The sequence below is a fragment of the Mesorhizobium sp. CNPSo 4689 genome (assembly GCF_057784325.1).
In genome coordinates this window covers 1-115,343 of sequence record NZ_JBWLUZ010000004.1, presented here as the reverse complement: position 1 = coordinate 115,343, position 115,343 = coordinate 1, and the positions used below count along the sequence as shown (strand labels likewise).

The window sequence follows — 115,343 nt, the reverse complement described above, 5'->3', positions numbered from 1 at the left end:
GACGTTCTCAAGGGTGGATCCGGGGCGGATATTTTCGTCGTGGCTCCCGGCAACGGCAGTGACCTGATCCTGGACTTTGGCGCTACGGATACTGTGCGTGTCGGGAGCTACGGCTTCAACTCGTTCGAGCAGGTGCAGGCCAACATGGTCCAGTCGGGAGCAAACGTCCGGCTTAACCTGTCCGACACCGAGTTTCTCGTCTTCGCCAACAAGACCGTCGACCAGTTCACCGCAAGCCAGTTCGATCTGGCCCTCGACAGGTCGCATCTGGAACTCACCTTCGCGGACGAGTTCAACACGCTGAGCCTGTGGAACGGCTCGAGCGGCACCTGGGACTCGAACTTCTGGTGGGGAGGCGCGAACGGCAGCTCGCTCACGGGCAACAATGAGCTTCAATGGTATATCGATACCAGCTACGCCCCGACGAGTACCGTCAACCCGTTCAGCGTCAATGACGGTGTTCTCACGATTACCGCTGCCCGGGCTCCCGAGGCGATCAAGCCTTATATAAACAACTACCAATACACCTCAGGCTTGCTGACGACCTACGAATCCTTCGCACAGACCTACGGCTATTTCGAAATTCGGGCCGACATGCCCGAAAAGCAAGGCGTATGGCCGGCCTTCTGGCTTCTGCCGGAGGACGGTTCCTGGCCACCGGAACTGGATGTCATAGAGATGACCGGTCAGGATCCAAACAAGCTCCTTTTGACAAGCCACTCGAACGAGACGGGAAGTCAAACGACAGTGGCCTCGACGGCCTTTGCCGCGAATACAGAAGGGTTCCACACATACGGGGTGCTGTGGACAGAAGACGAACTCGTCTGGTATTTCGACGACGTCGAAGTTGCCCGTGCGGCAACGCCTGCCGACATGCACGACCCGATGTACATGCTGGTCGATCTGGCGGTTGGCGGCATAGCGGAAACGCCCGCCGACGGGCTCGCGACGCCAGCGGAAATGAAGATCGACTATATCCATGCCTACGCGCTGAGCGATTGGTTTGTCTAGAGCGGTTCAGCTTTGATAGAATCGCCGACCCGCTCTAACTCTTTGTTTTTACGCAATTCCGGACGGAAAATCGCTGCGCACTTTTCCTGGGAATTGCTCTAAAGCGCGTCGCATCCAAACGGATTCATGCGACGCGCTTTAGCTTCTTGTTTCTATGCACTCGTTGTCGCAAAACGCTGCGCATGCGGCTTGGGATGAAGTTTCTCAGTGGGCCAATGATGTCCGAGGCTCATCGGCGCGGACGGTGTCCGTACCGACATCCAGCAGATCCTCGGTCGATCCATCCATTTCACCATTGAGAACCTTATGTGCCCGAACGCGGTCGATATCGCCTTCCCACGCAGCGATGACAACGGTCGCAACGCAGTTGCCGATGAGATTGCCAAGCGCGCGGGCCATGCCCATGAACCAGTCGACGGACAGCACGAGCACCAGGCCGATCGCCGGGATCACGGGCACAGCCGATAGTGTTGCGGCCAGAACCACGATTGCCGAACCGGGCACGCCGTGGGCGCCCTTGGATGTAAGCAGCGCGATGCCGAGAACAACCAGAAGATCGGAGGTGGAAAGTGGTGTGTTCGTCGCCTGCGCGATGAACACGGCGGCCAAGGTAAGGTAGATCGAGAAGGCGTCGAGATTGAACGAATATCCGGTCGGAATGACAAGACCTACGGTCGAGTCCTTGATGCCCATATTCTCCAGCTTGCGCATCACCTGTGGCAGGACACTGTCTGACGATGCCGTACCCAATACGATGGTCAGTTCTTCGCGCAGATAGGCAAGGAACTTGATGAGGCTGAATCCGGCCATCCTCATGATCAGGCCCAGTATGCCGAAGACGAATATGATGACGCTGGCGTAGAACAGGGCGACAAGATAGCCGAGTTGCTGCAGCGAGCCGATCCCGTATTTCCCGACCGTGAAGGCGATGGCACCGAACACGCCGATGGGCGCAAGTTTGACGATAAAGCCTATGATCTTGAACAGAACGTCGGTGATGATCTCGATGATATTGACGACCGGCCGTCCGCGTTCGCCGAGCAGGCAGAGACCCGCACCGAACAACAGGGCAATCAACAGGACCTGCAAGATATCGCCTTTTGTGAAAGCATCGAAAATGGTCGTCGGGATGATGCGCATGAGGACGTCCACGGTGCTCGTGACTTGTCCGACCTTATCGGTATAGGAGCCGAGGGCGCCTGCATCGAGCTTCGAGGGATCGATGTTCATGCCGGCGCCGGGCGCGAAGAAATGAGCAATGAGGAGGCCCATGACCAGAGCCACGGTCGTGACCGCCTCGAAATAGAGGATGGCCTTTACTCCGACGCGGCCGACTTTCCGCAGGTCGCCCGCGCCGACGACACCATGGACGACGACGCCGAACACGAGCGGTGCGATAATCATCCTGATGAGCTTGATGAAGCCATCACCAAGCGGCTTCAATTGGGTTGCGAATTCCGGCCAGGCGACACCGACGACAACGCCAAGCAGTAGGGCGACCACGACCTGTCCGAACAGGGATTTCATGAGATTTGGCATGCTCTCCTCCATGGAGGCCAGTCATATGGCTGGCAGATTTATCGAGGGCTCGAGAAGCTTTGACCGTAGGCAGGGGCGTTTGCCGCCAATTGGCAGCTGCGTCCGGCCGACACTCGCTCCGGTTCCTCGGTTCCCATCCTGATTCGAAGATCAGGTTTTTTCTATTTTGCGAATTTTTGTCGATGGAGTGCAATATGTCCAATATATTGTTCGGCTAGTTCTATATGAAAAAGATATAAAACATGGGAGCCCGGCATGGAGCTGCGTCATCTGCGATATTTCGTGGCCCTGGCCGAAGAGCTGAGCTTTACGGCGGCGGCCGCACGAATGAACATTTCGCAGCCGCCACTCAGTCAACAGATCAAGGATCTTGAGAGGGGAGGTGGGCACGGTGTTGTTCGAGCGCACGAGCCGCAGGGTCAAGCTGACGCCCGCCGGCATAAGCTTTCTTGTGAATGCCCGCACGATACTTACCGGGGTCGAGCATGCCGCAAAGGACGCGCGCGACATCGGTGCAGGACAGGTCAGCGTGATCAATGTCGGCACGACCGGTTCAGTTCTACTTGGGCCGTTGGCTGAACTCATCGCGATTTTTGGCAAGCGCTATCGGGACGTGGTCATCCGCATTCATGAAATGGGCCCCCAGGCGCAGCAGGCGGCTTTGCTGGCCCGTCGCATTGATGTCAGCTTCATTCGGCGACCGCCCCATGAAGCTGATTTGATCACGCGGCTCGCCTGGCATGAAAATGTCGGTGTCGTTCTGCCGGCGGCGCATCGGCTGGCTGTTTATGATCAGCTTCCGCTGTCCGCGCTGAAGAATGAAAGTCTGGTGTTCCTGAGATTGAGCGATTCACGGTTCGCGAGATATCTGAGGGATTGCTGCATCGAAGCCGGATTCACGCCGCAGATTTCGCACGAGGTCGTCGAATCCTATTCGCTGACCAGCCTGGTTGCTGCCGGCCTCGGCATCGCGCTTGTGCCGGAATGCGTTCAAAAGCTATCGCGGCCGGGAGTCGTGTACCGGCCTCTTGACGCTCCGGCCCCTACGGCGGACGTTCAGATCATGTATCGTCCGGACCGGTCGGAAGCGATCGAGCGGCTTATCGGCTTGGCTGGCGAGGTTCTCAATCCAGGCCCGCCACCTGGGGAGATCACCTCAAGATAGCCAGCGAAAGCCTGTATTGGCGCCCTCGTATTCGAATCTCACATTCGCTTTGAACACGTGGTGCTGAGGTGTTGCCCTGACGCTGTAATGCCGAGAGCATCCAGCCGGTCGCGACACGGCAAGGCCGGGTCAATGGCGGGACCAGGGTCCCGGAAACGCCTTGACATAAATTGGTATCCATTTGGTATACTGGGCAGCCGACGGATTCTTGCACCACGAACCAGGCCCTTTAAGGCCTCCCATAACCGCGAGGCGACAGAGAAGAGAAAAATGGCAGATTTTACCGGAAAGAACGTCGTTGTGACCGGCGGCGCCGGCGGCATCGGTGAAGCGACAGCATTGGGCTTCGCGCAAAAGGGCGCCAATGTGATCATCATCGATTGGTCGCAAGATGCCCTGGACAGGCTATGGAACGGTTGCGCGCAAAGGGTACGGTCTCAAGCGTCGCCCTCGACGTCACCGATCGCGACGCCGTCGAGGCCGCCTTTGAGAAGATCGAGGAGATTGGCGGCACGGATGTCCTGGTGACCAGTGCGGCCATCGTCAAGACCGGGGCCATCCTGGATTTCGAACCACGCGACTGGGAGCGCATTCTCTCGGTCAATCTGACCGGCACCTTCAATTGTTGCCAGTTCGCCGGCCGGCAGATGGTGGCCAAGGGCGAGGGGCGTATCATCACCGTCAGTTCGGTGAACGGCCAGATTGCCAATACCGGACGTGGCGCCTATTCCTGCAGCAAGGGCGCTGTCGACATGTTGACGCGCCTGCTGGCGGCGGAACTCGGCGACAAGGGTGTGACCGCCAATGCCGTCGCACCAACGCCTGTCGATACGCCGATGATCCTGCAGGTGCATGGGCCGAAGGACCGAGCGATCTGGGATGCGCAAATTCCCGCAAGGCGGTACGCAAAGCCCGAAGAAGTTTCGGCAGCCATCCTTTTCCTGGCCTCTCCGGCAGCCGCCTATATCAACGGTCACATTCTGAATATCGACGGCGGCTTCATGGCGTCTGGCGTCCTCATTCGCTAGGCGCTGCGAAACCCGCACACCCGGGCCGGTATAGGCCAGGCGTTCAATTTGTCAGCGCGGCAACGTCCACAAGTCGCATTGCGGTGGGGTTTCAACTTCCGCCGACCGAGGGTCTTGCGGTGACCTGCAGGTCGCTTGTCTCGCAAATCCGATTAGAATAGCCCTTTCAAAGGCAGTCACGCATTGGCACGCAGAACAATTCAAGAGGCAGTGAATTCAATGACCGAACGGGATGCTTGGAAAGTGACGCGTGAACTGCGCGACGCGATCTTGCGGCTGGAACTGCGTCCTGGTCGAAGCCTCGACGAGGCAGCACTTGCCGAGGCGTTGTCGGTTTCGCGCACACCGGTACGTGAAGCCATCATCCAGCTGATCGCTGACGGACTGGTCGTGCGCGAAGGGCGTTCTGCAAAGGTGGCGCCCCTCGACTTCGATGATTTGCCCAAGCTCTATGACGCCCTGTTGATCGCCAGCCGCATGGTGCACCGCCTTGCGGCCCAAAACCGCACGGACGAGGATTTGAAGCGGATCACCGAGCAGATGGAACTGTTCAAGGACGCGGTGGCCTCCGGTGATGGCGTCGGCCGCTCCGAAACCAATTTCTCGTTTCACATGGCGATCGCCAAGGCTGCGGACAACCGGCATTTCTCCGCCTTCTATGAACAGACTTTGATTGGCTCCATTCGAATTGCGCGCGCCTGCTTCGTCAGCGCCGCCAATGAAGACGAAAATGACGTTCGACTGCACCTCGCCGAAACCGTGCGCCAGCATGATCTGATATTCGACGCCATAAAGGCGCATGATGCCGAGCGTGCCGACGAATACGCCACGCTGCATCACAACCTGACCAAACAGCGCATCAAACGAATAATGTTTTCGGGCGCGCCGGTGTTGAACGGAAAGCTAGATCTCGCGGTGGAATGGAATCTCCCCTGAGAGCCATTGCAGGAACAGCGTCGCGGACCGCGAGAGCCGGCGCTGTTGATTGGGAACCACATGCAGGGCAACCGGCAGGATTTCCCCTGCGCCGAATGGCGCTACCAGCCGCCCCGAGGTGAGGTAGGCCGCCGCATAGGTCGACATGACGGCCGTAATGCCGCCAGCGCACGCTGCAATCTCCAATGCCGCTGCCGCATTGTCGGCCTTGATCGGCGCCTTTTGTAGCGCGACGACCATGTTTTCCTGCTTCGCCCAAAGATCCAGTAACTGCATCCTGCCCTGCACATAGACGAGCCGGGCGGCGTTGAACCAGTCTGCACTGGGTCGCGCGCCGGCCTGGCGAGCGGTCTCGGGGTCGCAGAGAAGCATCAGTCGTTCTTCTCCCAATTGCACGGCACCCGTTAGCGGCTGCAACGGATCGAGCGCCAGAATGCTGAGATCCGCCAGTTCCACGTTGGGGTCGGTCCAGATCGTGCTGTTCAGCCGCACCTCGATCCGCGGATGGGCGGCGGAAAAGCGACCCAGATGCCGCGCAAGCCACAGTGTGACGAAGCTGAGCGGGGCTGAAACCGTCACGCTGGTCTGCGCCTGTGCGCCCAGCAGCCCCTCGGTCGCTGCCTCGGCCCGATCCAGAGCCTCGGCTATTCCGGGCAGATAGGCGGTGCCGACTTCGGTCAACTCCAAACCGTTGCTGCGGCGGTGGAAGAGTGGCCTGGTGAAGAATTGCTCCAGCGCCCGAACCCGTTGGCTGATCGCCCCTTGCGTACAATTCAACTCCTCGGCGGCGCGGGTAAAGCTCAGATGCCGGGCTGCCGCTTCAAAGGCTTCCAGATAGATGAGATGCGGCAGGTTTCGCATGATGAAGACCCTCTTGAGGTTTTCCATGCATTACAAAAACGAGGTCACTGGGTAAAGAACGATTTCTTGCGCCAAGCCGGCCTGGCGGGTTTTCTAAGGCTCGATCCCAGCTGCTGAACCGCAGGAAACCATGCCTTTCTCCTTGCTGAAATACGGTCTGCGCGCCAGGCACGCTTCCTTTCGCGACATTCCTCTGACGCCCGAGCTGAAGCGATCCTACGACGTGGTGGTCATCGGCGGCGGCGGTCACGGTCTTGCGGCGGCTTACTACCTGTCCAACGTGCATGGCATTCGCAATATAGCCGTGCTGGAGAAAGGCTATCTCGCGGGCGGCAATACGGCGCGCAACACCACCACGATCCGCTCGAACTACATGACCGAGGAATCGATCCGCTTCTACAAGGAAGGCGTCGAACTCTTTGAGACGATGTCGCGGGATCTCGGCTTCAACGTCATGTTTTCGCAGCGCGGGCAGCTGACGCTCGCGCATTCCGAAGCGACGCTGCGCAGTTTCCATCTGCGTGCCGAGATGGGCAAGCATGTGGGCACCCGCATCGAAGTGGTCGATGTCCAGACGGTGAAGGAGCTTTGCCCGCATCTGAACCTCGATCTCGGTGGCCAGCACGAAGTGATGGGCGGGCTCTGGCATGCCGACGGCGGCACTGCCCGCCATGATGCCGTGGCATGGGGTTATGCCAAGCATGCCAGCGAGCGTGGCGTGGAGATCCACCAGCGTACCGAGGTCACTGGCTTCGAGCGCGCGGGCGACCGGGTCACCCACGTCAAGACCAACCGCGGCGCGATTGCCGCCGGGCAGGTGCTGCAGGCCGTGGGCGGGCTCAATGGCCAGGTCGCCGCCATGGCGGGCATCCAGCTGCCGATACGCTGCTTCCCACTGCAGGCAATGGTGACGCAGCCGTTGAAGCCATTCCTGCACATACTTGTCTCATCCGCCAATTTGCACACCTATCTGGTGCAATCCTCCCGTGGTGAGGTCGTCATCGGGGGCGGCTCCGACCCTTACCAGCTGGCGTCGACCCGCTCGACGCTGGACCAGAAGGAACATCTCGCCGAAGGCGCGCTGCACCTCTTCCCCTTCCTGCACAAGGTTAAGCTGCTGCGGCAATGGGCGGGGATCACCGACATGACGCCGGATTACAGCCCGATCATGGGAGCCTCACCGCTGCAAAACTACTGGCTCGACTGCGGATGGGGAACGTGGGGCTTCAAGGCGACGCCGGTGGCCGGCAAGCGTATGGCCGAGACCATCGCCAGCGGGCGCGTGCCCGATGTCTTGAAACCATTCGACCTGCGCCGGTTCGACAGCTTTGCGCTGCTGAATGAAATGGGCGCCACGGCCGCCAGCCATTGACGAGGCTTCGATGAAACTTCTGACCTGCCCGGTGAATGGGCCTCGCAACATTACCGAATTTCAGTATCTCGGGCCGGTCCGCGCGGCCAGCGCCGAACAGCCCGAGCAACTGATCGAGTCCCTGTTCTACGGAGAGAACCCGCTCGGCGTGATGCGCGAATGGTGGCGGCACACCGCGTCCAACACCGTGTTGATCGCCGAACGCCACACCGTGAGCGACCAGATTGTTGCCACCTATCTTCCCAGCCGAAAGCCCGCCTGACATGACCGAACGGTTGCCGCTTCCCTGGGGATCGCGTCTCGATCGCACCCGCAAGATCCGCTTTGAATTCGACGGCCGCGCGCTCGAAGGTTTCGCCGGCGACTGCATTGCCTCCGCCATGGCTGGAACCGGCCGCTGGATCCTGTCGCGCTCATTCAAATACCACCGTCCGCGCGGAATTCTGACCATGGCCGGGCAGGACGCCAACACGCTGGTGCAGCTGCCGGATGAGCCCAATGTCCGCGCTGATCTGCGCCCGATTGCCGAAGGGTTGAAGGTCACTGCCCAGAACGTCAGCGGAACGGCCGAGCACGACCGTGGCGCGGTGCTCGACAGGCTGGGGCGCTTCATGCCCGTCGGATTTTACTATCGCAGCTTCTTTCGCCCCGGCGCGAAGAGTTGGTTGAAATTCTGGGAGCCGATGATCCGTAAGTCGGCCGGCCTCGGCAAGGTCGATCCGGCCGCCGATCACGGCCACTACATCAAGGAAAACCTGCACACCGACGTGCTGGTCGTGGGCGCGGGCCCGGCCGGTCTGTCGGCCGCCATCAAGGCAGCCGAAGCGGGGGCACAGGTGCTGCTGGTCGATCTGAACCCGGAGCTCGGCGGCGCCCTGACCTATGCGCGCTTCGGGCTCGAGACGGCAGAGGCGGAGGCAACCCTGAAGACGCTGCGCGAAGCGGCCGGAAAGCTCGGCAATCTACGGGTGCTGACCGGTGCGACATGCAATGGCTGGTTTGCCGACAACTGGCTTCCGGTGCTGCAGGGCGAGATGCTCTATCGAGTTCGCGCCAAGCAGGTCGTGGTGGCCGCAGGTTCGCATGAACAGCCGCTGGTGTTTCGCAACAACGACCTGCCGGGTATCCTTTTGTCGTCCGCGGCGCAGAGACTGATGCGCCATTATGCGGTTGGTCCTGGCCAGCGCGCCGTGGTCTTTGCCGGCAACCGGGATGGATATCTCACTGCCCTCGACCTTCTCGACGCGGGCGTATCGCTGTTCGCCGTTCTCGATCCCGCCGCCGATGCGTCCGGCAAGATCCTCGCGAAGCGCCTCATCGAGCGCGGCATTCGGATCATCCCGAACGCTACCGTCACGGAAGCATTGGGGACCGGAGGCAATCGCCATATCCGAGCCATCCGCTTCAGCACACCCGAGCGTGGCGCGGAACAGCTGGACTGCGATCACCTGGTGGTCGCGGCTGGCTACACGCCATGTTACCAGCTCCCCCTGCATGCCGGGGCAAAGCTGGGATTTGACGAGGCCAGTCGGCAATTCGTGCTGAGCAATCTGCCGGAAGCGTTTCACGTTGCCGGATCGGCGGCAGGATATTTCGACCTGAAATCGGTGCTGCGCAGCGGCGAGATCGCGGGCGCGGCCGCAGCGCAGGGCGCCGGCCATGTCTGCGTCCACCCGGACGTCATCCCGGATGCCAGTGCGCCGGAGATGAACTGTCTCCAGGAACTATCCCCCCATCCCAAAGGGCGGGATTTCGTGGATTTCGACGAGGATCTGCAGATCAAGGATATCAAGAATGCCGTCAGCGACGGTTATCGCGAGCTTGAACTGGTGAAGCGCTATTCGACCGTCGGCATGGGGCCGTCGCAGGGCCGGCATTCCGCCCTGGCAACGGCCCGGATCGTCGCTCGGGAGACCGGGCGCAAGGTGGGCGAAGTCGGGATCACCACCTCGCGTCCGCCTTTCGGCCCTGAAAAGCTTGGCCTGCTCGCAGGCCCGAACCATGTGCCCTACCGCCATACCGCCATGCATGCCGAACATGTCGCCGGCGGAGCGAAACTGGCACCGGTCGGGGCATGGTGGCGGCCGCTGCACTACGCCGGAAATCGCGACGTCAAGAAAGCGATCCGGGATGAGGTCACGCTTGTGCGCAATCAGGTCGCCATGCTGGATGTCTCGACCTTGGGGAAGCTGGCGATCCGTGGTCCGGATGCCGGCGCGTTCCTCGACCGGATCTATACGATGGCCCATGCCAGGCAGCCGGTGGGGCGCGTCCGCTACTGCCTTATGCTGAACGACATGGGATCGGTCATCGATGACGGGGTGGCTTTCCGCCTGTCCGAGACCGAATTCTATGTGACCGCCACCACCGGCGCCGTCGCCCGCGTCTTTACCGAGATGCTGTTCCTGAACACGCAATGGGGCATGCAGGTCGATATCCAGAACGTCACCGCCGCGTTCGCCGCGATCAATGTCACCGGACCTGCGGCCCGCAAGGTCCTCAAGGCCCTGGGAGGCGACATCGATCTCTCCCCGGACGGCTTCCCCTATCTCAATGGCCGTAGCGGCGTGATCGGCTTGTGCCCGGCTCGAATCATGCGCATCGGGTTTACCGGCGAGTTGAGCTACGAGCTTCACGTGCCGCAATCTTTCGGAGCGGCACTCTGGCGAAAGCTGCTGGAGGCAGGGGCACCCTACGGTCTGCAACCCTATGGGCTGGATGCCTCGCGTATCCTGCGTCTGGAAAAGGGGCATATCATCATTGGGCAGGATACCGATGCACTCTCGACGCCGGATGAGCTGAGCATGGGTTGGGCGCTGTCCAAGACCAAGGCCCGATATGTGGGGAAGACTGCCGTAGAAGCGCGTAGCAAGCTGGGCCTGAAGCGCAAGCTGTGCGGCTTCGAACTGCCCGAAGGGCACGGCATCCGGCTGGCGGAATCCTGCCTCGTGCTGCGGGACGGACGCCCGGTGGGCTTTGTCACATCGACCTGTTTGTCGCCAACCCTGAACAAATGGATCGGGCTCGCCTATGCCGACCCGCGTGATGCGACGCCGGGATCCAGTCTGCGCATACGGGGCCTGTGTGGCAAGGAACTGGAGGCCAGAGTGGTGCCTACCCCATTCTATGATCCCGAAAACCAACGGCAGGAGATGTAAGATGCTTCCGCGCCCCCATCCTGGAGTCTCAGTCGAGATTGAGCCGAGCTTACGCCACAGCGCCTTGGAGCAAAGCCTTGCGCGGAGAGATGCGCTCCCCGGAGCGCATGAGAACGTCGTTTTCGACTGTACCCAGACGGAGCGTTTTGGGCTGCGCGGGCTAGGTACGATGGACTGGCTCGGTGAAGCAGGTCTATCCGCACCCGAGGCGGTGAATACTGCGCTTACCCTGCCTTGCGGCACGTCGGTGTTGCGGCTGGGCCAACAGGAGGTGCTGCTGACGGCGCCTCCCGGTGGCAGCGGCGCGCGGTTGCGCGAGTTGCGCAAGGCCTGGCACGACAGCGAGCTTGCGGCCAAAGGATACGAAGCCTATCGCGACGAGGGCTGGGCGTGGTTCGTGATATCGGGTCCAGCGGCGCCTGCGTTGATGCGGCGGATCTCGATGGCCGATCTGAGGCCGGAGAGCCTGAAACCCGCTCATCTCGCCCAGACCCGCGCCCTGCATCTGGATGCGGTTGTGGCTCGTTTCGACCGTTTTGGCGCGGTGTCCTACGATATCTTCATCGACATCGCCTCGGCGGCGTTTGCGCTGGATGTCCTGACCGAGACCGCGGCGGGAACGGATGCAGGCTTTCAATTGGCGGCTCTTCACCCCGGGCAAGGGACTGTTCGTGGGAGGCGTGACGCTCCCGTTAGCGTTGGCGGAGCTCGGGTTGATCGATGAGTACGAGTTCGTGGTGCAGCCTAGGCTGGCGGGTCACGGGCCGACGCTGTTCGCGGGATTATCGAAGTATGTCGAGTTGAAGCTCGTGGGCCGGCAAGAGTTCGTCTCAGGGGCGGTCGCGATGCGGCATGAGCCTAGAGCGTAACCCGGCTGCCTGCATGCTGGGGAGCTCCTGTGAGACCGAGTGAAGCGAGTCGACACAGGTGTCCGCTTCTGGCGCGAAGCGGTAGTTCCCGGTCTGAACATTGGCGGACAAAGGCGGCACACTGAAATCGTTCGCCCAAATTCAACTGGACCATTGCCATCGAACGGTCATTTATTGTCTATTTCAGATGTTTAGCGTGATTTTGGTAGCGGGAGAGCGCTACCGCCTTTCCCCACATTCGGAAACCCTGCGATATTTTCTACGGTGTTGAGCGTGATGGACCTGTCTTGTGCTGCAAAGACCGGTGGGAACGGGAAAGTCTGACCCAAAGCCGACGCACGGTTTCCACGACGCGAACGGCAGCTTTGCGCCGCAACTCTGCCGTTGCGGCCATCTTTGCCACTGCCTGAAAGCGGACGCTAGTAGCGACCTAGCGCAGGTCGGTAGGGAAGCGAATCAAAACAGTAGACTCAGTTGTTGTCGATCGCTACCTATAGTCGACCGGAGGATAAGTTGGAGCGCCGTCTCGCCGCCGTTCTTTTCGCTGATGTGGTTGGATACAGTCGGCTTATGGAGGCAAGTGAAGCTGCCACGTTCGCCGCCCTCAGGACTCGTCAAAGCGAAATTCTGGAACCATTGGTAGCTGCGCACAATGGTCGAGTCGTCAAGCTAATGGGCGACGGTATTCTATTGGAATTTCCAAGTGCTGTTAGCGCGGTAGAATGTGCCCTGGGGCTGCAAGGGGCCATGGCCACGGCGAACAACAACGTGGCCCCGGAAAAGCAAGTCCTCTACCGCATGGGAATCAATATTGGCGACGTCATCGCGCAGGGCGACGACATATACGGTGAGGGTGTCAACATCGCCGCTAGGCTGGAGCACGAGGCGGATCCCGGCGGCATCGTAATTTCCGAAATGGTATTTGGACAAGTCCACGGAAAAGGCAATTTCCAGTTCGAAGATTTGGGTGAGCGTTCGCTCAAAAATATTACGCGCCCGCTGCGCATATATAGTGTGTCGGGTGGCCGTTCCTCGGGTACCAGCCGAAATGAGAATCAGCCCAAGAAGGTCGGTCTATCAATAGCTGTTTTGCCGTTCGCAAATATTAGCGGCGATCCAGAACAAGAATATTTCAGCGATGGCATTACGGACGATATTATTACGGATCTATCGAGAATTTCCGCCTTAAAGGTGCTTTCTAGGAGTACGGCGTACTCGTTCAAAGGACGCAAGATCAAGGTCAATCGGATCGCTCAGGAGCTTCAGGTCGCATACGTGCTCGAGGGGAGCGTCCGCAAGTCTGGTGGCCGTGTGCGCCTAAGCGCTCAGCTTATCGACGCGATGAAGGACACTCATGTTTGGGCGGAGCGCTACGACCGCAATTTCAGCGACGTGTTTGCTCTGCAAGACGAACTATCAAGCGCGATTGTTGCTGCGCTGAAAGTTCGTCTGCTTCCCGAGGAGCGCGAGGCGATCGTAACACGCTCCACTCACGATACCGAAGCATATCGACTTTACCTGATGGGCCGTCGCTACTTCGAAATCCGCGGTGCGCGCAACTACGAGATCGCGCTGCGCGCATGCAAGAAGGCAATAGGACTGGATCCAAACTACGCCCGCGCATGGGCGTTATCAGCCCTATGTCTTTGTTACCTAAATTTTTGCGGCAGGACTTCCGATTCTGGATTTGAAGCAGCGAAGAGGGCTCTGGAGCTAGACCCAACTTCGGCGGAGGCCCACGCTGCCATGGGGCGCATCCTAGCTGAAAGAGGAAAGTTCGAAGAAGCACTTGTCTCACACCGGGAATCTCTTAGGTTAGACTCTCACTCATTTGATGTGCATCAGAATTTCGGAACCACGTGTTCCGAGTGTGGCATGAACGTAGAAGCTATAGAGCACCTCGAACTGGCATCTGGCCTGCTCGATACAGATTATACCGCACTCAATTTGCTGGCCTTAGCCCTGAAATCACTGGGTCGACACGAGGAGTCGACTACCGCCACATACCGCGCGCTAGAGAGAATCGAAAAAGCGGTAGCCGCGCGTCCTGACAACGCGAATTCCCTTGCGCACGGGGCTTTAGCTCTAGCCCGTCTAGGTGAAAGAGAGCGCGCAGGCGAATGGATTGAGAGGGCCTTGATTATCGATCCCGATGACGCAACGGACCAATATAATCTCGCCTGCGCCTTGGCGCAAATAGGAGAGATAGATAAGTCTATAGATTTGTTGGAAGCATGTGTTCCAAGGATGCCTCAAGAGTTTGCCTTATGGATCCCGAAGGATCTCGATCTCGCACCGGTCCGAGATCACCCTCGCTACGTCGTCTTGTCGGAAGCTTGCCAGGCGAAGTTGCAGCAAGGCGCAATGGGACATGCCGTGTGACTTGCATAGAGATTCCCTATGTGAAATCGCGAATGATCGGATTATCCATTGCGGCCCGAAATTCGGCGAAGAAAATCGTTTCCTCGAACTCAAATAGTTGATTTTTAGGCAACTGCCCTGTTTCCAAGTATTGGTTCATTGCAGCTAGTAACTCAAGGGCGTCTCGCTTTTTCTGGTCGACTCGGTTTTGCGAGAACCAATTAGTCACTTCGGTGTTGATTCGACCATCTGGTGCGCAGCGCACGTTGTAAGCATCGATCGCGTTAGCAAGATTTCTGCGCGCATAATATGTTGCTGAAGCGATTTCTTCGATTTCACGGGCTGCTCGCGTCGCGATCTTGTTGAGAGCGACGGCTTCTCTCAAAGTGTATCGTATGTTGATTAGGGCCTCCGAGGTTTGTGGGAAGCCAAGCTCCGCAGGGCCGTGTTCAATTGCAACCTCATCATCGCGCGTTATTCGCCCGCTAACAAAGTCGTGAAAGATCGCTCCAATTCCGATCATCCCGCATGGGTAGAGTTCTGCGGCCCGGATCGCGCCCATGCTTGCGGCGCCAAAAACAGCACATCCGCCGTTCAGCGCCCAAAGAATCTCTTTGTGCAGGACAGACGGAACAGTCCTGAAGCATCCGTCAATAAGGCCAATCATACGCGCGCCGGCCGCTGCGGCACGGTAAATGTCTCCGCGTTGTGCTGGTGGGCGCCAATCAAATGATGCGCCCTTGGGAACCGATCGCAACGTGGGCCCAACAAATAGGACAGGTTTCATTGCGAAAGCTTAGCCGCTCTTGCGCGTCGGCCCTTTGTGTATCCCACGGCATACGGATAGGTTTCCAAGCCAGGCACTACTACCCTAACAAACGAAAGGTGCGAGGAGCGGCTCTTTAGATCAACAACAATGGCTTGTCGAAAGCCCGCCACAACAAGGCGACTGACCAGCCATTTCAGCAGTCCTGACGCTGTTCGGTCCGAGCACTCTGAATCGCGAAGCCGTATCTCTGCGGTCCAAGTGTCGTTCGGCGCTTTGGCGGAATAGTGGCGTGGTCTCAGGTCGTCGCGGGCCCCCGAAATCAAAAGAACGCGGGTTTGAATAGCCTCAAACAATGCACGCCGGAGAGCTATGGCGGGTAGTGGATGGCAACCTGCTCCATCCGTGGCGACGGGGATGCCTACAGGCCCCTTTTCACGCTCGACCAAACGACAATAGTAGCAAGGCACGCCAATCTCAGTAGTTATGTCCCAAGCAGTGACGGCAATGCCAAGGCTCCGACACCTCGCATATTGGTTCTGGGATTCGTCGTCTTCGATGGCCCTCCAATCGACCCTTCCAAAGCTGCCCGGCTGCGATGCCTTGAAGAGAGCGATGGCATCACCCTCGATGACCTCGCACAATGCATGAGTTGCCGCATCATTGTAGCAGCTGCCCCCGCCAAGCCCGTTGCTGCAGACCACAAAGCCGTCATTTTTCTGCAACGTCTCGCTTCTGAAATCGGTGTGCACTAGTCCGAAAGGAACGGCTGCGGTTTCGCCTGAGATCAACTCTAACCCTGTCGCCATACGCAGCCATGGCTTTGCTGCCTTAGGGGCTTCTTTGTCAACTGTGTGCGGGAGGTCTGATAGATCGGGAACTACGCAATCACGGGGAAGCTCGCCAAACGGAATCCAGTCAGCAAATCGCTCTGCATGGAAAATCTCCAACCCTTCCATCAGTCCAGAGATACACGCCTGTGAAATCGTCGAGCCCTTTCCAGATGAAACTGTAAGGGCCCGTGAATTTGGGCGAACCACTGACGTAACGCAGAGTCCAATTTCGTCCAATCCAGTTATGTCTGCCACCCTGGTAATGCCGGCCTCCGGTATCAATTCCCAGCATGCAGCTAATGCAGGACTGAGGGTCGCGGAACCACGGAGGACGGCTGCGGATGAAGAACAAAGGACTCGTTCCGCAGCGCAATTCTCTCGCCCAAGGGTTTGCTTGCGCACCACCGCTTCACGAGACCGCTAGTTGCGGCCCATGATAACCATACCGTCACCAATTGTGATCGGTTCATAAATCGGCACCGTTCCTTTCCCTCCAAGCCGAAGCTGAACGGCACCGGAAATGTTGATGACATTGCCACGTATCGAATCTAGCGCTTTCGTAATTTGCTCATCGACATACTTCCACCTTTTGTCGCCGAGATTCCGGTCGAATCCGACAAGTGCGTTCCCCGGAATTGCGTAAAGTCTCTTGTCCGCCTCACCTCCACCAGCGTCAATCGGCTGAATGTCCACTTGGACAAAAAGCGTTCCGTTTATGGTTCGCTTCTCATCATCACTTAGCTTATCGCCTACGAAGTAGCTGAAAAGAGCTGCCCGAAATTGCAACAAATCCTTGTCAGAAGATCTTATCGCATGAAGGTCCGCTCGTGCCAGCGCCGCGCGATTTAATACAATCGGCACGTAGCCAGCGACGAAATCATTGAAATCCTTGCAGTCAGATTGACGAATGCCACCGTTGACCTTTGGAGACTCGCCTGCTTCAAGTTTCTTCTTCGATTCTTTATTGTCTTCGAAAAAGTACGTCATATGATCGATTTCTTTGGGGGAACCGGCATCCAACCAATTTTTGTATCGGACGTAGAACTCCTCGTTTCCCTCTTCAATCCATTTATCGACATCCGGATCGGCGGTATAAGTTGCACAGAAGTTAGGATCACCTGCAGGCATATTTCCCTCCTCATCAACAGAATTAGGTCGTATAGAAGCCGAGGCTGCGTGTCAGCATTTTTTACTAGTCCGGTTGCGGTACAATGCGGTTTGTGCCATCTTCGTGTGCATTCGGGTAGCCGAAAAATATGAGCACACCGTCGCCCATGTATTTGGCGATGAAACCGCCGAGCCTACTTCCTCAGTCACCGCCGACTGATAGCTGGCGATTACCTGCCGGAAGTCCTCTGGATCGAGCTCTACAGAAAGTTTGGTTGACCCGACCAGGTCACAAAACATCACCGTCAACTGACGGCGCTCTGCCACCCTATCATCGGCGCCTGTGTCTTTGCTGTAGGTGACAACGGCAGGCTCAACACGCAGTGCCGCAATCTCGGAAAGCAGCTTACGTCGATGGCCAACGAGGGCAACACCAAGATCCTTTAGATCGTCAGTGGTCAAATGATGCAATATCTCGGCATCGACAGCGTTCTCCTCGAACGCAGCTGCGTACTGGCCAAGGCCTAAGCTTCGCAGCCAACTGCCAACGTCCATGGACGTCCCCGATTGGAGTGATCCGCAAGAACTTAGTGTAATCGAGCTGGAGCGAAGGAACTAGCACCTACTGCCCCTTAGTCCGCCGCCGAGTGTTCGAACATCATCGAGCGTCCGCGTTGGGTCAACTCGCGATACGGACCTTGGAGGTTGAGCGCCCGCTATCGTTCTTCGCTGCACCACAAGCAGACATTCTGCTTCCGGCCAAATTGTCGCCTTTCGAGAACTGGCGGCGAATGACTGCTACGGGCGCTTCCACGCTGTTCCGGGAGCTCGCATGCTCCTTTCCGTCCAAAAACGTTGATCCGCGGGCGGACGTTGCCCCGGCGGCTATCCAACCTGACCAGCCGGCGCGCGTCGCCGGGCGGTCGTTGGCGGCTTCAGCGCGGCTTCACCAGGAGCGGGAACGCTCCTCTGCGGACCAATGATGCACATAGCATCGCATACTCAGCGACAATCCGTCACCGTTCGCCGTCGACCGCGTTCGGTCTTCAGCCCGAATGACTGCTCGTGACCGATATGGGCATCCTGTTGGTAGCGTCGTCGTGCAGCATTGAAATTATTGAGTAATTTTGTCTGGAGGCGCTACCACATATGCGCGATTTACTAGTTATTTCAATAGCTTATTATTTTGGTAGCGGGAGGGCGCTGCCACCTTTCCCGACACTCATCCAACAGTCAGTTCAGGCTTCGCTGCTAAGGCTAAGCCAAACTAGCTAATCTGCGAATCTGGGTCGAGAGCGCGTGCCAACTGAAGAACGTAGGTCCCTGGGTTGGTATCCTGTCGTCACCTCTTCAGGCTGAATGTCAGGAACGCGCCTCAAATCGGACATTAGCCAGGATTGAGTCGTCCGAAAGCCGCCATACATCCAGGCCGAACTCTAGCAGCTTCGTGCTCCCCAATTCGGCCCAGTCGCCCACCAGCGGTCAAATGGAAGCATGGAGCGCTGATGGTCGGCAGTTGTGTCTTTAAGCGGTGCGACTGAAGCGATCGACCCTGAAATCATCGAGCGGCGTTTCGCAGCGGTCGGTCATGATGAGCTCGGCCATGGCGTCGCCCACGCCCGGACCGAGCTGGAAGCCGTGTCCGCTGAAACCGAAGGCGTGGAACAGACCCGTCGTCGTCGCCGAGCGTCCCATGACCGGCAGCATGTCCCGCATATAGCCCTCGCAGCCGGACCAGGTGCGGATGACCGCGACCTGAGCAATCGACGGCAGAAGGCGCGCGACGGCGCGCAATTGCGACGGAAGGCGCATGGGATCGGCGGCCGCATGGCCGGGATCCAGGTCCACCGCCACCCTTTCGGCGGCGCCGCCGAAGACGATGTTGCCCCGCTCGACCTGGCGCAGATAGGCGCCATGGTCCTTGTCGCGGGTCCAGATGCCGACCACCGGCAGGATCCGATGCGGCAATGGCTCGGTCACGCCCATCTGCGGGCCGCGGGCGTCGAGCGGAACATCGTCCCCGAACTGCGCGGCGATGCGAGCGCCCCAAGCGCCGGCGGTATTGAGCAGGCACTCGGCAGCGAACGTGCCCTTTGGACTGGCGATAAGGAAACCGGAGCCCGTGTAGGTGATCTTCTCGACCTGAGCTCCCTCAACGATTTCCGCGCCGAGCTTGCGGGCCGCCTCGGCAAAGGCAGGGGCGATCAGCCGCGGATTGCTGCTGCCATCTTGCGGAGAGAACGACGCCGCGATCGCTTCGGGACCGAGGCCGGGAAAGCGGGAACGTAACTCGCGCGAGCCAAGTTCTTCCAGTTCGAGCCCCCAGGGCCGCGCCGCCTCGGCATAGGCCCGCATGTCGGCGAGACTGCCTTCATCGAAGATCAGCCGGATATGACCGGTGGCGCGGAATTCTACGTCGCGGCCAAGCATCTTCTCGGCCTCGCCCCATAGGCTGAGCGAGCGGTGGGCCAGCGGAAGCTGAGACAGATGGCGTCCCGTGCGCCGGATGTTGCCGAAGGAGGCGACAGTTGCCCCGGTGCCGATCCGGTTGCGCTCGATCAGCGTCACGCGTGCGCCACGCTTGGCGAGGAAATAGGCCGAAGCCGCCCCCATCAGTCCGCCGCCCAGCACGATCACATCCATAGTGGCCCCTTGCAAACAGCAACCTTTGCCTGCCCGATCTTGTCGGCGCCGCGGCATTGCGTCAAAGATGGGTTTGGACAAGAACCATAAGCTTTACCTATGGAGTGGCAATGCGGGCGCGGCAGCTCGAAGTGTTCATCGCCGTCATGCGCGCGGGTACAGTCACCGCCGCGGCGCGGATGCTGAACATCTCCCAACCTGCTTTGAGCCAGATCCTGCTCCACACCGAAGACGAACTCGGCTTCACGCTGTTCGAGCGGGTCAAGGGCCGGCTACGGCCGACCCCGGAGGCGCTTGAGATATTCGCCGACGCCGAGAGGCTGTCGGCTGGGCTGGAAGGCTTGCGCCGCAAAACCACCGACTTGCGTCTCGGCCGGACTGGGCTGGTGCGGGTCGCGGCTTCGCCACCGCCGGCCATGGCGATATTGCCGCGCGCTTTCACCGGATTCCGGGCGCAACATCCCAATATTTTGCTGCGTTCCCATATGGCGCCGATCGCCGCGATCATCGACATGCTGCGCGCCGGCGATGCCAGCCTCGGCGTGGCCATGGACGACCGCCTGCCTCCCGATATCGAGGCGGAAGTGATCGGCAGCGTCGGCTTCTCATGCCTGCTCCCTGCCGCGCATGCGTTGGCCAGAAAAACCGAGCTGACGCTCGCCGATCTCGTCGGCGAGGAATTGATATCCTATCGCGGAAACACCCGTCCCGCCGACGAACTGGCCCATGCGGCCCGCGCGCAGGGTGTGGCGCTTTCGCCGTCGCTCGAGATCGACGTATCCATCTCCGCGGTCGGCTTCGTCCAGGCCGGTCTGGGCATCGGCCTCGTCGACGCGCTGCTGCCGTGGCACCAGTTTGCCGGGCTTGCCGTCAGGCCGCTCGCGGCGGGGACGCAATTTCCGATCGCGCTGCTGACCTCGCGCACCCGGGCTCTTTCGCGGGCTGATGAGATGATGCGCGAGCAAATCCGTGCGGCCTGTTCCGCCGTCCTGGGCGAAGACGGCACAAGGGCATAAGCAAGACTTATATCCTTGCCCGTCATACGTCTTGGACCCGGACCGTCCGGTCGTGCCAGCTTTGCGTTGGCAGACAGGAAGGGACGCATCATGGACAGTGCCATCGCGGCGGATGCAGCGCAGAACGGGGCCGACTGGAAGGTCGGCGTCGATATCGGCGGGACATTCATCGATTTCTGCGCGCTCGAAGCCCGTTCCGGTCGGGTCGCCTCGTTGAAAGTGCTGACGACGCCGGAAGATCCGGGTGCCGAGTTGATGACGGGCCTCACCCTTCTGGCCGAACGCGAAGGCTTCGATCCTACGCGCATGACGCGCTTCGTGCACGGAACGACCGTCGGCATCAACACGATCATCCAGCGCAAGGGCGCGCCGCTGGCGCTGTTCACCAATGCCGGCTTCGAGGATGTGATCGAACTCGCGCGGCTGCGAATGCCGGACATGTATTCGCTGTTCTGCTCGCGGCCGGACCCGCTGATCTCGCGCGACATGGTTTTCGGCATTCCGGTCCGCATGCGTGCCGATGGAAGCGAATCCCAGGCACCGGACATGGCGGCGGTGGAGAGGGCGGTGACAGTGGCGAAGGCAAGCGGGGCGCAAGGTATCATCGTGTCCTTCCTCCATTCCTGGCGCAATGCCGCGCAGGAAGCCTCCGTCAAGGCGACGATCGCGCGTCTTGCGCCCGACCTCTTCGTTTTCTCCTCGGCCGAGGTGTGGCCGGTCATCCGCGAATACGAGCGCAGCTCGACGGCCATTCTCAATGGCTATGTCCATCCGCGTGTCGCAGGCTATCTGACGGCGCTGGAAGTGCGGCTGAAGGGTCTCGGCGCGCCAGCCCGCCCCATGCTGACGAAGTCGAATGGTGGGCTGATGAACGCTGCCGAAGGCAAGCACGCCTGCGTCAACATGCTGCTGTCGGGAACGGCCTCCGGCGTCATCGGTGCCTCATGGCTGGCGCGTCAGGCAGGCGAAGACAAGGTTCTTACCCTCGACATCGGCGGGACCTCGGCCGACTTTGCGCTCATCATCGGCGGCGAAGCGCAGTTCGGCACCGGTGAACTGATCGGCGAATTTCCGCTGCACATCCCCTCTGTGTCGGTGAGCTCGATCGGTGTCGGTGGCGGCTCGATCGCCAGTGTCGACGCGCAAGGGGTACTGCGTGTCGGGCCGGAGTCGGCCGGTTCGACGCCAGGACCGGCATGCTACGGCCGTGGCGGCGAGCAGCCGACGGTGACGGACGCCATGGTGGTGTGCGGATGGCTCGGTCACAGCGAGATGGCCTATGGCCAGCTCAGGATCGATACTGGATTGGCGCATCGCGTGGTTGGCGAGCTTGCGGCCCGGCTCGGCCGGGCGGTCGAGCAGACCGCGCAGGCGATCCTCGACATCGCGGTGTCGGAAATGTTCGTCGAGGTCGAGAAGCTCGCCTCGCGGGCCGGCGTGGACCTGCGCGATTTCACGCTGATGCCTTTCGGCGGCGGCGGTCCGATGCTTGGCGCCTTCCTTGCACGCGAGCTTGGGATGAAGCGTGTCATGGCGCCCCGGCGTCCCGGCGTGGTGTCGGCGCTGGGCGGGCTGGTGGCGGACCTGCGCGGGGACTTCATTCGCACCGTCTTCAGCCCGCTATCGGGCATGTCGCTTGCAGGAATTCGCGAGGCCTTCGAGGCCCTCGCGCGTGAGGGTCGCGACTGGCTTGCGGCGCAGGGGCACGACGCACCGGCGGAACTCAGTCTTTCCTGCGACATGCGCTATGTCGGGCAGAGTTATGAGATCGAGGTCGTCCTTCTGCCGGAATGGCTGACGGACGGCAATGTGGCCGCCATCGAGCAGGCCTTCCATCTCACCCATGAGCAGCTCTACGATTTCCACGACCCTGACGGCGAGATCGAGCTTGTGAATGTCCGGCTGTCCGCCGTAGGCGCGGGGCCGAAACTCTTCTTCCCGGAGGTCGATGCGATCGACGCCCCGGCCATTCCGGCGCGCCGGCTCCCGGTCTACACGGGCGTGAGCGTCGAGACCATCGACCTCCACGACCGGCAAATTCTCGTGCCGGGCAGCACGTTCCTCGGGCCTGCCGTGGTGGTGCAGGAAGACACGACCTTTGCCATTCCCGCCGGAACCCAGGCACGGGTCGACCGCCATCTCAATCTTCTGCTGACCTTCCCGGAGTGATGCCTTGTTTGACCGGACAAACCTGCAGGTTCTGGCGAACCATGCCCGCGCGGCGGCCGAGAACATGGCCCACACGCTGCACCGCACCGCGCACTCCGCCTTCGTCAAGGAGACGCAGGATTTCACGGTGATGCTGATGGACCGCTCGGGGGCGACCTTCGCCGTGCCGATGGAGCTCGGCGCCACCTGGTATCCGGGGCTTACGTATCACCGTGCGATCGCGATGGTCGACGACTACCGGCCAGGCGACGTCGCCTTCACCAACGATCCTTATTCCGGCCACGTCGCCACGCACGCGCCCGACACGCATCTGTGGAAACCGGTCTTCGTCGATGGTGAGATTGTCGCCTGGACCGGGGGGCACATCCACAACACCGACATGGGCGGGGCGGTGCCGGCTTCGCTCAGCCGGGCGCTGACCGAAATCCATCAGGAAGGCATCCGCTTTCCCCCGATGAAGCTGGTGAGGGAGGGCGTCTTCGACGAGACGATCCTGCGGATCATGAGCACCAATGTGCGCAAGCCCGACCTCAACATCGGCGACATCAAGGCGCTGGTCGGCGCGCTCAACACCGGCGAGCGCAAGATCCAGGCGATGGTGAGGAAGTTCGGCAAGGCCGGCTTCATCGAAGGCGTTTGCGCTCTTCTCGACCATGCCGAAGCGCAGGCGCGCGACGTGCTGCGCTCCATGCCTGACGGCACTTGGGAATTCGCTGACTATGCCGACGAGGATTCGGTCGAGGCCAATCCCTGCCGGCTTAAGCTGACGCTGACAATCAGGGGCGACGAAGCAGTGCTCGACTTCACCGGGTCCGATCCGCAGCTCGGCTCGTCGCTCAACGTGCCTTCCGGCGGTGACCCGCGCCACACCATGCTGCTGGTGGGCGTCTACTATGTGCTCTACACGCTCAACCCGAAGATCCTGCTCAACACGGGCCTTACCCGGCCGTTCACCTGCATCGCGCCCCAGGGTTCGGTGCTCAATCCGGTCCACCCGGCCGCGGTGGGCATGCGCTCGCTCACCTGCGCCCGGCTGCGGTCGGTCATCTTCGGCGCCTTCTCGCAAGCAGTACCGGAGCGCCTGCCTGCGGCTCCAGCCGGCAACAACTGCATCGTCAACGTCATGACCACGGACGAGCGGACGAGCCGGACCATCATCACGGCGGTGAACCCCGTGGTGGGCGGCGGCGGCGCGATGCCGCATCGCGATGGGACCAACGGATCGGGCGCCGATGCCGCCTATCTCAAGAACACGCCGATCGAGATCACCGAGACCGAGACCCCGGTCGAGTTCGTGAAATACGGGCTCGCCAGGGACAGCGGCGGTGCGGGCCGTTGGCGCGGCGGGCTGGCGACCGAGATGGCCTTCCGTGTCTTCGCCCCCGACTCCAGGATCACGGCGCGCAACCGCGACCGCAGCTTCTTTCGTCCCTGGGGCGTGCTGGGCGGCAAGGCGGCCGGCCTGTCGGACATGGTCGTCAATCCGGGGACCGAGCACGAGCGGCGGCTGGGCAACATCGACACTGCGGTCCTGCAGCCTGGCGACGTGCTCGATATCCGCTCCGCCGGAGGCGGCGGGCGCGGCGATCCGCATGAGCGTGAGCCCTGGCAGGTCGTGCAGGACGTGCGGCGCGGCTATGTCTCGCCGGCTGCTGCCGAACGCGACTATGGCGTCGTCATCCGCGGCGGCCAAGTCGACGAACAGGCGACGCAAAGGCTGCGCGCGCGGCAGCGGCCGGCCCCCGGCCATTTCCATTTCGGTCTGGAGCGTGAGGGCTACGAAGCGCAATGGACGCCGGCCGCCTATGACCGGCTCACCGCCATACTAAGGGACCTGCCGATCCACTGGCGGTTCTTCGCCAAGACGGAGATCTTCCGTCGCATGAAGGGGCGCTCGGGGCCGGAGGGCGTCCAGGCGGCGTTCGATGCGGTCTGCGAACGGTTCCCCGAATTGCCTCGTCCTGGCCCGGTGCGAGAGGCAGCGGAATGATCACGGCCGGCCGCATCGTTCGGCTGGCCGAGCGCGACCGTGCGCAGCTGCATTTCTTTCTCGACGGGCAGATGCGTACTGCACTGGCGGGCGACACCGTGCTGACCGCCATGCTGGCTTCAGGGCACGCGTTGCGAAAGTCCGAGTTCGGACCCGAGCCGCGGGCCGGTTTCTGCCTGATGGGAGCCTGCCAGGATTGCTGGGTGTGGCAGGACGAGGGACCGCGCATGCGGGCGTGCTCGGCACTTATCAGGGAAGGCATGCGGTTGCGCACAACGGAGCCGGAGAGCTGGCCGTGAGCGAGACCTTACCGCCGCGGATCGTGATCGTGGGCGCCGGTCCGGCCGGCATAAGGGCCGCCGCGACGCTGGTAGAGGCCGGGCTCCACCCGGTGGTGATCGACGAAGGGCAGCGCGCAGGCGGCCAGATCTATCGGCGCCCGCCTGCCGGTTTTACCCGCACAGCGGAGCAACTCTACGGGTCGGAGGCGGCGAAGGCGGGCGCCCTGCATGCGCTCTTCGACCGATTGGCCAAACCGGGGCGCCTTACACATTGCGCGGCGAACTCGGTCATCGCAGTGCAGGAGGGTCGGCTGCACGTGCTGGGAGAGTGTGGCGTGCAGGTGATCCTCTATGACCGCCTGATCCTTGCGACCGGCGCATCCGACCGTGTCGCTCCGGTCCCGGGCTGGCAGAGCGCCGGCGTCTACAGCCTTGGCGCGGCACAGATCGCGCTCAAGGCGCAGGGCGTGGCGCTTGGGCGGCGGATCGTACTGATGGGGTCGGGGCCTTTGCTGACGCTGGTCGGCGCCCAGCTCGTCAAGGCTGGAGCCGATGTGGCAGCGGTCCTGGACACCTCTCCCTGGCATCAGCAGATGCGGGGGCTCTGGAAGCTTGCCGCCCGGCCGCTCGTCGCGCTGCGCGGTCTGGCCTTGCGGGCGCGGCTCGGCGGCCGCTACCATGCGGGCGTGACGCTCGAACGGATCGAGGCCGACGGGCAGGGTGTCACAGCGATGCGCTGGCGCGACGCCGGAGGTCGGGAGCGCCGGACCCCATGCGACATGATCGGCATGGGCTGGCACCTGCGTGCGGAAACGCATCTGGCCGACCTTGTGGGATGCGCCTTCACCTATGACGAGGAGTGGCGGCAATGGCTGCCAAAGAGCGACGAGATGGGTCGGGCCGGCAACGGAGTCTATCTTGCGGGCGATGGGGTTCGTCTTCTGGGTGCGGACGGCGCAGAAATCGCTGGACGTCTCGCGGCGGCGGCATGCCTTGCCGATCTCGGACATCCGGAGCCTTCCGCCAGCGCCGATCTGCGCAAGCTCGCGAGGCTCGGGCGCTTTGCCCGTGGACTGGCTTGCGCCTTCCCCTGGCCGGACGAAATGGTGCGGGCACTGCCCGACGACGCGGTCGTCTGCCGCTGCGAAAATGTGAGTGCCAAAGCCGTGCGCGAGAGCGCGGATTTCGGCGGCGGCGAGGCTAACAGGGTGAAATCCCTCTCACGTGTCGGCATGGGGCGATGCCAGGGGCGCTACTGCCAGTTGGCTGCCGTCGAACTCGTCGCGGCGCAAGCCGGCTGCACACCCGACGCTGTCGGCCGGTTCCGCGGGCAGGCCCCTGTCCGCCCGGCGCCCGTGGGTGCTTTTCTTCGAGATGGCTGATGCGAACGTCACATCGCTAACGGAGGTGGGGTTCTGCCGCTCTCTAGAAGTCGGCGACCTTGCCCCAGGCCGACGCCTCGAAGCGCCGTGGATCATAGGATGTCGCATCGACGATCGGTTCCGAACCGGTCACCAGATCGGCGACGAGATGGCCGGCGCCGGGCCCGATGCCGAACCCGTGCCCCGAAAATCCGGCAGCCAGGAAGAAACCGGGAACGGTGTGGATCTCACCGATGGCAGGCACGCCGTCCGGCGTGCTGTCGATGTAACCGGCCCAGGCCGCACTGATCCTGGTCTGGCGCAGAGCCGGCAGCAGTTCGAGAGCCCGGGCGTGGGTCAGGCGGATCGTCGCCCTATCCGGAACAGGATCGAGGATGCGCATCCGCTCCATCGGCGTCGGCTGGTCAAGCCGCCAGTGTCGGAGCGTTTCGTGGCCCGAGCGCATGCCCTGCAGCCCACCTGGCGCGAGGCTTCGCCACCGCTTCAGGAACATCGGCAGGAACTGCGACGAGAAACGCAGCTGCTGCGGCGTCACATCCACGCGGCCGCGTCCGCTTATGGCGAGTGTGTAGCCGCCGTCGCTGCGACGCGTGGCCGAGATCCTTGCCGTGTGCAGCGCATCCGGCAGACCTTCAGCGCCGGGCGAGACGGACAGGATGGAGGAACGGATCGACGCCTCCGGAAAGCGGAAGCCGAACTGATGGCAAAACGAGGAGGCCCAGGCGCCGCCGGCCAGGATCGCCACCTTGGTCCGGATGGTTCCGCTTTCCGTGACCACGCCGCTCAGGCGGCCGGCCTCGGTCTCGATACCGCGCGCAGCGCAATTCTGGTGCACGGTGCCGCCGAGCTTGAGGATGGCACGGGCGACCGAGGGCGCTGCGCGCGACGGGTCGGCGGTGCCGTCGCTCGGCGAGAAGACGCCGCCCTTCCAGGTCCGGCCCGTGGCGCGGCCCCGCTCGCTGGCCCCAGCGCTGTCGAGCATGTGCGTGGTCACGCCCGCCGTCCTGGCGAAGTCACGCCAGCGCGCCCAGCCGGCCAGTTCCGCCTCGTCATTGCTGAGATAGAGCAGGCCGCAACGGCGAAATCCGGTGTCCTCGCCGGTTTCCGTCGCGAAGCTGTCCCACAGATCGAGGCTGCGGGTTGCCATCGGCAGCTCGCGCGCGTCGCGGTTCTGCTGGCGGCACCATCCCCAGTTCCTGGAGGACTGCTCGGCGCCGATGCGTCCCTTTTCGACAAGCGCGACCTTCATGCCGCGCCTGGCCAGATAGTAGGCCGCGAAGACACCGACAATGCCGCCGCCGATCACCACCGCGTCCGCGGACTGTGGCAGTTGGCCAGATGTCTCGATTTGCTGCAGCGGCGCGCGCATGGTCTCTCTACCTTGAAGCGCCAATCTAGCGCGTTGCGCAGGCAGCCGCTGCTGCAGTTGAGGTCGAAGCAGAATTTTATTCCGGCAACCAGGCTGAAATCGGGAGTCGCTGCGTTTCAAAGCGGTGCCCGCTCGGTTGGACAGGCCAGCGGGCTGTGGTAGTGTCGATGGAAATTAGTACGGCAGCATTTTGTGCTGTGGCATGCGATCTTCGGAGACGGCCGTGAAACTGGATCGGATCGACATCAAGATTCTTCACGAATTGCAGAAGAACGGCCGCATCACCAATGTGGAACTGGCTGATCTGGTGCATCTGTCGCCAAGCCCGTGCCTGATGCGGGTCAAGAAACTGCAGTCGGAAGGTTACATCGAAGGCTATTCTGCGCAGGTCAACATCGGCAAGCTTGGCCAGACGCTGACCGTGTTCACCGAAATCACCTTGAAGAACCATCGCCAGGTGGACTTCGCCCGCTTTCTCGCCGTGGTGGAGAAGATCGACCAGGTCATCGAATGCCACCTCGTGTCGGGCGGCTACGACTATCTGATGAAATTCGTGACCGCCGGCATCGGCGAGTACCAGACGATCATGGAGCGGCTGACCGACATGGATATCGGCATCGACAAATACTTCAGCTTCGTGGTGCTGAAGTCGCCCATCGTCAAGGCGCACATGCCGCTGCCCAGCCTGTTTCCGATGTAGTTAGAGCAATTCCGAGGGGGTCCCGGTAGCCCAAAACCGCCCCACCGCTCTATCGGTGTCCGTACTGGCTGACGAGCTCGGGGTCGCGGACGAGGCCGTCGAGCCAGGTCGGGTCGAGCTTCGGCACTGAGGAGAACAGAAGCTTGGAATAGGGGTGGGTTGGCGCCGTCAGCTTGTCGGGTGTGATCTGCTCCACCCGCTCCCCATTATACATGACCATGATCTCGTCGCAGATGGCCTCGACCACGGAGAGGTCGTGGCTGATGAAGATGTAGGAGAGTCCCAGTTCGCGCTGCAATTCCTTGAGCAGCTCTATCACTGCGGACGCTACCACTGTATCGAGCGCCGAGGTGATTTCATCGCAGATGATGAGCTTGGGGTTGGCCGCCAGGGCGCGCGCGAAGTTCACCCGCTGCTTCTGGCCGCCAGAGAGCTCCGATGGGTGCCGGTAGCGCAGCGTTCTCGGCAGGCGCACCATATCGAGCAACTCGTCGACGCGCTTCGAGCGCGCCTGCCTGTCGAGCCGGTGATAGAAGGCCAGGGGGCGGGAGATGATGTCTTCCACGGGCTTCGCCGGATTGAGCGCGGTATCGGCATATTGGAACACGATCTGCATCTCGCGCAGCTGGTCCTGGCTGCGTTTCCTGGCGGAGCGTTGCAGATCCTTGCCGTCGAAGACGATGTCGCCGGCCGCCGCCGGATGGATGCCGGCGATGACGCGCGCCAGCGTCGATTTTCCGCAACCGGATTCGCCGATGACCCCGAGATTGCGCCCCTTCTCGACGACCAGGCTGACGGAATCGACCGCGCGGATAAGTGGCAGTCCGTCAGCCCGCACCGCGCCATAACCTGCCGTCACATTGTCGATGCGCAGCAGCTGCTTTGTCCCGGCATCCGCGTCCGCATGCGCTTGCCGCGGCTTCGGTTCGAAGGCGGCCAGCAGTTCGCGCGTGTAGGGATGTTGGGCAGCCGAAAGGATAGCCGCCGTAGTGCCGGTCTCCTGCACTTCGCCGCCTTTCAGCACCACGATGCGGTCGGCGATCTGTGCAACGACCGCGAGGTCGTGGGAGACATAGACACCCGCTACCCCGCCCGCCCGCATGACCGACTTGAAGGCCTTCAGCACGTCGATCTGCGTCGTCACGTCGAGTGCCGTCGTCGGCTCGTCGAAGATGACCAGCTTGGGATCGCTGATGAGCGCCATGGCCGCCGACAGCCGCTGCAACTGCCCGCCCGAAACCTGGTGCGGATAGCGGGCGCCGATCCCTTCCGGATCCGGCAACGACAAGGCCCTGAACAGCTCGACCGCGCGCTGGCGGGCCCGCTCTGGCGGCATCAGCTTGTGGATCCGTGTGACTTCGATCACCTGCTCCATGATCGTGGATGAGGGGTTGAAGGAGGCGGCGGCACTTTGCGGAACATAGGCGATATCGGTGCCGCGCAGCCTGGCACGTTCCTTTTCGGAAAGTGCTGCCATGTTCTTGCCGTTCACGTTGATCTCGCCGCCGGTGATCCGGCAGCCGGGGCGCGCATAGCCCATGAGCGAAAGCGCCACCGTGGTCTTGCCGGAGCCGCTTTCGCCGATCAGGGCGACGATCTCGCCGTCGGCGATGTCGAGGCTGACGCCCTTGATGATCTCGACAAGCCGTCCGGAGTCGGTCTTCGCCTCGATCTTCAGGTTCCTGACCTCGACGAGATTGCTCATGCGTCCCGGTCCCTGATCTTCTGCGGCAGGTTGTCGATCAGCAGGTTGACGCTGATGGTGAGGCTGGCGATGGCCAGCGAGGGCACGATGACGGCGGGGGCCGCGAAGGGCAGGCCGCCGATGTTCTCGCGCACCAGCGCGCCCCAGTCGGCGAGCGGGGGCTGGAGGCCGAGCCCCAGGAAGGACAGGCCGGAGAGCAAAAGCACGATGAAGACGAAGCGCAGGCCGAAGTCGGCCAGCACCGGGCGGATGATGTTGGGCAGGATCTCGGACCCGATGAGATAGACTGTGCTCTCGCCACGGACGCGCGCGACGGTGATGAAGTCCATGGTGTTGATGTTGACGGCGAGCGCGCGCGCGAAGCGGTAGGCGCCGGGGATGTAGATGACGGCGAGCGTCAGGATCAGCACCGGGATCGACGAGCCGACCGCAGCGACGACCACAAGGCCGAACAGCTTGCTGGGGATGGAGTTCATGGCGTCCAGGAAGCGGCTGAGGCAGGTGTCGAGCCAGCCACCGGTGACGGCCGCGATCATCCCCAGCACGACGCCCGAAAAACAGGCGATGGAGACGGCGGCAAGCGATATGCCGACGGTGTAGCGGGCGCCCATCAGAACTCGCGAGAGCATATCACGCCCCAGATAGTCCGAGCCGAGCCACAGTCCCTGGCGCATCGGGCCGAAATAGTCGTCGTCGACAATGTCGCCGATCGAATGGGGAATGACGTAGGGCGCTAAGATCGCGACGAGCGTCCAAGCCAGGATGACCAGCGCGGCCACGACGCCCACGAGGCTGTAGCTGTGGCCCAGGAAGGACCGTCGGGAGGTTGTCACGCGCGCTATCGTCATCTGAGCCTCGGGTTGGACATGATGGCGACGACGTCGGCGGCTGTGATGAGGAAGAGATAGCCGAGGCAGAAGATCATCGCGCAGCTCTGGATCAGCGGCAGGTCGCGGGTGGCGACGGCATCGACCATCAGCTTGGCGATGCCGGGATAGTTGAAGATCGTCTCGACGATGATGACGCCGCCGACCAGATAGGACAGCGAAAGCGCGACCGCATTGACGATCGGCCCGAGCGCATTGGGGAGCGCGTGCCTCAGCACCATGCGGCCGCGCGAGGCACCTTTCAGAAGCGCCATCTCGACATAAGGCGTGGAGAGCGTTTCGATCACCGCGGCGCGGGTCATGCGGATCATCTGGGCGGAGATGACGAAGGTGAGCGTGATCACCGGCATCGCATAGATGCGCACGAGATCGGTCAGCGAATGCGCTTCATTGACCGAGGACAATGCCGGCAGCCATTTGAGATAGACTGCGAAAAGCAGGACGGCGAGGGTCGCGACCATGAATTCCGGCACCGAGATGATACCGATCGAGAGAACAGTGACGGTGCGGTCGTAGACGGAGCCACGCAGCATCGCGGCGGTGATGCCGAGCGTCAGCGCCAGCGGCACCGAGAGCAGCGTGGTGATGCCGGCGAGCTTCATGGTGTTGACCAGGCGCCCGCCGATCAGCGTCGCGACTGGCATCTCGTTGGCGTAGGAGGTGCCGAGGTCGCCGTGAAGTAAGCCAAGAAGCCAGCGCAGGAAGCGCAGGATCGCTGGATCGTTGAGATGCATGGCCTCGCGCAGGCCAGCGACCGCTTCGGGAGTCGCCGCCTGGCCGAGCAGGATCGACGCGGTGTCGCCAGGCAGCATGCTGGTGGCGAAAAACACGGCGAACATGACGATCAAAAGCGTGACGACCGCGATCCCCAGCCGCTTCAGCACGAGGTTCAGAACCCCAGACTTCATGGAAGCGCTCCCTCCGGTTGTTCGGCCAAGCAATCTTGCGCAATGCAGTGCCGAGGACCGGCTGACCGGCCCCCGGCAGGCTTCTCCTAGGCTTCGAGCCAGAGATATTCCGCCATTGCGTAGCCCATCATGCCACCGAGCGGGTTCGCCTCCAAACCCTTCACCTTGCTGGAGAGGGCATCCACGTTGGAAATGTAGGCCGGGATGATGGTGCCGGCCTCCTCGGAGACCATAGCCTGCATCTGGCCGTAGATCTCCTTGCGCTTGGCCTGGTCGAGCAGGCCGCGCGCCTCGATGAGCAGCTTGTCGAACTTCTCGGACTTGTACTGGCTTTCGTTCCACGGCGCGTTGGACGCGTAAAGGAGCGAGAACAAGATGTCCGGCGTCGGGCGCGGATTGATGTTGCCGAAATGGATCGGCGCCTTGAGCCAGTAATTGTCCCAATAGCCGTCGGACGGAACGCGCTGGACGTCGAGCTTCATGCCGATATCCGCGCCGGCGGCCTGGATGATCATCGCCATGTCGATCGACGAGGTCGCGGCGTCGGAAGCGATCACCGGGATAGACTGGCCGAGCAGGCCTGCCTTCTGGAAGTGGAACTTCGCCTTGTCCGGGTCGAAAGCCTTCGGCTTGACGTCGGCGTTATGGAAGATATTCGCCGGCGAGACGGGCTGGTCGTTGCCGATTTCGCCGAGGCCGCGCAATGCCGATTTGACGATCTGCTCGCGGTTGACGAGATACTTCATGCCGGCCACGAAGTCGGCCTTGCTGCCGGGATCCATGTCGAGCCGGATGTTCAGGTCCGTGTAGTTGCCCGAGGTCGTCTTCGACAATTCGAAGCCCTGCTGGCCGCCGATGAGCTTCATCGCGCGCGGATTGATCGAAGCCGCAAAATTGATGTCGCCGGAAAGCAGGGCGTTGACGCGGGCGCTGTCGTCGCTGATGGCGATGAACTCGAAGGAGTCCAGGTAGGGCTTGCCCGACTTCCAGTAGTTCTTGTTCTTGGTGACCACCGACCGCACGCCCGGTTCGAATGTCTCGAGCACGAAGGCGCCGGTGCCATTGCCCTTGGAGAAGTCCGTGGTGCCGTCCTGGACGATCATGAAGTGATGCAGCGCCAGGATGGTCGGCAGGTCGGCATTCGGGTCGGCGAGCGTGATTTCGACGGTCGATTTGTCGACCGCCTTGAAGCCGGACATCTGGGCGGCGATCTTGGCGACCTTGGAACCGACCGCCGGATCAAGATGGCGCTTCAGCGAGTAGACGACGTCGTCGGCGGTGAGGTCCTTGCCGTCGTGGAACGCGACGCCCTTGCGCAGCTTCACGGTCCAGGTCTTGGCGTCCTTGCTGTCGAAGCTCTCGGCCAGTTCCATCTGCGTGACGCCATCCTTGTCGAGGAAAGTCAGGCGGTTGTAGAGCGAGCAGCAGCGGACATAGTCGGTGGAGAGCGACGCCTTTGCAGGATCGAGCGTGTCGGCGGTCGATGACGACCAGCCGGCCGCCTTGAAATTTCCGCCGGAAACCGGCTCGGCGGCGACGGCATCAGTGGCGCGGCCAAGCACCACGCTGCCCGCGGCAACCGCGGCGCCGCCGGCCAACAGCATCTTGAGAAGCTCGCGGCGGCTCGCGCCTCGCCGAATGGCGTTTTCGACCATGGCATCGTCTGCGCTGGTCCAGTTCGTGATCTTGTCGGTCATGTTATTCCCCTTTCTGTTTGTTTGGTCGGGATGCTCGTCTTGCTGCGGCTTTCCGGGCTTGGGCTCAGGTTCGTTCCTTCAGGCTTTCCCGAACGGCCGCCGCCAACGCGGCCATTGAGGTGAAATGGTAGTCCGGCATGGTGAAGCGCTCCGGCTCGATCGTGCCGCCATAGCCCTTCTGGGCATGCCGGCGCTCGATCCAGCAATTGGTCAGGCCAAGTGCCCGGGATATGCCGATGTCGTGATACTGGCTTTGCGCGACATGCAGGATGTCGTCCTTGCTGTCGCCCCGGGCGGCGACGAAATCGAAGACCTTCTGGAAAAACGCCGGATCCGGTTTCTCCGTGCCGGTGTCGTCGGCGGTGAAGGTGGCGAAGAAGGGTGATCCGAGTTGCTTCTCGAAATGGTCGAGCGCCCAGCGCCGGGCATTGGTCATGGCAATCAGCTTGTGGGATTTCGCAAGCTCGGCCAATGCCGCCGCGCTGTCGGGGAAACCTTGCCAGGTGCTGGCGGAGTCCCGCAGGCGGACGCCGTATTTCTCCTCGGCCGGCAGGCCGAGTTGCGCCGCGATGACCATGTAGACACGTACGAGATCGTCAGGGAACAGCCCCGCATCGGGCATGTAGCGGGCCTGCCGGTACAGGGCCAGCGCGGCTTCGCCATCGATGGAGACGCCAGCGTCGGCTGCAATCCCGGCCAGGCAGGCCGTTATGCCGCCTTCGAAGTCGATCAGCGTGCCGACGACATCGAAGGTCATGTATTTGAATTCGCTAAAGCCCCTGGCCAAGACTGGCTCTCCTCTGCGCGCGGCCGAATTGCATGGTGCTGAACAGAACAAAATTCCGTGCTGTCCATGGCGTCGGCCTTTTCAAAAGCCCGGAAATTTGGGCCTTCTGGCCTTGTCTTAGGAGCAGTCTGGCACTTCCCCCGCGCTGGATTCGCCGAAAAGGCGCAGGGCTGCGGCACAAAATTGCGAAATCGCCTGCCCCGGCGCTATTTCGAAACGCGCGGTATTCGTCTCCCGTCATGCCAGGGCCTGGCGCACATCTGGATCGTCCAGCGTCTGATCGAGCGTCCGGCGCGTGCGCTCGATGATCGCGTCGATGTCGTCGTCGGTGCAGCAGAGCGGGGGAGCATAGCCGAGAACCCCGTTGGCAAAGGCACGGATGATGAGGCCGTTGTCCCACGCCCTGTCGAAGACGCGCCGCGCGGGCGTGGCCGATGCGGGAAGTGGTGTCTTCTTCTGCTTGTCGACCACCAGTTCGATCGCGGCAAGCATGCCGCGACCGCGCACATCGCCGACGAGCGGGTGATCGCTCAGGCCTTCCAATCCTGCCATCAGGCGAGCGCCGGCCTTGATGCCATTCTCCAGAAGGCCGTCTTCGTAGAGCCTCAACACCTCAAGCGCGACGGCGGCGCTGACGGGATGGGCGGAATAGGTGTAGCCGTGGCCGACCGCCGAGTTGCCCGCACCATCAGCGATGACGTCATAGACATGATCGGCCATGAACACGGCGCCCATAGGAACATAGCCCGATGTCAGGCCCTTCGCGGTCGTCATGAAGTCGGGAACGATGTCCTCGTCCGTGCAGGCGAACAGGGGTCCTGTGCGGCCGAAGCCGGTGATGACCTCGTCGGCGATGAACAGGATGCCGTACTCCTTGCAGAGCTCGCGTATCGCCTTGATCCAGCCCTTCGGTGGGACAATGACACCGCCCGAGCCCTGGATCGGCTCGGCATAGAAGGCAGCGACCCGGTCCGGTCCGATCTCCTCGATCTTGGCCTTCAGCGCGGCGAGCGATGCGGCGATGATCGTGTTCGCGTCCTCGCCTACCGGGTTGCGATAGGGATAGGGCGAGGGGATCTTGTGTTGCCATTCGAAGGGAATGCCAAAACCGGCGTGAAAGGCGGGCAGAGCTGTCAGGCCCGCGCCGACCACCGACGACCCGTGATAACCCTGCTCGATGGAAATGAACTGGTTGCGTTTCGGCTCGCCCCTGGCATTCCAATAGTAGCGGACGAAACGGATCGTGCTGTCGACCGCATCAGACCCGCCGAGCGTGAAATAGACGTGATTGAGATCCCCGGGCGCGCGCTCGGCCAGTTCCGAGGCGAGCCGGATGGCCGGCTCCGAGCCGAGGTCGAAATAGGCAGTGGCGTAGGGAAGCTCGCGCATCTGCCGGGCCGCCGCCTCGACGATGCTGTCGTGGCCGTAGCCGGCATTGACGCACCAAAGCCCGGCGAAGCCGTCAACGAGCTGCCGGCCCGACGCTTCGGTCACGGTCGCGCCCTTCGCCGATTTCAGCACGCGCACGCCGAGCGCCTCGTGGCCGCGATATGAGGAAACCGGATGGATGAGATGGGCGCGGTCGAGTTCGATAAGGGAATTGGCGAGCATTGTTGTTCTCCGGACTAACCGAGCGCCTGGTTGGCGAGGGCGTAAACTTTTGACCTGGCCTGTTCCGCGCCATTCTTGGGCGGACGGTCCATGGCCACGCCGCCGCCGACATGTGCGAGGCCGATTTCCTCGAGCCAGCCGGCAATCCCGGTCCTGCTGTCGGTATCCACGCGCAGGAAGGCGCCGCGGCGCGGCGCGGCGAAGAAGGTGATCAGGTCTTTGGCGGCGTCGGCGCTTCCTGCGATGACCGGCCCGATTACCTCGCCGCGTCCAAACGGGCGGATCGCGGCATAGGCCTCGATGCCACCGTTGTGGCGGATGACGGCGAACTGGCCGCGCTCGGCCAGTGCATCGATCAGAGCTTCCCGGTCGGCGCCATAGGCGTCGCGGTCCAGGGCCTTGATTTCCGGCAGATCGTTGGTACCTGCTGCTTCCACGCCGTCGGGCGCGCCAAGCTCTGCAACCTTGCCTTGATGCTGCAGGATCGTACCGGAGGGCACGAAGCCCAATTTCTGGTAGAGAGGCATGCCATCCACCGTCGCGACAAGCCGCAGCGGACGGTCGCCGGCAAGGGCGAGGGCCTTGTCCATGAGCCGGCGCCCGAGCCCCTTGCCCCGCACATTCCTGTCGACGATCACCATGTTGATCATGGCGCAATCCGTGCCGTAGGGCGTTACCAGGATGGTTCCGGTGACACGGCCCTGGTCGTCGAGCGCGACCGCGCCGCTCGAGAGCTGCAGCGCCATCTGCCAGTCCTGCGCGCGATGCGGCCAATTCTCCTGGCGAGAAAGCGCTACCGCCCCCTCGATATGGTCCGGCCCGAAGGCCTGCAGTTCGATCTCGCCCTGCTGCATGAGGCATCCTTTCGTCTGCCCTCAAGTCTCGACCATTGGCGCGTCGCTAATCGTCTGAAGGCTTCGGCTTCGGCGATATCTTTCGCCGTAGCGCTAGGGGTGCGCCGCATCTTGTGCTGGCACTCACCGCAGCGGACGCGCTTCACGTCTCGCGCGGCGTCGTGCTCGGCACACCAGATGCTACAGCGTGCCAAACCGGATGGTGGATACGGAACTTTCTGCTTTCGGGAGGGCGATTTCGGTGAGGTGGGTCGCCACCTGTCGTCCTATGATGAAATGCATCCCAACGCGGATGTGCTTCCACCGGAGATCGACGGACATGGCTTCTTTCAGGCCCAAATACATCACCTTCGACTGCTATGGCACGTTGACCCATTTCCAGATGGCGGAAGCGGCGCGCGATCTCTACGGCAGCCGGCTCGACGAGCCGCGCATGCAGGATTTCATCAAGAACTTCGCGGCCTATCGGCTCGACGAGATCATGGGCGACTGGAAGCCCTATGCCGATGTCGTCCACAACGCGCTCGAGCGCTCCTGCAAGCGCAACGGCGTCGCCTTCAGCGTCGACGACGCCAGGATGGTGTATGAGCGAGTCCCGACCTGGGGACCCCACGCGGACGTTCCGGCCGGCCTGGCGAAGGTGGCCAAGGAGATTCCGCTGGTCATCCTGTCCAACGCCATGAACGCGCAGATCATGTCCAATGTCGAGAAGCTGGGCGCGCCGTTCCATGCCGTCTACACGGCAGAGCAGGCGCAGGCCTACAAGCCCCGTTTCCAAGCCTTTGAATATATGCTGGACATGCTGGGCTGCGGCCCGGAGGATATCCTTCACTGTTCGTCGTCGTTTCGCTACGACCTGATGTCTGCCCACGACCTCGGCATCAAGAACAAGGTCTGGGTCAATCGCGGCCACGAACCAGCCAACCCGTACTACGGCTATGTCGAGATCGCCGACATTTCGGGTCTTCCAGGCGTGGTCGGTCTCTGAAACAGGCGGATTGCCGATGAAATTGGTCTCCTACTGGCACGACACCGCCCCTGTCTTTACCGGCGGGGCGCAAGGCCCGGTCGAGGGGCACTACGATGCCGCCATCATCGGCGGCGGCTTCACCGGACTCGCCGCGGCGCGCCAACTGGCGAAGGCCGGCGCGAAGGTGGCAGTGCTGGAGGCGGAGCGCGTGGGCTGGGGCGCATCCGGTCGCAATGGCGGACACCTGAACAACGGCCTCGCCCACAGCTACCTTTCGGCCAAGGCGGAGCTCGGCAAGGAACGGGCAATCGCGCTTTACCGGGCGCTGGACAGTTCCGTCGACACCATCGAGGCGCTGGTCGCCGAGGAAGGCATCGACTGTAACTTCCGCCGCGCCGGCAAGCTGAAGCTTGCCTCCAAGCCGCAACATTTCGAAGCGATCGCCCGCAATTTCGAAGCCCTTCATGTGGAAGTGGATCCGGATACGGCACTGCTGTCTGCGGCCGATCTCAGATCCGAGATCGGTTCGCCCTTCCACGGCGCGATGCTGTCGAAGAAGAGCGCCATGATGCATATGGGCCGCTATGTGGCAGGCCTGGCCACGGCCGCCGCCCGCCACGGTGCGGTGATCCACGAGAACGCGACTGTGACCGACCGCAAGCAGGCCGGTGGCAGGCATGAGCTCATCACCTCGCGCGGCCGGATCAGCGCCGACAATGTGCTGGTGGCGACCGGCGCCTACACCACGCCGAATTTAGGCTATTTCCGCCGAAGGATCATCTCCGTCGGCAGTTTCATAATCGCCACGCGGCCGTTGAGCGACGCCGAGATCGCCGTGACCATGCCCGGCAACCGGACGTGCGTGACATCGATGAACATCGGCAACTACTTCCGGCTTTCGCCGGACAGACGCCTGATCTTCGGCGGCCGCGCGCGCTTCTCTGCGACATCGGACCAGCGCTCCGACGCCAGGAGCGGACAGATATTGCAGGCGGGCCTCGCGGCGATCTTCCCGCAGCTCGCCAAGGTCGAGATCGACTATTGCTGGGGCGGGCTGGTCGACATGACCAAGGACCGCTTTCCACGGGCCGGCTACCATGATGGGGTCTGGTATGCGATGGGCTATTCCGGCCACGGCGCACAGCTTTCCACCCATCTCGGCATGATCATGGCCGATGCCATGCTTGGCCGCGAGGACCGCAATCCACTGAAGGGGCTCGAGTGGCCCTCCATTCCCGGCTATTCCGGCAAGCCCTGGTTCCTGCCGATCGTCGGCTTCTACTACAAGGCGCTCGACCGGATCCAGTGACCGTCGATCCGACCCAGTCGGCCTTCAGCCAAATTGCCTCAGCTGAGTCCGCCCATGTGGAAGCTTTTCATCTCAAGATATTCCTCGATACCTGCCTGCGCCCCCTCACGCCCGAGCCCGGACTGCTTGACGCCGCCGAAGGGGGCCACTTCCATCGAGACCGAGCCGGTGTTGAGCCCAACCATGCCGAACTCCAGCGCCTCGCCGACGCGCCAGGCGCGCTTCAGGTTCTCGGTGTAGAAGTAGGAAGCAAGCCCGTAGGGCGTGCCGTTGGCCAGCGCGATCGCCTCCTCTTCCGTCTCGAACCGGAAAAGCGGCGCGACCGGGCCGAACGTTTCCTCGCCGGCGAGCTGCATGTCTTTTGTGGCGCCGATCAGCACCAGCGGCGCGACATACTGAGGACCACCCGGCAGCGCCAGCTTCTCGGTGATGATCGCCGCGCCTTTGGCGAGCGCATCCTCGACGTGGCGGTTGATCTTCTCGACCGCCGCCATGTTGATCATCGGCCCGATGGCGACACCGGGTTCTGTGCCCGGTCCTACCTTCATGGCGTTGACGCGAGCGGAAAGCTTCGCGGCGAAGGTTTCGTAGACACCGGCCTGGACGAGGATGCGGTTGGCGCAGACGCAGGTCTGGCCGCCGTTGCGGAACTTCGAGACAAGCGCGCCCTCGACGGCGAGATCGAGATCGGCGTCGTCGAAGACGATGAGGGGCGCGTTGCCGCCGAGTTCGAGGCTGAGCCGTTTCACAGTATCGGCCGCGCCGCGCATCAGCAGCGAACCGACCCGCGTCGAGCCGGTGAAGGAGATCTTGCGAACGGTCTCGTTCACCATGATCTCGTTGCCGATTTCGGCCGGCATGCCGGTGACGATGTTGATGACGCCGGCGGGGATGCCCGCCCGTTCGGCAAGCACGCCGAGCGCCAGCGCCGAGTAGGGCGTGAACTCGGACGGCTTGATGACCACAGTACAGCCGGCTGCCAGCGCCGGCGCGACCTTGCGGGTGATCATCGCGTTGGGGAAATTCCAGGGCGTGATGATGCCGCACACCCCGACCGGCTCCTTCAGCACGATGATGCGCCGGTCCGACGTCGGCGAGGGGATGGTATGGCCGTTGATGCGGCGTGCCTCCTCCGCGAACCATTTGACGAAGGAAGCGCCGTAACGAATCTCGCCCCTGGCCTCGTCCAGCGGCTTGCCCTGTTCCGTCGTCAGGATCAGCGCCAGATCGTCCAGATGCGCAAGCATCAGGCCATGCCAGGCCTCCAGGAGGCCAGCGCGCTCGGCGTTGGTCTTCTTCTTCCAGTCACCATAGGCGGAAGCCGCGGCCTCTATGGCCGCGCGGGTCTCCGGACCGGCCATGTCGGGCACCGTGCCGATTGCTGCCTGGGTCGCCGGATCGACGACATCGACCGTCTTGCCGGAACCGGAAGCGACCCATTTGCCGCCGACTAGTCCGGCTTCGCGGAAGAGACTTTTGTCTTTCAGGTTTTTCATCGAAAACGACCTTGCAATCAGGTGAGTGCCGCAACGATGGCGGCCGTAATGGCTTCCGTGCTGTCCTTGCCGGGAGTTGTTCCAATGCCTCGCGCGGTCGTAGCTTCGACCGCCTTCATGACGCGTCCGGCCGCAGCCTTTTCGCCCAGATGGTCGAGCATCATTGCGCCGGACCAGATGGCGGCAATCGGATTGGCGATGCCGAGATGGGCGATGTCGGGCGCCGAGCCGTGCACCGGCTCGAACATGGAGGGCGCCGAGCGGTCGGGATTGATGTTGGCGGAGGCGGCGTAGCCGAGTCCGCCCTGGATCGCGGCGCCGATATCCGTCAGGATGTCGCCGAACAGGTTAGAGGCGACGACCACGTCAAGGCTCTCCGGCGCCATGATCATGCGCGCGGCGAGCGCGTCGACATGATAGCTGGTCACTTCGACGTCCGGATAATCCGCAGTCAGCTTTCGCGTGATCTCGTCCCAGAACACCATCGAGTATTTCTGCGCGTTGGACTTGGTGACGGAGGCCAGTTTGCGCCGCCGCGACCGCGCCTGCTCGAAGCCGAAGCGCAGGATGCGCTCGACGCCGGCACGGGTGAAGATCGAGGTCTCCACCGCGACCTCGTCCAGCGTGCCTTGATGCACGCGCCCGCCGGCGCCCGAATATTCGCCTTCGGTGTTCTCGCGGATGCACAGTATGTCGAAGCTCTCGGCCCGCAGCGGCCCCGTCACGCCCGGCAGCAGGCGGTGCGGCCGGATGTTGGCATATTGCACGAACGCCTTGCGGATCGGCAGCAGCAGGCCGTGCAGCGAGACGGAATCCGGCACCTGCGCCGGCCAGCCGACCGCGCCGAGAAGGATGGCATCGAAGCCGCGCAAGATTTCTATGCCGTCCTCGGGCATCATGCGGTCGGTCTCCTTGAAGAAGCGGCAAGACCAGGGGAATTCGGTTCCCTTCAGGACAAAGCCGGAGTGCTTGGCCACTGTTTCCAGCACCGTCCAAGCGGCGGCGGTCACATCGCGGCCGATGCCGTCACCGGGTATCAAGGCGATCGAGTAGGAATTCATCGGTATCTCTTTACAGGCTGATCAGGACGCTCTTGGTCCTGCGGTTGGCAAGATAAGCCTCGCGGCCGAGATCCTTTCCGATGCCGGAGCGCTTGTAGCCGCCGGTGGGCAGGATATGGTCGCGCGAGCGGCTGTAGCGGTTGACCCAGACGGTCCCCGCTTCGAGCTTGCGCGCGAAGCGGATGGTACGGGACAGGTCGGAGGTGAACAGGCCAGACGCCAGCCCGTAAGTCGGATGGCTGGACAGCGCCAGCGCCTCTTCTTCGGTCTCGAAGGTCTGGACGGTCAGGACCGGGCCGAAGATTTCCTCGACGATCGCCGGATTGGCCTGGTCGATATTTGCGATCAGCGTCGGCTCATAGAAATAGCCTGGACTGTCCATGGCGTTGCCGCCGGTCAGGCATTCGCCGCCTGCCTCGACCGCGGCCTTGACGATGCCGTCGATACGCGCGCGCTGCCGGTCTGAGATGATCGGCGAATAGTGTGTCGCCTCGTCCCAAGTCGGGCCGGGCCGGGGCGCCTTCATCCGCTCCAGGATGGCGGCCATCAGTCTGTCGGCAATGCTCTTCTCGACGATCAGGCGCGTGCCGGCCACGCAGGCCTGGCCGGCGTTGAAGGTGACGCTGCCGGAGATCGCCGCCGCCGCCTTGTCGAGATCGGCATCGGCAAAGACGAGCTGCGGGCTCTTGCCGCCGAGCTCCAGCGTCATCGGCTTGACGCCGGTGCGGGCGACGTTCGCCATGATGGCCGAGCCGGCGCGGGTCGAGCCGGTGAAGCTGACCTTGGCGATCTCGGGATGGCCGGTCAGCGCGGTGCCGGTCGTCGGACCGTCGCCCAGAACCACGTTGATCAGCCCGGCCGGCAGGCCAGCCTTAACGGCGAGCTCTGCCAGATAGACCGCCGAGAAGGGCGTCATTTCCGACGGCTTCAGCACCACCGCATTGCCCGCAGCCAGTGCTGGACCGAGCTTCCATCCGGCCATCGAGATGGGAAAATTCCAAGGCGTGATCGCGCCGACCACGCCATAGGGCTCGCTCATGATCATGCCGAGACTGGCGTCGTCGGTCGGCACGAGCTCGCTGCCTTCCTTGTCGGCGAACTCGGCAAAGAAGCGGATCTGCTCGGCGGTCACGGCGATGTCGCCGGCAACGACCTGAGCTACGGGCCGGGTGGAGCACAGCGCCTCGATCCTGGCCAGCGTTTCGGCTTCCGCCTCGATCAGGTCGGCCCAGGCCTGGAGTGCCCGGGTGCGCTCGCGCGGTCGAACGCCGCCCCAGTTGCTGGCCTTCAGCGCCGCCTTGGCGCTTTCCACCGCACGGTCGATCATATCGACATCGGCCACGGGGCAGGCGGCATACACCCTGCCATCCGACGGTCGGCGCACCTCGATCGCACCCTCAGCCGCGATCAGCTCTCCGCCAATGAAATGGCCAATGGGGAGGGGAACCGCGTCCGGATCGAAGCTCAGGTTCATGGGCGACCACCTTGCAGTATTCTGGAGGAGCCTAGCGCGAGCATGACCGCAGCGTGCACCGTTCGGCGATCAGTCGCGGATGATTGTTGCGTGCTGGCGATGAGGGACGGCGAAATCTGTTGCGGGGCACCTCAGGCGGACCCAATTACCCTACCGTCACGTAGATCTTGCGCACCGTTTCGATGGTCTTCCAAACACCGGTGAAGCCAGGTTTCATCACGAAGCTGTCGCCGGCGCGGTAGGTCACCGCCTCGCCGCCATCGGGCGTGATTTCAATCACGCCGGTGAGGATGTGGCAGAACTCGAAAGTCTCTCCCTTTATCGAGCGCGTCTCTCCCGGCGTCGCCTCCCAGACGCCGGTGTGGACGAGGTCGGACTTGGCGACATCCTGCGCCCAGGTCTTGAACGCGGGGTTGCCGGCAATCAGTCGTTCGGGCAGCGCCTTGGATTCGCGTGGCGGGAAGGCTGGATTGGTGTCGACGGTTTTGAGCAGGGACAAGGGATAACCTTTCATTTGGACGTCAATAGCCGAGAGACCGGTCGATGAGCCCGATTGGATCGAGCCCGGCGCGGTGACGCTTGATGTTGTCGATGACGGCCCGCGCGGCGGTCGCGGGCTGGGTGACGCTGGCGATATGCGGCGTCAGGATGATCTTCGGATGCGACCAGAACGGATGTCCTGCGGGCAGCGGTTCGGGATCGGTCACGTCGATCATCGCCGCCGAGAGTTGACCGCGGTCGAGCGCGGCGACAAGCGCTTCGTGGTCGAGCTGCGGCCCGCGGCCCGTGTGGACGAGCGCCGCGCCTTTTGGCAGTTTCGCAAACAGGTCGGCATCCAGGAAACCGCGCGTCTCCTTGGTCAGGGGCAGCAGGCAGATCAATATGTCGCAGGTCGCGAGCATCTCCTCCAGCCCAAGCTCGCCATGATGACAGGTCACGCCCTCGATCTGCCGTGGCGAGCGGCTCCAGGCGGCGAGCGGGAAACCGAAGGGCTTCAGCCGGTCGAGGACGGCCTGGCCGAGTTGCCCGAGGCCAAGCACGCCGAGTCGGCGCGACCTGGCCTGGAGCTGCGCGATATCCCTCCATTCGCCGGCGCGCTGCTGAGCCAGATAGGCTGGCAGGTTGCGGTGGAGGGCGAGCACGGCAAGCGTTACATATTCCTGCATCATGCGCACGATGCCTTCCTCGATCATGCGCACGATCTTCACGTTAGGAGGCACCGCATCGAGGCGAAGCTGGTCGACGCCGGCGCCGATGGAAAACAGGATTTCCAGGTTGCTGTAGCGGGCGAGGTTATCCGGCACGGTCCAACTGATCAGATAGCGCACGGCGTCGGGATCGACCGTTGCGGCATCGATCGTGAAGGGGACGTCCGGTAGGTCCCTCGCGAAGGCATCGGCGAAGATCGCCCCGCGCCGCGCATCCGAATTGAACAGGAATGTCATTCCGATTCCCCTTCAAGCAGCGCAGCGGGCGCCCAGCGCCTCGATCAATCGCTGGCAGGCGGCGAGTTCGCTGGTGAGAATGTACTCATCCGGCTTGTGGGCGCGGCCGATGTCGCCGGGGCCGCAGATGATCGCATCGAACCCGGAGGCCTGGTAAAGTCCGGCCTCCGTGCCGTAACTGACGGCGGCAAGCGGCACCTCGCCTGTCAGCTCGCGCAGCAGTGCCGCCAGCGCCGCGTCCTCCGGCAGCGACAGCGCTGGATAGGCGCTCATCGGCGTCCACTCGATCCGAAAGCCTTCGGCCGCAAGCGCCTCTGCCCGCGCCTTTACCGGCGTGAGCAGGCTGGCCGGGTCGACGCCTGGAATGGCGCGCGCCTCCAGATCCAGCGTGCAGGCGCTGGGGATGATGTTGACCGACTGTCCGCCCGCCACCACGCCCGCTTGCAGCGAGGAGTAGGCCGGCTCGAAGGCAGGGTCGAACGGACCATTCGTCAGCCGCCCGGCTTCGCTCACGGCCGCGCTCAGCGCACCGGCCATGGCGTGGATGGCGTTGAGGCCGAGATCGGGCCGCGAAGAATGGCCGGAGCGCCCGTTGATCGTCACGCGGGCGGCTGCCTTGCCCTTGTGGCCGCGCACGGCGCGCATGCCGCTCGGCTCGCCGACGATCACGCCGAGCGGCTTGGCGCAAAGTTCGGGAAGGTGGGCGATCAGGTGCGGCACGCCGCGGCAGCCCACCTCCTCGTCATAGGAGAAGGCGAGGTGGATTGGCCTGGCAAGGCGCAGTCCCGCAAGCATAGGCACGGCCGCGAGTGCCGCGGCAAGAAACCCCTTCATGTCCGTGGTGCCGCGTCCGTAGAGCCGTTCACCCTCCCGGCGCAGCGCGAAAGGAGCCGAACTCCATTGCGGCTCGCCGGCGGGAACGACGTCCATGTGGCCGGACAGGATGTAGCCCGGGACATCGGCGGGGCCGATCGTCGCGAAAAGATTGAAACGGTCGCCTTCCGGCCCTGGTAGAACGGAGACCTTCGTCCTGTGTTCTGCGAGCTGGGTCTCGATCCAGCCGGCGATGTCACCGTTCGGCTTGCCGGCGACCGATGGAAAGGCGACGAGACGGTCGAGGATATCGAAGACGTCCATTCCAGCCCTCAAGGCGTTTCGGGTTCGCCGGGATCGATGCCGACGATTGTGTGCGGCAACATTTCCGCAGAGGATGTCTGCGTTCTCCCGCGATTGCGTGCCGAAAGCGGAAATGTTTCAGTTGAATCTTGCGTTAGCACGTGGCTTTCGAGCAAATCGTACGGGCGTGTTTGTTTAGCGTTGGTGGACAGAGGGCGGCTGCGGCGTGTCGCCCGTCAATTTGCGGGTATCTTTCAGAGGCATGGAATTGAAGCCGTCCGGAAACTTGAAAATCGACAACTTCTCGATGCGTATCGGCGACATCGAAGGCGTCGAGTTGGACCGGTTGCACGCACTATCTCTGTCCGTGGGATGGCCGCATCGGGCCGAGGACTGGCAATTCCTGCGCGAGTCGGGAGAGGGGTTCGTGGCGCTCGATGACATCGGCCGGGTTCTCGGTTCGGCCATGTGGTTCGCGCACGGCGCCGATTTCGCCACCGTGGGAATGGTCATCACCTCGCCGCGACTCCAGACGCTGGGGGCGGGGCAATGGCTGATGAAGCGGGTCTTCGACAATGTGGTCGGGCGCGACTTGCGCCTCAATGCGACCCGGGCGGCTAAGCGGCTCTATCTTTCGCTCGACTTCAAGCCGGAGAAGACCGTCTATCAGTGCCAGGGGATTGGCCGCGCCACCACGGCGGCTGGAATAGACAAGGCGCGTGGCGAGGTCCGTCAGCTGCGGGCCGAACACTTGCCGGCAATCATCGCACTCGACGCGGCTGGTTTCGGGGTGCATAGACCAGCGCTTGTCGAAAAGCTGTTCGACCAGTCCGTTGGCTACGGGCTCTTCGACGAGGACGCGCTCAAGGCCTTCGCCCTCTGCCGGCGCTTCGGCCGCGGCCACGTCATCGGTCCGGTCGTGGCGGAGCGAGATACCGATGCCATCGCGGTGGTCCGGCCGCACGTGGCCGACCATTCGGGGTCTTTCCTGCGGGTGGATACTCATATGAAAAGCGGCGAGTTCGCCGCATTTCTGCCGCACAGCGGAATGCCGGTCTTTGACACAGTGCTGACCATGTCGCTGGGCAAACGCCTCGCTGACTTTTCCGTCGGCGGCGCGGCTACACCGAGGGCCTATACCCTTGCCAGTCAAACTCTCGGGTAGTTCAGCCCAGGACGCGCTCCGATAGTTAGTCGACAAGAGAGCCGGCCCGACGTTCAACCCGATTGCCAGACGTCCGGCCGCAATGTTGCGTGCAAAGCCTTCAACTCCGCTTGCATCTCGGCAATCATCCAAGCGCAGATCTCGGAGACGACAGGCCGCAGCGGCCGCGAGCGTGGCGCAATCAGGTGATGAGTGCGGCCGGTGTTGATCTGCCGGTCCGAAGCCGGAACAAGTGCTCCCTGAAGCAAGGCCCTCGAAACGTTGCTGAGCCAGCCGAGCGCGACGCCTTCCCCGTTCATCGCGGCCTGAAGCACAACCGCGTAGTCTGAGAATTCGAGCCACTTTGCCCTGCTGGTCTTGCGGTCGGCGACGTGGCCCCAAGTGTCCAGCCACTGCAATTTGGGATCGGTGAGATGGAGCAGGACATGACCTCCGCCGTCCGCGTCGTGCTTCAACGGACCACGAACCGACAGGTAGGAAGGACTGCATACCGCAACGATGATTTCCGGCGAGAACGCCCAACGATGATAGCTCGTGTCGTCATCGGCCAGGATTCTCGTGGCAAGGTCGACGTTTTCGGCCGGCCCGCGCAGAACGCCCGCGATCAATTCGAATCTCAGGTCCACATCTGGAAATCTTGTATTGAAGGCGCTCAGCCTCGGAACAAACCAATGCGTCACCAGCGAACTCGAAAGGGAGAGCGTCACGACCGGCTTTGCCGCATTCTTCTCCTTGATCCTGTGGATCACCTCCTGGATGCCGTCAAATCCCTCCCGCACAGCCGAATAGAGGGCACGTCCATCTGGGGTCGGGGTCAACCCCGTTGGACCCCGCGTGAAAAGAGCGACGCCAATATCGGCCTCGAGCTGGGCGATGCTTCGGCTGACGGACGGTTGTGTGACGTTGAATTCCCGGGCGGCGGCCGTGAAACTTCCCGATCTGACAGCCGACTCAAAGACAAGAAGTCCACGCGCTGAAGGAACGAGTTTTGCGAAGCCAGCCATGCGCCCAGCGTATAGCCACCCCAACAATTTTCAAGCTTTCTGCGATCTCGGAAATGGCGAAGTATAACCTTCATGAATGGGGCGGAGCAGGACGTGAAGGTAGCGGGATCTCAAGCAGGCAGCACATCCAGCGATCCTCTGCTTCAGCCGTTTCGGCTCAAGAATCTGACGCTGCGCAACCGTGTTGTCAGCACCAGTCATGCTTCGATGCTGGACGATGGCGGCCAGCCGCTCGAGCGCTACCAACGCTACCATGAGGAGAAAGCGCGCGGCGGCCTGGCGATGACTATGGTGGGCGGCTCGGCCATGACCTCGCCCGACTCGAGTTGGGGCGGCGGTCAGCTGGATCTTTCGAGCGACCGCATTGTCCCGCATCTCCAGTCGCTGTCGCAGCGCATCCATCGCCATGGTGCCGCCGTCATGTGCCAGGTGTCGCACCTTGGCCGGCGCGCTACTGCCTATGCCGGGAATTGGCTGCCGCCGGTGGCGCCGTCACGCGTTCGTGAGACGCGAAACCGGAATTTTCCGAAAGAGATGGACGCCGCGGACATCGACAGGATCGTCAAGGATTACGCCAGTGCCGCCAGGCGCTGCCAGGCCGGCGATCTGGATGGCATCGAGACAGTCACCGGCGGGCATCTGATTGGTCAATTTCTTTCGCGCAGAACCAACAGACGCACGGACGCCTTCGGCGGCTCGCTGGAAAATCGCGCGCGCTTCGGCCTGATGGTGCACGAGGCGATTCGTCGCGCGGTGGCCGACGACTTCGCTGTCGGCATCCGCCTCGTGATCGACGAGGCCGTCGAGGACGGGTCGGATTTCGAGGAATGTCTTGCCTTCGCCAGACTGTTCGAGCGGGAAGGTCATATCGACTTCTTCAACTGTATCTTTGGCCGCATGGACACCGACTTGTCGCTGGCTGAGCAGAACATGCCCGGCATGTTCAGCCAGAGCGCGCCGTTCTTGCCGCTGGTCGGACAGTTCAAACGGGAAACCAGGCTGCCCGTGATCCACGCTGCAGGCATTCGGGACATAGCCACGGCGCGGCATGCGATCCGCGAGAACCTTGTCGATCTGGTCGGCATGACCCGAGCACATATTGCCGACCCGCATATCGTCAACAAGGTGATGCGCGGAGAAGAAGAACGCATCCGCCCGTGCGTCGGCGCGTCCTACTGCCTCTACAAGAAGGTCCATTGTATCCACAACCCGGCCAGCGGACACGAAACGCTCGTCAGCCACATCATCGAGCGGGCCGAAACACCGAGACGGGTGGTCGTGGTCGGCGGTGGTCCGGGCGGGATGGAGGCGGCAAGGGTCGCCGCCGAGCGCGGGCACAGCGTGACCCTGCTGGAAGCCGGAGCGCGGCTTGGTGGACAAGTGCTCGTCGCGGCCTCCGCCTTCGACCGCAAGGATTTGATCGGCATAGTCGACTGGCGCATCGACGAACTCGCGCGCCTTGGCGTGGAAGTCCGTCTCAATACCTATGCGGATGCAGAGCTTGTCCTTGCCGCAAGACCCGACGCGGTGATCGTCGCCACCGGCGGCGTTCCCGATATGGAATGGCTGGAGGGCGCTGAACATTGCGACAGTGTTTGGGACGTCTTGACCGGGGTCGTGCCGGCGAAGGACGATGTGCTCATCTACGATGAGACTGGACGCCAGGCCGCGGTTTCCTGCGCCCTGCATCTTGCTCGCATGGGGCGCACGGTTACACTCGCCATCGCGGACGACACGCTGGCGATCGAGACCCCCTACCCGGATAGGGTAATTTTCCGCAAGCGCCTGTCGGAACTCGGCATCCGGGTTGTCAGTGATGTCCGGTTGGCCAAGGCAGCGCGCCATGGCAACGGGATCATCGGCAGGTTCCGGCATGAGCTCACAGGTGCAGAAACTGAAATGCGTGCTGCCCAACTCATAATCGAGCGTGGCACGGTCCCCATGGAGGACGTTTATCAGGAATTGCGTGCCCGCTCTTCCAACAACGGCGTCACCGACATTGCGCTGATGACGGCAGCGAGGGCGAAGGGGGACACCCCCTCCCCGATCGCGGGATCGTTCGAGTTACACCGCATTGGGGACGCGGTTGCCAGCCGGGATATCTACTCGTCGATCTATGAGTCCTACCGTCTCTGTTCGCAATTGTAGACGGGCGACAGCCCGACAGCCACGAAGGGGCGGTGGGCGCGACCTCGATCGTGGGTGACATTGGACCGCATACCTAACGTTTCAAAGGATCGCCAAACCGATATCCATTTTGCAGAAATGAAAAACTCCTTACGACCGTGGCTGTAGCGCGAAGCGGGCATCACACGCAAGTATCCAGGCATTGGAGGCTTGGACCATCCTGCCTGGCGGGACAGCGAGAAGCGCCAAAGCTGGCCAAGAAGCCAGCGCTATCCTTTCGATCGGCATGTGCTTCGCGCAAATGCTTTGCGCTTTCGACCAACCCAGGCGCGCGGGCGTTCCGCGCGCCAAAGGAGACGATCATGTTGTATGAACTTCGACACCGTTTTGCCCGCTGGCTTGCCTATCGCCAGACGATTGCGAGCTTGAGGCAGGTCCCGGACAGCACATTGGCGGATGCTGGCATTTCTCGCGAAGAGATCCGCGAGCGTGCCTGCCACGCCAGCCTGCTTCGTTGAAATGATGGAGGCGGGTCACGACCGTCGAAACCGCAATACCGAACCTACGCAAATTCCTCGACGGCGGTGTTGCTGCGGGGCGCGGCGACGCCAAAAGGATAGATAATGCGGCCGCTGTGGCGAGAAGCGACGGGCCTGTCAGCGAGCAGACTACGCTAGCTCCGCTCAGAAATTTCTACCCAACATTCCGCTGCTCCATTAGACTTTACTAATGTCCGCTCTCTCGTTCAGCCCCAAGGTCCCTGTGAAGACCAATGCCGGTCACCGACTTCTGATCAGCGACGTACAGGCTGCGTCCAAGGAACTCCTGACATGGACCGAGCGTGGCCCGCACTGGAACCGAGCGGCACGCGTTTGCACCGCCGCCCTGACTGGCAATGCGACTCCGCAGGAGGCCAGGAGGTGCTTCAGGATTGCCGCCATAGAGAATGGTCGCCTCCTTCCCCGCATTGAAGAAGAAAACTGAATACCTATGCCGCCTCGGCCACCTTCGTCGGTCGCCGCTTCTTTCTGGCACTATGGTTGATTGGGACGTTGGCAGTGCGGACGAACAACTGCAAGGCAAGGGGAGAGCGACATAGCCCTAAAACTGGGGGAAAACTGCGCCGCAGGCTTTTATTAAGGAGTTGCTAATATTACTATTGACGCTAAGCCGGCTTTGCCACCCTAGCCGGTTAGGCCCGGCGGTCACGCAGTTCTACCCCCAACAGACTGTCGGGCCGCTGCGGGGACGGTTGTGCCAGCTGGGAACCGCCGACAAGCCTGGTTCGGCTTTCTCCCGCAGATGCGTGGCTTTGCGCGCCGGCCGAAGCATGCCCGAGATCACCTGGCTCTTTCGGGTGCGGATATGAAGAGCGTTCTGCACGACATTGCCAATCTGATGAGAACCCCAGCAGCCGAGTCTCGAGACCGCTTGCAGCCTGGCAGTTGGCATGTGTGGTGGGTCACCTCATCGCTGATTGGCCCGCCATGCGGGAAAAAAGCTGGGGGAGACCACGACGTTTGTAAGGCTTGCCGTTGATCGGACTTCATGGCCTTCAACAAGCCATACGCAGAGCCTGAAGAGCGAGACACCCTCTGCGGCGTTAACCACCTTGCTATGTCAGGTCGAACCCACGGTTCGTCTTTGCCGTTGGGGAACCATGGAAGATCACAAAGCGAGCTTCCGACGTCCCCTCGAAACGTCGGGTACTTGGAGGGAGACCCCTTTACTGGAGGGACATGGCAGCGCGCCAAGGTAGCCTGCGACCTGCTGAAGCTCATCTTCGACAACCAGTTGGAGGCTGGATCGCGTGGCAGCAAGAGCAAGCCCTCGGACGATCCGGCAGATCGTGTCGACGATCTCATTTCATCCGTCCGCAAGCGCCGCGGTGCTCTCAAGAAACGCACGCATTGCCGCCGCACAGGCACGTTGACGATTTCAGCAGTAGGTAGTGGGGATTGCAGCATCCTAAACGGATCCTGCTACATTCCCCCATGGCCGTCCGAATAGTGGTTGTCCTGGCGCTTCTTTTCGCCTTCGCCTACGGATTCGCAAAACTCGTCGAGCGTTATGGCGGCGTTAGCGATCAGCCGTCACCCTGTGAACAATGGTCATTGTCCGATTGCGCGAGGCCAGATGCGCCGCCTGCAAGGTAGCGATACGCCCATCTGTTCCACGCCAAAACCGAAGCGCTGTTCGCTCGTAGAAGATGGCCTGCGCCCCGTTGGGCGGGGGGCTTTGGGGTAAAGGGCGCTGGCCAGGCGGGCAATCAGGTCCGCCGCCTGAGCAAGCTAACAGAAGAGCCGCCGTCGCGTATAGACGTGATGCGGAGTTGACCGTCGAACGCTTGAGCCTGGGCCGGTAAGCCCGTCGGATTCAGTCCGGCATATCACCAAGTGCCGCTCAGCGGTGCGGCCATTCAAATCCAGTTGCCAAGCGCACCTTAGCCAGATCGACCGTCACAAGCGGCCCAAGGTTCAAGGTCACTTTGCCAGCGGCATCATCGATGCGCGTGACTTCCTATCAGCTCAATGTTCTGACCCTTCTTGGCCATGCGGTCTGCTGCCGAGTGCGGGAAGTCATAAGAAGGGATCGCCACGCTGACGCGGTCGTCATCCATGCGCTGCAACACGGTGGCGATTATCGACATGTCGTCGCCAATGCCAATGCCTCGTTTCGATTTGCGTTTGGTTGTGATGCGTCTATTTCCAGCGGCGGCGTGTGTCCCGGCTGCTCGTGCCTGATCACCTGCCTCAGGTCGCGCCAGTCGACGGCCTGGCCACGAACCGGGCAGCAGTGGAAATGGTCGCTCTCATGCTTCACGGGCTCACCATGACGCGTGCCGCCGATCGGCGGGCCCAAGATCCGAGAGTTGGTCATGTTCCCGGCAAAGCCTGCGCGGCCTTGGTTAGGGTCGCCCTATTGTTGCCGTGCTGGCGGATCAGCTCGCGCACCTGTTCTGGCGTGATGTTGTTTTGCAGCGCGAAAAATTTCACCTCATACTCGTCATCCGCAGAGAGCTGCTTGCGGTCCCGGAAGTCGCGTTTGCTTTTGTCGTCTGCCATATCGGCTGCTCCTTAAAATTTGCAGAAAATTGCTATGTTCGCTCTGGCCAATATAAGCCAGCGGCCTACACTCGGTTCCATGCGCAGGCGGGCAGGCGCCGGCACCAGCCGGCTGGAGTTCATTGAGCCGTTGATGCCGACCCTGGTGGAAAACCACCACAGGGCGGCGACTGGATTCATGAGGTGAAGTTCGACGGCTACCGCTGACGGAGGCTGAAACCAATAGTCCAGGCGTTCGAGCGTTCCGGAGGATAGACTACGGAGAAAGTCCTGATTGCACTGCGCGGAAATGTAGGCCTCAATGGGCCGTCAAGGAGGAGCGACGCCATCATAGTGTCGGTTCGGACAGACCCGCAACCTGCAACTGTTGAGACGGTGATCGATCCGTCCCGCAAGCGGCGGCTGATCGACCTTTCCGAGCTTTGGCGATATCGGGAAGTTGTGTTCTTCCTGGCCTGGCGCGATTTCAAGGTCAAATACCGCCAGACTTATCTGGGCGTGCTTTGGGCAATGTTGCAGCCGCTCGTTGCCATGTCGGTCTTCAGCGTCTTCTTTGGTCGACTCGTAGGCATCTCATCAAACGGCGCGCCATACCCGCTGTTTGTCCTGTGTGGGCTCGTGCCATGGAATTTTTTTTCGCGAGCGGTTGGCAGCATGACGGGCAGTCTTGTCAGCAACCAGGAACTGGTGAAGCGCGTCTATTTTCCGCGTCTGATCATTCCCATGTCCGCTATAGCCGCGTGCCTGACCGATATGATCGTCGGCTTCGCTCTTTTGTTCGCCGCGCTGCTGGCATTCGGAAGCTGGCCGGCACCGCAGGTGCTCTTCCTGCCACTGTTCGTGCTCGTCATGGCAGCGTCGGCGACTGGGCTGGGAGTGGCGCTATCTGCGATCAATGTCCGCTTTCGCGATGTGGGATATCTTGTGCCGTTCAGCCTCCAGATAGTTCTGTTCATGACCCCGGTTGTCTATCCGGGCAATCTCGTGCCCCCCTTCTGGCGGCCGCTCTACAGCCTGAACCCTATGGTCGGGGTAGTCGAAGCCGTGCGCTGGAGCGTACTGGGCACGCCCGCCGATTGGGTCATGATCTCGATATCGACCCTCTCCTCACTGGCCCTTCTCGTCGCCGGACTGGCTATTTTCTCAAAGTCCGAACGCGCGTTTCCGGACCTGATCTGAGCAATGACCGACACAGTCATTCAAGCCACCAATCTCTCCAAAGCCTATAGATTGGGGGTGGCGAACAACAGCTTCCCTACCTTGCGGGACGCGCTGGCCAGCGGCGCAAGGCGAATAATTCACGGGGAGCCAGATTTGGGTCGGCGCAACAGTGGAGACGATCAATTCTGGGCCCTGAGGGACGTCTCCTTCGAGGTGCGCGCAGGCGAAGTCCTTGCCGTGATCGGACCCAACGGCGCGGGAAAGAGCACCATTCTCAAGATATTGGCGCAGATTGTGGAGCCGACTTCCGGTCGCGCGAGGATACTCGGACGGCTGGGAGCTTTGCTGGAGGTCGGCACGGGGTTCCATGCGGAACTCACCGGCCGCGAGAACATCTATCTCAACGGAGCGATACTCGGCATGCGGCGCGCCGAGATCAGATCCAAGCTTGATGAGATCGTCGATTTCTCCGGCGTCGAGCCATTTCTCGACACGCCCGTCAAGCGTTACTCAAGCGGTATGTACTTGCGGCTCGCCTTTGCCGTGGCGGCGCATGTCGAGCCCGACATCCTTGTCGTAGACGAGGTGTTGGCGGTCGGCGATGCGGCATTCCAGAAGAAGTGTATCGGCAAGGTGGGGCAGATCGCGCAGACTGGCCGCACGGTCATCTTCGTCAGCCACCAGTTGTCCGTGGTCCAGAAACTCTGCAACCGGGCGATCCTTATCGGCGACGGCACGATCAAGGCAGACGGCCCCACTGCAAAAGTGATCGAAACTTACCTTCGGACGATCACGGACCAGGCCGCGGAGGATCTCGCCACTCGCGCGGTCCGCTCCGGTCGCGGGCGGGTTCGCTTGATGGCGATCGAGATCGAAGGCGATACGAGCGTCCCGACCTCCGGCCAGCGCACTCGTTTTCGTTTTCGTGCCGCTGGCGACCAGTCGCTGGTCGATTGTTCTTTCACAATCTACGATGAGTTCGGTGATGCCGTGACCTCATTCGACTCTGCCGAGCATTCTGACAGCGAGCTCGTCGGCGACAGTTTTGTTTGCGAGTTCCAGCCCTTGCTGCTGCGTCCCGGCCGCTATCGCATCAATGCCGCGCTGACATCGCGGGAGGGTGCGCTCGAGGATCACGTCGAGGGTGCGGCGACCTTCGATGTGCAGCCGGGCGTCCTCGGCGGACGGCTGGTCAATGCAGAGCCGGGGTACGGCAGCATGACGATGCCTCACCGCTGGACCAGGGGAACGTAGGCTAGGATATCGATGAAGATACTGGTGGCCGGCTGGTTCAGTTTCGCGCGCGGGCACGCCACGGCCGGCGACCTGTTGTCACGCGACGTTCTTTGCCGATGGCTCGACGAAAGATCCATTGCCTACGATCTGGCGACTGATCCGCCCTTTGCCGGCGGCTTAAACTGGCGACTGCTCGATCCTGGCGACTATTCCCACGTGATCTTCGTTTGCGGTCCGTTTGGCCGCGGCGAATTTGAAGCGGAATTCCTCGGGCATTTCGCGCGATGCCGGCTCATCGGGCTGAACTTGTCGATGGACCTCCCGTTGGACGAATGGAACCCGTTCGATCTGCTGATCGAGCGTGACAGTTCAGTCGTATCCAATCCGGATATGGTCTTCGCGGCGCGGCAGGATCTTCCTCCGGTCGTCGGCGTCTGCCTCGTCGAGGAGCATCCGGGCGCGGAAGTCGCGCGCACCAACGCGGCGATCGCGAAACTGATCGAAGCCCGCGAGCTCGCCATCGTTGGCATCGACACGCGGCTCGACGTCAATGAGGGGGGTCTGCGCACCCCCGGAGAAGTCGAAGCGCTGATCGCGCGAGTCGACGTCCTCATTACGACGCGCCTGCACGGCCTCGTCCTTGCCCTGAAGAACGGCGTGCCGGCGCTTGCAATCGATACGGTGCCGGGCAGCGGCAAGATCGCCAAGCAATGCACCCGGGTTGGCTGGCCGAACGTGCTCACGCTGGACCAGATCGACGAGCGGCAACTAGCGCAGGCGCTGGATTTCGCCTTGAGTCCCGAGGCAAGGCGGTTGGCAGGAGAGTGCGCGTCGGACGCCGAGAAACTCCTGCTTCAAACCCGCGAGCGGCTGTTGGACAGCTTGACCGGTGACGAGGTCGAGGCCTCGTTCCGCGCCCGTCAATTGCCCGAGCGAATGGAAGCGTTCAGGGCCGGCCTTCAGCCCGTCGGCGATTTGACAGCCGAACGGAACGATGTGGAGACGCCGCCTGCGGCCAAGTCGTGGAGACGCAAGGTTGTCCGGGGAGCTTTCACCATGCTTCGTCGAGGATGAACGAGCCGGGGCGTATCGCTGACGCGCTCACCAATTGGTGGTCACGATCCGCTGACGCTCCCGGTCATCAACCTGTAAAGGCGAGCAAGTCTTCGCGCAAAGCGATGACGAAGCCGCGCGAGCTGCATTGCGGCTTTCAATGACAGCCGATCGGCCTTGTTTCGAACGGTCGGCTCGCTGGTGTAAGGCGATCGCGCGAGGCGAATTGCGCGATCGAGCTTCGGATCCTTTATCCCGCTTTTGACAACGTATTCGGTGAGCCAGTCGAGAAAGGGTGCGCGGGCCGGATGCGAGCCCATGCGATCATAAAGGCCACGCTTGGCCGCATCCGCCGACACCGAGCCGGAGTGCTGCCGATAACGCGAAAGACAGATTGGTGTGACATAGGCCGGGTAGCGCAAAAACAGCTTAACCCACAGCGCCTGGTCCTCGTAGAGCCGGAAGCGTTCCTCGAAGCCGACGACAAGTTCGATGGCACTCCGGCGCACCAGCACGGAACAGGTGCACGGAACGTGACCATCCTGCATCAGCAGAAGCCGACTTAGAAGCCGCGGAGGTTGATGCAAACGGCCGGCAAGCCCGTCCGTCGGCTCGATCCAGTCGGGGCTCTCACCGTCTGGATACCACCATCTCGTCGGCCCGAAGATCATTGCGGCTTCCGGGTTGGCATCGGCTGCCGCCAGAACCGTCTCGAGCATATGCGGTTCGTACAGATCGTCTGCATCCAGGAAGGCAAGCAAATCGCCGCTGCTGGCCTCTATTCCGGCGTTTCTCGCTGCCGCGGCGCCACGCTTGGATCCGGGAGGCCTGCGCAGCACCTTAATTCGGGGATCGGTTGCCGCAACATCATTGGCGATCTTGACACTGTCATCCGTCGAGCCATCGTCGACCAGCAAGAGCTCCCAATCCGTAACCGTCTGGGCTCGGACGCTGGCGATCGCTTCGCCCAGAGTTGCCTCCGCATTGAGGAAGGGGGTTATGATCGTCACCCGCGGCAGGGAAGTCATCGTTGAAGCCGTCTCTTGATACTTCGCTTGTTCGCTTTCCAGGTTTCGCGCGCGAGCACTTTCCAGATTGCGGAACGAATGCGGAAAGAGGCGCCCTGATCCGCCATCACGCCATTCAGCCACTTGAGAAACGCAATACGCGCGGCCTCGTCAGCGCCTGCCCTGGCGGAGGCGACAGAGCAGCTTTCAGCATGCTGGCGGTATTTTGCCCAAATGCGGCCGGATACATAGACGGGCGCGAATGCGAGCGCCTTGGCAAAGAATGTCTGATCCTCGAACATCAGGCGAAAGCTGTTCTCGAATCCCCCAAGCGTTGCGAACAAGCTTGAACGCATCAGGGCATTGCAAGTTGTCGGCGTCTGGACCTCGTTCTGCAGCAGCAGCTCCAGCAGCACAGGTGGTTCATAACGGGCGTCTGGTTCGACGCCGAGCGGGTAGTGGAAGTCTGCATGATCGGCAGCCTCGTCCCAGCTATGCCAGATCAGAGTGCGGCCATAGATCATGCCTAGCGCCGGATCGCTTTCCATGATGGAGACTTGTTCGGAAAGCTTTTCGGGCAGCCATGTATCGTCTGCGTCGAGAAACGCGACATAGGCGCCGCGCGCCTCCGCCAGCCCACGGTTGCGCGAGGCACTGATACCATGATTGCGGTTGTCGTGATGAGACAATAGCCGAACCTTGCCCGGCAGGCGCTGCTCATAGCCGCGTATGATGGCGGACGACTGGTCAGTCGAGCCATCGTCGACAACGAGGAGTTCCCAGTCGACGAAGCTTTGACCTACAATGCTATCAACTGCTTCCCGGAGATACCTCTCACCGTTGAACACGACTATAATTGCCGTGACACGCGGCTGTCCGCCTGAATTGTCAGCCATGGCATAGCACCATGCGCCGAAAGTCAGCCTCATCCCAATTGGCGACCGTAACGCGCGGCAATCGGAATGGGTCGACGCGAGGCCCAGCTTCACGCGGCAGGGTGGTTACTGCATAGTCCATGCCGGCAGACCTTACGGCGTTGGCGGTGCTGTCATCGAAATCTCCAAACGGGTATGCGAATCCCACCACCCGCCGTCCTGTAATCTCCTCGCATTTTTGGCGGCTGCCCGAAATCTCGCGCTTAAGATCGTCCCGTTTCAGTAGCGGCAAGGATGGGTGCGTACAGGTGTGGGCGCCGATCGCAACGCCATCGAAGTCGGCGAGCTGCCGCAGCTCCGAATGCGTCATGGCGCGATCGCGCCCTCGGGGACTGGCGTCGGTTCCTGCCCATCTTGCCAGCCGCTCCAGCGCCTTCTCGCGTTCGTGTGCTCTCAACGGCTTCAGCAGTGCGTGCAAGTGGAAATGGAGCTTCGTGCGGTTGATCGCGTTATTGGAGTCCGCCTGCATTGCGTCCTTCCTCACGCGCCAGTCATAGTTTCGGCCAGCGATCTCGATCTCCAGAGCATTCGGGAGAGCTGGCATTTCCAAAATGATGCGGGATAGAATATCCCACCAGAACACTGACGGATCGGTGATCGCATGGGTGGTGACGAAGACAGTCGCAGGACAGTTCATACGCCGCAGGATCGGCACGCCGTTTTGGAGGACATCCGCGTAGCCGTCGTCAAAGGTGATTGCCACCGCATTTCTCGGTGGCCGTCCCTCGCGAAGCCGTTGCGCCAGCCACTGCAGGGGAACAATGCCACGCGCTTTCGTCAAGACTTCGATCTGGCGTGCAAAATTTTGCGGCGAAACCGCGAGTTTCCACGGATCGACGGGCGGTGCTCCGACGCGGTGATACATCAGCACGATAGGTCGATTGAAACCGGCAAGCAGGCGCCCCCGTCGCAGGAGTTTGCTGACAGTTTGACGCGCAGTCACGGCGCCGCTCATCGCCTGAAAGCCCGCGCCGCGACTATTACCGGACAGTAGGGGTCGTTCACATCAAGTAATGCCGAATTCAGCTCATGTTCTGCCAGGCCGTAGAGGAAGCCCGTAGCAGAATACGCGCTTCCATAGTGACTGACTTCGACGTTCTTCGCCCCGAACCTGTCCGACAGAAGTCGCCTCAGGGCAGCCGGAGTAAGCGACCAGTACCAGCTCCCACCCCATTCTCCCCTGTCAATCGGGCTCACCCAAGGCACTGTAATCAGAAGCACGCCTCCCGGCTTCAGGATCCGCCACAGGGTGGCGACCGCAGCGGGTAGATCGAAAACGAGGTGCAGGGTCTGGGTGAGCACGATACAATCGAAGGTCTCGGAGGGCAGATCCTCGCTGTTCGCCAGGTCACCCACGTAGGTTGTCAACGGGTGGCCGTCATAACGGTTCAGAACATCGCTTGTGGTGACCCGACTGCCTCCGAAACGCATCGTATAGGCGTTGTCGCCAATCTCCAGGACCCTTCCGGATATGTTCAACGAACAGGACGCGAGGAAAGTCTCGACATAGCGGCGGTCCACTGGCTTGCCGCGATCAAACCCGAACTCCGTGCTGAAGGGTACGGTACGCTCGAGGTCACCGAACCGGGTGCTCGAGCGGTGCCGACTTGAACGGCGCCTGATGCGATGCCGGAGCATCAAGGCGGTCTGCAACGGCGCTGCAAGCGCAACGGCGATCGTGCTGCTGAATTGACCGGCGAGTGAAGAACGGGATCGAAGCGCTGTACCAAGCTGTGCCAGTTGCAGGTCCGTATAATGGCACTTCCATTTTTCGACACCCTGACGGTATGCGGCCGCCCAATCAGGATTGGTCTGCGCGACGTTCCGCTGCCGGCGAAGGACCTTCAGCGCCGCGCGCAACATCATCGGATTGCTCTTCGACATATTGCTTGCGTGCCGACGGTAATCTGCGAGGCATTCCGGAGTGCAGGCTACCTTGTTCGCCCGTGATAGGCGAAGGTAGACGTCGTAGTCCTCGCAAGCCCGCAGTGACCGGTCAAATCCGCCGGCGGCTTCCAATGTCCTGCGGCGATAAAGCACTGTCGCATGCATTCCAATCAGGTTGCCTGTCAGGAACCCCGCATACGGGTCCTCGCCCGCCGACCTCAGTGGCACAGTATTCCTGACTGCACCGCCCTCGTCGATGTCGCGGTAGGCACCGTAGACGAACGCGCAATCGGGATTGTCGTAAAACAAGGCAAGATTGGTTGCGAGCGCGACCGGGCGCAGCCTGTCGTCGGCATCCAGGAAGGCAATGAATTCGCCGCGCGCTGCCGTCATCCCTGTGTTACGGGCAGAGGCCAAACCCTGGTTTTTTTGGCGGATGTAGTGGACGTCGTCATATCGACGAACAACACTTTCGGGATTGTCCGACGACCCATCGTCCACAATGATGATCTCATCCGGCTTTACGGTCTGGTTGCGGACGCTGTCGATGGCTTCGGCAAGGAACCGCGCATGATTGTAGGTCGTGATGACAACTGAAACGCTGGATGCAGCGGGGCGGGTGGTCATCTCTCACCCGCTCCGTTTCCGCAGGTCGGGTAGCCCGCAAAGGTCAACCAGCCGATCGACCGCCGACATGCTTCCTCGAAGCTGACAGCCGGCTGGTATCCGAGTTCGTGCTCGGCCTTACGCCATGGAAGTTTCGTCTGGCACTGGTGCAACAGTGCACGCTCCTCCGATACCATGACCGTTGGGGCCATAGTCGCACCGGTCGCATTGCGTCCTGCCTTGCGCCACTCGGCATAGCCTGCCTTCAGTCCGCTGCGAACAGGCCTTGGCAGGCTTCGGGCAAGCCGCCGATATCCTTCGCTTTCCTTCAGCCTTTGTTTCCAGCTCGGAGCAAATGACAAGGGCGCTGAAATCGAAATCGTGGCCAGGTCGAACCCCAGTGCCTCGGCGATCGGTCGGCAAAGATCTGCCCAACTGATCTCTTCCAGGTCTCCGATCAGATAGGTTCGCCCAGACGCCTCGGGCACTTCTATGGCAAGCTTGATCGCGTGAATGACATTGTCGACATAGGCGCTGTTGCAGATACCACGACCGCCATCCACCAAGTAGGCTGAACCGTCAATGAGCTCGTCGGCAAAACCACCCGTCCAACGGGAGCGTGGGCCAAAGACAATTCCAGGCCGCAGCACCACTACCTGCACCGCGCCCTCGCGTGACAGGTGCCCGAGTCGGCGTTCGGCATGAACCTTCGCATTGTTGTACTCGATCGTTTGATCGTCATGCAGCGCGCTCGTTTCGTCCGTCCCGGGCGGGGGCGATTGGCCATGAACGGAAGCGCTGCTGAGATAGATCAGACGAAGCACGCCGGCAGCGGCGGCTGCACGATAGACGGGCTCGATAGCATCGACGATCGTGCGGGCATCACCGGCAACTGCATGTACGACGTACTGACAGCCTGCAAAGGCCGCGGTAAGAGCCTGAAGATCACGCGCATCCGCCACCATTGCGTCAATCGCAAAGCGAGACAGACTGGCCAAAGCATCCGGCCTGCGAACGATCGGCCTGACATTCGCCCAGCCGGAAAGTTGCAGAAACTCCACTGTGCGGCAACCTATGAAGCCGTTGGCGCCAAGCACTGCAACTGTGCCGGTCATTGTCTGATCCCAGCGCAAGCGGTGATATGGAGCAATTCTTCCGAACCGAGCCAGGGCATGTCCATCAGTTTCCGTCTGGCATAGCATCCTTCGACCAGATCGAGCACATTGCGCCCAGCGCTGGCCGGCACGGAAAGGGGGGCCCCATTCCGGACCGCATCCACCAAGCCCGAAATCTGATCGCAAAATGCATCGACAAAATCGCGCGACCGGCCGTCGGCATTGGTGAAGGAAGCGAAGCCTGTCGTGCGACTTCCATTCAAGGCGACCTCCACAGTCTCGGTCTCATTGACTGTCCAGGAAATCGAGCCGCGTTCGCCCTCAAGGCGGTACAGATTCGGGCGAGCCCAATCCCGGCTCAACCTGACCGTCGCGTCGAAGCCGCTAAAACGCAGCCGGACAAGGCAGTTCGCCTCGACGCCGCCCATTGCGTCATCGGCGTAGTGAATCTCGTCGGGTTCTCCAAACCACCAGGTCAAGAGGTCAAGGCAATGCGTGCCGATATCCTGAAGCACGCCACCACCGGACTCCGAGAAGCTAAAATAGCTCATCGAAGCCACCGGCCACTGGAAGAAGCCGCCCTCAAAACAACTGACGCTTCGCAGCCGTCCGATCAATCCGCCCTCCAGCATGGCCTTTATCGAACGCGTCGCGGGGAACTGCCTTCTGACGAGCCCTGTTGCCACAAGAAGATTGTTGGCTGCCGCTGCCGCCAGGGTACGATCCGCCTCGGAGCAGTTCGTGGCCATCGGCTTTTCGCACAGAACATGCATGCCGGCTTCCAACGCCTGTATGGACTGATCAGCGTGATATCGAGGTGGCGAAGCAATGATCGCGATATCGGCGTCCATAGCCAAAAGGCCCTCGAAACTGGCCGCAACCTTGGCTGAGGGCAGTCGCCCCTGAACGAGCGCGGCCTGCTTCGCTACTGGATCGAATATCCCCGCGACTGCAACTTGGCCTCTGCTTTGAAGGCGTGAAAGCGCTTCCGCATAGTAGAGCTTTGTGACGGCGCCACATCCGGCCAAAACGAGCCGGACCGGTTCAGCTTGCTGGAGTCCTGCAGGCCGCTGCTCGGTTTCAGCCAGGATGGACAATCCTGCCTCCTTGTCTTGCAACGAGCCGCAGCATACGCCCAATTGTCTTGAGTGAGGGATCGAAGCGGAACGCTTCGCTCATCTGCGCCAGGCATCCAGCCCAATCACCGGCGCCGAGCTGTCGCCGCGCAGTTTCGAGAGCGCTTAGCGCATAGGTTCGCCGGGCCGACGCGGCGACATCGTCCGCAAGCTCGGTTGGAAGATAGCTCTTGAAAATATCGATCGCCATTCGCGTGTAGGCCATGTCCTCGGCACTTCGGATATGGCGCCCTGTGTTCGACTGGGGGTGCATCCGATAAAGTGCAAGGGCCTGCGGTTCGTACCAGACAGGAAACTGAGAAGCGATACGGACCCACATCTCCCAGTCTTCACTGCATTTCAGCCGCCGGTCGAACGCGCCGAGTTCTTCGTAGACCGCGCGCCGCACCACGATTGATGGCGTCATGATGTGCTGTTCCAGCGCCAGTCGAACCGCCGCATTCTCGAGCCGTCCGGGGCTTGACTGCATTGCAGGCGGGATCGACAGCTCCTGTCCGTGGGCATCCATGAAGATCGCCCGACAGAATGCCGCGCCCGTATTCAGGTCCGCATCGAAGCCTCGTCCGAGCAATTCGTAGAAGCCGGGGCGGACAGCGTCGTCGCCGTGCAGGAGATGTACGAGTTCGCCCTGGGCACGATCCAGGCAGGTATGGAAGTTGCCGATATGCCCTAGATTCTGCGGCTGGTGGAAAAAGCCAACGCGGTTCCTACCGATTTCATTCAAGACTCTTTGCGGATCATCGGAGGAACAGTCGTCAACCACCTCGATTTGCATCTGAGCCGGGCCGGGGTCCTGCGCCAGCACGCTTTCCAGCGTTGCGGCAAGAAAGCGGGCGCAGTTATAGGCGGGGATCATCACCGACCATTTCGGGCGAGCAGCCTCCCGTGGCAACGGCGAGATCGGATCGCGATACTCGAAGTCGCGGACCGCCGTCATCTCTGGAGCACCGAGGACTTCAGCAGGTGCAGCCCCAACCTGGCAATGTCGCGTTTGGGCACATCACGTGCGATGCCACCGCCGCGAAGGCTCCGCAGGAAGCACGATCTGGCCGATGGCAAATCGCCTTCTACCAGATACCGCATTGACCATTCATAGAAGTAGCGGGAGCAGCCGCCACGCGCAGAATTTGCCCCCTGAGTGTCCATGACCTGCGCCATGCGCCGGTAGAATCCTTCGATTGCATCCAGCTTGCGCCGGTTTGGCAGTGCCGATACGAGTCCGCCCGGATGCAGACGGTAGACACCTGCTACCTCGTCGACGAAAGCGAGATCTGCTGTCTTTGCGCAAAGCACATACAGCGGCCAGTCAGTAATCGGAAAGAAATCAGCATACCACGACGGCACGTTTCGAACGCACGCGGTTCGCATCATGCCGGCGCAAGTTGCGAAAGGATTGCCTTCCCAGATATCCCTTTGGGTCACGATGGGTTTCTGGTCCGCCCGCGTCCACCGCGTCGATGTGACCTCATCGCCATCCGCCACGACTGCATTATAGAATACTGCGGAGAGTTCCGGGTGCGCGTCGAGATGGGCCGCCTGATCTTTCAGCTTGGTCCTGGATGTCCACAGGTCGTCTCCATCGAGGACCGAGACGTAGCGCCCACGCGCCACCCGGAGTCCCCTCGCGACGACTTCGTTCGATCTCACATTACTGCCGGAATAGATCGCCGACAGCCTTTCAGGATGGTTGGAAACATATCGCTCGACAATCTCCCGGGTACCGTCGGTCGAAAAGTCTTCACTGATCAATATCTCGACACCGAAATCGGCCTCTTGCATGAGAGCGCTGTCGATTGCGGCCGCCACGTAGCGTGCGTGATTGTAAGTGACAATAAGGACGGTCACGCGAACCGTTGATTCATTCACCTTCCGCTCCGCAGTACGTGCCGATCGCCTATTTCAGATCATGCCGATCATTGCCGGCTCTAGATCGCATGGGTTGCCCTCATTTCCGCAATTCCACCATTGCCCTCAAACCAGCGCAAGGTGCGCACGAGACCCTCTTCATAGGGCACTTTGCATGACCACCCCGGCAGGATTCTTCGGCACAAGGTCAGGTCAGGACGCCGGTTGGTCGGATCCTGTGGCGCCGGCTCATCATGAACAATTGTCGTTCCGGGAATGAGGCCCGCAACATATTGCGCGATCTCAAGCACCGAAATTTCCCGGTCGTTTCCTACGTTGACTGCTCCCACATGATTGAAGTTCTCCAGCCAGAACAGCCGTTCGAGCCCATCGACAATATCGTCGACATAACCCCAGCTGCGGGTTTGGAGACCATCACCATGAACGACGATCGGCTTGCCGGACAACGCATTGGCGATAAAGTTGGAAACAGCACGCCCATCATCGGCTCGGGTGCGCGGACCGTAGACGTTAAAGATCCTGGCAACCCGCACATCGACGCCACGGACACGGTTGCTCTCGAAGAGGAGCGCCTCGGTGCAGCGCTTGCCTTCGTCGTAGGAAGAGCGCGGGCCCGTACAGTCCACTGACCCCCGATATGTCTCGGGCAGGGGGTTGACCAACGGATTTCCATAAACCTCCGAGGACGACGCAAAGCAGATTCGCCCACCCTTTTTGAGCAGCTTCAAGAGCCGCATGGCGCCAATCAGATTTGCTGAGACGGTACGCTCGGGCTCGCGCATATAGACTGGCGGCGATGCGGGCGACGCAAGATGAAAAATCTCGTCGAATTGGAAATCGGATTTGAAATGCTCCACCTCGGAGCGGACCAGCACTAGGCGTTGATCTCGGATATGATCAATGTTTTCGGCCCTGCCGGTCCATAGGCTGTCGACCACAACCAGCATGTCCAAATCGTTTCTTTTAAGAAGCCGGTCGACCAGGTGCGACCCGATGAATCCTGCTCCTCCAGCCAGCAACAGCTTCTTCATCTCATGTCTCGAGGGGACGTAGTAGGCTGTCGGAATTCGTGTGCTCGTTGGGCATTGCAAGCGTCCCTTGTTCAGGAGGCCGCGTCAAATAGGCTCCGCTTGGTCCAAGTTTCTCGTCCATTACAGCAAGATTGCTGAGCCCCACGCGGTGGTTGGCATGCTCGTCGGAATCCGCAAACTCATGAATAGAGTAGTTCCAAAAATTTCGTGCGATCTCCGAGCTGCGGTCCTGGCTTTCCGGTTGCGGAAGCGCTCGCTTCACCCTGCGCAGGAAAATGGCCGCGAATGCTGCAACGAGTTTCGCGAACTGCACAGGTGACCGCCAGAGCATCTTGGTGCAGTGCCTGGCGACCGCAGCAAATCGGCGCGTCATTAACCCAAGCTTGGCAATCTCGACATCGGTACGGAACATCGCATCCAGCAAGTCCGGCTTCACCGCCTCTGTACAGCGGGCAAGTACGCTTTCGAGCACCAACCGACGCGAGATGAGCATTCGCACGAAATCTGCCGACATATTCCCTGGCGTTCGGCGATATCCGACAAGATGCTCCTCAACGGCGCCGAAGCGGTATTTCGAGGCAACGCTTTGTTGGATGAAGAAGTCCTCGCAACCCTCTGCACCGCTCTCGCGCAGTCGCGAGGAGTAGCCACCCATTTCGAAGAGAACATCGCGCCGAAACATCGCCGAACTGCCGTTGCCGATGAAATTTTGTCCGAGATGCTGCATGAACACCCATCCATTCGGGTGCGTCCGCTTCGGCGTCATGATCACCATATCGTCGGCATCAATCGTCCGGTAAAGTGTATAGACAAGCCCTAGGTCATTGCCAGCCGCAGCGAAAACACGCAGTTGCTTTTCGAGCTTGGTCGGGTGCCAGAGGTCATCGGCGTCTATGGGCGCTATAAAGGTGCCCTTGCTAGCCCGCATCCCCGCATTCCGCGCCGACGCGACGCCACCATTCTTCTGTTGGAGCAACTTGATGCGCCTGTCGCCATCAGCCAGTCGTCGAACGATCGATGCTGTTCCATCGGTCGAACCATCGTCAACGACTATTACTTCGATATTCCTATGCGTTTGGGCAAGCACGGACGCCAAGGTACGCTCGATGAATGCTTCCGCGTTGTAGGCAGGGATGATAACCGCCACGAGCGCGTGGGCAGAGTGTTGTGAATTGCTCGGCAACTCCGCCATCCCTAGTCACGCCAGAACGAAGAGCACTGCGATCGTTCCCAGATTGGCCAGAAATGATTTGACGGACAGAGTGTCATCTAAACCCTTCTCCGCTGGTGTGCAGGCTTCCGCAAAAACCGCTGAATGTCTTTGTTTTTCAGCGTTCTTCGTCTGCTGCTATCCGCCGCAACGCTAGGCACAGAGTTGCTGGGATGGGTCGTTTACTGCACATATTAGCTGAAACTACTATTCGTGCCAAGGAGTTGAAACCGGGCGATATAGCGACGGCGGTGCGTTCTATCTCCGCGTAAGAAAGGCGGAACCAAGTCCTGGGCCGTCGTCCACTTCAAGGGCTCTGGCGCCGGCCGCGTCTGGAAGGAAGCCGGACTCGTCTCCTTAGGCCCGGTGCCAAGACACGAGGGCAGCCGCTTGCAGACTTCGTCCGAACGCCGTAGCGCGCCTCGCGAACCCGTGGTCGCCCGCTGCGCGTCAATTCGAGACCGGCGAGGGGTTCGGTATAGAACCCTGGCGCTGCTTGCTGACGATCTAACGCGGCGTACCAGGCATGCGGCAATCACGTCTTTGCCCAGACCCTGAGCGGCCACCTGAATTCTTTTGGCCCGGATCACATCTCGATAGAACACCGCTGATCTCCGCCTCTAATACAATATTTAGCTAGCTAGTTCGCGACCGCCGCTCCTGGCGGGGCCTGCAGCGTAATTGTGATGGTGTCACCCGGAGCGAGCAGGGTATCTTCAGTCGCCCCGGTCGTCTCTGCCTGTCCTTCATTGGAACGGGTTACACCTATCGTAACCCGCCGGCTCCCTTCGGCCACAAGGTCGCTGCGCAGCTGCCTCACGTAGGCGATTTGTTTGGCCAACGAAGCCATCTCAGCGCGCATTTGCGTCATCGCCGCGCTTTCGGTCTGCAAGTTAGCCAGCAGGTCAATTCGACTTTGGTCGGCAAGCTTCTCAAGGCTTCGCTGCAAATCGCCTTGGTCGCGTTCAAGTCGAGAGATCTCAGCGTTGGTTTGCAAAGCGCGGGTCGCGGACAAGAGCACTGCGCGTTGAGCATCGTTGACCCTGGTGATCTGGATCAGACCTTTTTCGAAGAGCTTCTTGAGGCGAACAAGTTCCGCCGCATCCGCTGCCGCACCCGCCTGATCTGTCTTCTGCTGCTCCTTCAGGTAGCCCATCCGTTCCGCCGCCTTGGTCGTGGCCAACTTGATTGAAGCGCGCTCCTTCTCCTGATCCCCATAGAGAGCTTCAAGATGCTTCTGCTCCTGCTGCAAAGCTTCGTCGCGACGAGGTTTTAGGCTCGGGTCACGTTCTGCGTCCGGAACCTCAATCGCCCTGGCGCCGCTCAGCTGTGCTTTTATGCGAGCAGCTTTGATTTCGCTTTCCTGATACTTGATGCGCAGAACGTCGAGGCGGCCGCCAAGGTCCGCCACTGTCAGTTCAGGGTTTTCAAGCTCACCACGACCGAGCTTATAGCCGCCGCCAGCCGCCACAGCTTGTCGAACAGTCATTCCTGGTCTGAAGGCCTGAGTCCCAGGAGAAGCAATGTCGCCGTCAATATAGACGGGTCGGTATTCCTCAATATCAATTATAATCTGATCTGGGTAGAAATTAGTCCAATTCTCAGTGCCGTCGGCGGATCGCTGCGGAAGGGACTTCGGTTTTAGAACCTCGATTACCTCCTTGCGTACGTCCTCTATTGTCTTCTGGAGAACGTTTAGGGGACCCAAGACCGGTAACACAATTATACCGCTCTGATCGATAACAGCTCGCTTTTGCATCTCGGGATAGCCTATGACAGCGAAGCCGATCACGTCGCCAGTCTGCAGACGGTACTTGTCGACATTGTGCTCCTCAGCTAGGGCAGGGCCATTCGACAGATTCGCGCATGCGAACCACAGAAATATGCACGCGGGCGCGGCGCAGCTGCCTGCCTGCCACCGCCCCGATCTATTCGACATTTGCGCTCACTCAATTCAGCCCCTTGTCGCAACCCATTCAATGGATTGAGCAGTCACGCATCGAGGAGGATATCAGCTGCTCCAACCTGTCATGAAAATATCGAGTTCACTGTGCCCTCGGTCACAGCGTGTCTGTCCGATATGCCTCACTTATCCCAGGTAAAGCTCGGTACAAAAGTCGCCCAGGCGGAAGAGTTCGACGGGATCGGCGTGACGGACCGAAGAGCTAGCGTCGTTCCCGCAGCACTATCGTTGAAGTAGTGGCGTGTAGCGGCAGGTGAGAAGGACACCTATCCCCGGAGCAGGCAGAACCATGGAGCTGGACGGCGGCTGGCAACGCAGCCCTTCGAGTCGATTGTTTTCGGCCTGCGTCGCGCATCCAATGCTCATTGGCAGGCAGTGGAGATAAACAAAGCCATATGATCGGGCCTGAAAGGGCAGAAACCGGCCATCTTGTGGTCTACCGGTCTTTCAGGCGGTTGCGAGGTCTCTTAAGGCGGCAGGAACCGAGAGACCTCCCAAGCCGCACCACCGGCCCCTCACCGCAAGCGGTGGAGAAGTCCGCACAAGATCGGCCAGTTATTTGCGATAGTAGATACGAGGTGCAACATAATCGGAGCGCTTCACTATCACATGCGAATTCTTTACTTCATCTACGGATTCGATCCCGGTGGCGCCGAGCACGGGCTGCTTACCTTGTTGCGAGCAGGATTTTTCAGCGGCCACCAGCTGAAGATTCTCGCCTGTTGCCGTGGTCGCGGGGGGGCTCTTGCCGATGAAATTGCCGCACAGATCGGAGAGCACAATTTTATCCTGACTTCGCAGAGTGAAGAGACTTCCTTGCGCAACTTCGTGGGCTCGTTCTTTGTAGTATTACGCCTCATCTGGGAGTGGCGGCCGGATATGGTTGCGTTGTCGCTCAAACAGGCCAATCTCCTGGGACGGCTTGCTGCGATGTTTGCTCCTCGGCTGCACTGCGTTTCATTCGAACACAGCGCCCGCTACCGCTACCGCTCCCGGCGCGCCGCAGGCGTTTATGGCCCTGTGCTCAAGGCGCTGTCCTGGCGCGTCGACGAAATCTGGGCTGATTGCGAAAGTACGCTGCAGGAGACGCAAGCATACTTCCTGCCGCGCAGGCGCCGGTCGCATATCGTGCCTCTGTTTTGCTCCAATGAGGCTTCCAGCTACAAGCGCGATTACGCGCTTCACACACCCTTGCGCCTTGCTGCTGCCGGACGGCTAATCCCGCTGAAGAACTTTGACCGCCTGATCGAGGCCATCCGAATGCTCCAAGACCGCAGCGTTTCTGCAAGCCTGGATCTTTACGGCGACGGGCCGGAACGGCAGGCACTTTCGCGCAAGGCGGATGAGCTCGGCGTTGGAGATCGTGTGCATTTCCATGGCTATGTCGCGCGCTGGTTCGAGCTTGCCTGTGATCATGACGTGTTCATCAACCTATCCGATACGGAAGGGTTCTGCATCGTCGTCGCCGAGGCGATGCTTGCCGGCCTTCCGGTGATCGCGACCGACGTCGGCGGGGTCCGGGATTACGGCAAGGATGGAGAGAATATGCTGAAGCTTGCTGTTCCCTCGGCGGAGATGGCGGTGACGCAAGCACTGATGTTCGCGGGCGATGAAACGCTCCGCAAGAAGATCGGAATGCAGGCACGACAGAATATGCTGCAGGCCTATTCGCAGGCCGCTTTGCGTGTCCGCGCTGAGGCGGTGTTGGGCGACGGAATGTAAGGACCGGCAAAGGACTGGCGACCAAGATAGCCGGGCCGATCGTGAATTCTGACGGCTCCGCATCTCGACCTGGCCCTTCTCCCAGCCCGATGCCAGCGCACAGGCCGACGATCACCGTCTCCACCGCCGCGGATGATGCGCGCAGACTCCGCCTAGAAGGCGAACGCCCGGTCATGCGCGTCGAACACCATTTCCTGCGTCTCGCACGGATAGGCCCGGACAGACATCATTATTCGTCATTCTCGGCTTAAAACAATGCTTACTCCACAACTAAGACTGGTAATACTGACCATAACGTTCACTGTAAAATTCGGCACTGCCGAACTTTTGATACAGCTTGATTCTTTTGATATCGACCTTGTTGAGCAGAACGCCGATACATTTATCCGCAAGGATCGGATTGTTGTTGAGGCATTCGCGCACGAATGTACGAGCGGTCACGCCCCATTCAACAACCAGAACAAGGCCGTCGAGGTGCTGGACGAAGGACCTCACGTCCGCGACTGGAGCCAACGGGGGCAGATCAACGACGACGTAATTGAACGTAGAGCCCGCCTTGATCAGAAAGTCGCCCATTTTCTCGATAGGCTGGACGGTCTTTGCGAGCTTTTGTTGGCTTTGGTTCACGCCGGGCAGGAACCTCAATGGCAATGATTGATGGGCCAGCATATCTTTCGCATTGAAATCTCCAGCCAACAAGTTGGCCAGGCCCCGTTCCCAGCCGTTGGCTAACATAGGGGACAAGCCCGGATTGTGGATGTCGGCATCGATCAGCAGCGTCCTACAACGCTGCATGGCAAGAACCGTCGCAAAATTAGCCGCGACCAGCGACTTTCCTTCTCCCGGAAGGCAGGAAACGATGCCGATCGCCTTGGTGCTCTTCGTTGGTATCTCGACATCAACAGCGACTTTCACCGTTCGCATCGCTTCAGCGAATTCCGAGCGCGGATGCTGCTCTACCCAGTTAAAAGCGGTGTTCCCCACCTCAATGAATGACCGCTCTCCGGCCTCAGGATCACGCTTGTTCCGGCGAATTGGCTTCCCGTCCAGCAACGGGATCATTCCGAGCGTGTCAAGTCCGAGCTCATCGCGCACTTGACCCCTCGTGCGGAAAAAGCGCTCCCGGTACTCCCGAATTCCGCCCACACCGGCGCCAATCATGCCGCCGAGCACGGCGCAGATCGCCAACGTAACAATGCTGTTCGGAGAACTCGGTCCGCCGGGGTATGACGCTTCCGAGATAATCCGCGCCTCAGTCAACGCCATCGAAAGGTTCTGCAGGCTCGCTTGGTACTGCTGCAGGACCTGTTCATATTGCGACTTGAGGGAAGACGCTTCAAGTTCGAGCTGGCGTAAGGTAACCAGCGTTTCCTTGGTCAGCACAGTGTCTGTTCGGAACCTGTGGACCGCGAGCTCGGCGTCGACCGATCGCTTGCGCACCGTCTCGACTTCTTCCGCCAGGGCACTGCGAGCCCGGATGATCGACTCATCTTTGGCTCCAACTTGGTCAGAGATATAAATTTCAGCATATTTATTGGTTATTTTTTGCGCCATTTCAGCGCTAGGCGACTGAAATCGGATTTGTAGAATGTAAGAATCGCCTACGCGAGCTACCGTTAAATTATCAGCCAGAATGCCAAATGCCTGCCATCGATCAGGCCCTCGCGCCGCGCTCGGTTCCACCGGCGCTCCTCTCTCTTCGGAACTGCCAATGAATGACCGCACCACCGAAGCGAACGATCTTGTGAGAGTGGTGAGCAACGAATACGGCGCTGACAGGAAAGAGCGATCGGTAGCAAGACCGAGACTGTCAACGACCTTTAGCCCGATCCGGTCGGAACGCAACAATTCGACTTGACTCAGCATCATCGGGTCAAGCTGTGTGGAGCTTCCGCTCTCTGTTAATTTCGTCACGACGGATGGCTGGTTCTTGTCGATCAGGATTCTGGCCGTCGACTCGTACAAGGGCACCTCGGCCGCCAGGTACGCCAACCCAAGCATAAGGCCTGCGAGCGCGCATGTAAGGACGAACCTCAACTGCCGTCGCGCTGCCGCCAAGAGTGTTTCGAGATCAATCGTTCCCGACAGAGGATCGCCGAATATGAAGGCAGCATCCGGGTGCCGATTTTCAACTTCGCGGAGCATAAGCCTTCAAACCCGTGGGATGAGACTGGCAGCGCATAGGAGAAACACCTTACCACACTATCTGACTTAATGTCCGCAAATTCAGTATCGACGCCGGCGGAGCACAGGGGCGCACTGCTCGGGCGGACATCAGCCCGTTCCCTCGCCAAAGGCGCGAATTCCTAACCTCTGATTGCAACAAACAAAACTCACGCGGCCCCATGCTCCCCTCCAGGTCGAGCGATCCAATTAAAAGAAGAAACTGGGTCGTATTGCCAAATGGCAACATCTGAGCAAGAGATTTCGGGCCTAGGTTGAGCCTGTCCTGCGGGAAACAGGGATGTCGATTCGAATGACTCGTCGATCAAGGTCTGCGCGCATTTGGCGCCTCGCGGAACGCCTCTCCAGTGCCCGAATAAGACAGGGTGCAGTCACATTTTGTATCGTGGTGTGGGGTGTCATCGTGCTGATCGTCCTCCTCTAGGCGGAAAGTGGTCCGCCTTATTCACCAAGTGGCTAGGCCGTTGCTCCCTTTCGGACTCATCGCGCGCGATGTGTGATTTCGGAATCTCGGATTCTTTGGAGACCGAGCGCCACACAAGCAGCATGACAGCAACAAAGTACCCAATCTGGATCAAGATCCCGCAAATTACCGTTTGGACAAACGTGGTCCAGAGCGAGCCGGTAAGCAAGTATGTACTGATGGCGAATGCCAACAGGACTATAATAAGGCCGCGCAAAAATAGCAAAAAGGACATCGCCGTCCCACTCGCAGCCGCTCGCGTGACGCGCTCCTTGGGTATCGATTTCTCAGCGCGTTAACCATCATAACATATCGGAACGGGTCAGAGCGGTAAAATATTAGGAAATGCGAATAAACGTGCCTACCGTTTTGCCAGGACGCTTTCGGCGGATTTGGCGGTGGTGGATCGCCAGGCTGCCGCATGAGATGCTCGAGCTCTCCAATCCGCTAGCATCTTTAAGGTCAAAGTTTTTTGCGCATGACGCGGTAGAACAATAGCTTGGCTGCGCGGCGCACCTGTGGCTCCATGCCTGTAGGTAGGGCGCAGAGAAAAAGGTAAACGTATACCCGCCAGGACAATGGATCGTGCAGTATCGCGCGAATGAGCAAGCGCGCTCCGCGTTTCTTTTCGCCTTGAGCCACGCAATCATTTCCGGCTTTTGCGTATAAACGCGCGTTGCGCCGCCGCGCGAGGTGCGCAAGCTCCGGCCGTCGGATGACCCATTCTCGCGTAAGGTGTTCAGCTACCGGCAGAAGCGCGTCGAGTCTGCGGGTTGTGTTTGAGCCATGACGCCGTTTATAGACGAGTGCTCCGGCCACATGTTGAAATGTCCAGCGCTCTGCTACGCGCATGCAAAACTCTGTATCCTCTCCAACCCTGACTGTCTCGTTGAACAACCCGATATCTTCAACAATCTCCCGCCGCATAACGATACTGGAAGGAACAATCGGCCCATCAAGCAGAAAATACGTCGGCAGCGTATCGCGTTGATCCGCGCGATAGCGGCCAACGGCCACGGGCACAGCATCGGAAAGATCTGGAGCGGAAAAGTCGACTAAATCACCATAGACGAGAGCTGCCTTGCAGCCATTGCCGAAGGCGGTCAATTGAAGCTCAAGCTTGTCCTCAGCCCAGAAATCATCGCCGTCGAGAAATGCAATAAAATCACCGGTAGCATGTCTGATTGCAAGATTCCTCGCCGATGAAGGCCCGATACCCGCCGTTGTCAGGATATGGATGCGCGGCTCCCGATCGACCAACGACGCAATCACTTCGGTCGAGCCGTCCGTCGAGCCATCATTGACAATGATGATCTCTTTGATGGCGCCCGAAGCGGTCTGATTGATCACGCTTTCCACTGCCTGCACAATGAAGCGTTCCTCATTGTGGCATGTCAAAATGACCGAAACACTCATCTTGTGCTTCCTGGCAAGGCGCGGCCAAGAAATCGAGAATGACTAGTGCTCGTCGGGTGGGACCTCCGCGCCCTGTTCAATACCAGGCAAAGCCCGTGCCCCGTCAATTCCGGCAGGAGCGAGACAAGGATCAGCGTGACGAAAGCTCGTGTGCCCGAGGCTTCTGTTCCAACGTAGAAAGCGCAGGGAACAAGGATCACGAGGGGCAGAAGCCGTGCCTGGGCTGCTCCGATCAATCCGTGAAAAAGTGCCGAGCTTAGAACACGGCTTAACCGAAACCATGCGGCGGCCCATATCAGAAGATAGAGGCTGAGCCCAATGATGCCATTCTCGGTGAGTATGCGTTGAAACTCGCCATGGATCCCCAGCCGCAACTCGTCAGGAAGACTGCGGAACTCAGTATCGATGATATTTTTGAATTGGTTCGTGCCCACGCCCACTAGTGGATGTTCGGAGATGAGCCGTCTGGACAGAGTGAAGGCAAACGAGCGCTGGACGTTGCTCGGCGTATCTCCAGGGGCATATTTCCCCTTTGCGGCAAGGTATTCGTACTGCCCCATGCTCAGCGGATCGAGCATGGTCTGCAATTGCTTCTGGATATAGGCGTTGTCCATCGTGGTCGATAGCACAAAAAGACCCACGAAGCCGGCGGCGATCGCCGGCACCATCGCAGCCAGCCGTCCGCGTGTCAGAAGCGCAGCGGTCAGAAAGAGATAGATCAAAAAAGCCTTACGTTCCCCAGATAGCACGAGCAGGGGGAGTAACCCTGCCCATGCTAACCAAAGGTTGCGCCGCTTGGCCCGGCTGGCGAAGAGCAGCAGCCCCGCGAGCGTAATTGGAAGGAAGGTGAACACGAGCCTTGGATCGAACAGATGTTTCCAACCGACCGGGTACCCATGAGCCACATGCCAGGCGATCGTATAGGCGAGGATCAGCACCATGCCGAAAAGCAAGATGTTCACTGTCTGGTGCGTATCGAGCCGTCTGGCCTCCTGTGCGAGGACGAACGCAAAGGCGCCCACTGCGGACATCTGCAACAGCTCGCGCAGGCCGTTCTCTATGTCCACGCTTAAGGCCGAGACCATGTGCCAGCCCAAGAAGGGCAGGAGGAGTAGAAAACCGGCTGGAAAAACCAAACCTCGCCAACGCCCCGTCGTGAGGCCAATGATGAGCGACAGCAATGTGATCAGCTCGAACGGACGCAGCAATACAAGACCCGTCTCGAGCCTGATTGGCAGGAAAAGGCTTAGTATCGCGAATGTGAGGAGATAACGCATCATAGCCCCACGCGGCGCGATATCCTTTTAACATGTTCTCTTTCCCGGAGACAGAATCTTGTTGGTATGCCGGCGGGCGGAGAAGATTTTGCGCCGTTTCATTGGTGTGTCGACGACGAAAGGGGCGGTGAGCCCATGACAGCGCAGCCCAGCGATGAAGGTCTGCGTCTTCCAATGTCCAACGGTGCCTTCGAGCGTAGGATAGAACTCATCAGGTAGTCGACGGAGAGTGATGGCGCATCGTTACGGTGCGCAGTCGATGCGGCCTAGCCGACGGTCTCGCTTTCCGGGGTCCAGGCTTCTGGCTGGTCGAGCACAGAGACTGCGCGAACATGGCAGCGAATTTTATGCCCCATATCCTGCGAGCCGAGCTCATAGCTTGTGCCGGTTTCGCCCACGATCGGAACGCCGTCACGATACCAGAGACATTCTATTTGCGACGCAACCACGTTCGGTACGACAGTCAACGCTTGGCTTGGTGAAGCCCGGCCCGACAAGGTCGGCAATGCGCTGAAACCCGGCGGGACCCTAGCCAGATCCGTTTCCGTCTGCCGGACCTTTATATAGTCAATGACCATGTCATACGTCTGCGACGGGTCCGGTTGAGCACGCCCCTTGTTTTGATCGTAGGCGAAATCCACCATGATGTATTTTTTCGCTGCGAGTTCCGGGCTCGTCGGAACGCGCGCCACTTCCCAGCCATCGATCACGAAATAACTATAATCATCCTCGATCTGGGCGTACCAAGTATGAAATTCGCCATCGTATATGTCGATTGTCGCTGGAAAGCCATTTGATGGATCGACTTGATAGCCGGCTATTTTCCGGTGCACGCCACCTGTCGCGATTTGTGGATCTGCATAACCGAGTTTGGGTTTGTGCACGTGCTGGCTTATGTTGATGTAGGCCCCATTGAGACCATCATATTCCCAAAAGTCAGTCTCAAGCCGATTGCGCGTCCTCCAGAACAGATGCTCTTTGCCATACGCCCAAAAAGCAGGAAAAAATCCGGGGCGGGGCGCTGCGATCTTTGGAAGTCTGGCACGGATCTCAAAGATTCCCTTTCCCCAACACCGCCCTTGGCCATTGTTGTTCACTGAAGAGAACGCACCTGTCCTCCAGCGGCCCTTATGTAAGAGCCGGAGCGCCAGCGTGTGGCTGGCGGCGTCGTGCACATATGAGGAAGGCGACCCCGAGATCCGCTGGGCATTGGCGTCAACGCCGACATTCGCCAAAGAGGTCGGCGCATACCAGATGCTGGCTTGGGCACCTTTGGAATCATCGACAACCGTGTTGGAATCGAAATCATCAAAAAAAACCGTTGTGTAACCGCGGATCGGTGGCGCCGCCTCTCCACGATGAGCATATCGCTCATTGCCGATGCCTGCCCAGGACTCCCACGAGACTGAGTCGAATGCGTAACGTGCCGGTTTGTTGTTCGCATCCACGGATGAAGGAGGGCGCTGGCGATAGGGATGATCGCTGGGCAGGGCGGATTGCCGGCCGACGCGCCACATGCCCCATCCCATCAGCATGTCGATCAGCGAGTCATCTAGTTCGCTTTGCCCGATGATGACGCAGTCGATCGCCACATCGGCCCTCATCGGATTGATCACATCGCCCATGAAGCTCTCCGATTTCATCCGGTTGGGTGCCAATGCATAAATCGTCTGACCGGCCGTCTTGACCCCATTCACCACGGCCTGCATCACGAATCCGCGGCGGTACCCGACCATGACATTCCAGCCGCCAAAGTCCGTCGAGCATTTCCCTTCCTCGCTCTTGATCTTGCCATCATCGACCTGTGAAGCGAACGTGCCTGTCGATGGCCTGAAGCAGACCCGCGGCTGGCGGTGCACCGAACCACCCTCGGCGCCATTGACGCACAAAACAGAAACGTTGTTCGCATCGGCGTTGGCTGCGGAATCGCACCGGGCGATCACGAGCCACCAGCGGTGAAGGTATGGGGCGTCGTTATCGGCGGGCCAAGTCAATGCCTGTTTCGTGCCCTTCTCGAAGACGACGCCACGACTATTCGGAAGCTTTGTCGGGCACAGAGAAGGCTCGGCCTGCACCGCAGCCACAGGCTTCACGCCGCCGGATTGCCACGAGGAGACCTCGCCTTCGGCCAGATCCTCCTGATACCAGGATTTCACGATCATCTCCGGGAACAGATCTGGATGCCAAAGTTGCGAGCCCTGGTCCGGACCGGCGGCGAGAGCATCCCGTCCTGGGCGACCGGAAGCCGTCAGCAGAAGGGCGGCGCATGCGCCGCGCGCCAGATCCCGGCGGGAAATGCGGCTGGTCATCGTCGTGGTGCCGGCACGGGATTCTGCCGTGGACACCCGCTGCCAACCATTGCGCTTCTTCAGACTCCGTACACTCATGATTCATCCTCGGATGGGCGGCCGGTGATGCGGCGAGAATGCAGCTACATTGAACTATGCAAATCTGACCCATTTCGCGTTCTTGGATGTCAGCGTTTGCAGGACTTCCGCACCATACTTCCCGAAGAGGAGCGACGCTCTCAGATAAAGAGTAACGACAGATAATGTGCCTATAACGAGAAGCCCGGTCGCGAGCACTAGATAGTCGGGCGATCCGGCAAGCAGCGTTTTGACCGCCGAGCCAGTGGCGAAGACCACGGCGGCAAATGCGACAGGTGGTACATGGACGAGCGCGAAATCCAGCACTGACAATCCCGTCATCCGACAACTGACCGCCGCATAAAGGAAGAAACTTGTCGCAATGGCGCCGGACACTGCAAAGGCGACCGCGTTCACGCCGTGGGGCGCCGAGAAGAATGCGGATGCAGTGACAAGGCCCATGTAAATGAATTGCATCAAGGCCGTTCGGTAACTTCGACCTGTGGCTAGCGTCACGGCTCCGCATACTTTGTAACCGACGCGGAAATAAATTACTGCAGAGAATGCAACCATAGGAGCAACGGCGCCGATCCAGTTCTGGCCGAGGACCGTCAGGACAAGCTCTTTCGCAAAACAGCATAGAAACGCGCTGGTCGGCAGGGCAAGCGCCGCCGTCAAAGCATAACCCTTAAGCTGAGCTGTGCGGAGCCTCGCCTTGTCGTGATGAACCTTTGACAGCAGGGGGAAGACCACACTCTTGTTCAGATCGCCGAAAAGATTTGCCGGCATCGCGATCAGATAAAACGCTCGCGAATATATGCCCAGTTCCGAGGTGCCGATCAAGCGCGCGACAATAACATTGTCGATATATTTGGCGATGAAGCTCGATATACCTGCCAGCGAATAGCCCAGGCTCTGGCTGCGGATATCGCGGTAGGACTGAATGTCGAAACGAGGACCCACAAGATAGTCCCTGGCAATGAAGAAATAGATGCCGGCCAAGATGAATGCCTCGGCCATGTACGCGACCACCAAGGCCCAATAGCTGAGGCCAAAATAGGCAAGCGGAATGGCTAGGCCGACATTGGAAGCAATCCAGGCGACCAGCCTCGCTATGGAGGATATTTTGAATTTCAGATGCCGTGACAAAATGGCCTCGGCGGTCAGATTGAACGCGTTCGCAATCATCATCACCGCAAGGATGCGCGAAACGAGAACCAATTCCGGCACATGAAGAAAATCGGCAATCTGCTCTGCAAACACCCATTGAAGCAAGCCGAGGATAAGAGCGATTGTCAGCGAGAAGGAAACTATGGTTCCGATATGGCGCTCTTCGATGTCCGCTCGCTGTACCAAGACCTGCGACATGCCAAGGTTGGCAATGTTACTGCCGATGGCCACGATGATCAGCGCAGCGCCAACAATACCGTACTCTCGGGGGGAAAGCAGGCGCGCGAGAACGGCCGTCACCAGGACATTCAACAAGGTTCGAGCAAGCAATGTGGTACCTGCCCACGAGAGGCCCATGGCTGCCCTTCGTGTCAGCTTCCTATGTTCAGCTATTTGGTCCAAGTTGACATGACCCAGACTGTCCAATTGGTCGGCGACGCTTCAGTGCATGCAAGCGAGCTGCAATATCGTCAGCTATTTTTGTCGCCCACGCTTCGCGGGTGAATTCACATTGCATTCGCCGTCTCGCGTTCTCGCCGAGCCGCGTCCGCAACTGTTTATTCTCGCGCAATTGAGTCAGCGCGCGGGTCCAGTCCATAACGTCGTCCGGGGAGCAAAGGAGGGCGGTTTCGTCGGCAGTAAATATCTCTCGCAAAACCGGCAAATCGCTGCACAGAATGGCTTTTCCATGCGCCATGTATTCGAATGCCTTCAAGGGCGACATCCAGTCAGCGAGGTTCGTCGTATTGTTGTCGACGCCTCGCACAACCCGCTGATAGGGCGCGAGCACCACGTCGAATGCCGCCAGGAACGACGAGATCCGGGCATGTGGCACATATCCGTGAAAGATAATATTTCTCTCGGATTTTGCCCGAGCCCGCCATTGGTCGATGTCATGCTGCGCCCCACCGACGATATGAAAGGTGGCCCAAGGGCAGGCTTGCGCAAGAGGAAGTATGACCTCCATTCCTTTTCCGGGATAGAGTTGCCCCGCATATCCGACATTGAAATTCCCGCAGAGCGGGATCGCGTCTTCCTCCGGCGTTGAAACGAGATTGCCACCGAGCGGCATGGACAGGATGCGACCTGATAGCTCGGGCCACCGGCTTTCAATGTGTTTCCTCAATGCTTCGCTGATGACAACGAGCGAAAGAAGGTTTTTCGACTTCGCCAAGTTGTCGAAGCGCCTGATGACGGCCTGGTGCTCGGTATCAATCGAGCTATGCAGTTCCAGCACTGTCGGAACACCGGCCGCAACCGTAGCCCTGGCAACGGAGATCGCCCGTGTGATCACGGCATCGCGCGCCGTCAGCCATGCAAGCAACGACACGGCACCGCCAAAGGCGAGCTTTCGGGCTGGAATATGATCGAATGGTATGTGCCACAAACCAAAACGCCGCTCTGGATCATAGGCCTTCCTGATTTCGCCCCACTTGTTGGTACCGGGTCGATCAAGGGGAATTGCAAGGACGGTTCTGCAGCCGATTGCTTGGAACGCGCTGCATGCCTTCACGACCTGTACGGCGTTTGCCGCCTGGCTCGGAATAGGCACGGGATGCGCATAGACAAGCTTCAAATTACTCATTCCTTTGGCGCCCAATCACCGTTTCCGCAGTCACTTCATCAAGCACCGTCATTGAAACCGGTTTGCCGCCTGCAGCAGCAGTCGGCGTATTCCGCTGGCGCGTGCAAAATCGAGAGGCCATGAGAGAAATGGCAGCCGCCCGCGCACCAACGACGCCGCCCGTATGAGAACGCGTTCCAGGCGGAAGGAGACCTGGCGCTGAACGGCCTGGTAGTGGAATTCGATCTCTCGCTTGTTTTTGAGCGAAAGTCCTGGATAAGGTTGCCAGGACGCCCTGGCCGCTTCGAGGTTGAACTGTGGAAAGGGCGGCAGAGTAAATTCGGTTCGCAGACGCTCCATCGACGGTTCCAGCATCGAAAGGAGCTCGGCCCTTTTATCGGGTGAGAGATATTCGTGATTGTTGTTGGGGCTTGCTATTCTCTGGTCTACTGCTGCAAAGATCCTACGTTCCAATTTGCGCTCGGAATATCGAATATGTTCATTTCTACACCGCTTATATTCTAGGAGATCTCGGCTTAGCCGCTCATTGGCACGAAGATGCGGTTTTGTGAACGAGGAGATATCCTCAATTCCGAGAACATGCCGCACGAAATCATTGATCAGATTCGGCAGAGCCGCTTCGTAAGGGCGCACCGAGCAAGCGGTGCTCCCAAAGACATCGCGCCAGATCGATAGGTAACGATGATAGTCCAGCATGTCATAAACTATGCTGAGAAAGTCGCCAACATCGCCGCTAAACAGAGCGCCCTTCTTTACATTTTGATTGTAAAGTGACTCAAGATAACAATCTGGCCTTCGTACGTAGCAAATTATGTGGCATTCCACGTGGGCAGGAATAGCGGCGTGCAGGCGCTCAATGAGACTGCGCTCTTTCGCAAGGACCTCCGCGCTCGTTTTCTGGGCGTGGAAGCATTCCAGATACCGCACCATAGCATAAAGATTTTCTGAGCTTGCGATGATTGTATCGCCTCCGTTTTGCTCTGCCTTTCTCAAAATCTCAAGAATGAAATTCCGGAGTCTCTCTTGCCCATCTACCAAAGGTGCGTTCACAAGACTATTGCAATGGAACTCGTGTGCTGGTGACGCGTAGTACATGCCATGCTCGCCCAATCCTTTTCCGTTTGCGTAAAGGAATTGCTGCAGCGCCGTGCTCCCTGTCTTATGCGTGCCGATATGGAGGATGAGCCTCATGTTACTTTTGCCGGCAGGTGAGCTGGCGCATGGCGATCTTTCTGCATAAGCGTAGCGATGAGACTCATTTGCCGTGTTGCGACGCTTTCCATGCTGAATTGCGCAGCGACAGTTCGTATGGCGCGGCGCGCCATCGCATTGCGCTCGGCTTCCGATAGGCCAAGCGCGCGAAGCAGGAGCCCGCCATACTCCACATGCGAGCGAGCCAAAAAGCCGCTGCGCTCATGCTCCACAATATCGGACGCACCGCTGACATCGGTGATGATCGGGACCACACCGCAACTCATGGCCTCGAGCAGGGCGTTTGACATGCCTTCCGACACCGAGGTGGAAAGATAGAAGTCAGCCTTCCACAGGAATGGAAAGACATCTTCGACCGCGCCGGCGAATTTGACCCTGCCGGAAAGGCCCAACCGCACCGTCTGTTCCTCGAGCGCGGCGCGACACTGGCCATCGCCTAGGACGGTGAGTTGCGCCTGTGCCTCGGCGGGAAGGGCCGCGAACGCGTCGATCATGTGCTCGAGGCATTTCTCCGGCTCGATGCGGCCAAGGCAAATGAAGCGTCGGGTGCCATCTGTGCTCGGCTGGCGGCGAGGGTTGCGGGGCAGATCAATCCCATTTGGAATCATGTGAATGCGATCCGCCTCGATGCCATGTCTCTTCAGGTCACCTGCGATTTGGCGGCTATTGGCGATGAAAGCCGTGACGTGCCGTTTGATCACGGACGACGCCCAGCGACCGACAATTTTCTTTTCGCGCACAACGTCGAGATCGAAACACCGTCCGCCGCGGCCCATTTTTGCGAGAACGGGCTTGTGCAGGAGGGCCCCTGCCACCGTCGCCGGAACGGCGTGAAGTCGGGCATGAATGATATGCACAACATCGAATTCGTCGCGACGGCGCAGCATCCAGATCGCAAGCTGGACACACCACGACAGGAACGACAGCATATGCCGCCCGCCCAAATTCGGCGCGGCGTGCAAGCGAAGGCGCTCGATGAGCACTCCGTCGATGGCGGACCGTTTCGGCGTCGAGTGTGACAATCTGGGTGCCAAAATGGTTACGCAGACGCCCCTTTCAATCAGCGCCCGAGCAAATCGCCGCGTCTGTTGCTCGGCGCCGCCATATGACTCTGGAAAATAGGTGGAGAGCACGAGCAAAATGCGTATGCTGTGAAGGGCTTCGGCTCGCGGGGTAATCATCGGATGAGCAGAGGCACCTTCTGTTACATTCATATCAATCCACCGAATTTACCGCCAACAAATCCGGCAATCTGCCCGATCTCTGTAGGGCACTTCATCGCGGAAGCGCCAGATTTCGAACAGGAGGCCTAGTCGACGCTCCCTTGCTCGCCAGATGCTGGTTGAGAGCCTGGCGGTAAATGGAGTCGATCCGCTTGCCCATGCGATTGGCGTCCCAGTTCGAAAGGTCCGTCGCTGCGGCACCTCGGGCGAGGCAAGCCAGTCTTTCGCGATCCTCCAGGAGGGCGGCCGTGGCGTCGGCCATGGCGTCCAAGTCGTCCGGGGGTGTGATCACGCTATTGGTGCCAGGACGGAGCACTTCGCGAAGACCTGGCAGATCGCAAGCGACGCAAGGCTTGCCGCCGGCGAGATATTGCATGAGCACGCGGGGCAATCCCTCCCGTATGGAACAGAGCAGGCAGAGATCCGCGAGTGCGATCAGCCGCTCGGGGTCGTCGCGATAACCGGCAAAGACCACTCGGCGTTGGATCCCCAGCCGGTTGACTTGCAATTCGGCGATCGAACGAAGCGGCCCATCGCCTGCGAGCACAAGTACCGTGTCGGGTAAGCGGGCGGCGATTTTCTTGAAAACCTCTAGAAATTCCGCGTGTCGCTTGCGTTGCTCGAATGCCGCAATCATCAAGAGCACAGGCGGGCGCGGCGCGTCCGGTGTCAAGCGCAACAACTCACGCCAATCGGCAGGCGGACTGGCGTTGCGAAAGCGATCGAGATCGAATCCGGAATAGACGACATGATGCTTGTCAGCATGTCCCACTCCCGCGCTCATGCATAAGTCACGGATGCCCTCGCTCACACTGATGAATGCACTGGTGACTGGCGCCGCCAGTTTTTCCAAGGCGAGATAGGTGAGCCGCTCGGCGACGCCGACGTTGACAAAAGGCACGATATGCACGCCATGAATGATCACTGGAACCCTCGCCGCCCATGCTGCGAAACGGCCGAGAATGCCTGCCTTGCTAGTATGCGTATGTACGATGTCGGCATTCAAGGCGCGGAATCTCCGGGTAAGCGCCAACAATGCCCTCACGTCGGAGGCAGGCGAAATGGACCGGGTCAAGTCGGGGACGTCAATGAGTTCCACCCGCGGGTCCACTTTAGCTAAAATTTCTGGGTGAACCGCCTCGCCGTGGAGCAGGAAAACATCATGTCCTCGTTGCGCGGCCCAATTGCAGGAACAGACGGTATTCTCATCAGCGCCGCCATTGATGAGACGAGTAATGACATGAGCGATACGCAGTCGATGCGCCGCGTCAATTTTGCCTTCCGCATTCCGTGATTTCAAATCGCCGCTACCGGGCTCAATCCACCCGATGGTGGCGCTGCCCCCCCGGGCGCCCCTTTTGTTTCCTGACCTCCAGCTAGCGGTGCTACTGCGTTGGAGTGACATGTCACGTCCTCAGTAAGTGCATGCCGTACGGAGACAAACCCTGACTCCTGGCGCACCCCGTCTCTCTTGGGGGCGCACCTCTCCTATCCATAAGGACAGGTTCCAAACGGCTTTCAGTTGGTCAGATTTGATTCATGTTTTAGACGTCGCAGAGACGTGTCGCTGTTACCGCGGGCACAGCCGGGAGCCTATTCGTCGTATAGTTATGCGCGAATACTTTTCTCCTTTGCCGCGCTTGTGTGAAGTCGGACCGGACTCGTTCGAAGAGGCAGTCAAGGCAACGGGATGTGCCTCGCATATGAATTCGCTTCTGGATGTGACGACAACCGAGTTGACGTGCCAAGCCTGCGTCATTGGTTCCGGACCCGCCGGAGCGCTCGTTGCCCTCCCCCTCGCCGAACGGGGGGTGGATGTGATCCTGGTAGAGGCGGGAAACCTGGATCCGACACCACTTTCATCTGCGCCCCTAGCGCAACTCGATGTCGATGGTGCGGTTGATCTGTCTTACGCCCAAGCTTTGCAGCTCGGTGGATCTTCAAATCTTTGGGCCGGTCGCGTGGCGAGAATGGACGAGGCAGATTTCGTGGAAAGGCCGGACATTGGCGCACCGGCTTGGCCATTTCCGCTGTCCGAACTTTCTCCATACTACGAGCGTGCGTTGGACATCTTGTGTATGCCTAGTTCCGAACACTACAACGAATTGCCACGCATGCCTCGTAGCTGGAAGACGTTCGCGGCGAGCGATCGGGTTGACATAAAATATCTCATGTGGTCGCGACCGGCCTTCAAAGTCGCCGAGCTCGTGACAAAATCCGACGGAAATCTCGCCAATCTACGGGTTCTGACTGACGCTCCCGTGTTCGACGTCACACCTAATGGAGATCGGCGGACTATCGAAAGCGTCACCGTCGGTCGTCGGCAAAACCACAAAAGAATCAAAGCTCAGGTGTTTGTTCTCGCCGCCGGTGGGATCGAAACCACTCGGCTCTTGCTGGGCTATGCGCGCCGTCACTGGAGGGATGAAGAGGGGGCAATCGGTCGATATTTCTCGACGCATCCCAAGGCGGACTTGGCCGTCCTACGGGCTAAACAACCGGTCAGTGCGGAGCATCCGTTGTTTCGAGAAGCTACGAGCAACGGGGTGCAGGTACGAGCGGGTATCGGGCTCTCCACGGCTACGCAAATCTCCATCGGCACATTGAACCATTGCGCGCGTCTCTACCCCATTGCCGAATACAAGGCCGAAAAGGTCTTCGAGTCTATTAAGAGCGCCGCATTCCGAGGCGCGCCGATCGTGAATCGAAGCGCCAGGTTACGACGTCTTCTGATCGCCTCGGGCAAAATGGCGTTTGACCGCCTAGGACAGGCTGCACGATTGCAGGCCAAAACACATGCCTTCGTGGTCCGATTGAACTTGGATCAGCATTCGAACGCCGAGAACAGGCTGACCCTTTCCGAGGACTGCGATCGGGAAGGGCGCCAGCTGCTCAACCTGAGATGGCGATATGATCTAGCGGATCGCAGGTCGGCTATGACCTTTCTCGAAATGTTGAATCGCTTCCTTCGTGCACATGATGTTGGCCACCTCGATTACTCTTCCCTTCGCGATTCGGATTCCTGGCCCCTCACAGCTGTTCACTCGCACTTCCTGGGTACTACGAGAATGAGCAACGATCCCCGCCAAGGAGTCGTCGACCAGAACTGCCGTGTCCACCGGTTGCACAATTTGTTTGTCGCCGGACCTTCCGTCTTTCCGCGATACGGGAATGCCAATCCGTTCCTGACGATCGCCGCTCTATCCCTTCGATTGAGCGATCATTTGAGCCGTGTGCTGGGCTGAGAGTGAGATCCGTGCGGATAATGTACTTAACCGCGACGCCTATGCCGGGACCGCAGGCGCATACCGTCAATATCGCTAAGATGTGCAGCGCGTTCTCCGCTTCAGGTGCGGATGTGACCCTCATTATCTCAGGTCGACTCCGTCGGCGCCTGCAAGGCAAATTGGCAGAACACTACGGGCTGGAGCACGGCTTCAGGGTGTGGACCATAGGGCTTCGGCAGCCCAACTCCCGTTGGGTTATCATGTTTGGAGTTCTGCTGGCGCGTATCCTTCGCATTGACCTCGTGTATACGAGAGAGCCGCGCTTCGCGCTGTGGCTTGTGCGTGCCGGATTTCCCGCCGCGCTGGAATTGCATCACGACCATCTTTCATTTGGGCCGAAGTCCAAGGCCGCATTTGCGGCGCTGACGCAATATCCACGCCTAAGGGGTTTGGTCGCCATTTCTCAAGCAATTGCCGACACGGTACTCAAGGATTTTCCCTCTCTCGCATCCAAGATCATCGTGGCTGCTGACGGCGCCGACGCAACGATATCTCCTCCCCAACCGATCGAGGCGCCGTCGCGTTCAAAGCTCTTGGTCGGATATGTCGGACACCTTTACCCCGGCAAGGGCATGGAGATTATCGCCGATTTGGCACCTCTATGTCCGTGGGCCCATTTCGACATTGTGGGTGGGCGCCGGGAAGATGTTCAGTATTGGAAGGAGCGGACAGCGACACTCCCCAATCTGACTTTGCATGGACCCCTGCCTCACGCTGCTGTTCCTGCCAAGCTTGCTGGTTTCGATGTCGTCTTGGCGCCGTACAAGCGTTCCGTAATTGTGTCCAACGGCCGCATGGATGTGGCGCCATGGATGTCTCCGCTGAAAATATTCGAGTACATGGCTTCGGAGAAAGCCATCATCGCTTCAGATTTGCCTGTCTTGCGCGAAATCCTGACCGACGGCGTTACCGCATTGCTCTGCGATCCTGATGATGTCAGATCCTGGGCGGCAGCGCTCGAGCGCCTTGCTCAGGATCCCGCAGAACGACGACGCTTGGGGCGCTCCGCGCGCGAGCTCCTGCTATCGGGCTATACTTGGAAACAGCGTGCGGAGAAGATCCTAATCGCCCTGGGTATGGTGGCAGCGCGAATACCACTGGATTGCAAATGCGCGCAAGAGATTGGACATAGTGCGCACGAGTGAATTGCCCAAGGAAGTCACTTCACCACCACCGCCTGCAGGTTTGACGGCAACATGGAGTCGATTCGGCTTCGCTCATCCAGGAATTGACGCGTCTCGTACTGTCTCACCACAAAGACGTCCAAGACCCTGATGGTATGAAACAAGAGCTCGATAAAAGGCCGGGCGAGCGGGAAAATGTCACATTGCAAGTGAATGCGCTGGATCAGAATTCCGATCGTTTCAAAGGGTTGGCTCGAGCCGCGGAGCATATCGAACCGCGTCCAATCCTTGAACAGCAGCTTGAAGCCATAGGGGGTGAAATGGAAAAAGTTGTCCGGGCATTCATGGAATGAAAACACCGCGCTCGCGGAAATGACAAGACGACCGCCAGGCTCAAGAATGCGCCTCATATCCGCGACGATGCGTTCGGGATCGGGTATGTGCTCGAGAAGGCCTGTGCAGACGATGACGGGATAGCTTTCCGAAGCGATCTTGCTCAAATCCCGGTAGTACAAATCGACATGCATGTCCGCCGGTTTGTCGGGCCGCTTCGTGACGGTGAATGCGTTGGGGAAATGGGGCTTGTAGTCGACGTCTTCGGAATGGATCACCAGCGTCCGCTCAGCGGTCGCAAATTCGCGACACAGTCGGTCCAGATTCTTGGTCGACAATTTCCTCTTGGTGAACGTGAAGCGATAGAGACGTCTGCGGACGCGTTTCCATAAAGTCGGCGCCTGCGCAGCAGGATTCTGAACCCCGGCTATATGCTCGACGTCGGACACCATCAGCTCTCCGTTGCCGCACAAAACTATAAAACATACACGAAAGAGAGGGCCATGCGGACGGCTCGCAATGGGCTGGCTCTGGTGTGGGCGCAGATAGGCCAGGCGAGCGGCGGCCAATCGCATCGAACCATGGAGAGCCCTGAGAAGATGCTATACATCAATAGACATCACGATCCGAAAGCAACAGCAAAGCGGTCGTCCAAATTATCTTAAGATCGAGCAGCACGCTCCAGGACTTTATGTACCAGAGATCATGCTCAACGCGTTTTTCCATCCGCCACAGCTCCTTCGTCTCCCCTCGGAAGCCGTTGATCTGAGCCCAGCCTGTCAAACCGGGTTTTACACGATGGCGATAAGCATAGCTCTCAATAACCTTGCTATAGGTGTCGTCATGAGCGACGGCGTGGGGTCGCGGGCCCACCAGGGACATTTCTCCCCGAAGCACATTGAATAACTGCGGCAACTCGTCGATGTTTGACCGGCGCAATATACGGCCAAGTCGGGTAACTCGCCTATCATTGCGCTGAGCTTGGCGAATTTCCTTACCGTTCTCCTGCACGGTCATCGATCGGAACTTGTAAATATTGAATGGGTTACCACAAAAACCTCGCCGCGTCTGCTGGAACAGCACTGGGCGACCGTTCTCGATCGCTATGGCACATGCGACTACCGCCATCAACGGAAACAGGAACAGCAGTAGCAGGGATGCAAGAACAACGTCGAACAACCTCTTCAGCAAGCGTTCGGCAGGTCTCAAAGGCGCGCGCTGGACTTCGAAGGCTCGCTGCCAGCCGGTGTGCAGTGGACATCCGGCCAGAATCTTATCTGTGTAGGCATCAGCGAAAAGATAGATCGGCAGCGGGAGGCGGGACATTTCCTCCAGAATTCGTTCGATCAACTTACGCTGGTCCCACGGGCAAAACAGATAAACTGCCTCATATGGACCAAAGCGGAAAGCAGCCTGCGCAGCTGCGACGCCGGCATGCACCGATTGTGCTGCGATCGTGCCATCGCGGTTCTCGATGTTCGAAACACCGCAAACCGCGATGCCTTGTTGCCTGAGCTTGCTGATTATCCCCTGTTCCATTCCAGGAACGCCAGCGTAAAACAGATAGGCTGTGCGCAAGACGAGCTTCTCAGCGGCCAGAAGCCGTTTCAGCACGCGCGCGAGAGCCACGTGGCCAGGCAGCAGGATTGGGAATCCGACAGCAAACGCCAGAGTCAAAGAGCCGCGCGAGAACGTCGACGTGGTCTTCGTGAGAAAGGCGAGCCAGAGAATTGCAAAGAAAGCGAACAACCACCCGGTGAACAGTGTTTTGATCACACGGTGATCGTCCAGGATGCCACTGACCGTATAGGCCCCTCTGGCAGCCATGAATGCGACGAGCACTAGGCCGGCGGTAACGCTTAGATAAATCGTCTCCCAAATATCTGACGGGCTCACGCCGAGGTGCCTATGATAGACCTCATTTGAGGCAAGGAGTATCGTCTCTGCAAGCAGGAAATCAGCAGTTGCAAGAAATATGCAAACTGCTCCCACAGGAAGCCGTAGCGGTTCGATGCTCCGCTTTAAGAACGCACTCGACGCTTGGGTTGGTGCATGCCGCATGGAGACAAGCCCCCGGATCCTGTTGTGTCTCTCAACGGCTTCCAGTCGGTCAAATTTGATTTAATCTCTCCCAGAAACATGCCGCTGTTACCCCGGGCACAGAGGGGCCGTTATTTTGGTGGTATGCTAATATGCTAATGTGCTAATATTTCTGGCTTAGCGCGTTTGCGCGAGAACGGCCCGGCGGAGTCGGACCGTTCTAGGGTAGTCAAGGCAATGCTTTAGGGACCGGGGCGCTTTACCCTTATCAAGGGGGCGGGAGCCATGGCATTGAATAGCGCTGAGGTTCGGGTCAAACAGCTCGATAAAATACGATTATTTCGGCTATTTGGGCAAGATATTCTTAATGAACTGGCGAAAGTGGCCGTCCTACGAAGGATTCCTAAGAATAAAATTGTCACTCACCTTGGTGATATACCAAGTTATATTTACTACATAATTCAAGGGAAAATTCGGCTTAGTGCTCCACTTTCGGACGGTCGAGAATTCATCTTTTCCGATCTCGGTCCGGGTGACACTTTCGACCTGACTAGATTGTTCATCACGCGACGCAGTAGCATGAACGCTGCTTCAGTTGTGGACAGCGACTTGATGCAAATCGAAGTAGCTTTCATGGCTAGGGTCTTCGACAAACACCCCGATCTCGCACTAAAGGTGATCCCGTATTTGTGCGAAGCAACGCACGACGCGCAAGAGCGAGTGATCCACAGTGCGGCCAGTGCTCTGTCCACTCGATTGGCGAGCACGCTCTTGCGGTTGACAGAGAGGCCGAACAGCATGGCTACCGTGGATAGAGCTGGGAGCATCCACATTTCGCAGACTGACCTTGCGGCAATGGTCCCGGCCTCTCGAGCGAAAGTGAATCGTTGCCTGAGAGAATGGGAACGGCGGCATCTGACCCAATACGACCACGGCTCGCTGACGATCCTCAATCGGGCCGCGTTAGAGTCTGTTGCTCTTGGCGAGATCGCCTTTGATCGTTCGATGATGCATATCCCACGTGCTCGGGCATCTTTATGGCAGGGGAGGCAATAAACCGAAGTGGCGCCGGTCGTTCTCGCATCCCTCGGTAGAGCCCTTTCGTCGGCGTCGTAAGTCGCCACACCGGACAAATGCGCCTTCTCACCGTATCGCTTCGGTGTGCGACGCCGAGGAGATCTGGCCGGGGTTCCGGCCGATCCTGGCGCGTCGGGCTAATTGCCGCCGAACTCATCCGCAACGCCGCGCGCCATGGGCCGGCCGCCATCCGGGTTCGATCGCCGAGGAGGCCTTCGGCTGGGTGAGTTGCAAGGTGGTCGAGAACGGAGGGTTCAGGCGTGCCGCGGAGCCACGCCGGGGTCGCAGACTAGTAGAGACGCCGGCCAAGGAGGAGGAGCGTTTGTGATCTCAGAGGAAGCAGAGCGGTGGCGCTAAGCCACCGCTCCTATTTGGATCTCAGTTCCGGCAGTCGGGGCTGAGAGGGTCGTGCTCTTCTTGGGCTCACCCCGACGCACTTGGATGACGGAACGTCGCCGGCGTTCCCGATGGACCCTGTCTGCAAGGGCCCCACCATCTCTTTTGATTCGAACGAATGGTGACCCTTCAACGCGGCTGGAGGCTCAAAGCCGTTATCCGCACGAAGGCTGCGGACAAAATTTGACTCAGCCGCCAACGAAGGTGCCGTGAGGATGAAAAATGCAGACGCGGCTACAGCGATCTTGTACATATTTAGCTCCTTTGGTGCTATTTTTGATATCATCACAAAGTTTGTGATGAGAACGATATCGGGTTGCTTTCAAACGCCAATATCCTCTTTCTGACGATGATCTTTGTTGTCGCCGCCAGATCTACCCTTAAGAGAGGCTAGATTGCTGTTCTCGCTTTTCTTTTACGCCAAGGAGGTATTTTGTATGTGAGTGAATTCACAAGTGGTCGCTAATATGCTTGGGATAGCCTTTCCGGCAAGCTTCCCGCCTTCGGGCCGAAAGGTCGGGCTGACCGCTTGTTCCCGGCCCGCAACAACCGTGCCGTGGCTGCTACGAAAGCGCCATTGCGGTAGTTCGACCGCCAGCTAAGCTAGGCATCCCACATAGGCTGTTTAGAAGCGCGCCATGCGCCGTGGGCTGCTACTTGGTGTGGTAGGCCGCATCGATCTTTTCGCCTGCCCAGGCGCTCGCGTGCCCCCGGATGCGCCGGCTATGTCAGACGATATAATTCCAAAGCTGAAATGTGCCAAGTGCGGCGGCAAGCGCGTCGGGCTGATCTACGCGACCGACACCCGGCCGAAGGCCAAACGGGCGGTGACACCTTCACATTGTGTACGAAATTAACCAATTCGAGCGCTGTGGAACGAAATTTCCAGCTTGTCGTTTGATGCCATGGCCGGAGCCTCTTAAGGCCCCCCCTTGTTCCGGCCCTACCTGTACGGCTCGCTGCTAGCCAGGCAGCGGGCCGTTTCGCGCTTGAGCACTGCCGTCAGCGGCGTTAGTCCACTTTGTCCCTTAGCGGCGTCCTGCGAAGGCGGCCGGTACTTCTCGACCAGCCTGACCACGCCGATACTGACCGCCACCAGTGGACCTCAGAGCGATCGTCCCGCCTCGTCGTCGATGCTGACCGGACGCATGCCTCGCTGCAGGATTTTCGGGAGGAGGATTAGCGCACCCTAATATTTGCAATTGACAGGCGTCCGCAGGATGGCATTTTTTACGCTTGTGACTTCCAAAGGTGGGGGTGGCAGCCACCGCCCGCGTTCCCGTCGAACAAAGAGACGGGACGCGGGCTCACTGCCCTACACAGTACCCTTCTGCCGAGCGTTCAGGAAGCCGCCACGTTTCAGCAGAGAGATGGCTGCGGCGAGGCGTCCCGGTAAGATCTGGAATCGATCAGCGATTCAACCCGTAGGAACGGAGGTCAGCTTGTCGTTGATGAAGACGCTGCAGGTTCTTGCGTCGCAGAACTGATTGATCGGGTCATGCTTTCAAGCCCGCGAGAATCCGCTTCGGTGTGAACGGGATGCGGCGGAACCTCACCCCGGTGGCGTCGAATACGGCATTCCCAAGAGCGGCTGCGGTTGGTCCCTGCGCCGCCTCACCCGTGCCGAGAAACGGTTCGCCGGGCCGATTGATCAAGATAACATCGATCGGCGGCACCTCTTCGAAGGTGATGATTGGATAACTGTAGCTCTTCCAATCCTCCGACAGCACACTCGTCTTGTCGAACCTGACCTCCTCCTTCAGCGTCCAACTCAACGATTGAATGACGCCGCCTTCGATCTGATTCGTGATGCCGTCGGGACTGATGGTCTGGCCGCTGTCGTTGGCGGCGACAACGCGGATGAGGCGTATACGACCATTCTTCCGATTGACCTCGACTTCAATCGCCACCGCTGTCATGGCGGCAAGATTCTTGTATCGCGCAAAGCCGATTCCCCGGCCTCGGCCTTCCGATTTGCGCCACTGATCCCAGCCGAATTTTTGCGCTGCCGATTTCAAGACGTCTCGCGCACGTTCATCCTTGAGGAAGCGCAGTCGGTATTCTACCGGATCGGCGCCCGCCGCGTGGGCAAGCTCATCCATAGTCGATTCGATGGCAAACACATTGGCGTAGGCCCCGAGACTACGGGTGGAAGACACGCGAAGCGGCATCTCGCTGATGAAATGCGTGACCACGCGTTGGGCCGGGAAATCATAGAGCGCTGTGGCGTTTCGATCGGCAGCGTAGTTGGGCGGACCGCCGTTCTCCGGCATTGGCATCGCAAACGGCTTTGCGAGATAGCGGGCCGAAAGCAGATTGCCAGGCTCACCATCCGGCCGCGTGCCATGCGGAGTTGACCAGAGTTCCAGATTCCAGGTGAGCACATCGCCACGATCATCCACTCCCACCCTCGTCTTGACGACCATGGCGGAGCCGTAAGGTTCCCATTTGTGTTCCTGCGGCCTGGTGTATTGCAGGCGGACAGGTTTGCCAGGCATCTCTATTGCCAGAAGTGCTGCGTCCGCGGCGGCATCATCTGCCAGGTTGTGACCGTAGCAGCCGGATCCGGGGATGTGCTGGCAGCGGACTTTCGCAGGATCGAGACCGAGCATTCGCGCAATCGCCTTTGCAGTTTCGAAAACGCTTTGGCTATGGGTCTGGATTGTTAGCATCCCATCATCGGACAGCGTGGCGATAGCCGCTGATGGACCGATCGAGCCATGCATTTGGTATGGCCGTTCGTAAGCCGCCTCGAAAACTCTTGACGGCGTGCGCGGGGCGCCCGCCGTCTCGTTCATGATTTCTTCGTCACGAGTCGGCGCGCTTAGGAGCCAGTCAAAAATTCCCTCATCGCCCGGTAGGTCGTTCTCGACGTCCCATTCAGCCCCCTTGGCCAGTGCCGATGAGGCGTCATAGGCCTGGTCCTGTCGGCTGGCGATGATCGCGAGGAAACTGCCGTTGCGCACGACCTTGAGCACGCCAGGCATCTTCTCGACTTTCGAGGTATCGACCTTCTTGAGCTTCGCCTTGTAGGTCGGGGGACGGACAACGGCGCCGTGAACCATTCCGTCCGGTCTTCGCTCCTGGATATACAGTGCTTGCCCCGTCATGATGGCCGGGATGTCGAGGCGCGGAACAGATGTGCCGACGTATTTATAGTCGGCGACGTCCTTTGGTTTGACCTTGCCGGTAGCCCTGCGCTCCAATTCTCGCCCGGTGACGAGCTCCCAATAGGTAATCTTGGCTCCGTCTTCGCTGCTGATCGTCCCGTCCTCTACTGTGAGGCTTGCAATCGGGGCTTTCAGTTTCTCAGCGGCCAGGTGCAGCAAAATGTGCCGTACCTCCGCCGCCGCCTGCTTTACGGCAGACGCGCAGTTGGGCATCGATTGTGAACCGGCGGTAACACCTTCGTTCGGCACCAGTGCGGTATCCCCCGAGATTGTTCGCAAACGCTTCAAGTCGATGTCGAGCTCATCGGCGCACACCTGCGCAACGGCCGTGACGGCCCCTTGGCCGAGTTCGACCTTGCCGATCATCAACACAACAGTTTCTTCGGCATCGATCCTGATCCAGGCACTCAGGAGGGGCGTATCCTCCAGATCGCCAGGAAGCTTCACCGCTTCGGCCGCGGCAGCGTGGCTGCGATTGCCGGCGATCCCGAAGGAAAGCGTCAAGAAGCCCGCTGCGCGAAATAAGTCTCGCCTATTGAGTCTGAATTGTTGTGCCATCGCGTCATGCCTCGTTGGCGGCACGCAAAACGGCCCGAACGACCCGGTTATGAGTTCCGCACCGGCAAAGATTGCCTTGGAGGGCAGATCGGACATCGGCGTCGGTCGGGTGGGGATTGCGCTCAAGGAGAGCGTGAGCTTCCATGATAATGCCGGCCGTGCAGTAGCCGCATTGAGCGGCCTGTTCGTCGATGAAAGCCTGTTGCAACCGGCTCGGGCGGCCATCGGTTGTGAGCCCCTCAAGGGTCGTCACCTCCAGGCCTTCCGCCGCCTTCGTCGGGGTAACGCAGGATCGGATAGCCTCTCCATCGAGCAGCACGGTACAGGATCCGCATTGCGCGCGACCGCATCCGAGCTTTGAGCCATTCACCCTGAGGTCGTTCAATAGAACATAGAGCAGGTCGGCCTCTTCAGGCGCATCGACGCTTACGTCCTTTCCATTCAGCCGAAACGAAATCAACTCAACCTCCTGCACGCAAACGACCTCAGCGTGATCGCTGAGGTGCGGTTTTTGGTCAGACCGGTATCTGGGTCAGATGGTCACGAATTCTCGACTTCTGACCGTCATCATGAGCTTTTTTCATTTTAGTGCCTTTCCTCGCCTGCACGGCCGGCCCCGGCCATGGTTTTGGTTCCAAGCACTTTCAACGCGAACTAATTCACTAACGCCAAAGGACGCGAAAAAATTCCCTGTTGCGGATAATTCCCTGCGTCGGTGCCATCGGATGCTTAATCAAATCGGCCTTGTTCGATGTAGGTCACGTTCGGCACGCTCTGCACCATGTCGCGCTCCACCGCGGCCATGGCGTCGTTGGCGGCGGTGGTCGGGCCGGCGCCATAGGCGGCCGTTCTAGATAGCCGTTCGGAACGGGCTTGAACGGCCTTTTCTGCTACTCTGGAGGAGACGTCTTTTCCAGCGGCAGCAATGGAGAGCCATGACCGGAATGCTCGCCTGATATCTGCTTTCGGCGTTTCAGGGCGTCTTGCCACAACAACGTGACAGCGCCCAACGGAGATGCATATGACGATGAGAACATTCGTTCAAGCTGCAGCCGCCGCGGCCGCGGCGACCTTGCCGGCACCCGCGATCGGCCAGGCCACCGCACCCATGATGCGTCCTATTCCGTCCTCAGGAGAACAAATCCCCGCGATCGGGCTCGGCACCTGGATCACCTTCAATGTCGGTGACGATCCGGCGCTCAGGGATGAATGCGCCGACGTGATGGGCGCATTTTTTTGAGGCGGGTGGGCGTATGATCGACTCCTCGCCCATGTACGGCTCGTCCCAGCCTGTCATCGGCTACGGCCTCGACCGGCTCGGCCGGCCGGAGACCTTGTTCTCGGCTGAGAAGGTCTGGACATCGTCCTCCGCGGGCGGGGCCGCGCAGCTGGAACGATCGCGCAGCTTCTGGGGTGTTCAGCGCTTTGACCTTGTCCAGGTCCACAATCTCGTCGCCTGGGAAGCGCATCTGCAGACGCTATTCGAGATGAAAGCGGCCGGACAAATCCGCTATGTCGGGATCACGACATCGGAAGGGCGCCGCCACGATCTGTTCGAGGAGATCATGGGCTCTCATCCTCTCGATTTTGTGCAGCTCACCTACAACATCGTGGATCGCGAGGCGGAGGAGCGGCTCCTGCCGCTGGCAGCCGAACGCGGCATTGCCGTGATCGTCAATCGGCCTTTCCGTCAGGGCGCGCTCACACGACGGCTTGACGGCGAGCAACTGCCCGGATGGGCCAAAGAGATCGGCACCGCAACCTGGGCTCAATTCATCCTGAAGTTCATTCTCTCGCATCCCGCCATTACCGTCGCCATCCCAGCTACCACCCGGGTCAATCATGTCCGCGAGAACGTGGCCGCCGCGCGCGGTGCTTTTCCCGACGCCGCCATGCGTGAACAGATGGCTGCCTACGTTCGCGATCTCTGATGTCGGAGTGGTGGACATACCGGCCTGACGATTTCCTGCTATTCTCCGCGCGCGTGTACTGGCGCATGTTCGAACTGCAGAATGAGGCGCTGTGGCCATTGCACCTTGTCACGGTCGCCGTGGGCCTGGCGATTTTTATGTTCCTGCTCCGGCAACCGAACCGTGATGGTGGATGGATTGGGCTTCTCCTCGCTGCACTCTGGATCTTCGTCGGCTGGACCTTCCTGTGGGATCGCTATGCGGCCATCAACTGGACGATCTTCTATGTCGCCCCGCTCTTCGCCTTCCAGGCGGTCGGGCTGCTGATCGCCGCCATCATGCCCGGCGGACTGGCCTTCGATCGGCGGGACATCGCCGGCTGGACCGGGCTGCTGTTCGCAGCCGCCGGCTTCGTCCTTTATCCGCTTTTCCCGCCCCTCGTTGGACGACCGTGGACAAACGCGGAAGTCTTGGGCATCGCGCCAGATCCAACAGTGATCGTGACGCTGGGATTGTTGCTTGCGGCACGCGGCAAATTGCTTCCATTGCTCCTTCCCATTCCTTCGCTTTGGTGCCTGCTCAGCGGCGTCACGCTTTGGACCATGGATGATCGGCAGGCCTGGCTGCCCCTTGTGATGGTCGCGATTGTGCTTGCGGCACTTGGGCTGCGGTCTTTGATCAGGCGACCTGCTTCCTAGGGTCCGCTCCGCCTCCATTTCGACGCCCCCGACAACATAATGTAATTGGAGCGGCGCTGCGGTCGAGCGGCGGCGGGGAGGAAGGGACGAACTATACGCATCGGTTGACCACGGGCGAAATACGTTTCTGCTCTGAACCCGGATGCTGCAGCAACGGAATGTTGCTAACGCCCTGCTGAACGCCAAGAGCGAAAGCCGACCATGCTTACTTTGTCTCAGACCCTCTCCTTTGTGGTCACGCGTTGATGATAGGAGCCTTCGTGTGGGGCCGTTTTCGATATGACCTTATCGCTGCGTTGGCTCTACTGCTCGCCCTGGCGGTCGGCGTGGTTCCGCTCGACGAAGCTTCACCGGATTCAGCGATGACATCGTCATTACTTCTGCGCGAGTTCGGGCTGTTGCCACTGGCGGAGCGCCGCGCCGCCCAGGTGCAGCAGATGTCTCAACTTTGGCTGACGTAGGCGCCGCCCTGCCGGGCTACGGAGCGCTGTCCCTCATCCTCATCGCCGCGATGACGGTTACGCCTTTCCTCAACAACGCCGCGACTGTGTGCTGGTCATGGCTCCGATCGCCGCTGGGTTTGCGACCAGCCTGCATTACAGGCCTCAAGCGTTTTTGATGGCAATAGCAATCGGCGCCGGCTGCGATTTCCTGACGCCTGTCGGCCATCAATGCAATGCTCTGGTCATAGGCCCCGGCGGATATCGCTTCTAGACTATTCGCGGCTCGGCCTGCCTCTTTCCGTCATTGTCATCATCGTCGCGGTCCCGGCCATGATGATCGTCTGGCCGCTGGCCTGATACGATCAAACGTGGACGTCCCGTGAGCGAGTTCTCGTCATCTTCCGCGACCAGATGGGTTGTTACGACAAGGATGGAGGGCTCGCCCAGAACCACGGTGTCCACGGGACCGCGCGATAGGTCCGTTCGCCCTATTGGGGGACGGAGACGGCCACCAACTTCGCTGCCCTGAGGGGTTAGGCCCGTGCTTCTCCGCAAAGAAACGATCGCCACGCCTTCCCGCACTGGGGACCAGTCCAGACGCCCTCTCGTGAGGCCCGCAGAGGCCAAATAGAAGAAAGAAAGCCCGGAGCGTGTTGCAACCGGGCTTCCTTTAGACAGGTGTCGCTTCTACTCGGAACTGACCAGCGGCTCCTACAACAGCCTATTACCTTAGCATTTCCGGTGTTGGCTTCCGACTCAGCCTAAAGACGTAAATTCTGCATTGTGCGGATGTAGGTTGACCTCTCGCCCCAGCGAAGTCCGGCAGCCCGATGGGCAACGCGTCACGCCGAGCGCAGGTGCAGCTCGGAACCCGAACTCATCGGCGACGCCAGTCGCAGGCATTCGTCTCCATCGTGGATCTCTGCCTTGCAGAGCGGGTCGATGCTGGTCATCGCCGGCGATCTTTACGGTGGCGATCAGACCTCGATGAAAACGGCGCGGTTCCTGGCGTCGCAGATGACTCGCCTGCACCAAGCCGGGATCAGGGTTTCCTTCGCGCTGACTGTTCTGACCGCCTCTGCACGCTCGGCATCCACCTTGGCTTGCCTGTCGAGGAAGAGTTCCGCGACGGCCATCACCGTCTCCGGACTGTCGCCAGGATCCGAACTTATGCCGATGCTCTCAAGCGCGCGGATCAGGTTCGCGCAGGCGTGTTCGATTTGGATGCGCCACGACGTCATGTCGCGGATATCGAAACAGCTGGAGCCGGTTCGCCGATGGCCTTCGCATCAGCGCTTACACCGAATCGGCAAAATCCATCGCCGATAACGCAACAGATTGCTGCCGGTCTGGGACGAAGACTGAAACGGAGTCGAAGTGGATCCAAACTTAGCAGTTATGCGCTTCCGACGGTTCGACTTGGTAAATCTCGATGGGGAGCCCGTCCGGATCGGCAAAGAAGGTGAATAGCGCACCAGTGTAGGGGTCGATGCGGACAGGTTCTATCGAAATGCCCTGGCTCTGCAGGTGCTCGACTGCGTGTGCAACCGACTCGACCGCGAACGCAAGGTGCCTCAGGCCGCGTGCCTCCGGTCGACTTGGGCGCGGTGGAGAGGTAGGAAAACTGAAAAGCTCAAGGCGCACTTCACCGCACTCAAGATCGCACTTCCAGGATTGCCGGTCGGCACGCCAATTCTCATCGACCACGCCGAAACCGAGTTGCTCGACGTAAAATCGCTTTGACACAAGGTAATCGCTGCAGATGATCGCGACATGATGGATGCGACAGAACATGTGCTTCCAACACTAGCTGAGGATCCGCGGCCACACCACCGGCAACGGCATCCGCCTGACGGCGGCACGGCGCACGCCGCGAGTGCGGGGCAAGGTTGCGGAAGGTGCCAAGCCAACCCCACGAGCCGCCGTAGCCGCGATGGAAAGATTCGAGCGGGGATATATCAAAGTTAAATGCGGGCGATAGGCGCCAGGTGTTAACCAACGCTCGGCGGGGGCGCTCATGCAGGAGACGCGCCCATGGAAATTCGAGACTTTCTTGGCAGGTTGTCGGTCGCGCTGCTGCGCCGCCGTGCTGCCACGTCACCGGCGCCGTCCGAAAGGCCTATCCGCAACTCGCTCGCCAACGTCCCGCTAAGGCCGCGCCAATTGCCACCACACAAACCACGGCCCCCAAGCCGACCGGCCAGCAATATGTAGCTCGATCCGCTGCAATCTCCTTTGGAGCGATCACGCAAGCATTCAACAAGGGAATTGAACAAACATGTCCACGGCCAAATCTTCTTCGATGCAAAAATTGAAACCGCTACAGAACCCCTTCCTGGTTTTGGGCGCCGCTCTATTTTTGTTGGCGCCATTCGTTGGATTGCTGTGGCGAACAAGAGAGTGGTTTGGCTGGTAAATCTATGACCAGATTCCTTCCTGTCACGATCAAATTTGTGGACGGCGGCACGATGGTGGTTTCATCGATCACCGATGCTAAAAAAGCCCTTGGCGGACGGTGGAAAAACAAGGAAGCGATAGCCTATGGGGCAGCCGTCCGGTTGGTGGACGACGCATTGAGCGGGATTTGCCGCCCGGCGGTTGCTTTCGCCACTTTCAAGGAAGCAGCCAAGGAACAAGGGCTGCTGAAACCGGAAACCCGAAGCTCTGCGCTTGTGATGCTGGACGAATTGTGGTCCCGGGGCGGAGGCTGAGCGGGTCATCCGGAATGGCTTTGAATCTTGATATCGGCGACGAGGTAACGCTGAGCGCCACCATCCTGAAATTGCTTCAGAGTGGTCGAGCGAGCGTCGAAATTCCCAGCCATGATTTTCCCTTCGCTATTGAGCCTCCAGCAAACGCCAAACCGGGAGACCGAGTTGCAGTCACGGGCCACGTCACTGGCGTCGACCTTGACAATGGCCGGGTGACAATAAAGGCCGGCGGCCTGGTCACCGTCGACATCATGTCGGTCTTAGCGTGGAAGCCATCACGCAACAGTTCGCGTTGAATAAGAAAGCGGTGCCCTTCCTGCGGTGGAACCTTGGTATCATCTAGGCTCGCGGTTCATGCTGAGATAGGTGGGATCGAATTCGGCTATTTGCACAAGCCGCTCCCAGTCCAGAATCGTTACTGTATGGTTCGCCCAGCCAATGACGCCGATGTTGCGTAGCGTGGCGATAACTCGGTTCATATGGACGACCGACAGTCCAAGCACGTCGGCCAATTCCAATTGAGACAAAGGAAGCCGGAAACTCATGCCGATCGTTCGTTTGACGCCCTGAAGTCGAATAAAGAGCTCGCACACAAGATGTGCCAAGTGAGACGTTTTTGACCGCCTTCCCATGGCCACGATCCATTCCCGGTGAATGGCCCCGTCAACAAGCGTATCCAACCACAAAAGGCGGGTCAGATGTGGCGCTTCCTCGGTGATGGCACGTAGCCGACTATGCTCGGCAACGATCACCCGGCAGGGTGACAGGGCGATGATGCCGTGGTCCATGGTCTTCAGCAGAAAGGCGTGCAGATCCACAAAATCCCCAGGCACCTGCAAGGACGTGAATTGCCGCCCGCCATCCTCTAGGACTTTGTATCGCGCAGCCAGACCGTCGAGGATCAGGGTGCTGTAGGTCGGCCGCGAGCCCTCCGAAACAATATCCTGCCCCGTGGCAAAGTCCTTTTCGACTGACATCGCACCAGCGAGTAGAGCCTTTTCATGTTCCGAGAGGGCGTCGTGCTGGCCAAGATTTAGATAAAGGGACTCTAGCATTCAAATTCCCTGCTGTGTTCGACCGCCTAGGTCAAACGTCGGAGATCGGGGGTGGTTGCAGGCAGCTGTGCGGTCCGCATTCCCCGGCATGTCCGGCAAAGGGCGTCGATCGCTACCTTTGAAGGCTAACGCTTTGGAACAATGATCCCGGGCGGGAATTGTGGATCTAACGCAGTCCCGGATGCTTGAGCCAATGGAACGCTTCTATTTCGACTTGTACAACTCGGAGGGCCCCGAGATGGATCGTGAGGGGCAGTTTTTCCCGACGCGCGATCGCGCGAGGATCGAAGCGCTCCGGATATTGCATGATGTTGCCCACGACGAGATGCCGGATGGCGATCTGATAGTGATCACTGTCAAAGTTCGGGATGAAAACCGGCAACAGATCTTCGAGGCGTCTCTCACTCTTGCCTCTGCCTGGAGTTGAGCCTTCGCCGCGTTGGCGTCTGCAAGGTTGTCCGCAGGAACATTCCAGATTGAGGCTGTTTCGGGATTGTTAGTGGATAGACACGATGGCTCACGATAAACGCCACTCCGAGGTCCTTGCCGAGTTCCTGCGACGCCAGTTTTCGAATGAGGCGGTAAGGCGCCATTTGCGCACCTGGCCCTTCTTTCGAGTTGAACCCCTTTTATCCGATCGGCTTCGAGCACTGCTCGACCGGTTGTCCCGAAAAGATCGCCGGGGCCGCTAGGCCGCCGAACAAATCTGCACCTCTGTCCGCCTTCGAACGGGCCGGCGGGGAGCGGCCCGAGCGGTTCTGACAGAGGGTTCCGCAGAACCTCGCTGGGGAACCAGATTCTCCGAGTCTGTGGCAACGAGCACCCCGAACGGTTTTCTTCATAGGGAAAATTGCCGTGATTCGAGCGCTACTGTGACTGAAGATCGTTAGTGTTCGCAGTCTCGCCTTCGAAGCTGACTTTCGTGCCCTTGTCTACCATTGATGCCAAGTCTTCGGCGTCCCAATTGGTAAGACGAATGCAGCCATGCGAAAAGGTCCTGCCGATCTTTCCGGGTTCGGGCGTGCCGTGGATGCCGTAGCTTTCGATCGAGAGGTCAATCCAGGTTGATCCAACGGGATTGTTAGGCCCGGCGGCGATGGTGAACGGTCGTTTGGCCTTCACTCCCTTGAAAGCGAACTTCGGATCGTAGTGATAGGTTGGGTTGTGCACCACGCGTTTGACCTCCGCCATACCGCTCGGCGCCGGCTTCTCCCCGCTGCCGATTGAGGCGGGGTAGACTGCAATCACTTTGCCGGAAGGAGCGAGTGCGCGCACCTGGCGGGCACTCTTGTCGACCTCAAGGCTGGCAACCGCGTCGGGAAGATCACTCCGCCCAACGTCGGGTACGACCAGGGCCGTGCCGGCCTTGCGGAAGTTGGCGCCAGGATTGAGCCTTCTCAGCAATTGCTCGCTGACATGGAAGCGCTCAGCGAGCTTCTCGACCGCGTTGCGATAGCCCAGCCTCGACAGACGCGCCATCCTCTCCATCCGCGGCGGGATACGCTTGGTGAACGGGCCACTCACATCCTTGCGTGTCAGCTCATAAGTTACCAGGGCAGGGCTGGCGGAGGTCGCCATCAGTCGGTCCCAGGTCTCCCCTTTCCTCTATGACGCAGCAAGGCCTTATCTGGTTCCCCGGGGCCGCGCGCAAGACTGCCGGGACCAATTTCGCTGCCGGTCGTGGGCCTTCTCCGCCCGACCCAACCAAGTTTGGTTGAATGCATGAACTAACGCTTGCCGTTCCCCGGCTTGCGATTATGGTTGGCGAGTTTCTGAGGCGGCAGGGGAAACGGATTTGCCTCGTCGACCAGCTCGATCGCACCTGCTCGGTCTGATCGCAGCCGCGGTGATACCCGTCTGGCTCTTCGCAGCCTATCTGCTTGGCCAATATGCCCTGCATGATCGATCCCGCTTCGAGCAGGATGCTCTGCAAACGGCCCGCCAGGTCTCGCTTGTTGTCGAGGGTGAAATCGCCAATCTGCAAACGATTCTCGACGGCCTGTCGAAATCGGCCGCTCTCGCGAATGGCGACCTGGCAGGCTTTCGTGGCGAGGCGCTCCGCGTTGTCCAGGGCACGGATCGGATCATTGTCCTGCGCGATCTTGGTCGCAATCAACTGTTGAATACAGAGATCGGTTACGGTGCGAAGCTGCCGCTGGTCGAGCCGATGTCGGCGAGGGATCGCGAGAAGCTCAAGGCTTCCGGAATTTTCGTCAGTAATGTCTTTGCCGGCAAGGACCCTCAAGACTATCGCATCTCCGTTGCCATACGGGTGCCGGTTCTGACGGGCGAAGACCTGCTTCTTTCGATCTCTGTCCCAACCGCCCGCATTCGTGATGTGATGATGCCAGCAGTGCCTGAGGGCTGGACTGTAGGCATTGGAGATCGCGATGGAACTTACGTGGCGCGTTCCAAGTCGCATGAGGAGATGACCGGTAAACCCGGATTGCCCGAATATCTGGAAAAAATCGTCGGTCGCTCCGGCAGTTTCACATCCCGCAACTTCGAGGGCACGACGCTGCTGGCAGGCTACTACAGATCCTCGTATTCCGATTGGTTCTATACCGCCAACGTGCCGCTTTCGGTGGTGCAAGCGCCGCTTTGGCGTTCGCTCGCGGCGATTTGCGGGATCGGCCTGCTCGCGCTTCTTGTGTCAATGGCCCTCGGGTACGTCGTTGGAAAGCGCTTCACTGTAGCGACCGCCGAGCTTGCTGCTCGCGCTGAGGCTCTGGGGCATGGCCGCACAGTTGAACCCTTGTCAACCTCGGTTGCCGAGTTCGCTGCTGTCGCGCAGGCGTTGGTTGACGCAGAGCGTGCCATCGCTGAGCGCCGGTATGAGTTGGAAACGGTGTTGGAGACGGTGCCGGCTGCGGTTTGGTTTACCTACGACCCGAAGGCTCTCCAAGTCATCCGCAATCGCTTCGCAGCGGAACTCATGGGTTTGCCGACGGACGGCCGTAAGTCGTTTGGCGCGCCCGACCTCGTGATCAACACCGTGGCAGTCAAGGACGGTCACACCGTGAGCCGTGAAGACCGACCGTTGAGCCGGGCAATGCGCGGAGAGCTGACCGACAACGAAGAATTCGCCTACATCCTTCCGTCCGGGATAGAGCGCTTCCTGCTTTCGAGCGCGCGGCCAATCCGCGATCCGGGCGGTAGCATCATAGGCGCCGTCCAGATCAGCCTTGACATAACCGATCGCAAGCGCGGCGAAGAGCACCGCAAATTGCTGGCCAACGAACTGAACCACCGCGTCAAGAACACGCTTGCAGTGGTCCAATCCATCGCAAGCCAAACGATCCGCAACGCCACCAGCTTGCCCGAGGCAGGTCGGACCCTGTCCAGCCGGCTTGTCTCCCTGGCAAAGGCGCACAACCTCCTCACGCAGAAGAACTGGAGCGGCGCCGATCTCAATGATCTGATCACGGCGTCAATCAACCCGCACGCGCGGATGGAGCGCTTTCAAATCAGCGGAGAGAAGGTTTGGCTTCCGCCCAACGTCGCGCTTTCATTGGCGTTGGCAATTCATGAACTCACGACAAATGCGATCAAATATGGAGCGCTGTCGAATGCGAAGGGCAGTGTTTCGATATCCTGGAAGCTCGCCAGTCAAAAACGCCATCGCCGACTGGAACTCGATTGGCGTGAAAAGAACGGCCCGACCGTCGGGCCTGTCGAGCGCAAGGGATTTGGCACCCAGCTGCTGGAGCGTGTATTCGCCTCCGATTCCGCTGGTCGAATTGTGCTGACATTCGAAAAATCAGGGCTGGTCTGCAATTTCCAGGTGAATTTGTCTGGATCGAATGAGGCTCAGGTGCCGAAAGCCTTTTCCTCCTAACTGCCTGCGGCCAGGGAGCTTCGTTGAGCCGTTAGAATTGACCACCTTCTATCCCTATGCACTGCGCACAAACGTTGACTACGTTTGGGGCAGATGGCGCTCGGCGACGCCGCCCGAACTCGTCAGAACGTGGCCCGCTCGACGGTCGCCCGGACACAGCGAACACTGCAGGTGGCTGGTGGCAACCCACGCTTGTGAACTCTGACCTGCTCGTCGAAATGCGCGAAGCATTGAGCGCAGAAGGCGAAGTCGCGATCTCCCGATCCCGCGCTGACATTTCCAGCTTTGTTGAAGCTTGATCAGCCAGACCGCATAACACCCGGCTCCTCGGCAGGTGGATCGCCGCTCGGCCGTTGCAACTCGGAACTGTCGCGCATTACGTCGGAGAAATTAACGATAGAAACCAAATAGCCTGCTTCATCATAAACCCTGATTGTCGAGCCTGATTGATCGGCGCCGGTCGGAGGGTCCACGATAGCTGCGCGGGGCGATTTCGATTGCTCTCGGGCTGGCAAGGTCTGCGCTGGCTAGCTCTTCCTCGAAAATCGTGGTTTTGCCGTCAGTGGTCTCAAAGCGGAACTTGGGCATAGAAACCTCCTGACCCACGCAATGCCCCGGTGGAAGTTTAACGCGATCAACGGCCTGTCTTGCTATGTGGGTCGGATACAGCCTTGCTCTCCGGCGAGCCGCGCTCACGAAGAAAGACTGCCATCAGGATGAGGATGGCGGTCGACAGAAACTCGCTTTGCCAGTTCTGAAAACTCTCAAACCAGAACGCACCGGAGATAGCGTGCTGTCATATGGTCTCGGGTTGTGCGCCATGCTGGAGCGCTTCTTCGGCGGCGCGGCGCGTGCTGTTCCACACATGCAGCACGAAAGTAGCGATGAAAAGCGCCAATAGCGCCAGGCCCAGCGAATGCGAATACACTGCCCTGGCCCAGCCGCCGGCACGCACCGGCCAAGGCGCATCGGTGCGGTTCTCGTCCAGAGCCGGATCGCGGTCTTGCCGGGAGGACTTGTCCGGATCCTTCGATTCGGCAGATCCGCGCTGGATCAAAAACGCGGTCAGCATGACGAAGGCCCATTTTTCCAGAAATTCACTTTCCCAATTTTCAAAGAGCGCCGAAAGGAAGGAGCCTGAACTAAGAAACATTGAAATACTGCGCTGCGCTTCGCCATGGAGGGCGCGTTCCTGATTGTCCGCAGCCCAGCCAGTCAGCGCCTGGCCAATGAGGCAGGCCAGGAAAATAGCCAGCATTGTGAGCACGAGGCCATTGTTTTTCAGAACAGATCGCATGCCGTCGCCGAGTTGAAGTCAGAGGCCGCAGTTGGCCAATGCTGGAACGGCTTTGCGTCAAACATTGTTCCTGTCTCGATCGTGATTGTCCGACCGTTCATCCGGCGCTTCCGAACCGGACCCCCTCGGTATGTGAAACCGGGCTGAAAAGAGTTTGTTGCAGTTCACCAACCGAATATTAGCAACCTCTTGACGATCGCCGACCGTGCTCCAGAATCTCTGTATGACGCGGGAACATAGGGGCATCGACATTGGCCACGAGGTGACGATAGGCGTCACCATTCTGGAACTGCTCGACAACGGCCGGGCCAGCGGGAACGTTCCGACCGACCACTTCCCCTTCTTGATCGACGCGCCGAAGAAGGCCAAGCCGTCGCACGAGTTGGATCTCACCAGACACGTCACGCGGGTCGATGACGAAGATGGCAAGGTGATCGGGAAGGTCGGCGGCGTGCTCGCGGTCGATCAGGATTCCCTGACGAAATGGAAGCGCGTCCGGCCGCTGCTTAGCGATGAGCAAAGGTAGGACCAACAATCCCGTCACGGCTGTCAAGAACACCGGCCATGCGCCGTGGGTAAAGGACCCCAAGCATTTCGAGATCTTCCGTGACTACTGGCGGTGGATCTACGAGCGCCACCGGATAGCGGCGGCGGTGGTAGCCGTGCCGCTCCTGTTCGGTATCGTTGGACTTGCCATTCGCTATGCAGCGGTGGCTTCAACGTTGGTAGAACCAGGCTTCGAACCTTATGCTCGTGCGCTCTGCCGTTGGGATTGCCACTGGTATGTCGATATTTCCGAACGTGGCTACGAGCGCTTTCCCATACCGAACCAAAGCAATGTCGGACGATGGGGGTTCTTTCCACTCTATCCGACGCTGGTAGCGGCGATCCGGTCGGTTTTCCCTTTTCCAACGATACTGGTCGCGTCGATTGCCTCGCTTGCATGCAGCTACGCCGCATGTCTGGTTGCATGGCCGCTGCTGGAGAAGAACATGCGGGCCTATGTGCTGTACTGCGCTTTTCTGCTCAGCGGCCCGTTCTCCTTCCACTTCACCACGTTCCTTTCCGAACCGCTTTTCGTGCTCCTGACCTCGTGCGTTTTTCTGGCACTCAAGCGCTCCAGCTATCTCGTCGCGGGCGTTTCATCCGCGCTCCTGTCGGCAACCAGGCTTGTCGGCGTCTTTGTTGTATTTGCGACCGTCGTTCAAATGTTCCGGCAGCATCGTGAACGAGGCGGCTCGACATTCTCCTTTCCACGCTGGGTGCTCGGTCGACCGGATCTCCTCGTTGCGATCTTTATCTCGCCTGCCGGCTTGTTCGCTTACATCCTGTTTTTGTATGTCACTGTCGGCGACGGCTTTGCGTTCCTACACGTCCAACGCGCGTTTGGACGGGTGGCTGGAAATCCGCTCCTCTTTCTATGGGACGGGCTCTCGGCGGTTCCGACGACCGGATGGCTGCCCACGGCGCCGCAATGGAGCGCGCTAGCGGCGATCGCCGGGCTGGCGCTGTCGGCTGTGCTGGTGGCTCGCAGGCAATATGGTGCGGGGCTCTTCTGCGCGATCTGCATCATCCTGCCATTGATCACGAATCTGGCCTCCATGGTCAGATACGTCATTGGGCTTGCGCCTCTGATAATGTTGGTGGCTGTCCTGTTGTCGGCGTCGAAACTGACTTGGCTCGCCGCTTTGGTTCTCTTCTTGCATGCCTGCTATTTCATGACGGCGGCATGGATTGGAGGCTACCTTGCCTTGGTCTGACGCCCTGGCCCCCTATGGACGTGCGGTCTCGTTTGGCGGCTATGCGGCTGCGACGGTTCTGGCCGTGTCCGAGATCGCCGTCCTCGCGCTGGCTCTCAATCCAAAGGTCAACGCTGACTATCGTGCCTATTACATCGATCGCACGACGACATGCCTCAACCGCGATGCCATTGGCAATTACACCCTTGGCCAGACGGTTTCCTTCCGGTCCGACGGCGCCAAACAAGCAGCCGGCATGATAGTTTGTGGCTGGTCGGGGCCGGTAGCCGACGGCACGCACTCGCTGGGCGAGACCTCGCGACTTCGTCTGCGGATACCGCCACTGCACAACGGTCTTACGGCAACGCTACAAATGGCCGCCGTCATTCGTCCGCCACAGATCACGCAACGGGTGATGATCTCGGTGTACGGCGTTCCGGTGCATAAGGTCATACTGTCGGGCAAAGAACCGACGACGGTCTCGTTCGTCATTCCGCACACGGCCTTTGGGAACGCGGAGACAGTCGAAATGGCCTTCGACTATCTCGATGGGATTCCGCCCAGCCCGGCCGCAAGCAATATCTACAAACGCTCCATCAAGTTGGTGTCGTTCAGGCTTGACGCCGGTTAGAACATTATTTTCTCGAGCGGATCATGCGGAGCGATTTGGCTGATCTGGACTCCGCTCGGCAAAAACCCATCGGTCAAGCACGAAGAAATTGATCGCGGGGACAAGTAAGCAAGTAACCAGCACGGGAATGATGAGCGGCAGGCCCAGCTTGACCGTCAGCAGCGCCGGCGCCCCGTAGGCGATTGCCAGGCCTGTTGCCGCCAGCAGGAGAAAACGCGGAGCTTCAGATTGATGCGGTCCGCCCGACACGAACGTTACGGATTTGTGAGCCAGATACGAGAACAGAGTGGCTGCGGCGTATGCAGCAAGCGAGGCCTGGATGGGCGTGAAGCCGATCCGTTCCGATTTGGTGAAAATGGCAACCAATGCAGCATACAGGATTGTGGCGGCGATGCCGACCAAGCCGAAGCGCGCCAAAAGCCTCAGGGCGCCGCCACGAACAGGCCGATGCTCAGACAAGCGCACTACACGCATATTGTGCTCCCAGCGGCAGGCGCGCCAGCGCGCGCTCGACTCTTCGGGCGAACGGCTTGGCTGACGGCAACAGCAGGAAGTGCTCGGATCGGATGTTCCTGAAGCCTGCTTCTTGAAAGAGGGATGCTGTTTGGGCTGCGCTGAGCAGGACCGCGTCCTGGTCGAATGGACACCGGAACACCGCGAGACGCGTCAGCGGATTATAGGGATTGTGCTCAATGATGCAGGCGACGCCGCCCGGGCGCACGACGCGCCGCATCTCCCGAAGGAATTCGAGCCATGAGGCGGGTGGAACATGATGGACGACGCAACTGGCGAAAGCCATATCGAACGCGCCATGGTCATATGGCAAGTTCGGCGTGTTGCAGGCCCTGTAGGAGACGTGTGGATTGTCCTGGCTGGCGCGCAGGATCGATTCTTGCGAGATATCGCAGCCATCCAGGCAGTCGAAAGCGCCTTCGAGATAGGGATGGAGCGAACCGATGCCGCAGCCGACGTCTAGCGCCCGCACACGCGAGCCGCCGTGACGAAGCTCTCGCTCGACAACAATGCGTCGCAGCACGTCGGCCTTCGCCACTAGAAAGAAGTCGTGCTTAAGGCCGGAAAACTGGATCGATCCTTGGACCGCCTCGCCATAATTCAATCTATAGCTGTCGAAGAGTTCGGACATTGGCCGAGACTCCATTCCGGGGTTTGCGAAACGATCGGCGGCTCTCACCAGGGGAGGCACGCATCGCCTCGTCAAAGCCGGTGAGGCGATCAATCACGTAAAGCGGGCGGCGTTTGACCTCGGCGTGAATGCTGCCGACATAAAGTCCGACCACGCCGGTCATGAAAAGATTGATACCGCACAGGAGCGACACGATCACCACGGTGGAGGTCCAGCCGGCAATAATGCCGGTTTCAAAGATCCAGGCGAAAATGGCGTAGGCGCCAAAGACTATGGCAAGCGTCGAAATGGACAAGCCGCCCCAGAGCGCCAGGCGCAGCGGTTGCTCTGAGAAGCTGACTATGCCGTGCACGGCAAGGTGCACCATCTTCCAGAATGGGTATTTGGTCTGCCCCAGGGTCCGCGCTGGGCGTTCGAAAGGCACCGCCGTTTGCTTGAAGCCCATCCAACCGAACATACCCCTCACGAAGCGATCTTGTTCGGGCATCTGTCTAAAAGTTTCCAGCGCTTTGCGTCCGACCAGGCGGAAATCCCCGACGTCGCGCGGGATGTCGACTGACGTCATCTTCTCGAGCAAGCGGTAGAAGAGACTTGCCGTAAATCGCTTGAACCAGGTTTCGCCCTCGCGCTTGACGCGGCGGGCATAGACAATCTCGAAACCTTCCTTCCACTTCGCCACCAAATCGAGAACCACCTCGGGTGGGTCTTGAAGGTCGGCATCCATGACGATAACGGCATCCCCCTCGGCGGCGTCCATGCCGGCTGTGATCGCGATCTGGTGCCCGAAATTGCGGGAAAGCTCGATCAGCCGGAAACGAGGCTCGTCGGCGACCACACGCCGAAGGTAGCTAACGCTGCCATCGCGGCTTCCGTCATCGACGAAAATCGCCTCGGTCTCTCCGTCTAACCGGTAGATCAGCGACCTGATCCGCTCGACCAGCCGAGGCAGCACCTGTTCTTCATTGTATATCGGCAGGACCAGCGAGTAGCGCGGCATCGACGGCGCATTCACCCCCGTCCTGATGCTTTGGACCACAGAATTTCGCATGCGGGTGAAATGAAACGGGCGCCCCAAAGTTCCATAAGTCATTCCTAAATTAGAGAAATTTTGTGTATGCGGCTCGTCGGTGTCGGAGAGGCTGCGTTGCTCGCACGTTCAAGTGGTCGACGATTTGGTGCCCGAGGCATCCATCGGTTGGCGGTTTCACCCCACGAGACCGCCTTCACGATGTTCGACTGCGTGGATGATCGCTTCATAGACGCTGCCAATCTCTTCATCGATCTCCTGAATCGGGATGCCCTCGGCGTCGGCAGCCCGCATTGCCTGGTCTGCCAAATCGGTCACGAGCCGGCCAAGGTCGTCGATTGACCCCTCCGGCATATGTTCGGAAATCCATTTGTGCAGAAAGTCAGCGCCTCGCGTGCTCATCGGCAGTGGGCCAGATCTGACGATCCCTTTCCGGCGCCAACATTAGGATGACGACAAGCCTCGTGCGTCGTCGTGGCATTTACAGCAATTGGGCCGTCAGCCGTAGCATTTCTCCTTTTCAGCCCAAGACCTTCGGGTGCCGAACGTGGAGTAGCTTCAAGGGTTCCGTGGCTGGCCCTCAGTCGCATCCAATTGCGGACTTAGGTCTCATTTCGGCATCCACCCTGGCCGGCCCATAACATCTTGATCCGCCCGTGAGAGGAGGGCGAGACAGTTCCTCCCAAATGTGATTCTGCGGCGGGAGGGAAGACGCGTTACGCTGTGTGGTCAACGAAGAGGAGATGACGAATGAAAACGTTCCTCTCAATAGCCGCCGCACTGGGTCTCACCATATCCGCCGCTTCCGCAGAGTGCCCCGGGCATTCGAAGGTGTAGGCGTCGGTCGACACACAGACGACCGCGAGCGTCGAAAAGGCCGACACGTCGAGTTCGACAGATAATACAGATATTAAGGAAGAAGTGCCGCCGAAAGCCGAATAGCGGCAACGCCTGCAACAGAGGCCACGCGGCCGTCGGGCAGTTCCCGGTGTTGGAATAAGCCCGAAAATGCAGCTGCCAGGTAGGACTCTGCCCACCCGTTGGCCGCACCTTGGCAGCGCACCAATGGTGGCCCCGCTTTCGCAAGCCTCGCGCCCGTGGATGACGGCAGGCTGGCTTGAAGTCTGCCCCAAGATTCTCCTAGTTAAAGTCTTGGCGCAACCACTCGGTGGCGGGCGCGTTTGTGCACAATGGCTGCATCGATTGGAGGGAGGGGTTCGCCAACGGTTCCAGGGACAAGCGCTGACATCGCGAAACGCACCGAGGTGCGTTGGCTCGCGGCGTGCTCATCCTTGGAAGTGTGTTCCAGTTGCGCAGGCGTCCAGTCGGCGCTCGATCCGGCCGGTGAGGAAGCGCACCAGATCGCTCAACTGTTCTGGCTCATGGCTACTGTCGGCGGTTTTATCTGGCTGGCGGTCGTCGCCCTTCTCGTCCACGCGACGCGCGCCGCGAAGCGGCTACAAGGTGATCTTCGTGCCGTTTGCGGATGGCAAGCCGTCGGGGCCGCCACAAGACGTGCTCACCGGGTTTCTGAGCAAGGACGACAAGGCCCTCGGCCGTCCGGTCGGCGTCGCCCTCGACCGAACTGGCGCGTTGCTGATCGCCGATGATGTGGGGAACAAGATTTGGCGGGTGGTCCCGGCGACAGACTAGGCCGGCGCATCCCCGCGGGGCGCCCGGAAGGAATTGGGCTCATGGATCGAAACGACGGCGGGGCCGAACGGATCGTCACCGTTTTCGGCGGAACAGGATTTCTCGGCCGCAGGCTCGTGCAAAGTCTCCTGGAGAAGGCGTTTCGGGTGCGCGCGGTATCCCGCCATCCACATCGCGCGAAACCTAAGGCGGCCGCGACCGCGCCCAACATGCCCGAACCGATCGAAGCCGATATATTGGACGCTTCTTCCATCGGATCGGCCGTCACCGGATCATATGCCGTCGTGAATGCGACCAGCCTCTATGTCGAACATGGAGATGTGACGTTCGAACGCGTCCACGTTAAGGCAGCCGCAGACCTCGCCGGTGCGGCGCGCGCAGCTGAAGTCGAAAAGTTCGTCCAGATTTCAGGGATCGGCTCCGATCTGCGGTCGGACTCGACATACATAAGGGCACGGGGGCAAGGGGAAGGGGCGGTAAGGAATGCTTTTCCCGGGGCGCTCGTCGTCCGGTCGGCCGTCATGGTCGGGCCCGACGATGTCTTCCTGACGACGCTGATGCGGCTGGTCCGGCTCCTACCGATCTATCCGCTGTTCGGCGATGGCGCGACACGGCTTCAGCCCGTCTATGTCGGGGACGTCGCCGAAGCGATAAGCCGGCTGATCGAGAGAAGCAACGAAGAGCCATCGACCTTCGAGTTCGGCAGCCCCGCGTCCTGAGTTACAAGGAACTGGTCTGGGAAATCGGCCGAAGACTGGGCACGCGCCCGATGCTGGTGCCGATGCCATTTGCGGTGTGGAATTCCATCGCAGCCATGGCTGAGTTCGTTCCGGGCGCCCGATCCAGCGCAACCAGGTCGATCTCATGCGCGTCGACAACGTGGCGGCGATCGACCTGCCAGGTTTGAGGGAAGTCGGAATCAAGCCGCGCGACATTCAGGAGGTAATCGGCATGATCGAGCACTCTGGCGACTAACCCCCCCTCGTTTGCAACTACTGTGCTCTGCGGCCGTAGGCCCGGGAACGTTGGCTCTGCAGGAATTTCCGGCGGCGTGATCGGTGGGATCTCCGGAGGTCCTCTTCCCGGCTCGGGAACGGGATTAGGCGAAGGGGGGAGGCACGCCCGGCGGCTCGTCGGGCGGGGTTTCCGGA

Annotated in this window: 101 protein-coding genes and 6 pseudogenes (1 of these 107 running past the window's edge); 44 read left to right on the top strand and 63 right to left on the bottom strand. The window is 60.1% G+C overall.

All coding sequences use genetic code 11. From position 1 onward, the window contains the following. Positions 1-1,011, top strand: the 3' portion of a protein-coding gene (gene eglC, locus AC04SI_RS08190; RefSeq protein ID WP_404276109.1) for an endo-1,3-1,4-beta-glycanase EglC. It extends 381 nt beyond the left edge of the window; the window shows 1,011 of its 1,392 coding nt (coding positions 382-1,392); its start codon lies off the left edge, out of view; its stop codon occupies positions 1,009-1,011. 204 nt (positions 1,012-1,215) lie between these two features. On the opposite strand, the gene AC04SI_RS08185 is transcribed toward eglC, so the two are convergent. Then, positions 1,216-2,550, bottom strand: a complete 1,335-nt coding sequence (locus AC04SI_RS08185; RefSeq protein WP_488474183.1) for a dicarboxylate/amino acid:cation symporter — start codon at positions 2,548-2,550, stop codon at positions 1,216-1,218. Between the two features lie 255 nt (positions 2,551-2,805). Between AC04SI_RS08185 and AC04SI_RS08180 the strand changes: the two are divergent. The 3 genes and pseudogenes from AC04SI_RS08180 (at position 2,806) to AC04SI_RS08170 (ending at position 5,679) form a co-directional block, all read left to right on the top strand. Beyond that, positions 2,806-3,715, top strand: a pseudogene (locus tag AC04SI_RS08180) (LysR substrate-binding domain-containing protein). A 407-nt stretch (positions 3,716-4,122) separates the two neighbouring features. Beyond that, complete coding sequence (locus AC04SI_RS08175; protein ID WP_404276107.1) at positions 4,123-4,743, top strand: SDR family NAD(P)-dependent oxidoreductase; 621 nt, start codon at positions 4,123-4,125, stop codon at positions 4,741-4,743. A gap of 183 nt (positions 4,744-4,926) precedes the next feature. Then, the gene (locus AC04SI_RS08170) at positions 4,927-5,679 is read left to right on the top strand and encodes a GntR family transcriptional regulator (protein WP_404276105.1); all 753 of its coding nucleotides are present in this window, start codon (positions 4,927-4,929) and stop codon (positions 5,677-5,679) included. Here AC04SI_RS08170 and AC04SI_RS08165 read toward each other — a convergent pair. Continuing rightward, positions 5,647-6,567 (bottom strand): LysR family transcriptional regulator, encoded by a 921-nt coding sequence (locus AC04SI_RS08165; RefSeq protein ID WP_404276104.1) that lies wholly within the window; start codon positions 6,565-6,567, stop codon positions 5,647-5,649. The genes AC04SI_RS08170 and AC04SI_RS08165 overlap by 33 nt on opposite strands. Before the next feature lie 103 nt (positions 6,568-6,670). On the opposite strand from AC04SI_RS08165, the gene AC04SI_RS08160 reads away from it, so the two are divergent. The 6 genes from AC04SI_RS08160 to AC04SI_RS08135 all read left to right on the top strand — a co-directional run bounded on the left by AC04SI_RS08160 (position 6,671) and on the right by AC04SI_RS08135 (position 14,321). Continuing rightward, the gene (locus tag AC04SI_RS08160) at positions 6,671-7,912 is read left to right on the top strand and encodes an FAD-dependent oxidoreductase (RefSeq protein ID WP_404276102.1); all 1,242 of its coding nucleotides are present in this window, start codon (positions 6,671-6,673) and stop codon (positions 7,910-7,912) included. Positions 7,913-7,922: 10 nt separating this feature from the next. Beyond that, a complete protein-coding gene (locus AC04SI_RS08155; protein ID WP_404276100.1) occupies positions 7,923-8,174 on the top strand; it encodes a sarcosine oxidase subunit delta in 252 nt (83 codons plus the stop codon). Between the two features lies 1 nt (position 8,175). Further along, positions 8,176-11,070, top strand: coding sequence for a 2Fe-2S iron-sulfur cluster-binding protein (locus tag AC04SI_RS08150; RefSeq protein WP_404276099.1), 2,895 nt, complete (start codon positions 8,176-8,178; stop codon positions 11,068-11,070). Between the two features lie 169 nt (positions 11,071-11,239). After that, on the top strand, positions 11,240-11,794 hold the full coding sequence (locus tag AC04SI_RS08145; RefSeq protein ID WP_404276097.1) for a hypothetical protein: 555 nt from the start codon (positions 11,240-11,242) through the stop codon (positions 11,792-11,794). After that, entirely contained in the window at positions 11,694-11,939 is a 246-nt protein-coding gene (locus AC04SI_RS08140) for a dihydrofolate reductase family protein (protein WP_404276095.1), read from the top strand. The genes AC04SI_RS08145 and AC04SI_RS08140 overlap by 101 nt, the downstream gene beginning before the upstream one ends. A 513-nt stretch (positions 11,940-12,452) precedes the next feature. Beyond that, positions 12,453-14,321, top strand: coding sequence for a tetratricopeptide repeat protein (locus tag AC04SI_RS08135; protein WP_488474085.1), 1,869 nt, complete (start codon positions 12,453-12,455; stop codon positions 14,319-14,321). Positions 14,322-14,337: 16 nt separating this feature from the next. Here the strand turns inward: AC04SI_RS08135 and AC04SI_RS08130 are convergent, their stop codons facing one another. The 5 genes from AC04SI_RS08130 to AC04SI_RS08110 all read right to left on the bottom strand — a co-directional run bounded on the left by AC04SI_RS08130 (position 14,338) and on the right by AC04SI_RS08110 (position 19,649). Then, entirely contained in the window at positions 14,338-15,087 is a 750-nt protein-coding gene (locus AC04SI_RS08130; RefSeq protein ID WP_404276093.1) for a TfuA-like protein, read from the bottom strand. Further along, the gene (locus AC04SI_RS08125; RefSeq protein WP_488474084.1) at positions 15,084-16,301 is read right to left on the bottom strand and encodes a YcaO-like family protein; all 1,218 of its coding nucleotides are present in this window, start codon (positions 16,299-16,301) and stop codon (positions 15,084-15,086) included. Before AC04SI_RS08125 ends, AC04SI_RS08130 begins: the two co-directional genes overlap by 4 nt. Positions 16,302-16,319: 18 nt before the next feature. Further along, positions 16,320-17,027: a hypothetical protein gene (locus AC04SI_RS08120; RefSeq protein WP_404276089.1), complete on the bottom strand. Its 708-nt coding sequence runs from the start codon at positions 17,025-17,027 to the stop codon at positions 16,320-16,322. A 51-nt stretch (positions 17,028-17,078) separates the two neighbouring features. Then, a complete protein-coding gene (locus tag AC04SI_RS08115; protein WP_404276088.1) occupies positions 17,079-17,561 on the bottom strand; it encodes a hypothetical protein in 483 nt (160 codons plus the stop codon). Positions 17,562-18,530: 969 nt separating this feature from the next. Beyond that, a complete protein-coding gene (locus tag AC04SI_RS08110) occupies positions 18,531-19,649 on the bottom strand; it encodes an NAD(P)/FAD-dependent oxidoreductase (protein WP_404276087.1) in 1,119 nt (372 codons plus the stop codon). Between the two features lie 110 nt (positions 19,650-19,759). Between AC04SI_RS08110 and AC04SI_RS08105 the strand changes: the two genes are divergently transcribed. The 5 genes from AC04SI_RS08105 (at position 19,760) to AC04SI_RS08085 (ending at position 26,487) form a co-directional block, all read left to right on the top strand. Then, entirely contained in the window at positions 19,760-20,665 is a 906-nt protein-coding gene (locus tag AC04SI_RS08105) for a LysR family transcriptional regulator (protein WP_488474083.1), read from the top strand. A gap of 90 nt (positions 20,666-20,755) precedes the next feature. Continuing rightward, positions 20,756-22,834 carry a hydantoinase/oxoprolinase family protein gene (locus AC04SI_RS08100; protein WP_404276083.1) on the top strand — a complete coding sequence of 693 codons (2,079 nt, stop codon included), beginning with the start codon at positions 20,756-20,758 and terminating at the stop codon, positions 22,832-22,834. Between the two features lie 4 nt (positions 22,835-22,838). Beyond that, positions 22,839-24,824 carry a hydantoinase B/oxoprolinase family protein gene (locus AC04SI_RS08095; RefSeq protein ID WP_404276081.1) on the top strand — a complete coding sequence of 662 codons (1,986 nt, stop codon included), beginning with the start codon at positions 22,839-22,841 and terminating at the stop codon, positions 24,822-24,824. After that, a complete protein-coding gene (locus AC04SI_RS08090) occupies positions 24,821-25,123 on the top strand; it encodes a (2Fe-2S)-binding protein (RefSeq protein ID WP_404276080.1) in 303 nt (100 codons plus the stop codon). Before AC04SI_RS08095 ends, AC04SI_RS08090 begins: the two co-directional genes overlap by 4 nt. Continuing rightward, positions 25,120-26,487, top strand: coding sequence for an FAD/NAD(P)-dependent oxidoreductase (locus AC04SI_RS08085; protein WP_404276079.1), 1,368 nt, complete (start codon positions 25,120-25,122; stop codon positions 26,485-26,487). The genes AC04SI_RS08090 and AC04SI_RS08085 overlap by 4 nt, the downstream gene beginning before the upstream one ends. Before the next feature lie 43 nt (positions 26,488-26,530). On the opposite strand, the gene AC04SI_RS08080 is transcribed toward AC04SI_RS08085, so the two are convergent. Then, positions 26,531-27,856 carry an NAD(P)/FAD-dependent oxidoreductase gene (locus tag AC04SI_RS08080; protein WP_488474082.1) on the bottom strand — a complete coding sequence of 442 codons (1,326 nt, stop codon included), beginning with the start codon at positions 27,854-27,856 and terminating at the stop codon, positions 26,531-26,533. 223 nt (positions 27,857-28,079) lie between these two features. Here AC04SI_RS08080 and AC04SI_RS08075 point away from each other — a divergent pair, with 223 nt between their 5' ends. Next, entirely contained in the window at positions 28,080-28,556 is a 477-nt protein-coding gene (locus AC04SI_RS08075) for an Lrp/AsnC family transcriptional regulator (RefSeq protein ID WP_127407051.1), read from the top strand. A 49-nt stretch (positions 28,557-28,605) separates the two neighbouring features. On the opposite strand, the gene AC04SI_RS08070 is transcribed toward AC04SI_RS08075, so the two are convergent. The 7 genes from AC04SI_RS08070 to AC04SI_RS08040 form a co-directional block, all read right to left on the bottom strand. Further along, positions 28,606-30,261, bottom strand: a complete 1,656-nt coding sequence (locus AC04SI_RS08070; protein WP_404276075.1) for an ABC transporter ATP-binding protein — start codon at positions 30,259-30,261, stop codon at positions 28,606-28,608. After that, a complete protein-coding gene (locus tag AC04SI_RS08065) occupies positions 30,258-31,109 on the bottom strand; it encodes an ABC transporter permease (RefSeq protein WP_404276073.1) in 852 nt (283 codons plus the stop codon). The genes AC04SI_RS08070 and AC04SI_RS08065 overlap by 4 nt, the downstream gene beginning before the upstream one ends. Continuing rightward, a complete protein-coding gene (locus AC04SI_RS08060) occupies positions 31,106-32,056 on the bottom strand; it encodes an ABC transporter permease (protein WP_404276071.1) in 951 nt (316 codons plus the stop codon). The genes AC04SI_RS08065 and AC04SI_RS08060 overlap by 4 nt, the downstream gene beginning before the upstream one ends. Before the next feature lie 86 nt (positions 32,057-32,142). Further along, complete coding sequence (locus tag AC04SI_RS08055) at positions 32,143-33,753, bottom strand: ABC transporter substrate-binding protein (RefSeq protein WP_404276069.1); 1,611 nt, start codon at positions 33,751-33,753, stop codon at positions 32,143-32,145. 64 nt (positions 33,754-33,817) lie between these two features. Further along, positions 33,818-34,510 carry an HAD-IA family hydrolase gene (locus AC04SI_RS08050; protein ID WP_404276462.1) on the bottom strand — a complete coding sequence of 231 codons (693 nt, stop codon included), beginning with the start codon at positions 34,508-34,510 and terminating at the stop codon, positions 33,818-33,820. Between the two features lie 267 nt (positions 34,511-34,777). Beyond that, positions 34,778-36,151 (bottom strand): aspartate aminotransferase family protein, encoded by a 1,374-nt coding sequence (locus tag AC04SI_RS08045; protein WP_404276067.1) that lies wholly within the window; start codon positions 36,149-36,151, stop codon positions 34,778-34,780. Positions 36,152-36,165: 14 nt separating this feature from the next. After that, on the bottom strand, positions 36,166-37,005 hold the full coding sequence (locus AC04SI_RS08040; protein ID WP_404276065.1) for a GNAT family N-acetyltransferase: 840 nt from the start codon (positions 37,003-37,005) through the stop codon (positions 36,166-36,168). Between the two features lie 319 nt (positions 37,006-37,324). On the opposite strand from AC04SI_RS08040, the gene AC04SI_RS08035 reads away from it, so the two are divergent. Both AC04SI_RS08035 and AC04SI_RS08030 read left to right on the top strand, forming a co-directional pair. Continuing rightward, positions 37,325-37,993, top strand: coding sequence for a haloacid dehalogenase type II (locus AC04SI_RS08035; protein ID WP_404276064.1), 669 nt, complete (start codon positions 37,325-37,327; stop codon positions 37,991-37,993). A gap of 16 nt (positions 37,994-38,009) precedes the next feature. Then, positions 38,010-39,284 (top strand): NAD(P)/FAD-dependent oxidoreductase, encoded by a 1,275-nt coding sequence (locus AC04SI_RS08030; RefSeq protein WP_404276062.1) that lies wholly within the window; start codon positions 38,010-38,012, stop codon positions 39,282-39,284. Between the two features lie 38 nt (positions 39,285-39,322). On the opposite strand, the gene AC04SI_RS08025 is transcribed toward AC04SI_RS08030, so the two are convergent. The 6 genes from AC04SI_RS08025 to argE form a co-directional block, all read right to left on the bottom strand. Next, positions 39,323-40,780, bottom strand: coding sequence for an NAD-dependent succinate-semialdehyde dehydrogenase (locus AC04SI_RS08025; RefSeq protein ID WP_404276061.1), 1,458 nt, complete (start codon positions 40,778-40,780; stop codon positions 39,323-39,325). Positions 40,781-40,797: 17 nt separating this feature from the next. Further along, positions 40,798-41,841, bottom strand: coding sequence for a tartrate dehydrogenase (locus AC04SI_RS08020; RefSeq protein WP_404276059.1), 1,044 nt, complete (start codon positions 41,839-41,841; stop codon positions 40,798-40,800). Positions 41,842-41,851: 10 nt separating this feature from the next. Continuing rightward, positions 41,852-43,315: an aldehyde dehydrogenase family protein gene (locus AC04SI_RS08015; protein WP_404276057.1), complete on the bottom strand. Its 1,464-nt coding sequence runs from the start codon at positions 43,313-43,315 to the stop codon at positions 41,852-41,854. Positions 43,316-43,460: 145 nt separating this feature from the next. Further along, a complete protein-coding gene (locus AC04SI_RS08010; RefSeq protein ID WP_404276460.1) occupies positions 43,461-43,814 on the bottom strand; it encodes a cupin domain-containing protein in 354 nt (117 codons plus the stop codon). A gap of 22 nt (positions 43,815-43,836) precedes the next feature. Then, entirely contained in the window at positions 43,837-44,760 is a 924-nt protein-coding gene (locus tag AC04SI_RS08005) for a 2-hydroxyacid dehydrogenase (RefSeq protein WP_404276055.1), read from the bottom strand. Positions 44,761-44,772: 12 nt separating this feature from the next. Then, positions 44,773-45,897 carry an acetylornithine deacetylase gene (gene argE, locus AC04SI_RS08000; protein WP_404276054.1) on the bottom strand — a complete coding sequence of 375 codons (1,125 nt, stop codon included), beginning with the start codon at positions 45,895-45,897 and terminating at the stop codon, positions 44,773-44,775. A gap of 241 nt (positions 45,898-46,138) precedes the next feature. Between argE and AC04SI_RS07995 the strand changes: the two genes are divergently transcribed. Beyond that, a complete protein-coding gene (locus AC04SI_RS07995; protein WP_404276053.1) occupies positions 46,139-47,041 on the top strand; it encodes a GNAT family N-acetyltransferase in 903 nt (300 codons plus the stop codon). A 53-nt stretch (positions 47,042-47,094) separates the two neighbouring features. On the opposite strand, the gene AC04SI_RS07990 is transcribed toward AC04SI_RS07995, so the two are convergent. After that, positions 47,095-48,045 carry a LysR substrate-binding domain-containing protein gene (locus tag AC04SI_RS07990; RefSeq protein ID WP_404276051.1) on the bottom strand — a complete coding sequence of 317 codons (951 nt, stop codon included), beginning with the start codon at positions 48,043-48,045 and terminating at the stop codon, positions 47,095-47,097. 72 nt (positions 48,046-48,117) lie between these two features. On the opposite strand from AC04SI_RS07990, the gene AC04SI_RS07985 reads away from it, so the two are divergent. From AC04SI_RS07985 to AC04SI_RS07975, 3 genes are all read left to right on the top strand, one after another. After that, a complete protein-coding gene (locus AC04SI_RS07985; protein ID WP_404276050.1) occupies positions 48,118-50,193 on the top strand; it encodes an oxidoreductase in 2,076 nt (691 codons plus the stop codon). A gap of 341 nt (positions 50,194-50,534) precedes the next feature. After that, on the top strand, positions 50,535-50,690 hold the full coding sequence (locus tag AC04SI_RS07980; protein WP_404276049.1) for a YjiS-like domain-containing protein: 156 nt from the start codon (positions 50,535-50,537) through the stop codon (positions 50,688-50,690). A 211-nt stretch (positions 50,691-50,901) separates the two neighbouring features. Further along, positions 50,902-51,156, top strand: a complete 255-nt coding sequence (locus AC04SI_RS07975; protein ID WP_404276048.1) for a DUF982 domain-containing protein — start codon at positions 50,902-50,904, stop codon at positions 51,154-51,156. Between the two features lie 1,516 nt (positions 51,157-52,672). On the opposite strand, the gene AC04SI_RS07970 is transcribed toward AC04SI_RS07975, so the two are convergent. Continuing rightward, positions 52,673-52,822 carry a hypothetical protein gene (locus AC04SI_RS07970; protein WP_488474081.1) on the bottom strand — a complete coding sequence of 50 codons (150 nt, stop codon included), beginning with the start codon at positions 52,820-52,822 and terminating at the stop codon, positions 52,673-52,675. 226 nt (positions 52,823-53,048) lie between these two features. Further along, entirely contained in the window at positions 53,049-53,237 is a 189-nt protein-coding gene (locus AC04SI_RS07965) for a DUF3606 domain-containing protein (RefSeq protein WP_488474080.1), read from the bottom strand. Between the two features lie 333 nt (positions 53,238-53,570). Between AC04SI_RS07965 and AC04SI_RS07960 the strand changes: the two genes are divergently transcribed. Genes AC04SI_RS07960 through AC04SI_RS07950 form a run of 3 tightly spaced genes read left to right on the top strand, consistent with a single transcriptional unit; the run spans position 53,571 to position 56,708 of the window. Next, a complete protein-coding gene (locus tag AC04SI_RS07960; protein WP_488474079.1) occupies positions 53,571-54,416 on the top strand; it encodes an ABC transporter permease in 846 nt (281 codons plus the stop codon). Positions 54,417-54,419: 3 nt separating this feature from the next. Further along, the gene (locus tag AC04SI_RS07955) at positions 54,420-55,652 is read left to right on the top strand and encodes an ABC transporter ATP-binding protein (RefSeq protein ID WP_488474078.1); all 1,233 of its coding nucleotides are present in this window, start codon (positions 54,420-54,422) and stop codon (positions 55,650-55,652) included. Positions 55,653-55,664: 12 nt separating this feature from the next. Beyond that, a complete protein-coding gene (locus AC04SI_RS07950) occupies positions 55,665-56,708 on the top strand; it encodes a polysaccharide pyruvyl transferase family protein (protein ID WP_404276040.1) in 1,044 nt (347 codons plus the stop codon). 41 nt (positions 56,709-56,749) lie between these two features. Here the strand turns inward: AC04SI_RS07950 and AC04SI_RS07945 are convergent, their stop codons facing one another. The 11 genes from AC04SI_RS07945 to AC04SI_RS07895 form a co-directional block, all read right to left on the bottom strand. Continuing rightward, the gene (locus tag AC04SI_RS07945) at positions 56,750-57,715 is read right to left on the bottom strand and encodes a glycosyltransferase family 2 protein (protein WP_404276039.1); all 966 of its coding nucleotides are present in this window, start codon (positions 57,713-57,715) and stop codon (positions 56,750-56,752) included. Then, positions 57,712-58,590 carry a glycosyltransferase family 2 protein gene (locus AC04SI_RS07940; RefSeq protein WP_404276037.1) on the bottom strand — a complete coding sequence of 293 codons (879 nt, stop codon included), beginning with the start codon at positions 58,588-58,590 and terminating at the stop codon, positions 57,712-57,714. The genes AC04SI_RS07945 and AC04SI_RS07940 overlap by 4 nt, the downstream gene beginning before the upstream one ends. Further along, the gene (locus AC04SI_RS07935) at positions 58,583-59,584 is read right to left on the bottom strand and encodes a polysaccharide deacetylase family protein (RefSeq protein WP_404276035.1); all 1,002 of its coding nucleotides are present in this window, start codon (positions 59,582-59,584) and stop codon (positions 58,583-58,585) included. Before AC04SI_RS07935 ends, AC04SI_RS07940 begins: the two co-directional genes overlap by 8 nt. Then, on the bottom strand, positions 59,581-61,143 hold the full coding sequence (locus AC04SI_RS07930; RefSeq protein ID WP_404276034.1) for a glycosyltransferase: 1,563 nt from the start codon (positions 61,141-61,143) through the stop codon (positions 59,581-59,583). The genes AC04SI_RS07935 and AC04SI_RS07930 overlap by 4 nt, the downstream gene beginning before the upstream one ends. Beyond that, positions 61,140-62,237: an NAD-dependent epimerase/dehydratase family protein gene (locus tag AC04SI_RS07925; RefSeq protein WP_404276032.1), complete on the bottom strand. Its 1,098-nt coding sequence runs from the start codon at positions 62,235-62,237 to the stop codon at positions 61,140-61,142. Before AC04SI_RS07925 ends, AC04SI_RS07930 begins: the two co-directional genes overlap by 4 nt. Beyond that, on the bottom strand, positions 62,234-63,334 hold the full coding sequence (locus AC04SI_RS07920; RefSeq protein ID WP_404276030.1) for a Gfo/Idh/MocA family protein: 1,101 nt from the start codon (positions 63,332-63,334) through the stop codon (positions 62,234-62,236). Before AC04SI_RS07920 ends, AC04SI_RS07925 begins: the two co-directional genes overlap by 4 nt. Beyond that, positions 63,318-64,310 (bottom strand): glycosyltransferase family 2 protein, encoded by a 993-nt coding sequence (locus AC04SI_RS07915; protein ID WP_404276029.1) that lies wholly within the window; start codon positions 64,308-64,310, stop codon positions 63,318-63,320. The genes AC04SI_RS07920 and AC04SI_RS07915 overlap by 17 nt, the downstream gene beginning before the upstream one ends. Next, positions 64,307-65,239 (bottom strand): glycosyltransferase, encoded by a 933-nt coding sequence (locus AC04SI_RS07910; protein WP_404276028.1) that lies wholly within the window; start codon positions 65,237-65,239, stop codon positions 64,307-64,309. Before AC04SI_RS07910 ends, AC04SI_RS07915 begins: the two co-directional genes overlap by 4 nt. Before the next feature lie 59 nt (positions 65,240-65,298). After that, positions 65,299-66,270: an NAD-dependent epimerase/dehydratase family protein gene (locus tag AC04SI_RS07905; RefSeq protein ID WP_404276027.1), complete on the bottom strand. Its 972-nt coding sequence runs from the start codon at positions 66,268-66,270 to the stop codon at positions 65,299-65,301. A 1-nt stretch (position 66,271) separates the two neighbouring features. Next, the gene (locus tag AC04SI_RS07900; RefSeq protein ID WP_404276025.1) at positions 66,272-67,462 is read right to left on the bottom strand and encodes a glycosyltransferase family 2 protein; all 1,191 of its coding nucleotides are present in this window, start codon (positions 67,460-67,462) and stop codon (positions 66,272-66,274) included. A 658-nt stretch (positions 67,463-68,120) separates the two neighbouring features. After that, complete coding sequence (locus AC04SI_RS07895; RefSeq protein ID WP_488474077.1) at positions 68,121-69,419, bottom strand: polysaccharide biosynthesis/export family protein; 1,299 nt, start codon at positions 69,417-69,419, stop codon at positions 68,121-68,123. A 633-nt stretch (positions 69,420-70,052) separates the two neighbouring features. On the opposite strand from AC04SI_RS07895, the gene AC04SI_RS07890 reads away from it, so the two are divergent. Further along, the gene (locus tag AC04SI_RS07890) at positions 70,053-71,165 is read left to right on the top strand and encodes a glycosyltransferase (RefSeq protein ID WP_404276023.1); all 1,113 of its coding nucleotides are present in this window, start codon (positions 70,053-70,055) and stop codon (positions 71,163-71,165) included. Positions 71,166-71,435: 270 nt separating this feature from the next. On the opposite strand, the gene AC04SI_RS07885 is transcribed toward AC04SI_RS07890, so the two are convergent. From AC04SI_RS07885 to AC04SI_RS07840, 10 genes are all read right to left on the bottom strand, one after another. After that, the gene (locus AC04SI_RS07885; RefSeq protein ID WP_488474076.1) at positions 71,436-73,310 is read right to left on the bottom strand and encodes a Wzz/FepE/Etk N-terminal domain-containing protein; all 1,875 of its coding nucleotides are present in this window, start codon (positions 73,308-73,310) and stop codon (positions 71,436-71,438) included. Positions 73,311-73,747: 437 nt separating this feature from the next. Continuing rightward, positions 73,748-74,047 carry an exopolysaccharide production repressor protein gene (locus tag AC04SI_RS07880; protein WP_404276020.1) on the bottom strand — a complete coding sequence of 100 codons (300 nt, stop codon included), beginning with the start codon at positions 74,045-74,047 and terminating at the stop codon, positions 73,748-73,750. 227 nt (positions 74,048-74,274) lie between these two features. Further along, entirely contained in the window at positions 74,275-75,228 is a 954-nt protein-coding gene (locus AC04SI_RS07875) for a glycosyltransferase family 2 protein (RefSeq protein ID WP_404276018.1), read from the bottom strand. Beyond that, positions 75,225-76,505, bottom strand: a complete 1,281-nt coding sequence (locus tag AC04SI_RS07870) for an O-antigen ligase family protein (protein WP_404276016.1) — start codon at positions 76,503-76,505, stop codon at positions 75,225-75,227. The genes AC04SI_RS07875 and AC04SI_RS07870 overlap by 4 nt, the downstream gene beginning before the upstream one ends. A gap of 266 nt (positions 76,506-76,771) precedes the next feature. Continuing rightward, the gene (locus AC04SI_RS07865; protein WP_404276014.1) at positions 76,772-78,892 is read right to left on the bottom strand and encodes a hypothetical protein; all 2,121 of its coding nucleotides are present in this window, start codon (positions 78,890-78,892) and stop codon (positions 76,772-76,774) included. A 54-nt stretch (positions 78,893-78,946) separates the two neighbouring features. Continuing rightward, positions 78,947-80,398 (bottom strand): lipopolysaccharide biosynthesis protein, encoded by a 1,452-nt coding sequence (locus AC04SI_RS07860; RefSeq protein WP_404276013.1) that lies wholly within the window; start codon positions 80,396-80,398, stop codon positions 78,947-78,949. A 28-nt stretch (positions 80,399-80,426) separates the two neighbouring features. Continuing rightward, entirely contained in the window at positions 80,427-81,641 is a 1,215-nt protein-coding gene (locus tag AC04SI_RS07855; RefSeq protein WP_404276011.1) for a glycosyltransferase, read from the bottom strand. A gap of 33 nt (positions 81,642-81,674) precedes the next feature. Then, a complete protein-coding gene (locus AC04SI_RS07850) occupies positions 81,675-82,817 on the bottom strand; it encodes a hypothetical protein (protein WP_404276010.1) in 1,143 nt (380 codons plus the stop codon). Further along, entirely contained in the window at positions 82,814-84,052 is a 1,239-nt protein-coding gene (locus AC04SI_RS07845) for a glycosyltransferase (protein WP_404276008.1), read from the bottom strand. The genes AC04SI_RS07850 and AC04SI_RS07845 overlap by 4 nt, the downstream gene beginning before the upstream one ends. A gap of 61 nt (positions 84,053-84,113) precedes the next feature. After that, positions 84,114-85,214 carry a glycosyltransferase gene (locus AC04SI_RS07840; protein ID WP_404276458.1) on the bottom strand — a complete coding sequence of 367 codons (1,101 nt, stop codon included), beginning with the start codon at positions 85,212-85,214 and terminating at the stop codon, positions 84,114-84,116. Here AC04SI_RS07840 and AC04SI_RS07835 point away from each other — a divergent pair. The 3 genes from AC04SI_RS07835 (at position 85,191) to AC04SI_RS07825 (ending at position 88,493) form a co-directional block, all read left to right on the top strand. Beyond that, positions 85,191-85,355, top strand: a complete 165-nt coding sequence (locus AC04SI_RS07835; protein ID WP_404276482.1) for a hypothetical protein — start codon at positions 85,191-85,193, stop codon at positions 85,353-85,355. The genes AC04SI_RS07840 and AC04SI_RS07835 overlap by 24 nt on opposite strands. A gap of 409 nt (positions 85,356-85,764) precedes the next feature. Further along, complete coding sequence (locus AC04SI_RS07830; protein ID WP_488474075.1) at positions 85,765-87,306, top strand: GMC oxidoreductase; 1,542 nt, start codon at positions 85,765-85,767, stop codon at positions 87,304-87,306. A gap of 41 nt (positions 87,307-87,347) precedes the next feature. After that, complete coding sequence (locus AC04SI_RS07825) at positions 87,348-88,493, top strand: glycosyltransferase family 4 protein (RefSeq protein ID WP_404276005.1); 1,146 nt, start codon at positions 87,348-87,350, stop codon at positions 88,491-88,493. 14 nt (positions 88,494-88,507) lie between these two features. Here the strand turns inward: AC04SI_RS07825 and AC04SI_RS07820 are convergent, their stop codons facing one another. Next, positions 88,508-89,257: a methyltransferase domain-containing protein gene (locus AC04SI_RS07820; RefSeq protein WP_192177380.1), complete on the bottom strand. Its 750-nt coding sequence runs from the start codon at positions 89,255-89,257 to the stop codon at positions 88,508-88,510. A gap of 157 nt (positions 89,258-89,414) precedes the next feature. After that, on the bottom strand, positions 89,415-90,866 hold the full coding sequence (locus tag AC04SI_RS07815; protein ID WP_404276003.1) for an exopolysaccharide biosynthesis polyprenyl glycosylphosphotransferase: 1,452 nt from the start codon (positions 90,864-90,866) through the stop codon (positions 89,415-89,417). 264 nt (positions 90,867-91,130) lie between these two features. On the opposite strand from AC04SI_RS07815, the gene AC04SI_RS07810 reads away from it, so the two are divergent. After that, positions 91,131-91,901 (top strand): Crp/Fnr family transcriptional regulator, encoded by a 771-nt coding sequence (locus AC04SI_RS07810; protein WP_404276001.1) that lies wholly within the window; start codon positions 91,131-91,133, stop codon positions 91,899-91,901. 1,360 nt (positions 91,902-93,261) lie between these two features. On the opposite strand, the gene AC04SI_RS07805 is transcribed toward AC04SI_RS07810, so the two are convergent. The 4 genes from AC04SI_RS07805 to AC04SI_RS07790 all read right to left on the bottom strand — a co-directional run bounded on the left by AC04SI_RS07805 (position 93,262) and on the right by AC04SI_RS07790 (position 97,036). Then, positions 93,262-93,414 (bottom strand): hypothetical protein, encoded by a 153-nt coding sequence (locus tag AC04SI_RS07805; protein WP_488474074.1) that lies wholly within the window; start codon positions 93,412-93,414, stop codon positions 93,262-93,264. A gap of 400 nt (positions 93,415-93,814) precedes the next feature. Next, entirely contained in the window at positions 93,815-96,046 is a 2,232-nt protein-coding gene (locus AC04SI_RS07800) for a xanthine dehydrogenase family protein molybdopterin-binding subunit (protein WP_404275999.1), read from the bottom strand. Between the two features lie 4 nt (positions 96,047-96,050). After that, a complete protein-coding gene (locus AC04SI_RS07795; RefSeq protein ID WP_488474073.1) occupies positions 96,051-96,506 on the bottom strand; it encodes a (2Fe-2S)-binding protein in 456 nt (151 codons plus the stop codon). 269 nt (positions 96,507-96,775) lie between these two features. Next, positions 96,776-97,036, bottom strand: coding sequence for a hypothetical protein (locus tag AC04SI_RS07790; RefSeq protein ID WP_488474072.1), 261 nt, complete (start codon positions 97,034-97,036; stop codon positions 96,776-96,778). A gap of 25 nt (positions 97,037-97,061) precedes the next feature. Between AC04SI_RS07790 and AC04SI_RS07785 the strand changes: the two are divergent. The 5 genes and pseudogenes from AC04SI_RS07785 to AC04SI_RS07765 all read left to right on the top strand — a co-directional run. Then, positions 97,062-97,977, top strand: a pseudogene (locus tag AC04SI_RS07785) (aldo/keto reductase). Continuing rightward, complete coding sequence (locus tag AC04SI_RS07780; RefSeq protein ID WP_404275995.1) at positions 97,977-98,654, top strand: DUF6064 family protein; 678 nt, start codon at positions 97,977-97,979, stop codon at positions 98,652-98,654. Before AC04SI_RS07785 ends, AC04SI_RS07780 begins: the two are co-directional and overlap by 1 nt. A gap of 245 nt (positions 98,655-98,899) precedes the next feature. Further along, the gene (locus AC04SI_RS07775; RefSeq protein ID WP_488474071.1) at positions 98,900-99,115 is read left to right on the top strand and encodes a hypothetical protein; all 216 of its coding nucleotides are present in this window, start codon (positions 98,900-98,902) and stop codon (positions 99,113-99,115) included. Positions 99,116-99,123: 8 nt separating this feature from the next. Continuing rightward, positions 99,124-99,454: pseudogene (locus AC04SI_RS07770) on the top strand (SLC13 family permease); the annotation flags it as partial. Positions 99,455-99,970: 516 nt separating this feature from the next. After that, positions 99,971-100,147 (top strand): annotated as a pseudogene (locus tag AC04SI_RS07765) (DNA repair exonuclease); the annotation flags it as partial. Here the strand turns inward: AC04SI_RS07765 and AC04SI_RS07760 are convergent. Beyond that, positions 100,075-100,338: a hypothetical protein gene (locus AC04SI_RS07760; RefSeq protein ID WP_488474070.1), complete on the bottom strand. Its 264-nt coding sequence runs from the start codon at positions 100,336-100,338 to the stop codon at positions 100,075-100,077. The pseudogene AC04SI_RS07765 and the gene AC04SI_RS07760 sit on opposite strands and share 73 nt — an antisense overlap. A 148-nt stretch (positions 100,339-100,486) precedes the next feature. Beyond that, a complete protein-coding gene (gene gloA2 / locus AC04SI_RS07755; protein ID WP_488474069.1) occupies positions 100,487-100,891 on the bottom strand; it encodes an SMU1112c/YaeR family gloxylase I-like metalloprotein in 405 nt (134 codons plus the stop codon). A gap of 626 nt (positions 100,892-101,517) precedes the next feature. Between gloA2 and AC04SI_RS07750 the strand changes: the two genes are divergently transcribed. Continuing rightward, entirely contained in the window at positions 101,518-101,808 is a 291-nt protein-coding gene (locus AC04SI_RS07750; protein ID WP_404275989.1) for a DUF982 domain-containing protein, read from the top strand. A 14-nt stretch (positions 101,809-101,822) separates the two neighbouring features. Beyond that, entirely contained in the window at positions 101,823-102,104 is a 282-nt protein-coding gene (locus AC04SI_RS07745; RefSeq protein ID WP_404275987.1) for a hypothetical protein, read from the top strand. A gap of 39 nt (positions 102,105-102,143) precedes the next feature. Here the strand turns inward: AC04SI_RS07745 and AC04SI_RS07740 are convergent, their stop codons facing one another. Then, positions 102,144-102,863 (bottom strand): Crp/Fnr family transcriptional regulator, encoded by a 720-nt coding sequence (locus AC04SI_RS07740; RefSeq protein ID WP_488474068.1) that lies wholly within the window; start codon positions 102,861-102,863, stop codon positions 102,144-102,146. Positions 102,864-103,056: 193 nt separating this feature from the next. Between AC04SI_RS07740 and AC04SI_RS07735 the strand changes: the two genes are divergently transcribed. Continuing rightward, positions 103,057-103,290, top strand: coding sequence for a DUF6894 family protein (locus tag AC04SI_RS07735; RefSeq protein ID WP_404275984.1), 234 nt, complete (start codon positions 103,057-103,059; stop codon positions 103,288-103,290). Positions 103,291-103,730: 440 nt separating this feature from the next. Here the strand turns inward: AC04SI_RS07735 and AC04SI_RS07730 are convergent, their stop codons facing one another. Beyond that, positions 103,731-104,441 (bottom strand): L,D-transpeptidase family protein, encoded by a 711-nt coding sequence (locus AC04SI_RS07730; protein WP_404275982.1) that lies wholly within the window; start codon positions 104,439-104,441, stop codon positions 103,731-103,733. A 217-nt stretch (positions 104,442-104,658) separates the two neighbouring features. Between AC04SI_RS07730 and AC04SI_RS07725 the strand changes: the two genes are divergently transcribed. Next, positions 104,659-106,701 carry a sensor histidine kinase gene (locus AC04SI_RS07725; RefSeq protein ID WP_404275980.1) on the top strand — a complete coding sequence of 681 codons (2,043 nt, stop codon included), beginning with the start codon at positions 104,659-104,661 and terminating at the stop codon, positions 106,699-106,701. Positions 106,702-107,121: 420 nt separating this feature from the next. Here AC04SI_RS07725 and AC04SI_RS07720 read toward each other — a convergent pair whose 3' ends face one another. Beyond that, a complete protein-coding gene (locus AC04SI_RS07720) occupies positions 107,122-107,289 on the bottom strand; it encodes a hypothetical protein (protein WP_404275979.1) in 168 nt (55 codons plus the stop codon). A gap of 46 nt (positions 107,290-107,335) precedes the next feature. Next, positions 107,336-107,998, bottom strand: a pseudogene (locus tag AC04SI_RS07715) (DUF6766 family protein). A gap of 205 nt (positions 107,999-108,203) precedes the next feature. On the opposite strand from AC04SI_RS07715, the gene AC04SI_RS07710 reads away from it, so the two are divergent. Genes AC04SI_RS07710 through AC04SI_RS07700 form a run of 3 tightly spaced genes read left to right on the top strand, consistent with a single transcriptional unit; the run spans position 108,204 to position 110,368 of the window. Then, positions 108,204-108,524: a hypothetical protein gene (locus AC04SI_RS07710; RefSeq protein ID WP_488474067.1), complete on the top strand. Its 321-nt coding sequence runs from the start codon at positions 108,204-108,206 to the stop codon at positions 108,522-108,524. Then, positions 108,511-109,758, top strand: coding sequence for a hypothetical protein (locus AC04SI_RS07705; RefSeq protein WP_404275973.1), 1,248 nt, complete (start codon positions 108,511-108,513; stop codon positions 109,756-109,758). Before AC04SI_RS07710 ends, AC04SI_RS07705 begins: the two co-directional genes overlap by 14 nt. After that, positions 109,745-110,368: a hypothetical protein gene (locus AC04SI_RS07700; RefSeq protein WP_404275972.1), complete on the top strand. Its 624-nt coding sequence runs from the start codon at positions 109,745-109,747 to the stop codon at positions 110,366-110,368. The genes AC04SI_RS07705 and AC04SI_RS07700 overlap by 14 nt, the downstream gene beginning before the upstream one ends. Before the next feature lie 21 nt (positions 110,369-110,389). Here AC04SI_RS07700 and AC04SI_RS07695 read toward each other — a convergent pair whose 3' ends face one another. From AC04SI_RS07695 to AC04SI_RS07675, 5 genes are all read right to left on the bottom strand, one after another. Further along, complete coding sequence (locus tag AC04SI_RS07695) at positions 110,390-110,842, bottom strand: GtrA family protein (RefSeq protein ID WP_404275970.1); 453 nt, start codon at positions 110,840-110,842, stop codon at positions 110,390-110,392. Next, positions 110,820-111,512: a methyltransferase domain-containing protein gene (locus AC04SI_RS07690; RefSeq protein WP_488474066.1), complete on the bottom strand. Its 693-nt coding sequence runs from the start codon at positions 111,510-111,512 to the stop codon at positions 110,820-110,822. Before AC04SI_RS07690 ends, AC04SI_RS07695 begins: the two co-directional genes overlap by 23 nt. Continuing rightward, positions 111,487-112,509: a glycosyltransferase family 2 protein gene (locus tag AC04SI_RS07685; protein ID WP_404275966.1), complete on the bottom strand. Its 1,023-nt coding sequence runs from the start codon at positions 112,507-112,509 to the stop codon at positions 111,487-111,489. Before AC04SI_RS07685 ends, AC04SI_RS07690 begins: the two co-directional genes overlap by 26 nt. A 207-nt stretch (positions 112,510-112,716) precedes the next feature. Continuing rightward, on the bottom strand, positions 112,717-112,941 hold the full coding sequence (locus AC04SI_RS07680; protein ID WP_404275964.1) for a DUF768 domain-containing protein: 225 nt from the start codon (positions 112,939-112,941) through the stop codon (positions 112,717-112,719). Between the two features lie 884 nt (positions 112,942-113,825). Continuing rightward, positions 113,826-113,975 carry a hypothetical protein gene (locus tag AC04SI_RS07675; protein WP_404276480.1) on the bottom strand — a complete coding sequence of 50 codons (150 nt, stop codon included), beginning with the start codon at positions 113,973-113,975 and terminating at the stop codon, positions 113,826-113,828. Between AC04SI_RS07675 and AC04SI_RS07670 the strand changes: the two are divergent. Together AC04SI_RS07670 and AC04SI_RS07665 are read left to right on the top strand one after the other, a co-directional pair. Then, positions 113,971-114,192, top strand: a pseudogene (locus AC04SI_RS07670) (sorbosone dehydrogenase family protein); the annotation flags it as partial. The gene AC04SI_RS07675 and the pseudogene AC04SI_RS07670 overlap by 5 nt on opposite strands. Further along, on the top strand, positions 114,165-114,911 hold the full coding sequence (locus tag AC04SI_RS07665; protein ID WP_488474065.1) for an NAD-dependent epimerase/dehydratase family protein: 747 nt from the start codon (positions 114,165-114,167) through the stop codon (positions 114,909-114,911). The pseudogene AC04SI_RS07670 and the gene AC04SI_RS07665, both read left to right, overlap by 28 nt. Before the next feature lies 1 nt (position 114,912). Here AC04SI_RS07665 and AC04SI_RS07660 read toward each other — a convergent pair whose 3' ends face one another. Beyond that, complete coding sequence (locus AC04SI_RS07660; protein ID WP_488474064.1) at positions 114,913-115,155, bottom strand: hypothetical protein; 243 nt, start codon at positions 115,153-115,155, stop codon at positions 114,913-114,915. Positions 115,156-115,343: the final 188 nt, after the last annotated feature.

Coding starts and splice junctions, on each gene's coding strand:
- AC04SI_RS08015 (WP_404276057.1), bottom strand. CDS start 43,315: ATGAACCTGAGCTTCGATCCGGACGCGGTTCCCCTCCCCATTGGCCAT.
- argE (WP_404276054.1), bottom strand. CDS start 45,897: ATGGACGTCTTCGATATCCTCGACCGTCTCGTCGCCTTTCCATCGGTC.
- AC04SI_RS08145 (WP_404276097.1), top strand. CDS start 11,240: ATGGACTGGCTCGGTGAAGCAGGTCTATCCGCACCCGAGGCGGTGAAT.
- AC04SI_RS07800 (WP_404275999.1), bottom strand. CDS start 96,046: ATGGCACAACAATTCAGACTCAATAGGCGAGACTTATTTCGCGCAGCG.
- AC04SI_RS07860 (WP_404276013.1), bottom strand. CDS start 80,398: ATGGGCCTCTCGTGGGCAGGTACCACATTGCTTGCTCGAACCTTGTTG.
- AC04SI_RS08035 (WP_404276064.1), top strand. CDS start 37,325: ATGGCTTCTTTCAGGCCCAAATACATCACCTTCGACTGCTATGGCACG.
- AC04SI_RS08065 (WP_404276073.1), bottom strand. CDS start 31,109: ATGACGATAGCGCGCGTGACAACCTCCCGACGGTCCTTCCTGGGCCAC.
- AC04SI_RS08175 (WP_404276107.1), top strand. CDS start 4,123: ATGGAACGGTTGCGCGCAAAGGGTACGGTCTCAAGCGTCGCCCTCGAC.
- AC04SI_RS07975 (WP_404276048.1), top strand. CDS start 50,902: ATGTCCGCTCTCTCGTTCAGCCCCAAGGTCCCTGTGAAGACCAATGCC.
- AC04SI_RS07900 (WP_404276025.1), bottom strand. CDS start 67,462: ATGGCGGAGTTGCCGAGCAATTCACAACACTCTGCCCACGCGCTCGTG.
- AC04SI_RS07750 (WP_404275989.1), top strand. CDS start 101,518: ATGACCAGATTCCTTCCTGTCACGATCAAATTTGTGGACGGCGGCACG.
- AC04SI_RS08040 (WP_404276065.1), bottom strand. CDS start 37,005: ATGCAGCAGGGCGAGATCGAACTGCAGGCCTTCGGGCCGGACCATATC.
- AC04SI_RS08165 (WP_404276104.1), bottom strand. CDS start 6,567: ATGGAAAACCTCAAGAGGGTCTTCATCATGCGAAACCTGCCGCATCTC.
- AC04SI_RS07885 (WP_488474076.1), bottom strand. CDS start 73,310: ATGCTCCGCGAAGTTGAAAATCGGCACCCGGATGCTGCCTTCATATTC.
- AC04SI_RS08130 (WP_404276093.1), bottom strand. CDS start 15,087: ATGAAACCTGTCCTATTTGTTGGGCCCACGTTGCGATCGGTTCCCAAG.
- AC04SI_RS07740 (WP_488474068.1), bottom strand. CDS start 102,863: ATGCTAGAGTCCCTTTATCTAAATCTTGGCCAGCACGACGCCCTCTCG.
- AC04SI_RS07880 (WP_404276020.1), bottom strand. CDS start 74,047: ATGTCCTTTTTGCTATTTTTGCGCGGCCTTATTATAGTCCTGTTGGCA.
- AC04SI_RS07965 (WP_488474080.1), bottom strand. CDS start 53,237: ATGGCAGACGACAAAAGCAAACGCGACTTCCGGGACCGCAAGCAGCTC.
- AC04SI_RS07810 (WP_404276001.1), top strand. CDS start 91,131: ATGGCATTGAATAGCGCTGAGGTTCGGGTCAAACAGCTCGATAAAATA.
- AC04SI_RS07730 (WP_404275982.1), bottom strand. CDS start 104,441: ATGGCGACCTCCGCCAGCCCTGCCCTGGTAACTTATGAGCTGACACGC.
- AC04SI_RS07890 (WP_404276023.1), top strand. CDS start 70,053: ATGCGAATTCTTTACTTCATCTACGGATTCGATCCCGGTGGCGCCGAG.
- AC04SI_RS08050 (WP_404276462.1), bottom strand. CDS start 34,510: ATGACCTTCGATGTCGTCGGCACGCTGATCGACTTCGAAGGCGGCATA.
- AC04SI_RS07695 (WP_404275970.1), bottom strand. CDS start 110,842: ATGCGTGTAGTGCGCTTGTCTGAGCATCGGCCTGTTCGTGGCGGCGCC.
- AC04SI_RS07925 (WP_404276032.1), bottom strand. CDS start 62,237: ATGACCGGCACAGTTGCAGTGCTTGGCGCCAACGGCTTCATAGGTTGC.
- AC04SI_RS07845 (WP_404276008.1), bottom strand. CDS start 84,052: ATGAATGTAACAGAAGGTGCCTCTGCTCATCCGATGATTACCCCGCGA.
- AC04SI_RS08055 (WP_404276069.1), bottom strand. CDS start 33,753: ATGACCGACAAGATCACGAACTGGACCAGCGCAGACGATGCCATGGTC.
- AC04SI_RS07735 (WP_404275984.1), top strand. CDS start 103,057: ATGGAACGCTTCTATTTCGACTTGTACAACTCGGAGGGCCCCGAGATG.
- AC04SI_RS07815 (WP_404276003.1), bottom strand. CDS start 90,866: ATGCGGCATGCACCAACCCAAGCGTCGAGTGCGTTCTTAAAGCGGAGC.
- AC04SI_RS07775 (WP_488474071.1), top strand. CDS start 98,900: ATGATAGGAGCCTTCGTGTGGGGCCGTTTTCGATATGACCTTATCGCT.
- AC04SI_RS07950 (WP_404276040.1), top strand. CDS start 55,665: ATGAAGATACTGGTGGCCGGCTGGTTCAGTTTCGCGCGCGGGCACGCC.
- AC04SI_RS08105 (WP_488474083.1), top strand. CDS start 19,760: ATGCGGGCGCGGCAGCTCGAAGTGTTCATCGCCGTCATGCGCGCGGGT.
- AC04SI_RS07915 (WP_404276029.1), bottom strand. CDS start 64,310: ATGACGGCGGTCCGCGACTTCGAGTATCGCGATCCGATCTCGCCGTTG.
- AC04SI_RS08045 (WP_404276067.1), bottom strand. CDS start 36,151: ATGCTCGCCAATTCCCTTATCGAACTCGACCGCGCCCATCTCATCCAT.
- AC04SI_RS07905 (WP_404276027.1), bottom strand. CDS start 66,270: ATGAAGAAGCTGTTGCTGGCTGGAGGAGCAGGATTCATCGGGTCGCAC.
- AC04SI_RS07970 (WP_488474081.1), bottom strand. CDS start 52,822: ATGTCGATAATCGCCACCGTGTTGCAGCGCATGGATGACGACCGCGTC.
- AC04SI_RS08150 (WP_404276099.1), top strand. CDS start 8,176: ATGACCGAACGGTTGCCGCTTCCCTGGGGATCGCGTCTCGATCGCACC.
- AC04SI_RS07945 (WP_404276039.1), bottom strand. CDS start 57,715: ATGACTTCCCTGCCGCGGGTGACGATCATAACCCCCTTCCTCAATGCG.
- AC04SI_RS07745 (WP_404275987.1), top strand. CDS start 101,823: ATGGCTTTGAATCTTGATATCGGCGACGAGGTAACGCTGAGCGCCACC.
- AC04SI_RS08160 (WP_404276102.1), top strand. CDS start 6,671: ATGCCTTTCTCCTTGCTGAAATACGGTCTGCGCGCCAGGCACGCTTCC.
- AC04SI_RS07705 (WP_404275973.1), top strand. CDS start 108,511: ATGAGCAAAGGTAGGACCAACAATCCCGTCACGGCTGTCAAGAACACC.
- AC04SI_RS07995 (WP_404276053.1), top strand. CDS start 46,139: ATGGAATTGAAGCCGTCCGGAAACTTGAAAATCGACAACTTCTCGATG.
- AC04SI_RS08020 (WP_404276059.1), bottom strand. CDS start 41,841: ATGAATTCCTACTCGATCGCCTTGATACCCGGTGACGGCATCGGCCGC.
- AC04SI_RS08090 (WP_404276080.1), top strand. CDS start 24,821: ATGATCACGGCCGGCCGCATCGTTCGGCTGGCCGAGCGCGACCGTGCG.
- AC04SI_RS08155 (WP_404276100.1), top strand. CDS start 7,923: ATGAAACTTCTGACCTGCCCGGTGAATGGGCCTCGCAACATTACCGAA.
- AC04SI_RS07870 (WP_404276016.1), bottom strand. CDS start 76,505: ATGCGTTATCTCCTCACATTCGCGATACTAAGCCTTTTCCTGCCAATC.
- AC04SI_RS08025 (WP_404276061.1), bottom strand. CDS start 40,780: ATGAAAAACCTGAAAGACAAAAGTCTCTTCCGCGAAGCCGGACTAGTC.
- AC04SI_RS07685 (WP_404275966.1), bottom strand. CDS start 112,509: ATGCCGCGCTACTCGCTGGTCCTGCCGATATACAATGAAGAACAGGTG.
- AC04SI_RS07940 (WP_404276037.1), bottom strand. CDS start 58,590: ATGGCTGACAATTCAGGCGGACAGCCGCGTGTCACGGCAATTATAGTC.
- AC04SI_RS08080 (WP_488474082.1), bottom strand. CDS start 27,856: ATGCGCGCGCCGCTGCAGCAAATCGAGACATCTGGCCAACTGCCACAG.
- AC04SI_RS07830 (WP_488474075.1), top strand. CDS start 85,765: ATGAATTCGCTTCTGGATGTGACGACAACCGAGTTGACGTGCCAAGCC.
- AC04SI_RS07895 (WP_488474077.1), bottom strand. CDS start 69,419: ATGTCGAATAGATCGGGGCGGTGGCAGGCAGGCAGCTGCGCCGCGCCC.
- AC04SI_RS07865 (WP_404276014.1), bottom strand. CDS start 78,892: ATGAGTGTACGGAGTCTGAAGAAGCGCAATGGTTGGCAGCGGGTGTCC.
- AC04SI_RS08005 (WP_404276055.1), bottom strand. CDS start 44,760: ATGACATTCCTGTTCAATTCGGATGCGCGGCGCGGGGCGATCTTCGCC.
- AC04SI_RS08185 (WP_488474183.1), bottom strand. CDS start 2,550: ATGCCAAATCTCATGAAATCCCTGTTCGGACAGGTCGTGGTCGCCCTA.
- AC04SI_RS08060 (WP_404276071.1), bottom strand. CDS start 32,056: ATGAAGTCTGGGGTTCTGAACCTCGTGCTGAAGCGGCTGGGGATCGCG.
- AC04SI_RS07780 (WP_404275995.1), top strand. CDS start 97,977: ATGTCGGAGTGGTGGACATACCGGCCTGACGATTTCCTGCTATTCTCC.
- AC04SI_RS07680 (WP_404275964.1), bottom strand. CDS start 112,941: ATGAGCACGCGAGGCGCTGACTTTCTGCACAAATGGATTTCCGAACAT.
- AC04SI_RS08070 (WP_404276075.1), bottom strand. CDS start 30,261: ATGAGCAATCTCGTCGAGGTCAGGAACCTGAAGATCGAGGCGAAGACC.
- AC04SI_RS08110 (WP_404276087.1), bottom strand. CDS start 19,649: ATGGATGTGATCGTGCTGGGCGGCGGACTGATGGGGGCGGCTTCGGCC.
- AC04SI_RS07720 (WP_404275979.1), bottom strand. CDS start 107,289: ATGCCCAAGTTCCGCTTTGAGACCACTGACGGCAAAACCACGATTTTC.
- AC04SI_RS07690 (WP_488474066.1), bottom strand. CDS start 111,512: ATGTCCGAACTCTTCGACAGCTATAGATTGAATTATGGCGAGGCGGTC.
- AC04SI_RS07930 (WP_404276034.1), bottom strand. CDS start 61,143: ATGACCACCCGCCCCGCTGCATCCAGCGTTTCAGTTGTCATCACGACC.
- AC04SI_RS08030 (WP_404276062.1), top strand. CDS start 38,010: ATGAAATTGGTCTCCTACTGGCACGACACCGCCCCTGTCTTTACCGGC.
- AC04SI_RS08120 (WP_404276089.1), bottom strand. CDS start 17,027: ATGCCTGCAGGTGATCCTAACTTCTGTGCAACTTATACCGCCGATCCG.
- AC04SI_RS07935 (WP_404276035.1), bottom strand. CDS start 59,584: ATGAGCGGCGCCGTGACTGCGCGTCAAACTGTCAGCAAACTCCTGCGA.
- AC04SI_RS07820 (WP_192177380.1), bottom strand. CDS start 89,257: ATGGTGTCCGACGTCGAGCATATAGCCGGGGTTCAGAATCCTGCTGCG.
- AC04SI_RS08115 (WP_404276088.1), bottom strand. CDS start 17,561: ATGGACGTTGGCAGTTGGCTGCGAAGCTTAGGCCTTGGCCAGTACGCA.
- AC04SI_RS08140 (WP_404276095.1), top strand. CDS start 11,694: ATGCAGGCTTTCAATTGGCGGCTCTTCACCCCGGGCAAGGGACTGTTC.
- AC04SI_RS07990 (WP_404276051.1), bottom strand. CDS start 48,045: ATGGCTGGCTTCGCAAAACTCGTTCCTTCAGCGCGTGGACTTCTTGTC.
- AC04SI_RS07825 (WP_404276005.1), top strand. CDS start 87,348: ATGCCGGGACCGCAGGCGCATACCGTCAATATCGCTAAGATGTGCAGC.
- AC04SI_RS08100 (WP_404276083.1), top strand. CDS start 20,756: ATGGACAGTGCCATCGCGGCGGATGCAGCGCAGAACGGGGCCGACTGG.
- AC04SI_RS07985 (WP_404276050.1), top strand. CDS start 48,118: ATGAATGGGGCGGAGCAGGACGTGAAGGTAGCGGGATCTCAAGCAGGC.
- AC04SI_RS07980 (WP_404276049.1), top strand. CDS start 50,535: ATGTTGTATGAACTTCGACACCGTTTTGCCCGCTGGCTTGCCTATCGC.
- AC04SI_RS07850 (WP_404276010.1), bottom strand. CDS start 82,817: ATGAGGCTCATCCTCCATATCGGCACGCATAAGACAGGGAGCACGGCG.
- AC04SI_RS07955 (WP_488474078.1), top strand. CDS start 54,420: ATGACCGACACAGTCATTCAAGCCACCAATCTCTCCAAAGCCTATAGA.
- gloA2 (WP_488474069.1), bottom strand. CDS start 100,891: ATGTTCTGTCGCATCCATCATGTCGCGATCATCTGCAGCGATTACCTT.
- AC04SI_RS07875 (WP_404276018.1), bottom strand. CDS start 75,228: ATGAGTGTTTCGGTCATTTTGACATGCCACAATGAGGAACGCTTCATT.
- AC04SI_RS07760 (WP_488474070.1), bottom strand. CDS start 100,338: ATGACGTCGTGGCGCATCCAAATCGAACACGCCTGCGCGAACCTGATC.